This window comes from Pelomonas sp. BJYL3 (genome assembly GCF_027257975.1).
Classification (GTDB): domain Bacteria; phylum Pseudomonadota; class Gammaproteobacteria; order Burkholderiales; family Burkholderiaceae_C; genus Roseateles_B; species Roseateles_B flavus.
Genome location: NZ_JANZKX010000003.1, coordinates 334,175 through 447,570, shown reverse-complemented (window position 1 = coordinate 447,570; position 113,396 = coordinate 334,175). Strand labels below are relative to the sequence as shown.

The following is a 113,396-nucleotide window of genomic DNA, read 5'->3' as shown; positions in this document are numbered from 1 at the left end:
TGATGGTGGGCGTGGGTGTGGGCCTGCTGTCCACGGTGGTCATCGCCACCATCCTGGCCCGCTCTGAGCAGCAGAAGCGCAACACGATGTCGGGTTCCGATGCGCAGGTGGCCGGTGCCCTGGCCCTCTTCGAGCTCGAGAAGGAAGTGAAGGAGGCGGGTTATGGCCTGACCTCGGATACCGCCGGGACGGGCTGCACCCTGACCGCCAAGTACGCCGGGGCCGTGATCGCCGACATCCCGCCTGACCTGGCACCTGTCGTGATCACCAAGACGGCCGACATGCCGGACACGCTGCGCATCACCAAGAGCGTGCCCACTCACTTCTCCATCCCGGCCCAGGTGACCGCCCCGCTGTTCAATCCGACGGGGGGCGGCTCCGTGGCCAACACGGTGACGCTGAAGTCCAATATCGGCATCGAGGCCGGGGACCTGCTGGCCGTGGTCAGCGCACCTGCCGATCCCACGACGGGAGTGGGTTCCTGCATCGTGTTCCAGGCGACGGACATCAAGGCCGACCATGTGGGCGTGGGCCGGACCGTCGATGCCGCCTGGAACAGCATCGCAACGCTGCCGGCGATGTCGCTGTCCCAGTACGTCGTCAACCTGGGAGCGCTGGAGAGTTCCACCTACTCCGTGGCGCCGGTCGCCGCCGGCAGCCCCGTCTACGCTCTGCAGCGTGCTCAGTTCACCTTGAAGGACCGGGCCGTGGTCAACCGCGTGGTGCAGAACGGCGTGGTCGACCTCAAGGCCTTCTATGGCGTGGACTCGGATGCCGATGGCGTCGTGGACCAGTACGTGTCGGACACCCCGACCACTGTCGCAGGCTGGCAGCAGGTGCGCGCGGTGCGCATGGCCCTGCTGACGCGCTCCGAGCAGTTCGAAAAGGACAAGGTCACGACATCCGAGCCCCTGTGGGATGTCGGCAAGCTGGCCTCGGTGCCGGGCACGGTGGATTGCGGGACCAGCAAGTGCATCAAGCTGAATCCCAAGGTTGCGGCCGACTGGGAGCACTACCGCTACAAGGTCTTCGAAGTGGTGATTCCCATCCGGAACCAGCTGTGGCGTTCCGATCTGGGGACCTGACGCAGGGGCCCGTGCCCACTCGCCGAGCGAATCTATGAAACTGGACATGAACATGCCTCATCCACTCAAAGCCCGCGGGGCTCGTCGCCAGCAGCGCGGCGTGTCGATGATCTTTGCCCTGATCTCGCTGGTCGTGCTGACCCTGGGCGGCGTGGCCCTGGTGCGTTCGGTGGACACCGGCACGCTGACGCTTGGCAATCTGGGCTTCCGCAAGGACGCGGTGACGGCCGCCTCAGTGGGCACGGAAGAGGCCATCAGCTGGATGTACGGCGCGGGCCCGGCCAAGCTGGAGAAGGACGCGCCTGAACTCGGCTACTACGCGGTGGCGCTGGACAACCTGGCACCCACCTTGACGGAGCAGGACGCGGCCAAGGCCCTGTCCCTGGTGGACTGGGCGGACAACGGCTGCGGGGGCATGGAGGAATCGGCCACGGCCGTTTGCGTCAAGCCCACCAAGGCCGTCAAGACGGTTGGTGCGACGAAGGTGCAAGTCAAGTGGTTGATCACGCGTCTGTGCGCGGAGCCCGGCCCTGGCGGCAGTGGTCGCCCCTGTGCTCTGCCGATCAAGTTCTCCAAGGCCGTCAGCATGGACAAGGGGATGCTGAGCTACATGGGCGACATCCCGCCCAAGACAACAACCACCTTCTACCGGGTGATCACCCGCGCTGAAGGCTCGCGACAGACGGTCGCCATCACCGAGACGCTGGTCCATTTCTGACCGCCTGGCGGTCCGGATCCCTGAACGGTTAACCCTGGTGTGGAGCATTCCATGAACCAACGCTTCCCTCATTCGCTGACCCGGCTGGCCATGGGGCTCTCCGCCCTGACGGCCACGGCAGCCTTCGCCTCGACGGACATTTCCACGGTGCCGCTGTGGGCCTCGATTGCCGTCAACGTCAAGCCCAACATCCTGTTCGTGCTGGATGACTCGGGCAGTATGGCGGACGACTTCCTGCCCGATGACGCCAACTTCCAGAAGGTGTCCAGCAACTCCGCCTGGGCACAGCCGGGGCGGCTGTCGTCCCAGTGCAATGGTCTGGCCTTCAATCCCGAGCTGGCCTACCCGGCACCGGTGAAGGCGGATGGGAGCGCCTATCCGGATACCCCGACCTCTTCCGAGATCACGGCCCTGCTGTCCTCCAGCAATGCGCTGAACTACTCGGGCCGCGCGCAGTCGGTCACGCAGCTGACGCCGGCCTCGGACGCCTATGTCACAGTGGCGCTGGGAACCTCGGTCCTGGCCGGCGCCTACGTGCTGGGCATGCCGGTCACGGTCTTTGACAACTCCAGCCGTGGAAACTGGGTGGTCGGAACCGTGTCCGCCTGGGACTCCGTGGCGCAGAAGGTGACCCTGAAGGTGGTCCAGTCGCGCAACCTGCCTGGCTCGGGCTACTTCTCGTCGCCCTACATTTCCTACGGTACGCCCGGCAACCAGCTCTACTACACCTACGACAAATCCAAGGGTGGCGAGAGCGCGCTCAACTACCTGTATCCCACGGGCAGCGTCAGCAAGACCTCGACGTTCTACACCCAGTGCGCGATGGCGGTCACCGATCCGAAAGCCATCCCTGCAGGCCTGTTCAACGTGAACATCGTCACGCCCAGCATGAGTGCCGACTTCCTGGCGAAGTACTGGCGCTGGGCCACCTACTACTCGTATCGCATGGCGATGATGCGCTCGGCGGCCAGCCTGGCCTTCCAGCCCATGGACGAGCGTTTCCGCATTGGTTTCACCACCATCCTGGAAAAGAACGTCACCGAAGGATCGCGCATGCTGCATGTGCGCGACTTCGACAAGACGCAGAAAGAGGATTTCTACACCAAGCTCTTCGGCGTGCCGCCCTCGGGCTACACGCCGCTTCGTGGCGCTGTCCAGAAGGCCGGACGCTACTTCGCGAACAAGTACCCGGGTCAGGACTATGACCCGATGCAGTATTCCTGCCAGAAGAACTTCCTGGTGCTTTCGACGGACGGCTACTGGAACAACAATGCCGAGTACGTGGATTGGGATACCACGAAGGCCATGGACTACGGTCCCTACGACATCAATGGCGAGCTGAAGATCGGCAACCAGGACGGCCTGCCCACGCCGCGCCCGATGTTCGATGGCAGCAGCAGCACGGTGGTGAGCGTGGACACCTGGACGGTGACCCACTACTTCAGCCGGGTCCTGGTCTCCAACATCAGCTACAAGGAAACGACCACCAAGGTCAATACCGAGTCGCAGACCCTCTATTCGCTGGCCTCCGACAAGTCCTGCACGGGAGGCACCAAGCGCGTCTGGGGCCAGCCGCAGACGCGCACGGCCACCTACACGCAGGTCATGTCCGAAACGCTGCGGACGGACAACCTCAACATGAGCCAGCCGTGGAGCTACACGAAGACCACCACCACGCTCAAGGACGGTGAAACGGTGACCTCCGCCGTGGATGAACCCGCGCCTACCAAGGGCGCCGAGTCAGTCGTCGCCACGGTCAGCACCAGCTACAACTCCAGCACGGGTGCCTGGACCGGACCGACCTACGGCTCCTGGAAGAACGGCACCGCAGTGAAGGGCGGCTGCGCCACCAGCCCGCCAGCCGATCTGCCGCCGACGGTGGTCAGCACCTCGACTACCCTGGCCAAGTCGGGCAGCCGCACGGCCGGCACCACGGTGTCCAAGACCGACACCGATACGTCGGAAGTCAAGAGCGCAGTGACCAACAAGACCACCACGACCAATGTGACCGGCACCCTGGATTCGCTGGCCGACGTGGCGATGTACTACTACAAGACCGATCTGCGCACCTCGGACCTGGGCAACTGCACCGGCTCCAAGGGCATCGATGTCTGCGAGAACAATGTCAAGGTGACCGAAGGCAGCAAGGACGACGCCAAGCACCAGCACATGACCACCTACACGCTCAGCCTGGGCAACAGTGGCATGCTGGGCTACGAGCCGGACTACGAGACCAGCACCGCGGGCGACTTCTACAAAGTCAAGACCGGCGTGCGGAACTGGCCCAACCCCTTCGCCTCCGGTGCCGCGAAGATGGACGATCTGTGGCACGCCGCCGTCAACGGCCGGGGCCGCTACTTCAATGCCAAGGATCCCTCCGGCCTGGCCCTGAGCCTGGCCACGGCACTGAATTCCATCGCCTCGGTGACGGGTACTGCCGCTGCCGCTGCCACGAGTACCCTGCAGCCGGTGGCAGGTGACAACGGCGCCTATGTGTCGCAGTTCACGTCGCCGGCATGGACGGGTGACCTCCGCAAGTACACCTTCGACAAGAACGGCAAGGTCGAGGCCACTCGCTATGACGAGAAGTCGGGATCTTTCGTCGACAACGCCAAGTGGAGTGCGGCCGATATGCTGACCTCGGCCGCGGATCGCAAAATCAAGTTCTTCCGCAAGGGCGGGGCCAAGACCACCACGGGCAGCCTGGTCAACTTCGACGCGGCCTCGATGACCGCCGATGAGCTGGCCCTGTTCGCCAAGGCCTGCGACAAGTCGTCGACGGACCGTCCTTCGCAGTGCGCCTCCGCGAGCCCGGCTGAAATCACGGCGCTGAACGACCCGGCCACGATGGTGTCCTACCTGCGGGGCGTGGAGCAGACGGGCTACCGGCCGCGCAGCCGGATCCTGGGTGACCTGGTGAACTCCTCGCCGGTGTTCATCGGCCAGTCCAAGTACCAGTACACCGAGAACGGCTACCAGTCCTGGGTGAAGTCCTCGACCATCGCCGGCCGCACGCGCATCCTGGTGGTGGGCGGCAATGATGGCATGCTGCATGCCTTCCGCGAGACGGATGGTGTCGAGCTGTGGGCCTATGTGCCGTCCAGCGTCATGTCCAAGATGTACATCCTGTCGGACAAGTCCTACGAGTCCAAGCACACCTACTTCGTGGACGGCTCGCCCATCGTGTCCGACATCTATGTGGACGGCGCCTGGAAGACCATCCTGATCGGAGGCCTGGGTGCAGGTGGCCGCAGCTACTACGCACTGGATGTGACGGACACCGAGAACCCCAAGCCTCTGTGGGAAATCAGCCCCGACACCATGCCCGCGGGCGAGGGCGATCGCCTGGGCCTGGCCTTCTCCAACCCGGTGGTCACCAAGCGTGCTGACGGCACGTGGATCGTGGCGCTGGCCAGCGGCTACAACAACCCCTCCGGCGGCGCCTACCTCTTCATCCTGGATGCCAAGACGGGCGAGCTGCTGCAGACCATTCCCACGGAAGTGGAAGGGGTCAATGTGGGTGAGGGCCTGGCCAAGGTGAATGCATGGATTGACAGCCCGGAGGAAAACCTGGCGCTGCGCTTCTATGGTGGCGACATGCGCGGCAACCTGTGGCGCTTCGACATCGACGGTCTGCTTGAACCCAAGAAGAAGGCCCTGCGCCTGGCCGTCCTGAAGAACGGGGACGGGCAGCTGCAGCCCATCACGACCCTGCCCAAGCTGGCTGAGTTCGATGCCAATGGCGGCCGCCGTCGCGTGATCTATGTGGGCACCGGGCGCTACCTGGGCAAGACGGACATCCCGACCGAGGCCACACCGGCCCAGCAGCAAAGCATCTACGCCATTGCCGACGATCTGTCCGACAAGGGCCTGGATGATGTCCGCGGTGACAAGCTGCTGGTCGAGCAGAAGATCGACACCAGCACGACGCCCTATACCGTGGGCAGCACCGAGACCGTGGTCGACTGGTCCAAGAACAAGGGCTGGTTCGTGGATCTCAAGAACAAGTCGGAGCGGGTCAATATCGACATGCTGATGGTGGCCAACACCCTGGTCGCAGCCGGCAACATCCCGGGAGCCGCCTCGACCTACTGCGAGGCGCCGGAGGCCAACCAGGCCAGCTTGTACATGTTCAACATCATCACCGGTGGCGGTACGGTGCAGGGCCTGACCGAAATGCAGGCAGGTATCAGCGCCGTCATGGACGAGTTCGGCAAGTACAAGACCGTCAAGACCGGCGTCAAGTCGGGCGTGAACCAGCCGCCCGATGAAATCACCCCGCTGACGGTGAGCTCGGGCGCCCCGCGCCGCAGTACCTGGCGTGAGCTTCATTGAGCGAGGTCGGGTCGGAGGGCGGCCGCCCCAAGCAGCGTGGGCGGCCGCAGCAGTCCTGCATCTGAGCGTGCTGCTGGGCCTTGGCCAGCGCTCGCTCACCCTGGGGGAAGGCGGTTCTGCGCATCAGCGTGAGCCGGCTTCCCTTTCTTTTCGTGTGCTGCAGCCGGCTTCTGCCGGCACGGGGCCCGCGACTGCGCCAGCAAGCCTCGGCATGCCGGTGACGGCGTCTTCCACGCAGGCAGCCCCTCCGGTGGCCACGGTGGGGGCGTCCGCGGCGGTGGCGAGCGAGTCCGCTGAAATTCCTGTGGTGAAACTGGCTGGCTTCAATCTGCAGGACTACCTGCCCCGCAGCGCGGTGGACCAGGGGCCGCGCGTTCAGGGGCAGGTGAACCTCCCCTGGCCCGAGGGCTTCTCCGGCCGCCAGATGCACAAGGGGCGATTCCGGGTCTACATCGATGAGCATGGCCGGGTCCGGCGCGTGGCGGTCGAGGCGCTGGAGATGGCCCCGCCGTTTGTCGAGCTCACCCAGCAGGCCTTTCTGCAGGCGCATTTCGAGCCGGGCAAGCTGGCCGGCATGCCCGTCAGGACCTGGATCCTGATCGAAGTCGTCTACGAGGACTCCGGCGTCGTCTTCACCCAGGTGCTGTCCGAACAGTGAAGTGCGGCAGAGTGGGCAGAAATGCCCGGCCGCCGTGAGCATTTCCGTGTTTCCCCTATGATGTGGCCTCTTTTGTCTGGGCAGGTGCCCAGCCGCCACTGGCCCATGCCTGCCCAAAGACTACAGACCACTGATCAAGAGACGCCCCTGATCGAGCTGCGCGATGTGAGCTGCGGCTATGCCGGGCGCGCCATCCTGCAGGGCGTGAACCTGCAACTCAAGCGCGGCGCCGTGCTGGCCCTGATTGGCACGTCGGGTGGCGGCAAGACCACGCTGCTGCGGGCCCTGAGCCGCCAGATCACGCCCATGGCCGGACAGGCCTTCTTCGACGGGCAGGACATGGCCAGCCTGGACCAGACCGGCCTGTTCGCCGTGCGTCGACGCATGGGCATGCTCTTCCAGTTCGGCGCCCTGTTCACCGACCTCAGCGTGTTCGAGAACGTTGCCTTCCCCCTGCGCGAGCACACCCGCCTGCCTGAATCCATGATCCGTGACCTGGTGCTGATGAAGCTCAATGCGGTCGGCCTGCGCGGTGCCCGCGACCTGATGCCCAGCGAGATCTCCGGTGGCATGGCCCGCCGCGTGGCCCTGGCACGGGCCATCGCCCTGGACCCCGACCTGGTGCTGTATGACGAGCCCTTCGCGGGCCTGGATCCCATTTCGCTGGGGGTCACGGCACGCCTGATTCGCGACCTCAACGACGCCCTGGGCCTGACCAGCGTGATCGTGTCGCACGACCTCCACGAGACGTTTGCCATCGCCGACCATGTGGCCATGGTGGCCAATGGCCGCGTGGTGGCCCAGGGCTCGCCGGAGGAGCTCCGTCACAGCCAGGATCCGCTCGTGCAGCAATTCGTCGGCGCCCAGCCGGACGGCCCGGTGCGCTTCCATCAGCCGGCCGTGCCCGTGCTGCAGGACTTCGGCCTCAGCGGGAGGTCGGCATGAATCGCCTTTCCCTGCACATCGGTTTCACGCTGCGCAGCAAGCTGGCCCAGGTCGGGCAGGCGGCCCGGCTGTTCGTGCAGCTGCTGGCCCGCAGCCCGCGCGCCCTGATGCGCTTCTCGCTGATCCGGGAACAGGTCTACTACCTGGGCAACCGATCCTTGTCCATCATCGGCGTCTCGGGCCTCTTCGTGGGCTTTGTGCTGGCTCTGCAGGGCTACTACACCTTGCAGCGCTACGGCTCTGCCGAGGCGGTGGGCCTGCTGGTGGCGCTCAGCCTGGTGCGCGAGCTGGGCCCGGTGGTGAGCGCCCTGCTGTTCGCCGGACGGGCGGGCACCTCGCTGACGGCGGAGATCGGCCTGATGAAGGCCGGCGAGCAGCTGACGGCCATGGAGATGATGGCGGTCGATCCCGTGACGCGCGTGCTCGCGCCGCGCTTCTGGGCGGGCTTCATCGCCATGCCCCTGCTGGCCGCGGTGTTCTCCGCCGTGGGCGTCATCGGGGGCTGGCTGGTGGGCGTGGTGCTGATCGGCATCGACGCCGGTGCCTTCTGGTCCCAGATGCAGGGCGGTGTCGACGTCTTTGCCGATGTGGGCAATGGCGTCATCAAGAGTCTGGTCTTCGGCCTGACGGTCAGCTTTGTGGCCCTGCTGCAAGGCTATGGCTGCAAGCCGACGCCGGAAGGGGTGTCTTACGCCACGACCCGCACGGTCGTGGTTTCATCGCTGGCTGTGCTTGCACTGGATTTCGTGCTGACGGCCATGATGTTCTCGATTTGATGGGAGAAGAGGATGCAAGCCTCTCGACATGATGTGTGGGTGGGTTCCTTCGTGCTGCTGGGCGCGGCGGCCCTGCTGTTCCTCGCGCTGAAGGCCGGCAATCTGCTGAGCCTCAACTTCGACGACACCTACACGGTGGTGGCCAAGTTCGACAACATCGGCGGCCTGAAGGCCCGTGCCGCAGTGAAGAGCGCTGGCGTGGTCGTGGGCCGCGTGGAGTCCATCAGCTTCGATGACAAGAGTTTCCAGGCTCGCGTGGTCCTCAAGCTCAACCAGGGGGTGGCCTTTCCCAAGGACAGCTCGGCCAAGATCCTGACGGCCGGCCTGCTGGGCGAGCAGTACATCGGCCTGGAGCCAGGCGCCGATGAGAAGAACCTGGTCGCCGGCGATGTGATCAAGCAGACGCAGTCCGCCGTGGTGCTTGAAAACCTGATCGGGCAGTTCCTCTACAACAAGGCCGCGGACAGCGGCAGCGGGGAGAAAAAGTGAGTTGGACCCAACGCGGCGCCGTGCTGGCGCTGAGCCTGAGCCTGGCCGCCTGCGCCTCGCTCAAGGGACCGGGCGCCCCGGGCCAGAAGCTGGACCCCTGGGAGAACTGGAACCGCAAGGTCTTCGCTTTCAACGAGGACCTGGACTCCCACGTGCTCAAGCCCGCGGCCACCGCTTACAGCGAGGTCGTGCCCAGCCCGGCCCGCACGGCGATCGACAACTTCTTCAGCAATGTGGGCGACGCCTGGTCGGCCATCAACCTGACGCTGCAGGGGCGCTTCAAGCTGGCCGCGCAGCAGGCCTTCCGCTTCGCGGTGAACTCGACGCTGGGCATCGGCGGCCTGATCGATCTGGCCGGCGAGGCCGGCGTGGAGCGCAACAGCCAGGACCTGGGGCAGACCTTTGGCCGCTGGGGCTTCGGCACCGGCGCCTACATCGTCTGGCCTCTGTTCGGCCCGTCCTCGGTGCGAGACTCTCTGGCCCTGCCCTGGGACCGCACGGCCAGCCCGGCCCTGTATTTCCAGGACGGCCGCAGCAAGGTCTCGATCTACCTGCTGCAGACGGTCAATGCCCGGTCCAACTTCCTGCGGGCCGGCGAGATGCTCGATGGCATCGCCCTGGACAAGTACACCTTCATCCGCGACGCCTACCTGCAGCGCCGGGGCAGCTTCGAGACGGACGACGAGTTCGAGGTGATCACCCCGCCGCCCGCTGGCGAGGGCAAGCCCTGACCCTCCTGTGAACCGCCGGGCCTCCTGCCGCGTTGAGAGGTCCATGGTGACGGCCGCCGTCACCCGCTACTGAAAGGAAACCGAATGATTCTGTCGACCAAGCGAACCGCCCTGAAGGCCCTGTTGGCCGCCGCCTCCCTGGCACTGCTGCCGATGGCCAGCCATGCCGTGGACGCCAGCACGCCTGACGGCCTGATCCGCCAGCTGTCCATCGAGACCATCGAGGCCGTGAAGTCGGACAAGGCCATCCAGGGTGGCGACGTCAGCAAGATCGTGACCCTGGTGGACACCAAGGTCATGCCGCATGTGAACTTCCAGCGCATGACCTCGTCTGCCGTGGGCCGCTTCTGGCGCCAGGCCAGCCCCGAGCAGCAGAAGCGCCTGCAGGAGGAATTCAAGACCCTGCTGATGCGCACCTATGCCGGCGCCCTGGCCCAGGTCAAGGACCAGACCATCGCCCTGAAGCCGCTGCGCGCCAGTGCCGAGGACACCGAGGTCGTGGTCAAGACCGAGGTCCGCGGCAAGGGTGATCCCATCCAGCTGGACTACCGCCTGGAGAAGGCCGGCGCCATCTGGAAGATCTATGACGTCAATGTGCTGGGCATCTGGCTGGCGGACCAGTACCGCAACAGCTTTGCCCAGGAAATCGGTGCCAATGGCATCGACGGCCTGATCAAGGCCCTGGCCGACAAGAACCAGAAGGCGGCCTCCGGCGCCAAGAGCTGAGCGGGGTGAATGCTGCCATGCTCAAGCTGCCCGCCAGCATCCGGCTGCCCGAGCTGCCCCTGATCTGGGCCGAGCTCGACGCAGCCCTGCGCGCCGAGGCTGCGCAGGTGAACGCCGCGGCGGGCACCATGCTCAGGCTCAATGCGGTCGATCTCAGCGAGTTCGATTCCGGCGTCCTGACGCTGCTGCTGAGCGCGGTGCGCCTGAGCGAGCAGCTGGGTCTGCAGCTGCAGATCCACGAAGTGCCGGCCAAGCTCCAGGAGCTGGCCCGGGTCTACGGCGTGGACGCCGCACTCTGGCCCGAGCTCGCTCCCCAGCTCTGAGCCTGGCTCGCATCATGGAAACGGCGCCCTCGGGCGCCGTTCGTCTTGGTGCGCAGGTGGGTGCGCCCGTCGGGCTCAGGCCGCGTAGCGCTTGCTGCGCAGATTGCGCTTGATCTCCTGCAGCACCGGCCGCAGTTGCTGGCCCAGGCGCAGGGCCACGCCGGTGGTGAGGATGTCCACGGCGGTGAGGTGCAGCAGGCGCGAGACCATGGGGCTGTAGCGGTCGTAGTCCTCCGGATGGTCCACCGCCAGCAGTACCTGCCCCGGGGCCTGGCCCAGCTGGGCGAGCGGCGAGCCGCTGGCGGTGATGATGATGGTGGTCGCGCCCTTCTTGCGGGCGATCTCCGCGGCGTCCAGCAGGTCGCGGCTGCGGCCGGAGTTGGAGATGATCACGGCGCAGTCGCCCGGGGCCAGCATGGTGGCGCTCATCAGCTGCACATGGCCGTCGCTGCAGGCGATGGTGTGCACGCCCAGGCGGAAGAACTTGTGCTGTGCGTCCTGGGCCACGATGCCGGAGTTGCCCACGCCGTAGAACTCGATGCGCCGGCCCTGGCGGGCGGACTCGGTCAGGGCGGTGATGGCGCGCTCGAAGGCATGGCTGGCGGCGTCGTTGCGGTAGTGCAGCAGGGCGGCCACGGCGTTGTCGACCACCTTGACGATGAGATCGCCCGGCTTGTCGTCCTCGTCCACTGCGCGGTGCACGAAGGGCACGCCCTCGTTGACGCTGCCTGCCAGCTTGAGCTTGAAGTCGGCCAGGCCGTCATAGCCCACGCTGCGGCAGAAGCGCACCACCGTGGGCTTGCTGACATGCGAGCGGTCCGCGAGCTCGCTCACGGGCAGGTTGGCAAAGGACCGGGGGTCAGCGATCAGCAGCTTGGCCACCCGCTGCTCGGCCGGGGGCAGGGCGGGCAAGGCCGCCTTGACGCGTTCCAGGATGCTCATGCTCACTGCTCCTCGGCCCAGCTGAAGCCGTCACGGGCCACCAGGGCGCTGGCGGCGGGGGGACCCCAGCTGCCGGCGGTGTAGGTGCGGGGGCCGTTGCTGTCTGCGGCCCAGGCATCCAGGATGGGCTCGACCCAGCGCCAGGCCTGCTCTTGCTCGTCGCTGCGCACGAAGAGGTTGAGCTTGCCGGCGATGGCGTCCAGCAGCAGGCGCTCGTACGCACCCACGCGGGCGCTGCCGAAGGCCTTGTCGAAGTCCAGATCCAGCGAGACTGGCGCCAGCGACTCCCCGTGCGAATTGCCCTTGGCGGCCAGCAGTTGCAGCTCCAGGCCGTCCTCGGGTTGCAGCTTGATCACCAGGCGATTGGGCTGGTTGGCACCCGGGAAGATGGGGTGGGGCACCGGGCGGAAGTTGACGACGATCTGCGCGTCACGCGCCGCGAGGCGCTTGCCGGTGCGCAGGTAGAAGGGCACGCCGGCCCAGCGCCAGTTCTGCACCTCGGTGCGCAGGGCCACGAAGGTCTCGCAGGGGCTGTCCGCGGGGATCTTGGACTCGTCCAGATAGCCCACCACGGACTTGCCGTCCACGCTGCCGGCACGGTACTGGCCGCGCACCACATCGCGGACCACGGATTCCGGCGTGAAGGGCTTGAGCGAGCGCAGCACCTTGAGCTTCTCGTCGCGGATGGCGTCGGCGTCGTTCGTGGAGGGCGGCTCCATGGCGATCATGGTCAGCAGCTGCAGCGCATGGTTCTGGATCATGTCGCGCAGCGCGCCGGTGCCGTCATAGAAGGGGCCGCGCGTGCCTACGCCCAGTGATTCGGCCAGGGTGATCTGGATGTTGGCGATGGCCTGGCGGTTCCACAGCGGCTCGAAGAGCGCGTTGCCGAAGCGCAGGGCCATGAGGTTCTGCACCGAGGGCTTGCCCAGGTAGTGGTCGATGCGGAAGGCCTGCGATTCGGTGAAGACCGAACGCACCACGCGGTTGATGTGCTGGGCGCTGGCCAGGTCATGGCCCAGGGGCTTCTCCAGCACCACGCGCACCTGCGGGCCGTTCAGCCCCGCGGCGCCCAGCTGCTCGCAGATCTGGGTGAAGAGGTGGGGGCTGGTGGCCAGGTAGAAGACCACGGTGTCTGCGTGGCGCTCGCCCAGCCAGTCCTTGAGCCTCGCGTAGTGCTCGGGCTGGGAGAGGTCCATGCGGCGGTAATGCACCAGGGCCGCGAAGCGCTCGAACTCCTCGTCGCTGGGTCGCTTGGCGCCTTCGACTTCCTGGAAGCGCTCCTTGAGCCAGTCGCGGTAGCGCTCGTCGGGCATCTCGTCGCGGGCCACGGCCAGGATGCGGCCGCCCTCGGGCAGCTTGCCGTGGCGGAAGGCCTGGAACAGGGCCGGCATCAGCTTGCGCCAGGTGAGATCGCCAGTGCCACCGAAGAAGACGAGATCGAATGCCATGCCAGGGTTCCGGTTGAGGCTCGAGCAGATGGTGCTGCTTGAACTCTTGATGTAACAAAGTTTCCGGATTTATGATGCACGAGTTTCGTAACCCGGTCAATCCGGACCGCCGCCCGCAGGCCTTGCCCTCTGGGAAAGCCTGGATCCTTGCGCCGCGAGCTTGTAACCCTGTTGGGGCCGCGGCGGGCCGGGGAGCGGTTCTAATAGCGGCCTGCACGAACTTCGGGGTTTCCCTATGCATCAGCTCGAACAACTCAAGGCCTTCACCACCGTCGTCGCCGATACCGGCAACTTCCTGCAACTGGCGCAGTTCACGCCGCGGGACGCCACGACCAATCCCTCGCTGATCCTGAAGGCCGTGCAGTCGCCCGACTACGCACCGCTGCTGAACGAGACCGTGGCCGCCCACAAGGGCAAGCCGCTGGACGAGATCGTGGACCAGGTGCTGGTGCGCTTCGGCCTGGAGATCCTGAAGGTCGTGCCGGGGCGCGTGTCGACCGAGGTCGACGCCCGCCTGAGCTTCGACACCGCCGCCACCATCGCCCGCGCCAAGCGCCTGATCGGCCTGTACGAGGCCGCCGGCATCGGCCGCGAGCGCGTGCTGATCAAGATCGCGTCCACCTGGGAAGGCATCCAGGCGGCGCGCGCGCTGGAGCTCGAAGGCATCCGCTGCAACCTGACGCTGCTGTTCTCCTTCTGCCAGGCCGTGGCCTGCGGTGAAGCCGGCGTGCAGCTGATCTCGCCCTTCGTCGGCCGTATCTATGACTGGTACAAGAAGGCCGCCGGCAGCGCCTGGGACGAGGCCGCGCAGGCCGGCGCCAACGACCCCGGCGTCAAGTCGGTCAGCCAGATCTACACCTACTACAAGAAGCACGGCATCCGCACCGAGGTGATGGGTGCCAGCTTCCGCAACATCGGCCAGATCCAGGCCCTGGCGGGCTGCGACCTGCTGACCATCAGCCCGGACCTGCTGGCCCAGCTGCAGGCCAGCGAAGCGCCGCTGAGCCGCGCGCTGGACGCCGCCGCGGCCGCCCGTGCCGATGTGCCCAAGGTCTCGTACAACGAGGCGGCCTTCCGCTTCGCCCTCAACCAGGATGCCATGGCCACCGAGAAGTTGGCCGAGGGCATCCGCCTGTTTGCCGTCGATGCCGGCAAGCTGGACCAGATCATCGAAAGCCAACTCTGATGCAGCACCCGCGTTGCGACCAAAGCCCGGCCTGGGCCCTCTTGCAAGCACAGTACCAATCCAGCGGCGCCGCCTTCGACCTGCGCCAGGCCTTTGCCGAGGAGGGATCGCGCTTCGAGCGCTGGTCCTTCGAGGCTCCGGAGCTGTTCGTGGACCTGTCCAAGAACCGCATCGATGCGCCCACGCTGGCACTGCTGCTGCAACTGGCCCGGGACTGCGGGCTTGAATCGCAGCGCGAGGCGCTCTTCAAGGGCGAGCCCATCAACCACACCGAGGGACGCGCCGTGCTGCACACGGCCCTGCGCGCGCCGGCGGGCGGTGCGCCCTACAGCGACGAGGTCCAGGGCTCGCTGACGCGCATGCTGGCCTTCGCCGAGAGCGTGCGTGCCGATGCCGGCATCACCGACATCGTGCACATCGGCATCGGCGGCTCGGACCTCGGGCCGGCCATGGTGGTGCAGGCGCTGCAGCCCTACACGGACGCGCATCGCCGCCTGCATTTCGTCTCCAATGTCGACGGGCATGACCTGGCCCCCGTGCTGCAGGGCCTGGACGCGCGCAGAACGCTGTTCGTGATCGCCTCCAAGACCTTCACGACGCAGGAGACCCTGGCCAATGCCGAGGCCGCCAAGGCCTGGTTCCTGGCGCAGGGCGGCACGGACATCGCCCGCCATTTCGTGGCCACCAGCAGCAACACCGCGGCGGCGCAGGCCTTTGGCATTCACACCAGCTTCGGGTTCTGGGACTGGGTGGGCGGGCGCTACTCGCTGTGGTCGGTGATCGGCCTGCCCATCGCCATTGCCATCGGCGCCGCGGCCTTCCGTGAGCTGCTCGCCGGTGCTCATGCCATGGATCGCCATTTCGCCGAGACGCCGCAGGAGCGCAATGTGCCGGTGCTGCTGGGGCTGCTGGACCTCTGGTACCGCAACTTCCACGGCTTCACGAGCCGCAGCGTGGCGCCCTACCACCAGGGCCTGCGCCGCCTCCCGGCCTACCTCCAGCAGCTGGAGATGGAGAGCAATGGCAAGGGCGTGGACCGCGAGGGTCAGGTCTTGCCCTATGGCACCAGCCCGGTCGTGTGGGGCGAGGCCGGCACCAATGGCCAGCACGCCTATTTCCAGATGCTGCACCAGGGCACGGACGTGATCCCGGTGGAGTTCATCGCCGTGAAGACCCCGCAGCATGGCGCCCATGTGCAGGGCGAGCTGGCCGAGCGCCTGCGGGACCAGCACCAGAAGCTGCTGGCCAACTGCCTGGCGCAGTCGCAGGCGCTGATGCAGGGCAAGACGGTGGAGCAGGCGCTGCATGAGAAGGCGCCCACGGCTTCCGCCGCCCTGGGCAGGCTGACCGTGGCTCGCCATCGCAGCTTCCCCGGCAATCGACCCAGCACCACCATCGTGCTGGAGCAGCTCACGCCGCGCAGCCTGGGGGCTCTGATCGCGCTCTACGAGCACCGCGTGTTCGTCAGCGGCGCGCTGTGGGGCATCAACAGTTTCGACCAGTGGGGCGTGGAGCTCGGCAAGGCCTTGTGCAGCAGCCTGCTGCCCCGCCTGGCCAGCGGCGATACGCAGGGCCTGGACGGCTCCACGGCCGGCCTGCTGACGAAGCTGAGAAGCGGAGGCTGATGCCCATGCGCGTGGTCTTCGATTTCGGCGGTGTGCTGTTCCGCTGGCACCCGCCCAGCTTCCTGGCCCGTGTGTGGCCGCAACGCTGTCCTGACGAGGCCGCGGGGGCCGACGCGGCCCGCGAGTTCTTCACCCAGTACAGCGGCGACTGGGGCGCCTTCGACCAGGGGCTCATCGGCCCCGAGGCCGTGATCGAGCGCATCGCGACGCGCACCGGCTGGCCGCAGGCCGAGGTGCGTGCCGTCGTGGATGCCGTACCGGACGAGCTGCAGGCCGTGCCGGGTACCGTGCGCCTCATCGAGGCTGCGCAGGCGGCCGGGCATCGCACGCATTACCTCTCCAACATGCCAGGCATCTACGCCGATCACCTGGAGCGGCACTATCCGCTGGACCGCTGGTTCGAGGGCGGGATCTTCTCCAGCCGCGTCAGGCAGTCCAAGCCGGGTGCCGAGATCTTTGCGTTGATGGAAGCGCAGCTGGGCGTGCCGCCTCAGGACATCGTCTTCCTCGATGACCACCCGGCCAATGTCGAGGCTGCGGCCGCACGCGGTTGGCAGGCCCTGCTGTTCACCACGCCGGAGTCGGCGGAGCAGGCCTTGCGCGAGCGCGGCCTGCTGGGCTGAGCCGGGCCCCCGGCGCCGCCTCAGTGCGGCAGGGGGTCGTTGTCGTCGGTGGGCGGCGCGGCGGCCATGCGGAAGGACTCGCTGGCCCAGGCGCCGAGGTCCATTTCGCGGCAGCGTTCGCCGCAGAAGGGCCGGTAGCGGTTGCTCGGCGCGAAGACGGCATCGCCACCGCAGTGGGGGCAGGGCACCAGGCGTTCGCCCTGGGCATTCTTCTTGGATGTGCTCATGGGACTCAGGCGCAAAGCGTCAGTTCAAAGCTGGCGTCCTGGTTGGACAGCTTGAGCCGGCCCTCTTCGTCCTGGCGCATCAGGCGGATGGCCACCATGAGGCGGTGGCCGCTGATTTCGGGGATCAGCCCCAGGCTGGGGTCGATGCGCATGCGCAGCAGCTGGTAGCTGCGGCCCTGGGGCAGGCTCTGCTGGTACTGGCCGGCCTGGGCCGCAACCTTGTGCGGCGCGCCGGAGTCGCGCAGCAGGCCCAGCAGCACCTGCAGGGCCTCGGCCAGGGGCATCAGGGACTGGGTCCACTGCATCAGGTCATTGCGGCGGCGCACCGGCAGGAACTGCTGCCAGGTGTAGTAGGCCGGCAGGTCGAACTCGCAGGTACCGCCGGGAATGCTGATGCGGCTGCGGATGCTCATCAGCCATTCGTTGCTGGTGAGCGCATGGCCAGCCTTGCCGGACAGGGCGTTGAGCTTGTTGAAGGCCGCATCGATGCGCTGGATGACGTTGTCCAGGGCCGCCTCGGAGATGGCCGGATTGCCGCGGTAGCTGTTGAACTGCGCCTTGTGGCGCTCCAGTTCCTTGAGCAGGTCGGACTTGAGATCGGCCCGCGAGGCCACGTCCATGATCTCGAAGAGGGTGACCAGGGCGAAGTGGTGGTCCAGGGGCGTCTCGCGGGCGATCAGCTGGCCCAGCCGATCGAACAGGTGCTCCAGCCGCAGCATTGTTCGAATGCTTTCGTTGAACGGGTACTCGTACAAGACCAAGGCGGACATCCCAGGGCAATTGGCGTTGTGGGCGCGCAGGCCGGCTCAGTGGCCGACAGGCGGATGGCGGATTGTTTCACAGGCGGCCGTCCTCCCTGAAGCCCGCTGCACCGAAAAGGCGGGCATGGGGACGGGGCGGTGGCGCATCAGGCCTGCCAGTGTGCGGCAAGCTGCCGGACTTCCAGGGCCAGCGCGGCCAGGTCCAGGCCTTCGTTGCAGATCACCGCATCGGCTGCCGCGCGGCGCTGCTCGCGCGTGGCCTGCTGCGCGAGCACGGCCAGCACGGCCTCGCGCGTCCAGCCATTGCGGGCCATCACGCGCAGCACCTGCGTCTCGGGTGTGCAGTCCACCACCAGCACCCGGTCCACGCGCTGGCGCCACCGGCCGGACTCCACCAGCAGGGGCACATCGAAGACGATCCAAGGGCTGCCCGCCGCCGCGAGCTCCTGACGGCGGGTCTCTTCGCCGATCATGGGGTGCAGGACGCCCTCGAGCCGCTTGCGGGCCTCCGGCTCGCGGAAGGCCAGCTCGCGCATGAAGCTGCGGTCCAGGGCGCCGTCGTCGGCCTGAGCCTGGGGTCCGAAGGCTGCCACGAGTGCGGGCATCGCCGCCCCGCCGGGCGCCGTCAGGCGGCGCGAGATGGCGTCGGTGTCGATCAGGGCCGCCCCGAGCTCGGCCAGGCAGCGCGCCACCGTGCTCTTGCCGCTGCCGATGCCGCCCGTCAGTCCGATGCGCATGCGCTGTTCCCGCGGCGTTCGTTCAATACCCGCCGAGCCACCAGGTCATCAGCCGTGCCGGGCCGATCAGCAGCACAGCCAGCCCGCCACCGGCGAGGAAGGGCCCGAAGGGCACATAGCGGCCTTCGCGCAGGCTGCTGTTGAGCTTCATGGCGATGCCCACGATGGCGCCGATCACCGAGGCGCTCAGCACGATGGGCAGCACCATCTGCCAGCCCAGCCAGGCACCCAGCGCGGCCAGCAGCTTGAAGTCGCCGTAGCCCATGCCTTCCTTGCCGGTCAGGAGCTTGAACAGCCAGTACACAGACCAGAGGCTCAGATAGCCCGTCAGTGCCCCGATCAGGGCCTGGTCCAGGGGCAGGGTCCAGCCCAGCAGGGCGGCCCACAGGCCGGCCCATAGCAGGGGCTGGTTGATGCTGTCGGGCAGCAGGGTGGTGTCCCAGTCGATGGCTGCCAGGGCGATCAGCGCTGCCGCGAAGCCGCACCACAGCAGGGCCTGGGCCTGCGGGCCGAAGCGCCAGGCGATGAGGGCGAACAGGGTGCCGGTCAGGGCCTCGAGGAGGGGGTAGCGGAAGGAGATTGGCGTCTTGCAGGACGCGCAGCGGCCCCCCAGGCGCAGCCAGCCCAGCAGGGGCAGGTTCTCATGCCAGGCCAGCTGGTGGCCGCACTTGGGACAGCGCGAGCGGGGGCGGGACAGGCTGAACGGCGCTTGCTTCTCCACGGCCTCGCCCAGCTGGCGGATCTGCTCGGCCAGCGGGCCGGACTCGGCCGCCGGCAGGCCGGCGCTTCGTTCCAGCACCTGGGCGTCACCGAGGTGGGCCGAGGCGTCCAGGGTCCAGTCACGTTCCATGATGCGCGGCAGGCGCAGCACCACCACGTTCAGAAAGCTGCCAATGCACAGGCCCAGCAGACCCAGGGCCCAGGGACTGAGCAGGTACTGCCAGTCCGGCGAGATCACGAGAGGCATGCGTCAGACCACCTGACCCAGCTTGAAGATGGGCAGGTACATGGCGACCACGATGCCGCCGATCATGCTGCCCAGCAGGACGATGATGAATGGCTCCATCAGGCTGGACAGCGCCTTCACGGCTTCATCCACTTCCTCTTCGTAGAACTCAGCGGCCTTGGCCAGCATGTGATCCAGGGAGCCGGACTCCTCGCCGATGCTGGCCATCTGCAGCACCATCACGGGGAACAGGCCGGTGGACTGCATGGACGCGGTGAGCGCCGAACCCGTGGAGACATCGCGCTGGATCTTCTCGGTGGCCTCGGTGAACACGGCATTGCCGGAGGCGCCGCCGACGGAATCCAGGGCTTCCACCAGAGGAACGCCCGCGGCAAACATGGTGGCCAGGGTGCGCGTCCAGCGGGCGAGGGCCGACTTGAAGAGCAGGTCGCCGAACACCGGGATCTTCAGCAGCAGGCGGTCCATGGTCTTCTGCATCTTCTCGGAGCGCTTCCAGCTCTGGAAGAAGAAGTAGAGCCCGCCACCGATGGAGCCGAAGATCAGCCACCAGTAGGACACGAAGAACTCGGACAGCGCGATGACGAACAGCGTCGGTGCCGGCAGGTCGGCGCCGAAGGACGTGAACACGTTCTTGAAGGACGGCACCACGAAGATCATGATCACGGCCAGCACCACGAAGGCCACGACCATCACGGCGATCGGGTAGGTCAGCGCCGACTTGATCTTCTGCTTGATGGCCACGGTCTTTTCCTGGTACATCGCCAGGCGGTCCAGCAGCTGCTCAAGGATACCGCCGGCTTCGCCGGCCTCCACCAGGTTGCAGTACAGGGCGTCGAAGTAGATCGGGTGCTTGCGGAAGGCCGAGGACAGGCTGGTACCGGTCTCGACATCCTGGCGGATGTCATTGAGCAGCTTGGTCAGGCGTGGATTGGTGGCGCCGCGGCCGACGATGTCGAAGGCCTGCAGCAGCGGCACGCCCGCCCGCATCATGGTGGCCAGCTGGCGGGTGAAGACGGCGATGTCCTTCTGCTTGATGGACTTGCCGCCGCTGGCCCGGCGCTTCTTGACCTTGCTGACCAGGATGCCCTGGCGGCGCAGCGAGGCGCTCACCATGGCCTCGCCGCCGGCGCGCATCTCGCCGCGCACGACCTTGCCATTGCGGTCCTTGCCTTCCCACTCGAAGACCTGCTCGTTCACCCCCTTAGTGGTGGTGGGGCTCGCGCTTGTCGCCATATTCACTCCCGGGCGTCAGAGGCCCTGTTGTCGTTGCCGCCGCTGCGGGCAGCGGTACTGCTGTCTGTGTTGGGCTGGGTGGCTATTCGTTGGTGGCCGCCAGGACTTCTTCCAGCGTGGTCACTCCGGCCCGGACCTTGACCAGCCCGGACTGGCGCAGGTCCCGCACGCCTTCCTTGCGGGCCTGGTCGGCGATGTCCATGGCCGTGCCCTGGCTGAGGATGATGCGCTGGATGGCCTCTGTGATGGGCATGACCTGGTACAGGCCCACCCGCCCCTTGTAGCCGTTGTTGCAGGCCGAACAGCCCACGGCGCGATAAGGGCGCCAGGAACCGTCCAGCTCATCTTCCTTGAAGCCAGCGCGCAGCAGGGCTTCACGGGGATAGTCCGCCTGCGCCTTGCAGTTTTCGCACAAACGGCGGGCCAGGCGCTGTGCCGTGATCAGCAGCACGGAGGATGCAATGTTGAAGGGCGCCACGCCCATGTTCATCAGGCGCGTCAGCGTCGTCGGGCCGTCATTGGTGTGCAGGGTGGACATCACCATGTGGCCGGTCTGGGCGGCCTTGATGGCGATATCGGCGGTCTCCAGGTCCCGGATCTCACCCACCATGATCACGTCGGGATCCTGGCGCAGGAAGGACTTCAGGGCCGCGGAGAAGGTGAGGCCAGCCTTGTCGTTGACGTTGACCTGGTTGATGCCGGGCAGGTTGATTTCGGCGGGGTCCTCGACCGTGGAGATGTTGACCCCGGGCTGGTTCAGGATGTTCAGGCAGGTGTACAGCGACACCGTCTTGCCCGAACCCGTGGGGCCGGTGACGAGGATCATGCCGTAGGGCCTGTTGATGCAGGCCATCAGGCGGTCCTTCTCGGCCTTTTCATAACCGAGGGCATCGATGCCCAGCTTGGCGGAAGACGAATCCAGGATACGGATCACGATCTTCTCGCCGAAGAGCGTGGGCAGCGTCGAGACCCGGAAGTCGATGGACTTGGAGCCGAACTTCAGCTTCATCCGGCCGTCCTGCGGCACGCGGCGTTCGGCGATGTCCATGCGCGAGATCACCTTGATGCGCGAGGCCAGCTTGTCCTTGATGGCCACCGGCGGCTGCGTGATCTCGCGCAACTCGCCGTCAACGCGGAAACGGACGCGGTAGTTGTACTCGTAGGGCTCGAAGTGAAGATCGGAGGCGCGCATATTGATCGCGTCCACCAGCATCTTCTGCAGGAAGCGCACGACGGGCGCGTCCTCGACATCGGCGATCTCGGGCGTCTCTTCCTGCGGGGAGGCGTCTTCCTCGGCGATGTCGAAGTCGAAATCGCCGCCAGCGATGGACTCCAGGGCCTCGACCGTATTGGTGGTCGCACCCTGCAGCATCTTCTGCAGCTTGTCATGCTCGACGATCACCCATTCCGGCGAGAGTTGCGTGGCGAACTTGATGCGCTCGACGACTTCCGGTTCGGTCGGGTCGGCGCCGCCGATGAAGAGCCGGTTGCCGCGCCGGCCCAGGGCGATCACCTGGTACTGGCTGGCCAGCTTGTTGTCGATGATGTTGTGCGGGAGCCGCTGCGCATCGAGGGCGCTGAGGTCCACCAGGGGCACGGCCAGCGCGCTGGACAGCGTGTGCGCCAGCTCGCTGGGCGAGATCAGGTTGGCACCAATGAGCGCGTTGACGAAGCTGATCTTCTTCTCGCGCGACTGGCGTACGAGGTCCTCGGCCTGCTTGGCGGGCAGCTTGCCGGCGTGCACGAGCACGCGCGCAACCCCGGACAGCATGGATGATGGATCGACCAGCGGTGATTCGGCTTGCATGACGAGCGGTGAGCTTCCCAACGAATATCAGCGTAGGCCTTTTTGAGCGATTGCGTGCATGGGCACGCAGGCGCAAAGACTGCAACTGGCACTGTAAACCGAGCCCGGACCCTCTGCGGCACTGGAAAGCCCGGGAATTCCTCGCAATCACACCACATTGGCCGGAGATTTGCGACCAGTTGTGTCTCGTGAGTCCAAACGAAAACGGCGCCCGAAGGCGCCGTTTGATGTCGTTGGTTGATTGTGCTGAGCTTGCTGCCCGGGGAGCCTTGCGGTCCGATCCGGGAAAAGCGGGGCTCAAGCCCCATCAAATCAAAAATTCTGGTCGGGGTGAGAGGATTCGAACCTCCGGCCTCTACGTCCCGAACGTAGCGCTCTACCAGGCTAAGCTACACCCCGATGTTCTGTCACGTCTGGCTGATTGAGTCTCGCTTTTCAGTTCGACCTGTTCACCGACAGAAACGCGAATTCTAGCAGAGCTTCCTGCCACTTGTTAAGGGGTAGCAGAGAAAGTTTTTCGCGGGCGTGTTCTGCCTCCTGCCGTGCGGCCTCGCGGGTGGCCTCCAGGGCGCCCGTGCTGCGCACGATCTCGATGATGTCCGGCAGGCGCTCGACCTCACCGTGCTGGATGGCGTGGCGGATCAGCTCCCGCTGTGCGGCGCTGCCGCGCTCCATGGCGACCAGCAGGGGCAGGGTCGGCTTGCCTTCTCGCAGGTCGTCGCCCACGTTCTTGCCGAGGGACTGGGTGTCGCCCTCGTAATCCAGGACGTCGTCGATCAGCTGGAAGGCCGTACCCAGGGCTCGCCCGTAGGCGGCGCAGGCGTCCTCGAGCTCAGGTGTGGCGTCCGCCAGCACGGCGCCGAGGCGGGCGCTGGCCTCGAAGAGCTTGGCAGTCTTGTAGCGGATGACGCGCAGGTAGTCCTCGACAGAGATGTCGGGGTCGTGCATGTTCATCAGCTGCAGGACTTCGCCCTCGGCAATGATGTTGGTGGCTTCGGCCAGCACGTCCAGCACGCGCATCCGGTTGGTCGAGACCATCATCTGGAAGGCGCGCGAATAGAGGAAGTCGCCTACCAGCACGCTGGCTGCGTTGCCGAAAAGTGCGTTGGCGGTCTGCTTGCCACGGCGCAGCGAGGATTCATCGACGACGTCGTCATGCAGCAGGGTGGCGGTATGGATGAACTCCACCACGGCGGCCAGCTCGAAGCGCTCGGGGCCCTGGAAGCCCAGGGCGTTTGCGAACAGCAGCACAAGCTTGGGCCGCATGCGCTTGCCGCCTGCATGGACGATGTAGCCGGCGATCTGGTTGACGAGGGCGACGTCGGAGGTCAGGCGACGGGCGATGACGGCATCCACCTCGCGCATGTCCGCGTCCAGCGCGGCAAGAACCTCTCGAAGGGGGGACGAGGCAGACAGGGCGTGCACTCTGGGCTCACTGTTGGGCGAAGCTGGGATTATAGGAAGCGCGGAGGGGGGTGTCGGGCTTGAGCCGCGGCGGCCCTGCTGCCGTCGGGAGCTTCCCACGGCAAGTTGGGCCCACTTGAGTAGGGGTAAGCGATCATGTTATAGTCGCCGGCTCTGCGCGCATTGCGTGCGGAGGATTAGGCCTGTGGGCCTGGTGCTGCGAGCTGCTCTTGACGAGCGCCTGGTGGCGCCGGCGGCAGGTGGTTTCATTGAAAGGGCTGATATGTACGCGGTCATAAAAACCGGCGGCAAGCAATACAAAGTTGCTGCTGGCGAAAAGATCAAGGTAGAACAGATTGCTGCGGAAGTTGGCCAAGAGATCGTGATCGATCAAGTTCTCGCCGTGGGTAACGGCGCCGAACTGAAGATCGGCACTCCCTTGGTTGCTGGCGCGAGCGTCAAGGCCACTGTCGTGGCCCAGGGCAAGCACGACAAGGTGCGCATCTTCAAGCTGCGTCGTCGCAAGCACTACAAGAAGAGCCAAGGCCATCGCCAGACTTACACCGAGCTGGAAATCAGCGCGGTTAACGGCTGATCCCTCGCTCTCGCAACAGTTCAAGGAGTAATCCATGGCACAGAAAAAGGGCGGCGGCTCAACCCGAAACGGCCGCGATTCCAAACCGAAGATGCTGGGCGTGAAGGTGTACGGCGGCCAGGCCATCTCGGCCGGCTCCATCATCGTGCGTCAGCGCGGTACCAAGTTCCACGCCGGCACCAATGTCGGCATGGGCAAGGACCACACCCTGTTCGCTCTGGTGGACGGCACCGTGTCCTTCACCACCAAGGGCGAAGCCAACCGCTCGACCGTGGTTGTGACGCCGGTCTGAGTCTTCTGACCTGACCGAACAGACGATGCGGTGGCAGCAGCCGGCCACATCGTCCGCACTGAGCGTTCAGACTGAGCCCCGGCATGTCCGGGGCTTTGTTTTTTCGGCTGCAAACCAGGTGAGGCCCCTTCTGCGGGCCTGCCTTACCATGGCTCCTTCCGCGAGCCCGAGAAGCAAGACATGAAGTTCGTAGACGAAGCCACCATCGACGTAGTGGCCGGCAACGGTGGTGCCGGCTGTGCCAGCTTTCGCCGCGAAAAATTCATTCCCTTCGGCGGCCCGGACGGCGGCGATGGCGGTCGTGGCGGCAGCGTGTTTGCTGTCGGCGACCTCAACCTGAACACCCTGATCGACTACCGCTATGCGCGCCGCCATGAGGCCCGCAATGGCGAGGCCGGGCGTGGTTCCGACCAGTACGGTGCGGCGGCCGACGACATCGTGCTGCGCATGCCCGTGGGCACCATCATCACTGACGTCGAGACGGGTGCCGTCATCGCCGAGCTGCTGGAGCCCGGCGAGAAGATCATGATCGCCAAGGGGGGCGACGGCGGCTTCGGCAACCTGCACTTCAAGAGCAGCACCAACCGTGCACCTCGTCAGAAGACGCCCGGTTGGCCCGGCGAGGCCAAGAAGCTGAAGCTCGAACTGCGCGTGCTGGCGGACGTCGGCCTGCTGGGCCAGCCCAATGCGGGCAAGTCCACGCTGATCACGGCGGTCTCCAATGCCCGCCCCAAGATTGCCGACTATCCCTTCACGACCCTGCACCCGAACCTGGGTGTCGTGCGCGTGGCGCCCGAGAAGAGTTTCGTCGTGGCCGACATCCCCGGTCTGATCGAAGGTGCCGCCGAAGGTGCGGGGTTGGGCCATCAGTTCCTGCGGCATCTGCAGCGCACCCGCCTGCTGCTGCATGTGGTGGACCTGGCCCCCTTTGATCCAGAAGTCGATCCCGTGGCCGAGGCCAAGGCCATCGTCGCCGAGCTGAAGAAGTACGACGCCTCGCTGTATGAGAAGCCGCGCTGGCTGGTGCTCAACAAGCTGGACATGGTGCCCGAAGAGGAGCGTGCCAAGCGGGTCAAGGACTTCGTCAAGCGCTACAAGTGGAAGGGCCCAGTCTTCGAGATCTCGGCACTGACCCGCGAAGGCTGCCAGCCGCTGATCCACGCGATCTACGACCACGTGGCCGCCGAGCAGAAGCACCATGTGGAGCCCGATGTGCGCTTCACGTCGGAAGAGGGTGAGGGCGGCGAGGCGAGCACCTCATGAATGCCGTGCTGCGGGACGCGCGACGCATCGTCGTCAAGGTGGGCTCCAGCCTGGTCACCAATGAAGGCCGGGGCGTGGACGCCGAAGCCATCGGCAACTGGTGCCGCCAGCTGGCCGCGCTGACCCAGCAAGGGCGCGAGGTGGTGATGGTGTCCAGCGGCGCCATCGCCGAAGGCATGAAGCGCCTGGGCTGGGCTTCGCGGCCCAAGGAAGTGCATGAGCTGCAGGCCGCCGCCGCCGTGGGCCAGATGGGCCTGGCTCAGATGTACGAGAGCAAGCTGCGCGAGCAGGGCCTGGGCAGCGCGCAGGTCTTGCTGACGCATGCCGACCTGGCCGATCGCGAGCGCTACCTCAACGCGCGCTCCACGCTGCTGACCCTGCTCCAGCACCGCGTGCTGCCGGTCATCAACGAGAACGACACCGTCGTCAACGACGAGATCAAGTTCGGTGACAACGACACCCTGGGTGCCCTGGTCGCCAATCTGGTGGAAGCCGATGCGCTGGTCATCCTGACCGACCAGAAGGGCCTGTACTCGGCGGACCCGCGCAAGGATCCGGACGCCCGCTTCATCGACGAAGCCATCGCCGGCACGCCGGAGCTGGAGGCCATGGCGGGCGGTGCGGGATCCAGCATTGGTCGAGGCGGCATGATCACCAAGATCCTGGCTGCCAAGCGCGCTGCGGGCAGCGGTGCCAGCACCGTCATCGCCTGGGGGCGCGAGCCTGATGTGCTGCTGCGTCTGGCCGCGGGCGAGTCCATCGGCACGGCGCTGCTGGCCAGCACCGCGAAGCAGGCGGCGCGCAAGCAGTGGATGCTGGATCACCTGCAGATGCGCGGTGCCGTCATCGTGGATGCCGGTGCGGCGCTGAAGCTGCGCGAGGAGGGGAAGAGCCTGCTGCCCATCGGGGTCCGTGAGGTGCAGGGTGAGTTCCATCGCGGCGACGTGATCGCGGTGCGTGATCCGGCCGGCGCCGAGCTGGGCCGTGGGCTGTCCAACTACTCCAGCGCTGAGGCCAGGCTGATTGCCCGCAAGCCCTCTTTCGAGATCGGGGCGGTGCTGGGTTATGCGGCCGAGCCGGAGCTGATCCACCGCGACAACCTCGTGCTGCGCTGAAGCGCCGCGCGCAGGCTCCACAAGGCAAAGGCCCGCTTTGGCGGGCCTTTGTCATGGAAGAGGGGGCTCAGTGCTCGGCGGCGTCTTTGCCGGGGTCCTGTGGCGCCTCGGTGGCGCTGTCGTCGTTGGCCGAGGGCCCGCGACCCGGGCCGTGATCATGCCGGTGCTGCTGCGGCCGCATGCCAGCGCGCAGGTAGCGGTTGTGGTGGCTGGTCCGGGGCAGGAAGCGTGCAAGCTCGGTGAGGGCCATCTGGTAGACGCCGCGCTTGAACTCGATCACGGCTTCCAGCGGCACCCAATAGTCGTTCCAGCGCCAGGCGTCGAACTCGGGGTGGTCGGTGGCGCGCAGGTTCATGTCGCTGTCGCGGCCCATCAGCTGCAGCAGGAACCAGATCTGTTTCTGGCCCCGGTAATGGCCACGGGCGTCGCGGCGTATGTAGTGCTCGGGCACCTCATAGCGCAACCAGTCGCGTGTGCGCGCAATGATGCGCACATGCTCTGACCTCAAGCCCACTTCTTCGTGGAGCTCTCTGAACATCGCCTGCTCGGGCGTTTCGCCATGCTTGATGCCCCCTTGCGGGAACTGCCAGGAGTGCGTGCGAATGCGCTTGCCCCAGAACACTTCGTTCCGGTGGTTGAGCAGGATGATGCCGACGTTGGGCCTGAAGCCTTCACGGTCGAGCATAATCAACCTCAAATCTTTAGTTGGATTGATTATTGCATCGGGCCTCGCCCCTTGCATGATCCTCGCTAACCCCAAGCCCAGGCGCGCCAGCCGGGCGCCCGCTGTCAGGTGGGTGCCAGGAAGGCGCGCTGCCGGTTCTTACTCCGCAGTCTCCGCGATGAAAGCCTCTCAGTTCTTCGTCTCCACGCTCAAGGAAGCCCCCGCCGACGCCGAAGTCGTCAGCCACAAGCTCATGATGCGAGCCGGCATGATCAAGCGCCTGGGCGCCGGCATCTACAACTACATGCCCATGGGCCTGCGTGTGATCCGCAAGGTGGAAGGCATCATCCGCGAGGAGATGAACCGCGCCGGTGCCGTGGAGCTGCTGATGCCGGTGGTGCAGCCCGCCGAGCTGTGGCAGGAGACGGGCCGCTTCGACAAGATGGGCCCCGAGCTGCTGCGCGTGAAGGACCGCCATGGCCGCGACTTCATCATCCAGCCCACCAGCGAAGAGGTGGTGACGGACATCGCCCGTCAGGAACTGCGCTCCTACAAGCAGCTGCCCAAGAACCTGTACCACATCCAGACCAAGTTCCGTGACGAGCGCCGCCCCCGCTTCGGCGTGATGCGTGGCCGCGAGTTCACCATGAAGGACGCCTACTCCTTCGACCGCGACGTGGAAGCCGCCGGCCGCAGCTACGAGAACATGTTCCAGGCCTACTGCAAGATCTTCGATCGCCTGGGCCTGGAGTACCGTGCCGTGGCCGCCGATACCGGTGCCATTGGCGGTGACCGTTCGCATGAGTTCCAGGTGATCGCGGAGACCGGCGAGGACGCCATCGTCTACTGCCCCGACAGTGACTACGCCGCCAACATCGAGCTGGCAGAGGCCCTGCCCCTGCTCGCCAGCCGTGCCGCCGCGGCCCAGGCCCTGGCCAAGACGCCCACGCCGGGCAAGAGCACCTGCGAGGACGTGGCCGCGCTGCTGGGCCTGCCCCTGTCGCAGACCGTCAAGTCCCTGGTGCTGGCCACCGACGAACTCAACGAGCACGGCGAAGTGGTCAAGACCCAGGTCTGGCTGCTGCTGGTGCGTGGCGATCATGAGCTCAACGAGGTCAAGGCCGGCAAGGTCGAGGGCTTGAAGGGCGGTTTCCGTTTCGCGACCGTCGGTGAGATCGAAGCGCACTTCGGCTGCAAGCCCGGCTACCTCGGCCCCATCGGCATGAAGCAGCCGGTGAAGGTCATCGCCGACCGCACGGTTGCGCAGATGGCTGATTTCGTCTGCGGCGCCAACGAGGCCGACTTCCACTTCACCGGCGCCAACTGGGGCCGTGACCTGCCCGAGCCCGACGTGGTCGCCGACATCCGCAACGTCGTCGCCGGCGATCCCTCGCCCGACGGCAAGGGTCAGCTGGCCATCCAGCGCGGCATCGAGGTGGGCCATGTGTTCTACCTGGGCACCAAGTATTCGGCGGCCATGAACGCCACCTTCCTCGATGAGACCGGCAAGCCCAAGCCCTTCGAGATGGGCTGCTACGGCATCGGCGTGACCCGCATCCTGGGCGCCGCCATCGAGCAGAACCATGACGATCGCGGCATCATCTGGCCCGATTCCATCGCCCCCTTCACCGTGGCGATCTGCCCCATCGGCATGGACCGCAGCGAGGAAGTCAAGGCTGCCGCGCAGCAGCTGTACGAGCAGCTCCAGGCTCTGGGCGTGGACGTGCTGCTGGACGACCGTGGCGAGCGCCCCGGTGCCATGTTCGCGGACTGGGAGCTGATCGGCGTGCCGCACCGCGTGGTGCTGTCGGACCGCGGCCTCAAGGAAGGCCAGGTCGAGTACCAGGGCCGCCGTGATGCCGAGGCGACCAAGCTGGCCCTGGCCGAGGTGGTGGCGCATCTGCAGGCCCGCCTGAAGGCCTGAGGCGCCGATGCAGCCAGCATCCCGCGCCCGGCGCGGCCTTCTCGCTGCATCGCTGCTGAGCTTCCTGCCCGTGGGCCGGGCCTGGGCGGGTGCCCAGGTCGAGGAGCCCCTGGCGGATTCGGTGCGTTCGGCGTTGTCGGCCTCGATCCGCAACAGCGCGCCGCCGCGGCCCCGCTTCGAGAAGATCGAGGATCGCCTGGCCTATCTGCGCTGGCTGGGCACCATGAGCGACCGACTGCGGCCGCGCAAGACCGAATCGCAGACGCGCATCGAGTTCCTCGAGACCCTCTGGTACGAGGCCACGCGCGCCGGCCTGGATCCCAGCCTCGTCCTGGGCCTGGTCGAGGTGGAGAGCGGCTTCCGCAAGTACGCGATCAGCGTCGTCGGCGCCCGCGGCTACATGCAGGTGATGCCTTTCTGGGCCCGCCTCATCGGGGATGGCCAGGCTTCGCGCCTCTTCCACATGCAGACCAATCTTCGCTTCGGCTGCGTGATCATGCGCCACTACCTCGACCGCGAGGACGGCAATCTCTTCATGGCCCTGGGCCGCTACAACGGCAGTCGCGGGCGGCCGGAGTATCCCAACGCGGTGCTGGGCGCACGGCGCAAATGGCTGATGCCGGGCGAACGCTGAGGCGGGCGGCGACCTCGTCTCAGCGCGCCTCGCGCAAGCCCTGCCAGCGCTGGGGCTGGGCGCCGGCAATGCCGCAGAGGTCCAGCACCCGCTCCACGCCTTCGCTCACCAGCTCGTCCACGCTCTGCGGCTTCAGATAGAAGGCCGGCAGGGGCGGGAAGATGATGCCGCCCATTTCCGTGACGGCCGTCATATTGCGCAGGTGCGCCAGGTTGAAGGGCGTCTCACGCACCATCAGCAGCAGGCGGCGGCGTTCCTTGAGCGTGACGTCGGCCGCCCGGGTGAGGAGGTTGTCGCCAAAGCCATGCGCGATGGCGGCCAGGCTCTTCATGGAGCAAGGCGCCACCACCATGGCTGTGGCCCCGAAGCTGCCGCTGGCCACGCAGGCGCCGATGTCGCCCGGCGCATGAGCCTGGGTGGCCTCCGCCTCCAGGGCATCGCGGTCCAGGCCCAACTCATGGTGCACATTGAGCAGGCCGGCGGGCGTGGCGATCAGGTGGGTGTGCACCCCCAGCTCCCGGCATCGGCGCAACAGCTGCAGGCCATAGGCAGCGCCGCTGGCGCCGCTGATGCCCACGATCAGGCGCTGCGGCGATGCGGGCGTGGCGCTCACTGGCCGCCCAGCGCCTGCTGCAGCTCGCCGCTCTCGTACATCTCCATCATGATGTCCGAGCCGCCGACGAACTCACCGCCGATGTAGAGCTGAGGGATGGTCGGCCAGTTGGCGTACTCCTTGATGCCCTGGCGCACTTCCTCGTCTTCCAGCACATTGAAGGTCTTGAGGTCCGTCACGCCGCAGGCCTTGAGGATCTGCACGGCACGGCCGGAGAAGCCGCACATGGGGAACTGGGCATTGCCCTTCATGAAGAGCACCACCCGGTTGTTCTTGACCAGGTCGTCAATGCGTTGCTGAACGTCGCTCATGGCTTGATTCCTTGATGAAAAGCTGTGGCCGAAACTGCCGAGGGCGCTGCCCTCCGGCCTTGGCGTGATTATCGGGCACAGTGCATGCCCGGCGCCGCGCAAGGGCGTCTTGCGCCCGGCGTCGCCCGGGGAGGGCCACTTTCTGACGCCGCTTGCTGATGCAGCGCAGGACTTCAGTAGCTGTAGCTGAGGCCGAACTGCAGCACGGGCATCAGGCGGTTGTCCCGCAGGGCCTCGTCCACGGAGCCCAGGCTGTTGCCCAGGCGCAGGCTGTTGCGGTTGATGAGGCCGACGTCGGCGCTGAAGCCCCAGCCGCCCCGCGTGGAGATGCCGCTGTAGCCGATGCCGATGTAGGAGAGCGTGCTGCCAGGATCGCCCCGGTCCGCCGTGGAGCCGACGGCGCGCAGGCCGATGGCCAGAGACTGCCCCAGGCTCATGGACTGCGGACTCAGCGTCAGGCCGGAGCCGCTCTGGGTGATGCTCAGGGACCCCATCATCAGGCCCCCCGTGGCTCGCAGGCCGCCGCGCACGCCTTCGCCGAGCCCGGAGCGGGTGAGGTAGTAGTCACCCAGCAGGGCGGCGCTGAGGGAGCGTGAGCTGCGGCCCGTGCTGGTGTCCAGGCCATCCACCTGGCTCAGCTGCACGCGGGCCTGCCAGCGCAGGCCGGGCGCCTCGGTGCCGGTGGGATGGCCCATCAGCGGGGCCTGAGCCTGGGCCGCCATGGCAGGGGCCAGGGCGCTCACCACCAACCAGCCCATGGCCGTGGGCCAGCAGGATCCAGAGGGGGTGGGCAGGCTGCGCATGATGATCTCCTTGCAGCCGAGCGGGGGTGGAGATTGCCGCTCGGAGAACCATGCTACGCCGCGCGGGTAAATTTGTGCAGGATCAATTACCTGGTTTTACAGACATTGACGGGGGCCTGCGCCCCACCTAGGGGGCCGTCATCAGGGCCTGAGCGCCGCGCTGCAGCGGGGCTGGCCCCCCAGGTCGCGCTCGCAACCCTGATAGTGCAAGCCGGCGCCGCGTAGCAGATCCGCCACGGCCTGCTCCTGGTCGTAGCCGTGCTCCAGCAGCAACAGGCCGCCTGGCCGCAGGTGGGCCGGCGCACCCTCGATGATCTGCCGGAGGTCGGCCAGCCCTTGCTCCGGTGCGGCCAGGGCACTCAGGGGTTCGTGGCGCAGCGCCGGCAGGTGCTCGTCCTGGGGGGCGATGTAGGGCGGATTGCTCATCACCAGGTCGAAACACTCCGCGCCCAGCGGCTGCCACCAGGGGCCCTGCAGGAAGCGGACTTCCAGGCCCAGCCGGCTGGCATTGGCCTCGGCGACGCCCAGGGCCTCGGCACTGAAGTCGGTCGCCGTCACGCTGGCCTGGGGATGGCGCTTCTTCACGGCCAGGGCGATGGCGCCGCTGCCGGTGCCGAGGTCCAGCACCCGTGGCGCCGCCAGGCCGCAGGCGGCCAGCCAGCGCAGGGCGGCGTCGACCAGCACCTCGGTGTCGGGCCGCGGCACCAGGGTGGCTGGACTCACCTGCAGGCGCAGGCCGTGGAATTCCTTGTGTCCGGTGAGGTAGGCGAGCGGCACCTCGTCCAGCCGCTGGCGGAGCCAGTTCTCGAAGCGGTCGCTCGTGCCGGCCGGCAGCGGGTCCTCGTCGTGGCTGATCAGCCAGCTGCGGTCCCGGTCGAGCAGGGCGCACAGCAGCAGCTGGGCCTCCAGGCGAGGCAGGCCGGCCTGCAGGGCACGCTGCTGGAGCTCGCGGACGGTACAGCTCATCCGCGGCCTTCGAGGGCGGCCAGCTGCTCGGCGGCCTGGGCCTGCTGCAGTCCGCTGATGACGTCGCCGAGGTCGCCGTCCATGATGGCGCCGAGCTTGTAGAGCGTCAGGTTGATGCGGTGGTCGGTCAAGCGGCCCTGCGGGAAGTTGTAGGTGCGGATGCGGTCGCTGCGGTCACCGCTGCCGATGAGGCTCTTGCGTGTGGCGGCTTCCTTGGCGGCGCGCTCGCTGCGTTCCTTGTCGCGCAGCCGCGCCGCCAGCACGGCCAGGGCCTTGGCCTTGTTGCGGTGCTGGCTGCGGTCGTCCTGGCATTCGGCGACCAGGCCGGTGGGCAGGTGGGTGATGCGGATGGCGGAGTCCGTCTTGTTGACGTGCTGGCCGCCGGCGCCGCTGGCGCGGAAGGTGTCGATGCGCAGCTCGGCGGGGTTGAGCTGGATCTCCTCGGCTTCGTCCGGCTCGGGCATCACGGCCACGGTGCAGGCACTGGTGTGGATGCGGCCCTGCGATTCCGTCGCCGGCACGCGCTGCACGCGGTGGCCGCCGGACTCGAACTTGAGCCGGCCGTAGACCTGCTCGCCCTCGAGGCGCAGCACCAGCTCCTTGTAGCCGCCCAGGTCCGATTCATTGGCGGAGAGCGTCTCCGCGCGCCAGCCCTGCGACTCGGCATAGCGCAGGTACATGCGGGCCAGGTCGGCGGCAAAGAGCGCACTCTCGTCGCCGCCGGCGCCGGCCCGGATTTCCAGGAAGGCAGGGCGGACGTCATCCGGGTCCTTGGGCAGCAGGGCCAGCTGCAGCTCCTCGTGCAGGCGCGCCATGTCGGCTTCCGCGCCGGCAATCTCCTCGCGGGCCATCTCGGCCATCTCTGGATCCGACAGCAGCTCGCGGGCGGCCGCCAGGTCCTGCTCACGCTGCAGGTAGCGCTGGTAGCGGGTGACGAGATCGGAGACCTCGGCCTGCTCGCGCGTCAGGGCGCGGTAGCGCTTCATGTCGGCGGCGATGCTGCCGTCGGCCAGCGTGGTGTCGAGCTCATGCAGTCGATGGCCCAGGCGTTCGAACTGCTGGCGCAGACTGTCTTTCATGGAGGGGCATTCACAAGGAGAGAAAACCAGGCCGCGTGCATCCACGACGGGGCCTGGGCGGGCGAGCAAGGCGAAGCGTAGCGCTAATGCTCGGCCGGGTCCTTGGCGCTCTTGCGCAGGAAGAGGCGCGAGACCGTGTGGGCCAGGGCCACGCGGTGCTCGCCATCGGCGGCGTGCAGCTCGGCGAGGGTGCCGTGCAGCATCTTCTGGGTCAGGCCCTTGGACAGGGCTTCGAGCACGGCCTCGACATCCTCGCCACGCGCGAGCAGCTTGCGGGCGCGTTGCAGCTCGGCGCTGCGCCAGTCGTCCGCCTGCGCATGCAGGGCCTGGATCAGGGGCACGGTGTTGCGCTGGCCCAGCCAGTGCACAAAGCTCTGCACGCCGGTCTCGATGATGGCCTCGGCCTGCTGCACGGCGGCCTGGCGCTTCTCACCGGCGGACTGCACCAGCTGGGCGAGGTCGTCCACGGTGTAGAGGTAGACGTCGTCCAGCTGGGCGACTTCCTGCTCGATGTCCCGCGGCACGGCGAGGTCGACCATGAACATGGGCTTGTGGCGGCGCTTCTTCAGCGCACTCTCCACGGCGCCCAGGCCGATCAGGGGGAGGCTGGAGGCCGTGCAGGAGATCACGGCGTCGAATTCATGCAGGCGCTGGGGCAGGTCGCTGAGGCGCAGGGCCTCGGCTCCCAGGTGGGAGGCGAGCTTCTCGCCGCGCTCCAACGTGCGGTTGGCCACGGCCATGCCCTGGGGATTGCGGGCCGCGAAATGGGTGGCGACCAGCTCGATCATCTCGCCAGCGCCCACGAAGAGCACCCTGATCCGGGCCAGGTCCTCGAAGAGCTGCCCGGCCAGGCGAACGGCCGCGGCGGCCATGCTGATGGAGTGTGCGCCGATCTCGGTGGAGCTGCGCACTTCCTTGGCCACCGAGAAGCTGCGCTGGAAGAGCTGGTGCAGGGTGGTGCCCAGGGTGCCGGCTTCGTCGGCCTCACGCACGGCCTGCTTCATCTGGCCCAGGATCTGGGGCTCGCCCAGCACCATGGAGTCCAGGCCGCTGGCCACGCGGAAGGCATGGCGCGCGGCCGCGCTGCCTTCCTTGACGTAGGCATGGTTGAGCAGGGCATTGGAGGCCACGCCGCCGACCTGGGCCAGCCACTCGACCGTGGGCTGCACCAGCTCACGGCCACCGGCCACATAAAGCTCGGTGCGGTTGCAGGTGGACAGCATGGCGGCTTCGGCGCCGATGCGGGTGCGTTGCTTCAGCTGCTCGCGCAGGCCCAGCAGGGCGGGCGCCAGCTGTTCGGCTGAAAGGGCGAACCGGCCGCGCAGATCCAGGGGCGCGGATTCGTGATTCAAGCCGAGGGCAAAGACCGACATGGCGCGATTATAAAATTCCAGGGCTTGCAGACAGGGCGGCTTGCTGCGTTGTCCGCATAGAAATACTTGATAAGCATCAATCCGTGCCGCTTTTGGCGCTGGCCCCTGCGCACCGGGCCGCCCTGCGGCCTCCTGGCGGGAATCCTGTGAGCCCTCTCGACGCCTTCTGGCACCTCGGCAATTTCCTTCTGCCCGCCTGGTTCGTGGCCGGTGTGGTCGCGGCGCTGATGAAGCTGCTGTGGCGCGCCGAGCTCAAGAGCCGCAGCTGGCGCCAGCTGTGGCTCTGGGGTGGCGCGGGCGGCACGCTGGGCCTGCTGCTGGCGCTGGCGCTGCTGGGGCACGACGGCAAGATGCTGGGCTACGGCCTGATGCTGCTGGCCATCGCGCTGCCGCAGGCCTGGCTGAGCCTGCGGCGCTGATCAGGCGCCCGCCGTCTCGCGGGTGAGCACCTCGCCGCGCAGCGAGTGCGCGAAGGCCTCGGTGATGCGCACGTCGATCAGCTGGTGCATCAGGCGGGCCTGGCCCTTGAAGTTGACGATGCGATTGCACTCCGTGCGGCCCATCAGCTCGCTGGGGTCCCGCTTGGCGTGGCCGCAGACCAGGATGCGCTGGGTCTGGCCGACGAGGGTCTTGCTGATCGAGACGGCGTTCGCCTCGATGGCTGCCTGCAGCTCCTGCAGCCGGCGCACCTTGGTCTCGTGGGACGTGGTGTCTTCCAGGTTGGCCGCCGGCGTGCCGGGGCGCGGGCTGTAGATGAAGCTGAAGGAGGCGTCGAAGCCGACGTCGTCCACCAGCTTCATCAGCTTGGCGTGATCGTCCTCGGTCTCGCCGGGGAAGCCGACGATGAAGTCGCTGGCGATGCGGATGTCCGGACGGATGGCGCGCAGCTTGCGGATGATGCTCTTGAACTCCAGCGCCGTGTAGCCGCGCTTCATGGCCATCAGGATGCGATCGCTGCCGTGCTGCACGGGCAGGTGCAGGTGGTTCACCAGCTGCGGCACGCGGCCATAGGCTTCGATCAGGCGCGGGCTGAACTCGTTCGGATGGCTGGTGGTGAAGCGCAGGCGCTCGATGCCCGGGATCTCCGCGCAGTACTCGAGCAGCAGGGCCAGGTCGGCGATTTCGTCGGTGCCGCCCATCTTGCCGCGATAGGCATTGACGTTCTGGCCCAGCAGGTTGATCTCCTTGACGCCCTGGTCCGCCAGACCGGCGATCTCGGTGAGCACGTCGTCGAAGGGGCGGCTCATCTCGGCGCCGCGGGTGTAGGGCACCACGCAGTAGGAGCAGTACTTGGAGCAGCCTTCCATGATGGACACGAAGGCGCTGCCGCCCTCGACCTTGGCCGGCGGCAGGTTGTCGAACTTCTCGATCTCGGGGAAGCTGATGTCCACCTGGGGCTTGGCCGCCTCGCGGCGCGCGGCCAGCATCTGCGGCAGGCGGTGCAGGGTCTGCGGACCGAAGACCACGTCCACGTACGGCGCACGCTCGATGATGGAGGCGCCCTCCTGGCTCGCCACGCAGCCGCCCACGCCGATCAACACGCCCTTGGCCTTCAGGTGCTTGATGCGGCCGAGGTCGGAGAAGACCTTCTCCTGGGCCTTTTCCCGCACGGAGCAGGTGTTGAACAGCACCAGGTCGGCTTCATCGACGTCGGTGGTGGGCTCGTAGCCCTCGGCGGCGCGCAGCACGTCGGCCATCTTGTCCGAGTCGTACTCGTTCATCTGGCAGCCAAAGGTCTTGATGAAAACTTTCTTGCTCATGGCGGGCTCCGGCGCCCCGTGGCTCGGGGCGCGGCAAATCGGGGAGAGGTGTCTGAGGGGAGGTCGGGGCGGGCCTGCCGCGCTTCGGGCAGGCCTCGGCTCACGCGCAGATCATGCGCGGCTCAGGGCTTGGTCCAGACCTGGGAGGCGAAGTCGAAGCTCCAGCTCGCGGCCTGCTCCGGCGTGCGGGGCCAGGTCTTGTTGGCCAGCTCGGCCTCGTTGAGCAGCCAGATGTCGCGCACCACGCCGGCGAAGTCCTGCGTGTAGTGCACGGTCAGCTTCTGACCCACGAGGGCGGAGGCGAACACCAGGAGGTTGTCCGCGCCGCGGATGCGGCTACCGGGCGCCATGCGGGCGTCCTTGCCGTCCAGCTGAAGGTCGGGCGGCGTGCTGATGAGCATCTCCGCGCGCAGGGCGTCGGCGGGGAACTGGCGGTGGGTCTGGGCCTGGACGCTCGAGGCGCCCAGCGCGGTCAGGCCGGCAAGCCCCATGACGGCCAGGCGCAGGGCCAGGCGGCGGGGCAGGGTGTGTGCACAGCGGGACATGGTATCAATCCAGTGGCTGCGGGGCAGGGCGGGAACCCGACCCGGGTTGAACAAGGGCTGCATCATCGCACGTGGCGCCAGGCGGTTGGCCGGAGCGACCTTCTGCCGCGCCAACCGGTGCCAGGTCTTGCCTCGACATCCGCGAGCGACCTGCGCCGACAGGGGGCCTGCCGCACGGGCTGGTGGAGTGGGCTGGCGGTGTGTGTTGCCGTTGTTCACCCTCTGCGCGGCTCAACGGTGCGAACCATCAATGCCGGCCCCGCTGAACCAAGAACCCGCTGGACCAAGAACCTGCTGACCCAAGAAAAAACCCAGCAAACTTGCGCTTGCTGGGTTTTCTTGTCTGGTGGCGCTTCAGGGATTCGAACCCCGGACCTGCGGATTATGATTCCGTCGCTCTAACCGGCTGAGCTAAAGCGCCTTGCGAAGACCGCTATTCTAGACAGCTTTTGGGCGACAATGCAAGCGTTGCTCGAAAAAAGTTTCTGAGGGGCGCCAGCGGGCCTCCCGCGGACACTTTCTCGCGAGCCGTCGCCGGGCGTCATCGCGGCCCGACCAACCCATCTGCCATGTTCAGTTTTTTCAAGAAGAAATTCGGTGGCGGCGCCGCCAGCCCGGCGCCGGCACCGGCCGCGGCCGCGCCCGTGGCTGTAGAGCCCGCGGTGCCGCCCTCGCCGTTGCCTGCGCCCGCCGTGGCCAGCACAGTCCCCGTCGCGCCTGCTCCCGCCCCTGCGAAGGTGGAGGTGCCGGCCGCGGTGTCGCCCGCCGTGGCGCCTGCCGTGTCGCCCGCAGCCGCGCCCGTCCAGCCTGCGGAGGTCGCGATCGCCATCAGCCCGGCTGCGCCCGCCGCCGAGCCGGCGCCGCGCAAGAGCTGGCTGGACAAGCTGCGCCAGGGTCTGCGCAAGACCGGCAGCAGCATCGCCCAGGTCTTCACCGGCACGCGCATCGATGATGAGCTCTACGAGGAGCTGGAGGCCGCGCTGTTGATGGCCGACACCGGCGTCCGGGCCACGGAGTTCCTGTTGGAGGACCTCAAGCGCCGGGTCAAGGAGTCCAAGGCCACCGATCCCCAGGCCGTGCGCAGCCTGCTGGTCGCGGCCCTGGCCGAGCTGCTGAAGCCGCTGGAGAAGAGCCTGCGGGTGGGCGAGCACACGCCCACGGTGATGATGGTGGTGGGCGTCAACGGCGCCGGCAAGACCACCAGCATCGGCAAGCTCACCCGCCATCTCGCCGAGGCCGAGCAGCGCGTGCTGCTGGCCGCGGCCGACACCTTCCGCGCCGCCGCCCGCGAGCAGCTGGCCGTGTGGGCGGACCGCACGCGGGTCGAGATCGTCAGCCAGGAGGGCGGGGATCCCTCCGCCGTCACCTTCGACGCTGTGGTCGCAGGCCGTGCGCGCGGCTGCGACGTGGTGATCGCCGACACCGCCGGCCGGCTGCCCACGCAGCTGCACCTGATGGAAGAGCTGAAGAAGATCCGCCGCGTGATCGGCAAGGCCCAGGAGGGCGCGCCGCACGAGGTGCTGCTGGTCGTGGACGGCAACACCGGGCAGAACGCGCTGAACCAGGTCAAGGCCTTCGACGACGCCCTCGGGCTGACCGGCCTCGTGGTGACCAAGCTGGATGGCACGGCCAAGGGCGGCGTGCTGGCGGCCATCGCGCGCGAGCGGCCCATCCCCGTCTACTTCATCGGCGTGGGCGAGAAGCTGGAAGACCTGCAGACCTTCAGCGCGCAGGAGTTCGCCCAGGCCTTGCTGGAGTGAGCGCCGGATCTGTCCGCGCATGAAGAAAGGGCCGCTGATCAGCGGCCCTTTTGCTTGGGAGGATGCGCCAGCGGCGGCTCAGAGCCCCAGGCCCTTCATGCCCTTCATGCCGCCCATGCGCTTCATCATCTTGAAGAGGCCGCCGCCCTTCATCTTCTTCATCATGCCCTGCATCTGGTCGTACTGATTCAGGACGCGGTTCACTTCCTGGATCTGCACGCCGGCACCGGTGGCAATGCGGCGCTTGCGGCTGGCCTTGCTCTTGTCGTCCAGCAGCAGGCGCGGGTGGGCGCGTTCCTTGGCGCTCATGGCGTTGAGAATGCCTTCCATGCGGCGCATGTCGCGCTCGGCGCGGTCCATGTCACCCTGGCCGGCCTTGTTGGCGATCTGCGTGGGGAGCTTGTCCATCAGGCTGGAGAGGCCGCCCATCTTCTTCATCTGGGAGATCTGGGCGAGGAAGTCGTTGAGGTCGAAGCCGTCACCGGACTTGAGCTTCTCGGCCAGCTTCTGGGCCGCGGCCATGTCCACGCCCTTGGTGACTTCCTCCACCAGGGCCACGATGTCGCCCATGCCCAGCACGCGGCCGGCATGGCGCTCGGCGTCGAAGACCTCCAGGCCGTCGATCTTCTCGGAGACGCCCGCGAACTTGATCGGCGCCCCGGTGACCTGGCGCACGGAAAGGGCCGCGCCGCCGCGCGAGTCGCCGTCCAGCTTGGTCAGGATCACGCCGGACAGGGGCAGGGCCTCCTTGAAGGCGCGTGCGGTGTTCACCGCGTCCTGGCCCTGCATGGCGTCGACGACGAACAGCGTCTCGATCGGATTCAGCGTCGCGTGCAGCTCGCGGATCTCGGCCATCAGCGCTTCGTCGATGGCCAGGCGGCCGGCCGTGTCGACCAGCAGCACGTCGAAGTAGTGCTTCTTTGCGTAGTCCAGGGCTGCCAGGGCGATGTCGCGCGGCTTCTGGTCCGGGCTGGAAGGGAACCACTCGCCGCCGGCCTGGGCCGTGACGGTCTTGAGCTGCTCGATGGCGGCGGGGCGGTAGACGTCCGCCGAGACCGTCAGCACCTTCTTCTTGCGCTTCTCGATCAGGTGCTTGGTCAGCTTGCCGGTGGTGGTGGTCTTGCCCGCGCCCTGCAGGCCGGCCATCAGGATCACGGCGGGCGGCTGGGCGGCGAGGTTGATGTCGGCCACGCCCTCGCCCATGGTGGCGGCGAGTTCCTTGTGCACCACGGAGACCAGCACCTGGCCTGGGTTCAGCGAGCCCACGACCTCCTGGCCCAGGGCCTTGTCCTTCACGCGTGCGATGAAGTCGCGCACCACCGGCAGGGCCACGTCGGCCTCCAGCAGGGCCATGCGCACTTCGCGCAGCATGTCCTGCACATTGCTTTCGGTGATGCGGGCCTGGCCCCGCATCGTTTTCACGAGCTGGCTCAGGCGGTCGGTGAGGGTGGATGCCATAGGGACGGCCTCACCGCGGAGGTGAGCGCGCAAATTACACTGTGCTGATGATTTTATCGTCCGTGTCTGCAGCGACCGCGAGCGGGGCCCTGGCGGCCGCTTCGGCCGTCGCCCTGCTGAGCTATGCCGTCGTGGCACTTCGCGCGCAGTCCCACGCGAACCGGCTGCATCCCCTGCTGCCTCTGGCCTTCGCCGCCCACCTGGTGGCGCTGCTGATCGACATCGCCGGACTGGGCCTCGATCAGCCGGGCGCGCGCTTCGGCTTTGCCCCGGCGCTCTCGATGACAGCCTGGCTGATCCTGGCCGTCTACCTGGTGGAGAGCCGGCTGCTGCCGCTGCCCCAGCTGCGCCGCGTGCTGTCGCTGCTGGCGGCGGGCGCGGTGGCGCTGGCCTGGGCCTTCCCGGGTGAAAGCCGGCCCGCTGCGGCCTCGCCCTGGGCGCCCCTGCACTGGGTGCTGGGCCTGGCGTCCTATGGTCTGTTCGGGGTGGCGGTGCTGCATGCGGCCCTGCTGAACCGGGCCGAACGGCAGATGCGTCAGATGGGCCAGCACAAGGGGCAAGGCCTGACCCTGGGTCTGCCGCTGCTGCGCCTGGAACGGCTGACTTTCCAGTTCGTCGGCGCGGGCGTGGTGGTGCTGTCCCTGGCCATCGTGCTGGGCTGGCTCTTCACGCCGCAGTGGCGCTGGGACCACAAGACCCTGCTGTCCGTACTGGGCTGGCTGGTCCTGGTGGGCCTGCTGACCGGCCGGCGCGCCTTCGGCTGGCGGGGCCGCCGCGCGACGCGCTGGCTGTACCTTGGCGCGGCCCTGCTGCTGCTGTCGTATGCCGGCACACGCTTCGTGCTGGAAGTGGTGCTGCAGCGCCCCGCGGGAGTCTGAATGAAGTACCTGCTGCTCCTGCTGGTCGTGATGGGCCTGGTCTTCCTCAGCGGTGTCCGCAAGGGCCGTGCGGGTGGCGGCAACGGGCCAGGGTCGGGCCGGGGGCCGGATGGCGGGCCGCGCGACCCGCACCAGGGGGCGGAGGCCGCGATGATGGTGTCCTGCGCCGAGTGCGGCACGCACCTCCCGCAGTCCGAGGCCTTCCCCGGCCGGGGCGGGCACTTCTGCTGCGCCGAGCACCGGCAACGCCACGAGGCACGCCAGGGCCATGGCTGATCGCTCCCTGGCGCCCGACACCATCTCCTGGTTCGGTCCGCACCAGGACAGCGGCTGGGATGCCGCTGACGCCGCGACCTCGGGCCCCGATCCGCATTTCTTCGACCGCCGCGCCGCCGCCGGCAGCACGACCTTCCAGCGCATGCTGCGGGCCTTCCTGGCCGCACGTGCCGCGCTGGGCCTGGCCCTGGTGGCCGCCCTGCTGCTGGGGCAGGTGCTGGGCTCGGTGATGCCGCTGCGGCTGCTGGGCCTGTGCGTGGCCTACGCCCTGGTGGCCGTGCTCACCTGGTGGTTCGTGGGCTTCAGGGCGCAGCCCGTACCGCGGCAGCTCGCCAGCCCGGTCCACCTGCTGTGGTGGAGCAGCGTGGGCCTGGACCTGATCAGCTTCGGCCTGCTCAATGTGCTGGATGCCAGCGCAGGCGTCGGCTTCAGCGCGCTCTTCATCCTGCCGGTGCTGATGGCGGGCGTGCTGTCGCCACGGCGCATGGCCCTGGCCACGGCGGCGGCGGCCTCGCTGCTGCTGCTGGGGCATGCCGGCTGGCGGGTCTGGGCGGGTCAGGAAAGCGGCATCCGCTTCAGCCAGCTGGGCCTGGTCAGCTGCGGTTTCTTCGTGATCGGCGTGCTGGCCTCGGAGCTGGCCGGCCGCCTGGCCCGCGAGGAGCGTGCCGCCCGCGGCAGCCTCGAATTCGCGCGGCAGCAGGCCGAGCTGAACCGGCTGGTGATCGATGAGATGCAGGAGGGCGTGCTGGTCGTGGACCGCCGCGGCCGCGTGCGAGCCGCCAACCCGGCCGCGCAAGCCCTGCTGGCGCATGGCCAGCATGCACCGGCGGCGCCCTTCCAGCTGCGCAGCGTGGCCGCCTGGTCCGGCCTGGTGGCGGCCGTGGAGGAGGCCTTCTCCCGCGGCGGCTGGCCGGAAGGCGGGCAAGACGTGACCCTCACCTTCGAGGGCGGCGGCCCGCGCAGCCTGCGCGTGCGCATGCGCTTCACGCGGCGGCGCGAGTCCAGCGCGGAAGAGGACCTCTGCGTGCTGCTGCTGGAGGACAACCGCAAGGTCATGGCGCGCAACCGCCAGGAGAAGCTGGCCGCGATGGGGCGGGTGTCGGCGGGCATCGCCCACGAGATCCGCAACCCGCTGGCCGCCATCGACCAGGCCAATGCCCTGCTGTCCGAGGACATGCCCGACCCGCGCTCGCAGCAGCTGACGCGCATGGTGGCGTCCAATGTGCAGCGCCTCAAGCGGATCGTGGACGACGTCATGGAGGTCGCGCCCGGCGTGGCGCCCGAGCCGGTGGCCTTCGACGCGGCCAGCCTCGTGCGGGCCTGCTGCGAAGACTGGATCAGCACCAACCAGCTGCCCATGGGCGGCATGAGCCCCATGAAGCTGGACCTGCCCAGCCAGCCGGTGATGGTGCTGTTCGAGCCCGAGCACCTGCGCCGCGTGCTGGTCAATCTGCTGGACAACGCCCTGCGCCATGCGCCCTCGGGGGCAGACACCGTGCGCGTGCGCCTCGACGCCCATCCCGGCCACGAGGAGCGGCCGGTGCTGCTGAGTGTCTTCAGCCTGGGCGAGCCCATTCCCGCGGACATCGAGCGCCACCTCTTCGAGCCCTTCTTCTCGACCCGCAGCCGCGGCTCAGGCCTGGGGCTCTACATCTGCCGTGAACTGTGCGAACGTTACGGCGCCCGCATCGACTACCGCAGCCACCGCGGCGGCGAGCGGGGCGGCAACGAGTTCCGTGTCCAGCTGCGGCGGCCCAGCCTCGCAGAGGGCACGATTCCCGCAGACCTTTTCTCTCCGACTGCATGAGCGCTTCCACACCCTACAGCCTCCTGGTCATCGACGACGAGCCGGACCTGCGCACCCTCTACGAACTCACCCTGGTGCGCGAGGGCTACGAGCTGGAGACGGCCGGCTCGGTGGAGGAGGCGCTGCAACGCCTGCAGCTGAGGCGCTACAGCGCCGTCATCACCGACATGCGCCTGCCCGACGGCAGCGGCCTGGACGTGCTGGCCTGGCTCGAGTCCCAGGGCCGGCGCGAGAAGGCCATCGTGATCACCGCCTTCGGATCCTCGGAGAACGCGGTGGAGGCCCTGAAGGCCGGTGCCTTCGACTACCTCACCAAGCCCGTCGACCTGCGCCAGTTCCGCATGGTCGTGGCCTCGGCGCTGGGCCGCGTGCCGCAGCAGCCGCCCTCCGTCGTGCCCTCGCGACTGCCCTCCGAACGCGGCGGCAGCGAAGCGCCACTGGTCACGCTGCCGCCCTCGCCGGCCAAGCCGCCGGCCGAAGCCGTCACGCCGCGGCGGGTTGCCGAGCGCCTGGCCGGCGATTCCATGGCCATGCAGCAGGTGCGCGACCTCATCGAGAAGGTGGCGCGCAGCATGGCCCCGGTCCTGCTGCAGGGCGAGTCCGGCACCGGCAAGGAGCTGGTCGCGCGGTCCATCCATGAGGCCGGCTCGCGCGCGGGCGAGAAGTTCATCGCCGTGAACTGCGGCGCCATTCCCGAGCAGCTGCTGGAGGCGGAGTTCTTCGGCTACCGCAAGGGCGCCTTCACGGGGGCCAATGAAGACCGCGAGGGCTTCTTCCAGGCCGCGCACGGCGGCACGCTGTTCCTGGACGAGATCGGCGACCTGCCCCTGGCCATGCAGTCCAAGCTGCTGCGGGCCATCCAGGAGCGCTCCGTGCGGCCGGTGGGCGCGGTGAGCGAGCTGCCGGTCAACGTGCGCATCCTGAGCGCCACGCACAAGGACCTGGCCAGCGAGGTGGGCGCCGGGCGCTTCCGCCAGGATCTGTTCTACCGCCTCAACGTGATCCAGATCCGCGTGCCACCGCTGCGCGAGCGCATCGAGGACCTGGGGGCCATCGCCTCGCGCGTGCTGCGCCGCATCGCGCAGGATGCCGGCGTGAGCCCCGCCCCGCAGCTGGATGCCGAGGCCATGCAGCAGCTGCGGCGCTACAGCTTCCCCGGCAATGTGCGCGAGCTGGAGAACATCCTCCATCGCGCGGTGGCGCTGTCCGGCGGCGAGTGGATCCATGCCGACGAGCTGGACCTGCCCGACCAGGAACTCGAGGCCGGCGGACCGGCCGTGGACCTGGAGATCGATCTCGACCCAGCTGCCGTCAGCCCGCCGCTGCCGGGGCAGGCCGAGGCGCCGCTGCCCTCGGACCTGGCCGCCTACCTCGATGCGGTGGAGCGCGACATCCTCGTGCGGGCGCTCGAGCAGCACCGCAACAACCGCACCGCCGCGGGCGCCAGCCTCGGCCTGTCGCTGCGGCAGATGCGCTACCGCATGGCCCGGCTGCAGATCAGCGTGGGTGAGGGCGGTGACGGGGCCTGAGCCGGCACGTTGGGAGGGCGGCTGGCTGTCCGGCGCCCGCGCCGTGCCCTCGCCCAATTTCGGCCCGCGACCCGGGGCCGAGCGACCCAGCCTGCTGGTGCTGCATTCCATCAGCCTGCCGCCGGGTGTCTTCGGCGGCCCGGAGATCGAGGCGCTGTTCACCAACTGCCTGGACTGCAGCGCGCATCCCAGCTTCGAGGCGCTGCGTGGCCTGGAGGTCTCCGCGCATTTCCTGATCCGTCGCGACGGCGAGCTGCTGCAGTTCGTCAGCGCCGACGAGCGGGCCTGGCATGCAGGGAAGTCCAGCTTCCGGGGGCGCGAGCGCTGCAATGACTTCTCCCTTGGTGTCGAGCTGGAAGGCCTGGAAGGCGGCGTCTTCGACGAGCGGCAATACCTGGCCCTGGGCCGGCTGCTGCCGCAGCTGCGCGAGCGCTACCCGCTGGAGGCGGTCGTGGGCCATGAGCACATCGCGCCCGGGCGAAAGGCGGACCCGGGGCCAGGTTTTGACTGGCTGCGCCTGCGCCAGGACCTGGGCTGGGAGACCCAGCTGTTTCCGTTTGTTTAGCCCCTGTCCCTTCCACAAGGGATAGCTGTTCGGCCAGCGCCCCGATTGACGGAGTGCCTGCCCGCGCCAGCCCGGCAAGGCCTGACCCCGAGCCCCGATTCAGCCGCTGCCGGCATCGCGATCCCATGCGGGCCCGGAGCCCGAATCGCCCCGCGAACCCGCGCCATTGCTGGATCCGCGACCGCGATGTCCCTGTTCATGGGCCCTGTGCGCCGATGCGGGTGTTGCAGGAGCCCGCCCATGCCCCTTTTCCGGACGGTCCGCTTAGTCATTTGCGCCGGCCCGGTCAATGGGGGTAGGACGCTATCGGTAGTGCTTGAAGAGGGTGGGTGCCCTAGATATAGTGTTCTTTCATGCTATCCTGCTGACTTGGCAAACCACTGAAATGCCTCGCGTTCATGCCCTGCCAATCTTCGGCGCCGCTTCCCTGGAAGCCGGCTTCGGGGACTTCACACCAGGGCTCGCAGGATGCCGCCGGAGTTCGCTCCGCATGGCATCGGCCGGAACGGAAAGCGCAGTGGAGCCCAGTCGCCAGCGGCGGCAGGGCGGGCATACCGGCTGCATGAGCCGGCCCGTCGTGACGCAGCTGTCGGCATCTGGGCGTGAGCCATCCAAACCAAAAAAAAGAATCTTGGGAACGCTGAGGCGGGCCCGGGCTTTTTGTTCTCTGCAGTAACGATTTCCAGACAAGGACTCTTCATGCAAACCGTTGTCGCCAGCACGCTCGCCGAAGGCGCCGTGGCCCACGCTGCCACCGCTGACACGCCTCGTCAGTCGGCCTATCAGGCTTACCAGATCATCCGCCGCAATGGCGCTGTGGTGTCCTTTGAGCCCAGCAAGATTGCCATCGCGCTGATGAAGGCCTTCCTGGCCGTGCATGGCACCAGCGGTGCGGCATCTGCCAGCGTGCGCGAGACGGTCGACGCCCTGACCGAGGCCGTGGTGCGCGCCCTGCTGCGCTCGCGCCCGAGCGGTGGCACCTTCCATATTGAAGACGTGCAGGACCAGGTCGAGCTGGGCCTGATGCGCGGTGGCCATCATGAAGTGGCCCGCGCCTATGTGCTGTACCGCGAGCGCCGCTCGCAGGAGCGCCTGCGCCAGGGCGAGGTGGCCCAGGCGGCCGCGCCCGAGACGGCCCTGATGGTCACCGACGGCGGCCACCGCGTGCCCCTGGACCTGGGCCAGCTCACCGCCCTGATCCGCTCCAGCTGCGAAGGCCTGGGCGCCGACGTCAAGCCCGAGCCCATCCTCGCCGAGACCAAGCGCAATCTGTACGACGGCGTCCCCATCGACGAGGTCTACAAGGCCTCCATCCTGGCCGCCCGCACGCTGATCGAGAAGGACCCGGGCTACAGCCAGGCCACCGCCCGCCTGCTGATGCACACGATCCGCAAGGAGATCCTCGGCCAGGAAGTGACCCAGGCCGAGATGCACACGCGCTACGCCGACTACTTCCCGCAGTTCATCAAGAAGGGCATCCAGGCCGAGCTGCTGGACGAGAAGCTGGGCCAGTACGACCTGGCCAAGCTGGGCGCGGCGCTGAAGGCCGAGCGCGACTTCCAGTTCGACTACCTGGGCCTGCAGACCCTGTTCGATCGCTACTTCCTGCACACCGAAGGCAAGCGCATCGAGATGCCCCAGGCCTTCTTCATGCGCGTGGCCATGGGCCTGGCGCTGAACGAAATCGACCGCGAGACGCGCGCCATCGAGTTCTATGAAGTGCTGTCCAGCTTCGACTTCATGAGCTCCACGCCCACGCTGTTCAACTCGGGCACCCGCCGCTCGCAGCTCTCCAGCTGCTACCTGACGACGGTGGCCGACGACCTCGACGGCATCTACGAGGCCCTCAAGGAGAACGCGCTGCTGTCGAAGTTCGCCGGCGGCCTGGGCAATGACTGGACCCCCGTGCGCGCCCTGGGCTCGCACATCAAGGGCACCAACGGCAAGAGCCAGGGCGTCGTGCCCTTCCTGAAGGTGGTCAATGACACGGCCGTGGCCGTGAACCAGGGCGGCAAGCGCAAGGGCGCCGTGTGCGCCTACCTGGAGTCCTGGCACCTGGACATCGAGGAGTTCCTCGAGCTGCGCAAGAACACCGGCGACGATCGCCGCCGCACCCACGACATGAACACGGCGAACTGGATTCCCGACCTGTTCATGAAGCGCGTGGTCGAGGGCGGTGACTGGACCCTGTTCAGCCCCTCCACCTGCCCGGACCTGCACGACCTCTTCGGCCAGGCCTTCGAGAAGGCCTACGTCGAGTACGAGGCCAAGGCGGACCGCGGCGAGATCAAGCTCTTCAAGCGCATGCCCGCCAAGGACCTGTGGCGCAAGATGCTCTCGATGCTGTTCGAGACCGGCCACCCCTGGATCACCTTCAAGGACGCCTGCAACGTGCGCTCGCCGCAGCAGCATGTGGGCGTGGTGCACTCGTCCAACCTGTGCACCGAGATCACGCTGAACACCAATGACAGCGAGATCGCCGTGTGCAACCTGGGCTCGGTCAACCTGGTCCAGCACCTGAAGGACGGCCCGGATGGCAAGAAGGTCATCGACCACGACAAGCTGAAGAAGACCGTCCGCACGGCCATGCGCATGCTGGACAACGTCATCGACATCAACTACTACGCCGTCAAGAAGGCGCGCGACTCCAACCTGCGTCACCGCCCGGTGGGCCTGGGCCTGATGGGCTTCCAGGATGCGCTGTATGCGCTGCGCACGCCCTACGCCTCGGCCGAGGCGGTGGAGTTCGCCGACCGCTCGATGGAAGCCATCTGCTACTACGCCTACTGGGCCTCGACCGAGCTGGCCGAGGAGCGCGGCCGCTACAGCAGCTACCGTGGCTCGCTGTGGGACCGCGGCATCCTGCCGATCGACTCCCTGGACCTGCTGCTGCAGGAGCGCGGCGGCTATGTCGAGGTGGACCGCTCCGCGTCCATGGACTGGGACAGCCTGCGCCAGCGCATCGCCACCTACGGCATGCGCAACAGCAACTGCGTGGCCATCGCCCCGACCGCGACCATCTCCAACATCATCGGCGTGGACGCCTCGATCGAGCCCTGCTTCGGCAACCTCTCGGTGAAGTCCAACCTGTCCGGCGAGTTCACGGTGATCAACGAGTCCCTGGTGCGCGACCTCAAGCAGCTGGGCCTGTGGGACGACGTGATGGTCATGGACCTGAAGCACTTCGACGGTTCGCTGCGCCGCATCGACCGCGTGCCCGAAGAGCTCAAGGCCCTGTACGCCACCGCCTTCGAGGTGGAGCCGCAGTGGCTGGTTGAGGCTGCCTCGCGCCGCCAGAAGTGGATCGACCAGGCGCAGAGCCTGAACATCTACATGGCCGGCGCCTCCGGCAAGAAGCTGGACGAGACCTACAAGCTGGCTTGGCAGCGTGGCCTCAAGACCACCTACTACCTCCGCACGATCGGCGCCACGCACGCTGAGAAGAGCACGGTCAGCAAGGCCGGCCAGCTCAACGCGGTGCCAGGTGGGATGTCGGGCCTGAACGCCGCGCCCGTGGCGGCAGCCCCGGCGGTGCAGGCCGCGCCGGCAGTCGAGGTGGACAACACCCCGGCCACCGACATCAAGTTCTGCTCCATCGACAACCCCGACTGCGAGGCCTGCCAGTAAGGCTTGCAGCAAAGTCCGCGCCGGTCAGCCCGGCGCGGACGCATTCAGAAGCGAGCGTTCATCGCTGCCCGCGTTCGGCGGGCATCCGTGAATGCTTCAGCACCGGACCGCGGTGTCATCGCACGCCGCCCGAGGCCGAAATCGCCACGCACATTTGCGGCGTTAGCGATGCGGTCCAGCAACAGCGCATTTGTGTCGCTGTCAAGAAGTCCTTGGTGTTTTAGACACAACACTCCGATAATCCGCAAGATAGGAAGTCCACCATGTTGGTTTGGGAAGAAGACCGTAAGCCTGCGCCTAGCGCCTCGAATCATGGCCTGAGCGCCACCCACTCCAGCGGCCTGCAGCAGGCCGTGGCGGCAGCGACGCCGCCGGCTTCTGCCTCCACCGCCACCGCCAGCGAGCGCCGCGTCAACATCGCCGACAAGCGCATCATCAACGGCCAGACGGACGTCAACCAGCTCGTGCCCTTCAAGTACAAGTGGGCCTGGGACAAGTACCTGGCCACCTGCGCCAACCACTGGATGCCGCAGGAGGTGAACATGTCCCGCGACATCGCCCTGTGGAAGGACCCCAACGGTCTGAGCGAGGACGAGCGCCGCATCATCAAGCGCAACCTGGGCTTCTTCGTGACGGCCGATTCCCTGGCCGCCAACAACATCGTCCTGGGCACCTACCGCCACATCACCGCCCCCGAGTGCCGCCAGTTCCTGCTGCGCCAGGCCTTCGAGGAAGCGATCCACACGCACGCCTACCAGTACATCGTCGAGTCCCTGGGCCTCGATGAAAGCGAGATCTTCAACGCCTATCACGAGGTGGCTTCCATCCGTGACAAGGACGAGTTCCTGATCCCCTTCATCGACGCGATCATGGACCCGAACTTCCACACGGGCACGCTGGCTGCCGATCAGACGCTGCTCAAGTCGCTGATCGTCTTTGCCTGCCTGATGGAAGGCCTGTTCTTCTACGTGGGCTTCACGCAGATCCTGGCCATGGGCCGCCAGAACAAGATGACCGGTGCCGCCGAGCAGTACCAGTACATCCTGCGCGACGAGTCCATGCACTGCAACTTCGGCATCGACCTGATCAACCAGATCAAGCTCGAGAACCCGCAGCTGTGGACGCCCGCCTTCAAGGCCGAGATCAAGGCCCTGTTCCTGAAGGCCGTGGAGCTCGAGTACCGCTATGCCGAGGACACCATGCCACGTGGCGTGCTGGGCCTCAATGCCGCGATGTTCAAGGGCTATCTGCGCTACATCGCCAACCGCCGTGCCACCCAGATCGGTCTGGAGGAGCTCTTCCCCAACGAAGAGAACCCCTTCCCCTGGATGAGCGAAATGATCGACCTGAAGAAGGAGCGCAACTTCTTCGAAACCCGCGTCATCGAGTACCAGTCCGGTGGCGCCCTGTCCTGGGATTGAGCGGGCTGCCTGGTCAGCGGCCTGTGTCCCTTTGAGTGCTCGTCAATGAGATCAAGACAAGCGATGCAAATGAACCGTCAGACGCGGAAATGCGCGGCGGTGCATCGCGACCCCATTCACCGTACCGTGGCGCTGCTCCAAAGCGACTCTCGGGCGGTGGATAGCTGCGCTGAGGTGGACCGGTCCGCCGCAGGCAGTGCTTTGTTCACTTGATCAAGGAGAAAACCATGGCAACTGCAAAGACCCCGGGCAACAAGGCCCCTACCGCCAAGAAGGCAGCTCCGGCCAAGAAGGCCGCTCCCGCCAAGAAGGCTGCTGCGCCGGCTAAGAAGGCCGCTCCGGCCAAGAAGGCTGCTGCTCCGGCAAAGAAGGCCGCTCCGGCCAAGAAGGCTGCTGCTCCGGCGAAGAAGGCCGCTCCGGCCAAGAAGGCTGCTGCTCCGGCGAAGAAGGCCGCTCCGGCCAAGAAGGCTGCTGCTCCGGCGAAGAAGGCCGCTCCGGCCAAGAAGGCCGCTGCTCCGGCGAAGAAGGCCGCTCCGGCCAAGAAGGCTGCTGCTCCGGCAAAGAAGGCCGCTCCGGCAAAGAAGGCCGCTCCGGCCAAGAAGGCTGCTGCTCCGGCAAAGAAGGCCGCTCCGGCCAAGAAGGCTGCTGCTCCGGCCAAGAAGGCTGCTGCTCCGGCCAAGAAGGCCTCCGGCACCAAGAAGCCGCCGATCAAGGCTGCTCCCAAGGCCGCTGCCAAGCCGGCTGCCAAGGCCGCCAAGCCTGCCGCCAAGCCCGCTGCCAAGGCTGCGAAGCCGGCTGCGAAGCCGGCTGCCAAGCCTGCCGCCAAGAAGGCCGCCGCTGCTCCCGCAGCTGCCAAGCCTGCCGCTGCACCGGCTGCCAAGACGGCGCTGAGCCCGCAAGCCGCGTGGCCCTTCCCGACTGGCAACAAGCCCTGAGCTTGAGCCCAGGGGATCACCTTCGGGTGCTCCCCGTCAAAGAAGAAAACCCGGCCTCGGCCGGGTTTTTTCATGGGTAGAAGATCTCGACCGTGTAGCCGTTGACCCGCTGTCGCCCGGTGCTGAACACCAGCTGCAGGGCCTGCTCGCTGTTGGCGCCCGTGCTGGCGCGGCCGTTGACGAAGTCCTCGGGCTTGAGCGCCTTCTTCATCAGCACCTTGCCGTTGCCGTCGTTGAGGCTCAACTCCACCCAGGGCGTGGCCAGCTCCCAGGGGCTCTTGTTGCGCAGACTGAGGCTGAACTTGTAGTGGTTGCCGCTGGCGGCTTCCGACAGGCCTGTGCTCTCGACGCTGAAGGCATCGAGCCGGCGCCAGGGCTGCAGCTCGCAGCCCATCTTCTCGCAGGCGCCGCCGAGCCATTGCCGGGCCAGCGGGGACTGCGTGGACAGGGCGTCGCGGTAATGCCAGCCCAGCTGCGCGGCCGCTGTCAGCAGCAGCAGCGCGCTGCCCAGCCCCAGGGCCAGGCGCACGCCGGGGCGCTGCCAGCGCGCCTCGCCCTCCGCGCGGCGCAGGAAGCCTGGCTTGCGGGCCGGGGCGTCAGGCAGGGTGCTTGCGGCGCTGGCAGGTGCAGGCGCCGATTCCTGTGCCGCCTTCGCCTGGGCCTGTGCCGTCTGAAGGCGCGGTGAGAGCACCACGTCGGGCCCCAGGTCCGGGCTTGCGGCAGCCGCGGGCTGCGGCGCAGCGGGCGAGCGGGCCGCGAGGGGCGCTGGGGTTTCCTCGAGCGGCTCCGGCGGCTCGAACTTCAGCCCCTTGGGTTCGGGCAGGTCCTCTCGAGCATCCAGCGGCGCAGCCGGCGTGGACGGCTCCTCCCAGAAGGGCTCGCGGCGGTCTCCCGGGCGCTCGCCGCCGGCAGACCAGGCGGGCGCCTGCAGCGGCTGACGGGCCTCTTCATGCGCGACGGTGTTGACGCCTGCCGATGGCAGCGCCGCCGGGGCCATCGCCGCAGCCTCGCGGGCCATGGGGCGGGCGGGTGGCGGCGCGGGTGTGGGTGTGGGTGTGGGTGGACGGGCGAGCGGCGGCGCCGCATGCGCCGCAGGCTGTGCCGGTGGGGCCACCCGCGGCGCAGGGGCCGGGGGCTGTGCGGGGGCGACGGCCTCTTCGGAGGCGGCGTCGCTCATCGACTCCGGGCCGGCAGGCGGCCACGGGGGCGGTGCTTCACGATCCAGGTCGAAGAGCTGTTCACGGGCGTCGAAGACCTCGGCGCAGCGGCCGCAGCGCACCCAGCCCTCGGACACGCGCAACTGGTCCTGCACCACGCGGAAGATGGTGCCGCAGGCGGTGCAGCGGGTAGCAAGACTCATGGGGCAGGATCATGCCACGAAGGCCTGGCCGCACAGCGCGCGCTCACCCCTAGAAACATCACTCTCGGGCGCGCTTGCGGGGCTTGCGCGGTGGTGGGGGTCAGGCCTTGCCTGGCCTTTCGCGAAGGACTCAGGCCGGACGCCGCGCCGTCATCAGGATCCAGCCTTCCTCGCTGTCGCTGACCTCGAGGGCCAGCCAGGGCGCGTAGGCGTCCTTCAGCTCCTGGGCCTGGCGCTCGAGGATGCCGGCCAGCACCAGATGCCCACCGGCTCGCACATGGGCGCACAGCAGCGGTGCCAGCAGCTTCAAGGGCGTGGCCAGGATGTTGGCCAGCACCACCGGATAGTCACCCTGGGCGGCGTCCGGCAGCGCGGCGCGCAGCGAGACCTGGTTGGCCTCCGCATTGGCCTGGGAGGAGATGATGGCGGCGGGGTCGATGTCCACCGCATCAATGTTCTTTGCGCCGTGCAGCGCGGCGCCGATGGCCAGGATGCCCGAGCCGCAGCCGTAGTCCAGCACGCGGTCCCAGCCGGCGGCCTCGGCGCCGTGGCGGGCGATCCAGCGCAGGCACATGCGCGTCGTGGGGTGGGTGCCGGTGCCGAAGGCCAGACCGGGGTCCAGGCGCATGATGCGCGTGGCCTGGGCCGGCGCCTCATGCCAGGACGGCACGATCCAGAACTCGGGCGTGATCTCGACGGGCGCGAACTGCGACTGCGTCAGGCGCACCCAGTCCTGCTCCTCCACGGCCTGGATGGTCTGCACGTGCACGTCCTGCGCCCAGTCCTGGGCCAGCAGCAGGGTGGCGGCCTCGGTGGCCTCGGCCTCGCTGGCGAACAGGGCCTTCACGACGGAACGCTCCCAGCCCGCCTTGGGCGCGGGCATACCGGGCTCGCCGAACAGGGCTTTCTCGGAAGCGGTGTCAGCGTCGGCATCCTCCACCGAGACGGCGAGCGACTCCACTTCCATCAGCGCGTCGCTGACGGTCTCGACGTCGTCCTCGCGGCAGATGAGCACGAGCTCGTGCAGGTCGGGGGTGCTGGGGGTGTTGCTCATGGGGAAACCTTCAAGTGCACATCAAAAGCACAAGCCCCGGGCGGCATGGGCCGCGCCAGGGCTGTGGCGGGTGCGTATGCGTCAGACGCGAATGATAGGGCGTCGCTCGCGTGCGGCGCTGGTTCGGCGCCTGTTCAGCGCTTGTGTTGGTTCATCCAGCCTTCGAGGTAATGGATGGACGTGCCGCCTTCGATGAACTTCGCATCGGCCATCAGTTCGCGGTGCAGCGGGATGTTGGTCTGGATGCCTTCCACCACCGTCTCCGACAGGGCGATGCGCATGCGGGCCAGGGCCTGCTCGCGGGTGTCGCCGTGCACGATGATCTTGCCGATCATGGAGTCGTAGTTGGGCGGCACGAAGTAGTTCGTGTAGGCATGCGAGTCCACGCGGACGCCGGGGCCGCCAGGCGGGTGCCACATGGTGATGCGGCCAGGCGAGGGCACGAACTTCACCGGGTCCTCGGCATTGATGCGGCACTCGATGGCATGGCCGCGCATCTCGATATTGCGCTGGGTGAAGGGCAGCTTCTCGCCAGCGGCGATGCGGATCTGCATCGCGACGATGTCCACGCCCGTCACCATTTCCGTCACCGGATGCTCCACCTGCACGCGGGTGTTCATCTCGATGAAGTAGAACTCGCCGTTCTCGTAGAGGAACTCGAAGGTGCCCGCACCGCGGTAGCCCATCTTCTTGCAGGCGGTGGAGCAGCGGTCGCCGATCTTCTCGATGGTGCGGCGGGGAATGCCGGGGGCCGGCGCTTCCTCGATGATCTTCTGGTGGCGGCGCTGCATGGAGCAGTCGCGCTCGCCCAGCCAGACGGCGTTCCTGTGGCCGTCGGCCAGCACCTGGATCTCCACATGGCGGGGGTTCTCGAGGAACTTCTCCATGTAGACCTCGGGATTGCCGAAGGCAGCCGCGGCCTCGGACTTGGTCATCTGCACGGCGTTCACGAGCGCAGCCTCGGTGTGCACCACCCGCATGCCGCGGCCACCGCCACCGCCTGCGGCCTTGATGATCACCGGGTAGCCCACCGCGCGGGCGATCTTGACGATTTCCTTGGGGTCGTCCGGCAGGGCGCCTTCGGAGCCGGGCACGCAGGGCACGCCGGCCGCGCGCATGGCCTGCTTGGCGGACACCTTGTCACCCATCATGCGGATGTTGTCTGGCGTCGGGCCGATGAAGGTGAAGCCGCTGCGCTCCACGCGCTCGGCGAAGTCCGCGTTCTCGGACAGGAAGCCGTAGCCCGGATGGATGGCCTCGGCATCGGTCACCTCGGCGGTGGCGATGATGGCCGGCATGCTCAGGTAGCTCTGGGCAGAGGGGGCGGGGCCGATGCACACGGCCTCGTCGGCCAGCTTGACGTACTTGGCGTCGCGATCGGCCTCGGAGTAGACGACGACCGACTTCACACCCAGTTCGCGGCAGGCGCGCTGGATTCGAAGGGCGATCTCGCCTCGATTGGCAATCAGGATTTTCTTAAACATGGCAGTTGCTCAGCACTCTGGGTGCAATGCGGCCAAGGGCCCATCCAGCAGCGGTCGCGGATCCGGCTGTGCCGGGCCGTCGATCGCGCCCCCTTGAGGGGGCCGGTGCAGCCGGTAGGGGGTGGGGCGTGTTCACTCGATGATGAACAGCGGCTGGCCGAATTCCACCGGCTGGCCGTTCTCCACCAGGATCTTGGTCACCGTGCCGGACTTGTCGGCATCGATCTCGTTCATGATCTTCATGGCTTCGATGATGCAGATGGCCTGGCCTTCCTTGACCTGCTGGCCCACTTCCACGAAGGCCTTGGCATTGGGGCCGGACGCGCGGTAGAAGGTGCCCACCATGGGCGACTTCACCACATGGCCGGTCTCGACCGGCGCGGCGGCCGGCGCGGCGGCCGCGGCGGCCGGGGCTGCAGCGGCAGGGGCGGCGGCCACCGGGGCGGCCATCACCGGCATGGCCTGGGCCATGGGCACGGCCACCGTGCCGTCGGACTTGACGATGCGCACCTTGCCATCGGCTTCGGTGATTTCAAGTTCAGAAATGTTCGACTCGGACACGAGGTCGATCAGGGTCTTGAGCTTGCGCAGATCCATGAGGCTTCTCCAACGGAAAGATTTGTGGTGCTTGCCAATGCCACGGTCAGGACCTTGACCGTGCCCTCGCTTCAGCCGCCTTCAGCCGGCACTGGCCCGGACATGATCCAGTGCGTGCATCAGGGCGTAGCGGTAGCCCTGGGGACCCAGGCCGCAGATGACGCCCAGCGCGAGCTCCGACACATAGCTGTGGTGGCGGAAGGCTTCGCGCTTGTGGATATTGGAGAGATGGACCTCGACAAAAGGCAGGGCCACCGCCGCCAGGGCGTCCCGGATGGCCACGCTGGTGTGCGTATAGGCTGCCGGGTTGATGATGATGAAGCGCGTGCCGTCACGACCCGCCGCCTGGATGCGGTCGACCAGGGCACCTTCGTGGTTGCTCTGGAAGCTTTCAAGCGTGGCCCCTGCATTGGCAGCGAATTGCTGCAGATCTGCATCGATCTGCGCCAAAGTCGTTGCGCCATACACCCCGGGCTCCCTGCTGCCAAGGAGGTTGAGGTTGGGACCATGAATCACGAGAATCTGCATCAGCGACGTGCCGCGGCGGTTTAGAGCGTAGACACTAGAAGCGTGAAAGGCTGAACTTTAGCTTTTTTAGACCCAGATCCCGGCATCTAGCCAAAAATAAATGGCTTGACCTTCCGCAGTTCTTGAGCTTGCCCAAGAAAGCACGGGATTCGGGGCTTGACGGTCACCGGGGCTGGCGCGGACGGCATTCTGGCGCGCGATGCGCCCCTGTCAGGCCCCGGTTTTCCCTGCCTCGGGGGCCGGCCGGCCGCTGGCGAGGGCCTGGGCCACCGCCTCCAGCTCCCCCGCCTGCAGGGCGCCCAGCCGACGCCAGAACAGCTGACCGCGGGCATCGAAGACCACGCTGAACGGCAGTCCGCCCTGGTTGTTGCCCAGTTGGCGACCCAGCTCCAGGCCCTGCACGCCGCCCAGGGCCAGGGGCAGGGTCAGCGGCAGGCGGCCCAGGAATTCCTGCACCGCCTCCTTGCGGTCGATGGCCAGGCCCAGGCCCTGCCAGTCAGGCCGGGCCTTGAGGAACTGCTCGATCTCCGGCAGCTCGCGCACGCAGGGCGCGCACCAGGTGGCCCAGAAATTCAGCAGCAGGGGCTTGCCGCGCAGGCCGCGGGCGGCCAGCTCGCCACCGTCCAGGGTCTCGAAGCGGGCCAGCCAGAAGGCGTCGGCCGGCGAGCCCGGGCGCGGGGGCGCTTCGGCGGGCGCGGGGGCGTGGCCGCGCTGGGCCATCCAGGCGCCCAGGCCGGCGGCGGCCAGGCCCACGGTCCCGAAGAGGGCGTGGCGGCGATTCATGCCGCGTCCCCAGCGGCCGGGAGCAGGGGTGCAGGCGGCGCCTCCTCCTGCAGCAGCCGGCGCAGGGCCGTGAGGTCCCCGCGCTCGGTGCGCCCGCGGCTGTCGGGCTTCAGCGCGCCGCGCAGATCGTCCTTGTCCAGGATGCTCAGGGCGATGGTCACCCATTCATTGAGCGGCTTGCAGCGCTCGGCCACTGTCAGCAGGTCCACCGGGCCGCGGGGGCCCTGGGTCTCGCCGACCTCGTAGTCCACGCCGGCGTTGATCAGGGCGATCTCGGCGGACTTGCTGTCGTCGCAGAAGAGCTGCAGATGGATGTTGGACAGGCGCGTGGCCGTGCCGCGCCAGACGGCGCCGCACAGATGCGGGCGGAACTCGGCCAGGCGGTCCATCCACAGGGCGGCCAGCTCGCGCAGCGCGCGCAGCTCGGCTGGCTGGGTGTCGGCACAGAAGAGGGCGAGATAGTCGCGGACCTCGTCCTCCAGCTCCTCGTTGCTGGGCAGCGGGGCATTGCGGGGCAGGCCCATCTGCTTGTGGGCGCGGCGCTTGGCCGGGCCGTATTCCAGGCCTTCCTCCACCACCATGCGGGCGGCAACGGCGGCGATCTCGGCGGTGAGCGGGCTGGCAGAGGCCATGGTGGGTGGGCGTGAGGGTCAGGGGTTCAGGGCAGGACAACGCCGCCCATGCGGGCCTCGATGGTGCTGGCGCGCCCCACCACGTAGGCGGAGCCGGGTCGCTTCTCGAAGCGCTTGGGCGCCGGCAGCATCACCGCCAGGCGGGCGGCCTGCCAGGGCGCGAGCTGGGCGGCATCGACACGGAAATAATGCCGCGCCGCGGCCTGGGCGCCAAAGACCCCTTCGCCCCATTCGACATTGTTGAGATAGATCTCGAGGATGCGCTGCTTGGACAGCAGGGCCTCCAGCATGAAGGTCAGGATGAACTCCTGTCCCTTGCGCAGCAGCTGGCGCTCGCCGCTGAGGAAGAGATTCTTGGCCAGCTGCTGGGTGATGGTCGAGCCGCCGACGACCTTGGCCTGGGGCTTGGCCGGCGCCGGCTTGTCGCTGTCCCGGGCCGGGGCCTTGGCGACGGCTTTGGCGCGCTTGTCGGCCCGGGCCTGCTCGCGCTGGTTCTTGTCCCAGGCCTTCTCCAGCGCGTCCCAGTCGACGCCGCCATGTTCGGAGAAGCCGGCATCCTCGCTGGCGATCACCGCACGCTTGAGCGCCGGAGCGAGGCGGGCATCGGGCACCCAGTCCTGGCTCCAGGCGACCTCATGCTTCTCGGTGGCCAGGCGCCAGATCTCGGAGCGCTGGAAGCTGGTGGACTGCGGGTCCAGCCCGTTCATCAGCGCGATGCGGACCAGGAAATAGAGCTGCAGGGCCAGCAGGCCCAGGGCCAGCAGGGCCAGCAGACGCAGGGGCAGGCGGCGCAGCATGGCTCAGCCCCTGGTCGCGAGCTGGGCGCGCAGGCCGGCCAGCACCGGGGCGGTATCGGGGCGTACGCCGCGCCAGAGCTGGAAGGCCTCGGCGGCCTGCTCGACCAGCATGCCCAGGCCGTCGCGAGGGCGGGCGCCCTGGGCGGCCACCCAGTCCAGGAAGCCCTGGGCCTGCGGGCCGTACATCATGTCCACGCCCAGGCCGCCTTCGCGCAAGACCTGACCCCGCACCGGCACGCCGGCGCCGGCCAGGCTGGCGCTGGTGCCGTTGACCAGCACGTCGAAGCGGTCTTCGGGCAGATCCTGCAGGGTGCTGGCCTGCAGGCGCACGCCATGCTCCTGGGCCCAGCGGGCGTGGCTGACCACCAGGGCTAGGGCCTTGTCGGCGCTGCGGTTGGCCAGCGTCAGCTCGGCAGGCCGGGCGGCGATCAGGCTGCCCAGCACGCCGGCCGAGGCCCCGCCCGCGCCCAGCAGCAGCACGCGCAGGCCGGCCAGGGGCTGGCCCGCATTGGCCTGGATGTCGCGGACCAGGCCCAGGCCGTCGGTGTTGTCGCCCCACCAGCCCTGCTCGTCGAAGCGCAGGGTGTTGACCGCACCGGCCAGCTCGGCCCGCGGGCTGCGGCGGCGGGCCGAGGCAAAGGCCTCGAACTTGAAGGGCACGGTGACGTTGCAGCCCTTGGCGCCCGCTGCCGCAAAGGCCTGGACCGTGGGCAGGAAGGCGTCCAGCGGGCACAGCAGACGCTCGTAGACCAGGTGCTGGCCCGTCTGCGCCGCGAACTGGGCGTGGATGCTCGGGGACTGGCTGTGCGCCACCGGATTGCCGGCGACGGCGTAGCGGTCGGGGCCGGTGGCGTTCATAGCTGCTCCGTCACGGTGGCTTCCAGTCCATCCTCGCGGGTGAACTTGAAGCGGGTGGTGATGACCAGCACCTCGGCGCTGCGTCGCATCTCGATGTTGAAGTCGCCGAAGGGCTGGCAGGCGCGCACGATGGCCACGGCGCGCTTGTCCAGCTGGTTGTTGCCGGAGCTCTGGACGATCTCGGTGTCCACCAGGCGGCCCTTGAAATCCACGTGGATGTTCATGATCAGCTCGCCATAGAGCTTGCGGCCGCGGTAGGTGGGGAAGTCGCGGGTGCCGCGTTCCTCGATGCGCCGGCGCAGGGTGTCGTAGTACTGGGCATAGACCACCTCGCGCGTGGCCGGGCTCACGTAGCGCTTGCGGGGACGGGCGTTTTCGTCGTTGACGCGCTTCTCGATCTCGGCCATCAGCTGCACCAGCTGGCGGCGCTTCTCGGCCTGCTCGCGGGCCTCGGGGGAGCTGCGCTCGCGGCGCGGGTCTGGCGGCGGCAAGAGGGCCAGTTCGCGCCGGACCTGGGCCAGCAGCTGCTGCTGGACTTCCTGCAGCTTGGCGATCTGGGCGCGCTGGGTCTCGGTGTTGTCGCCCAGCTCCATGCGCGGCGAGGGCGCCAGCGGCGAAGTGGCCCGCTTCTGCCGGGCCGACTCCCCGCCGCCGGCCAGATTGGCCTGAGCCAGGGCCTTGGCCTCGGCCGGGGCGTCCTTGCTGCGCGCATTGACCAGCACCACCTCCAGGGGCGTGTCCTGGAACAGACGCTGGAATCGCTCGGGATCGGCAATGCGCAGGGCCAGCAGCATCAGGTGCAGGCCCAGGGAGACGATCAGGGCGAGGTGAAGCGGCTGGATCTTGCGAGGCAGCATGGCGTGGGCTTGCGTGCGCTCAGGCGGCCGGGGCGACAGGCGCCTCGGAGCCGCCCTCGGCGTCGTTCAGGTCGATGGCGAGCGTGAGCGGGCCGCTGCCGGCGTCTTCGTCCTCGTCCACGGTCTCCGCGTCATCCGGGGCCTGTGCTTCGTCCAGGCGCTCGACCAGGGAGGCGTGCACGTCCAGCGTCATCTCGTCGATGCCGGTGATGCGCACCCGCACATGGCTGCCGCGCGCCAGGCCTTCGCAGCCCAGGGCGCGGAAGACCAGGGGGAGGGTGTCAGCCCGCACCAGGCCGTCCTTCATCACCGAGGCGGTGAGCTCATGGATGGCGTTCTGCTGCAGGTAGCGCAGGGTCCAGTAGCGCTCGATGCCCGACTGGAAGCCGTTGTAGGCCGAGTAGGCGGCATCGAAGCCCGAGATGATGGAGAAGAGCTGTGCGTCCTTGGGCTTGAAGGGTGCCACCAGGGCCGCGGTACGGCCGTGGCGGGCGCAGGCGATGATCTGCCACTGGTTGACCAGGTCGGTGTAGCGGCGCAGCGGCGAGGTGGCCCAGGTGTACTGCGCCACGCCCATGCCGGCATGCGGCAGGGCCTTGGTGCCCATGCGCACCTTGACGCCCGGCGCCAGGCTGGCCTGGCTGCGGTAGATGCCCGGCAGGCCCAGCTCGTTGAGCCAGCCGCCCCAGCTGCTGTTGGCCAGGATCATGGCCTCGGCCACGATCAGGTCCAGCGGCGCGCCGCGCTGGCGGGTGCCGATGCTGACGGCCTCGTGGCCCTCGGGCTCGCGCTCGCCGTTGCTGTCCAGGCGGAAGGTGTAGTCGGGGCGGTTGAAGGTCTCGGGCTTGCCGCGCACGATCTCTCGCTGTGCCTTCAGATGCTTCGCCAGGCGGAAGCAGAAGCGCAGCTCGGCGCTGAAGGCGTAGTCGGCCGGCGCCTCGCCGGTCAGCGAGGCCTCGGTGACGGTGCTGTCCAGCTTGTCGTGGCGCAGGTTGGCGGCGATGGGCACGCGCTCGAGCTTGGTCTCGCGGCTGCGGATCTCCAGCGTGGCCTCGTCCATCGTGACGTACAGCGAGACCGCCGGGCAGTCGCGCCCCTCGGCCAGCGTGTAGTGCTGCACCACCTCGTCCGGCAGCATGGTCAGCTTCCAGCCGGGCATGTAGACGGTGGAGAAGCGCTCGCGGGCGACCTTGTCCACCGGCGAGTCCGGCTGGATGGCCAGGCCCGGCGCGGCGATGTGGATGCCGAAGACGATGGTGCCGCTGCCCAGGCCCTGCACGGAGAGGGCGTCGTCGATCTCGGTGGTGGCCGAGTCGTCGATGGAGAAGGCCTGCACGGGCGCCAGGGGCAGCTCGTCGGTGATGGCCGGCGCGGTGAGCGCCGGGAAACCGGTGCCCTTGGGGAAGTTCTCGAACAGGAAGCGCTTCCAGTGGAACTGGTAGGGGCTGCTGATCGCGCCGGCGCCCTTGAGCAGGTCCAGCGGCGCCTGCTGCGAACGCTTGGCGGCCTCGACCACGGCCTTGTACTCGGGGCCGTTCTTGTCAGGCTTGAAGAGGATCTTGTAGATCTGCTCGCGGATGCCGGCCGGGCACTGGCCCGCGATCAGCTCCTGGGCCCAGGCCTCGATCTGCAGGGCCTGCTGGCGCTTGCGCTCGATGCCCAGCAGGGCGGCCTTGACCTGTTCCTCGGGGGCCTTCTTGAACAGGCCCTTGCCCATGCGGCGGAAGTAGTGCGGCGCCTCGTAGAGCCTGAAGAGGGCGGCGGCCTGCTGGATCACGCCGGCCTTGGCGTCGAAATAGTCCCGCGCCAGGTCCGCGAAGCCGAACTCGCCCTCGGGGGCGAACTCCCAGGCGAGGTCCAGGTCGATCTCCAGGCCCAGGGCCTGGCCCTCGGCCATGAGCTCGGCGGGGGCCGGCTTGTCGAACTTGAGCAGCACATTGGCTGCCTTCACTTTGACGCGCTTGCCCGAGTCCAGCTCGATCTGCATCGAGCTTTCCGCTTCGGACATCACACGGCCGGCGAGGAATTTTCCGGCGTCATCGAACAGGGCAAACATAGGGTGCGCATTGTCGCCCAAGTGCAGTGGTGCCGGTCGCAAGCCGAACGCGGGCCTCGCGCGACGGGCGCCGCGAAGAGGTCAGCGGGCCGCCGGGGCATTGGTCGGTGGCGGCCCGCTGGAACGAGGAGCGATCCACAGGGGTGGGCGCCAGACTCGATGCCCAGGGCCCGCGGCTTGCCTGCCGGGCCCCCAAGGCACCCTGGTCCGGGTCCTGACGGTGTGAGCGTCTGTGGGCGCGAGCCTAGCCCATCGTCATGACGTCAGGGGGCCTTGCGGGGGCGGCTCCACAGGGCGGCGGACCCCGGCGCGGGGGCAGGGCTTACGCTTCATTACGAGTTCATTGCCCGCTGTGCGAACAAGCGGGCGCCTGCCGCGCCTGCCGCCCGGTGGCTGATCGAGAAACTCCCAATCCGGGCCGCGCTCCGCGGCCGTGAGAATCGTGACAAGGTCCGCGACGGGAAGGTCTGTGTCTTACAGAAGCTCACGAAAGTCCAACAAAACGTCAGCCGGCTCCAGCAGAGGCGCCGGCAAGATGCGGCGCATGTTGTGGGCGGCTGCTTTGCCAATGAGCTTGTGGTCGGCGCTGCCGGTGATCGCAGCGCCGGCACCGGCGCCTGCGTCGGCGGCGGTGGCGGAGGCCCCTGGCGAGCTGACGGTGCTGCACTGGTGGACCTCCGCCAGCGAACGGGCCGCCGCCAACCATGTGGCGGCCCGCCTGGCCGAGCAGGGCCTGCGCTGGGTGGACAGCGCGGTGGCCGGCGGCGGCGGCGGTCCGGCCGTCAAGGTGCTGAATGAGCGCATCCTGCGGCGCATGGCGCCCAAGGTGGCGCAGCTCAACGGCCAGTCCATGAACGAATGGGCCGACATGGGCCTGCTGCTGGAGCTGGACGCCGTCGCCCAGCGCAAGGGCTGGGCCCGCACGCTCTTTCCTCAGGTGCTGAGCCAGCTGAGCGTGCGCGAGCACATCGTGGCCGCGCCGCTGGGCATCCATCGCATCAACAACCTCTACCTGAACCTGGCGGTCTTCCGCCAGCACGGCATCGAGCCGCCCACCGACTGGGCGGGCCTCGCCCGGGCCGCCGAGCGCCTGCGCTCGGCCGGCGTCACGCCCGTGGCCTTCAGCGACGAACCCTGGCAGGTGGCCACGGTGTTCGAGGCCCTCCTGCTGGGCGAGGCCGGCCCGCAGCTGTACCGGCGCATGATGGTGCAGCAGGAGTGGCAGGCCTTCGAGGACCCGGCGCTGGAGCGCGCCTTCCGGCGCCTGCGCGAATGGCGCAGCCTCGCCCAGCCGGCCGGCGCAACCGGCGGGGGCGAACGCCCCTGGACCGAGCTGGTGGCCGACTTCGCCTCGGGGCGCGCCGCGATGCTGATCACGGGCGACTGGGCCCGCGGCGAGCTGGGCGCCCTGGGCCTGGAGGGGGGCCGCGACTTCGACTGCCGCGCCGTGCCAGGCACGGCGGCGGTCCACCTCTTCAGCATCGACACCCTGGCCATGCTGGCCGGCGACCGCAGCGCCCAGCCCGAGCAGGAGAAGATGGCCGAGCTGCTGGCCAGCGCCACGCTGCAGCTGGGCTACAACCGCATCAAAGGCTCGGTGCCCGTGCGCAAGGATGTGCCCGTGGACGAGCTGGACCCCTGCGCCCAGCAGTCCTACCGCCTCTTCGCCGCGCCCGCCACGCCGCGCGTGCCCAGCCTGGTGCACCGCATGGCCTTTGGCGAGGTGGGCAAGAACGCCCTGATCGAAACCGTCCACCGCTTTGCGCTGGACCCCGCCCAGACGCCGGCGGCCGCGCAGCGCAGGCTGCTGGGCCTGCTGCGCGCCCTGCCTTCCAAGCCCTCCCGATCCGCCGCGCCATGAACCGCACCATCCTGATCGTCGATGACGACCAGAAGATCCGCAGCCTGCTCAAGACCTACCTCGAGAAGAACCAGTACGAGGTGCTGCTCGCCCACGACGGCGCCAGCTTCATGGCCGAGTTCGAACGCCATCGCGAGCAGATCAGCCTGTGCATCCTGGACGTCATGCTGCCGGACACCGAGGGCTTTGCCCTGTGCCAGGCGGTGCGCCGCCGCTCCGACGTGCCGGTGATCATGCTCACCGCCAGCGCCGAAGAGACGGACCGCATCGTGGGCCTGGAGCTGGGTGCCGACGATTACCTGGGCAAGCCTTTCAACCCGCGCGAGCTGCTGGCCCGCATCAAGGCCATCCACCGCCGCTCCGGCCAGGAGCGCAGCCAGCCGGCGCGCTTCTTCCGCTTCAACGGCTTCACGCTGGACGTGCTGGAGCGCAGCCTGGTGGACCCCGACGGGCAGGCCTCGCCCCTGTCCGGCATGGACTTCCAGCTGCTGAAGCTGCTGGTGGAGCACCCCGGCCAGGTGCTGGACCGCAGCCGCCTGGCCGAGGTGACCCGCGGCCGCGACCTCGGGCCGCTGGACCGGTCCCTGGACGTGCAGATCAGCCGCCTGCGCCAGCGCCTGCGCGACGACGGCAAGCAGCCGGCGCTGATCAAGACTGTGCGGGGCTCGGGCTATGTCTTCGCCAGCACCGTCCAGGTCAACGATGCGGCCTGAGGCCGGCCTGCGCTGGACGCCGCCGGCCGGCCTCCAGCGCGTCCTGGCCTTCCTGCTGGACAGCCTGCAGGGCCGCTTCGTGCTGGCCATGCTGGGCGGGCTGGCCCTGGTCCAGCTCCTGGTCAACCTGCTGTGGTACCACCAGCTGGAGCAGCGCACGCGCCGGCAGGTCGAGCTGGCGGCCCACCACCTGGCCAGCGGCGCCCTGGGCGCGGTGCGCGGCCTGCGCGAGCTGCCCGCGGCCTACCGCCCGCTGCTGATCGAGCAGCTGCGCACCATGGGCGGCACGCGCTTCCTGGTCTTCATCAACGCGGCGGCGGTGGAGGTCCAGCCTCTGCCCGGGCCGCCGGTGGTCCGCGAGCTGGAGGCCTCGCTGCAGCGGGAGTTGCAGGCCCGCCTGGGGCAGCAGGCGCCGCTGCGGGTGACGCTGGCCTCGCCCCTGGGCCTGCGGGTGGGGCCGCAGGGCGGGCTGCTGTCGGACCTGCCGGAGAGCTGGGTCGATCCCTCCTTGCTGGCAGCCGACCGGCCCGCGCCCTTCGTCGTGATCCAGCTGGAGACGGAGCCGGGGCAATGGCTGTACCTCAGCAGCACCCTGCCGGATCCCTTCCTGCTGGAGCAGCTGGAGTTCTTCACCTGGCAGCGCCTGGCCCCGCAAGGCCTGACCCTCGCCCTGGCCCTGCTGCTGAGCCTGGTGGCCTCGCGGACGCTCACGCGGCCCCTGCGCGGCCTGAGCCGGGCGGCGGCGCGCGTGGGGCATCGCTCCGTGCCGCAGCCCTTGCGGGTCAGCGGCACGGCCGAGGTGCGCCAGGCCACGCAGGCCTTCAACGAGATGCAGGAGCGCATCCGCCGCTACCTGAGCGACCGCGAGCGGCTCTTCGCCTCCATCTCGCACGACCTGCGCACGCCCATCACGCGCCTGCGCCTGCGCAGCGAGCTGCTGGACGACGAGGCCGTGCAGGACGAGTTCCACGAGGATCTCGATGAGCTGGACCTGATGGTCAAGACGGCCCTTCAGATCGTCAAGGACACCGACATCCACGAGAACCGCGCGCCCGTGCGCATCGATCTCGTGCTGCAGAAGATGGTGCGTGACGCCCGCATGGCCGGCCAGCGCATCGAGCTGGAGGAGCGCCCCCTCACCGTCTTCGGCAAGCCCCTGGCCCTCAAGAGAGCCCTGGGCAATCTGCTGGACAACGCGGTGTTCTACGGCGGCGGCGGCGAGGGTCGGCCGGTGCAGCTGCGCATGGAGGACGGCCCTGAGGGTCAGGTCTTGCTGACGGTGCGCGACCACGGCCCCGGCGTGCCCGAGCAGGCGCTGCACCAGCTGGGTCAGCCCTACACCCGCCTGGCGCACGGCCGGCAGGCGCGGGCGGAGGGGCTGGGGCTGGGCTTGTCCATCGTGCGGGACATCGTGGCCGACCATGGCGGCCATCTGCAGTTCCGCAACCATCCCGAGGGGGGGCTGGAGGTGCGGCTGAGCCTGCCGGGGCCGGCCGCTGTGGCGGATGCCGCTGACGCTGCCGACGGGGCGGCGGGCTGAGCGGCTGAGCGACTGAGAAGCCGCGGCCGGGCTCAGTCCGCCTGGCGGCCCAGCATGCGCAGCAGGGTCCGGTCGCGGTCGATGAAGTGGTGCTTCAGCGCCGCGCCGACGTGCAGCGCCACGAGCGCCAGCAGCAGGTAGCCCAGCCAGTGGTGGGCCTGCTGGCCCAGCTCGGCCAGTGTGGCGTTGTAGGGCAGGACCTCGCCGGGCCGGGCGGGATCGTCCTGGTGCGGCACCAGGCTCAGGCCGAAGAGGCCGAAGCCATGGCCGCTGGCGCCGGAGAACAGCATGCCGCTCAGGGGCATCAGCAATGTCAGGGCCAGCAGGGCGCCGTGGGCCCAGCGGGCGGCGCGGTGCAGGGCGGGCGAGGTGGGCTGCACGGGCTCGGGCAGTCCCAGGCGCAGGCGCTGGACCAGTCGCAGGGCGATGAAGAGCAGGGCGATCACGCCCAGCGACTTGTGCCAGGGATAGAGCGCCCAGCTCTCGCTGCGGCTCATGTAGAGACCCACGCCGGCCAGGCCCAGCATGAAGAGGGCGACGAGCCAGTGCAGCAGGCGGCTGGAGGGTGGCAGTGTGTCTTGATCGGCCATGGCGAGGGTTCAGGGGTCGTGGCCCGCGAGTCTAGCCACGCAGGCGCGGCCGCAGGCGGGCAGGTGTGCGCGCAGCGCATCGGGCCTGCCCGCCCGGCGTCAGTCCCGGCCCGGCCAGCGCCGCAGCCGGTGGCCCACGAGGGCATAGAAGAGGATCAGCGCATAGCAGGGCAGCATCATCCAGTAGGCGCCCTGGCCGCCCAGCTGGTCGCTGAGCCGGCCGTACAGCATGGGCAGCAGGGCGCCGCCGGCGATGCCCATGATCAGCAGGGCCGATCCGGCCGCGGTGTAGCGGCCCAGTCCTTCCAGCGCGAGCGGCCAGATGGCGGGCCAGACCAGGGCATTGGCCAGGCCCAGCAGGGCGAGGCACAGCACGGCGTCGGGCACGGGGGGCACGCCCAGCCAGCCCAGCAGCAGGCTGCTCCAGCCCGTTGCGCTGCTGGAGCTGCCGGCCACGCCCACGACGCACAGCAGGCCCAGCACCGCCGAGATCGCCAGGGCACGGGCCTGGCTCAGCACGCGCGGGATCAGCAGCACGCCCAGCAGGTAGCCCAGCACCATGAAGCCCATGGTGTAGGAGGTCAGCACGGCATAGTGCGGCACGCCCAGCTGCTGGCCGAAGAGGCCGATGGTGTCGCCCGCGATCACCTCCACGCCCACATAGCCGAAGAGGCTCAGGGCGCCCAGCACGGCCTGCGGGAAGCGCAGCACGCCCAGGGCGCGGGGCTCGCGGCGGCCGGGGGCGGCCTCCGGCTCCAGCGCGGGCTCCGGCAGCGGCGCCAGCTGCACGAGACCCATGAAGAGCAGCAGCGCCACGGCCATCACCGCATAGGGGTAGATGAGGCGCGAGGCCAGCTCCACCCGCAGCAGCGCCTGCGCCGCGGGGTCCAGCCGCGCCATCTCGGTATGCGCATAGGGGCCGATGCCGCCCAGGACCAGGGCCGAGAAGACCAGGGGCACGACGATGCCCGCGCCCTTGTTGAACAGGCCCATGATGCTGATGCGCATGGCGGCGCTCTCGCGCGGGCCGATGCAGACGATGTAGGGGTTGATGGCCGTCTGCATGAGCGTCATGCCGGTGGCCAGGGTGAAGAGCGCCAGCAGGAAGAGGCCGTAGTGCGCGCTCTGCGCCGCGGGGATGAAGAGCCCCGCACCCGCGGCCATCACGCCCAGGCTGAGGGTCATGCCTCGCTTGTAGCCGGTGCGCTGCAGCAGCAGCGCCGCCGGCAGCGCCATCACGGTGTAGGCGATGTAGAAGGCGAAGGTCACCCACAGGGCCTGGAAGTTGCTCAGGCGGCAGACCAGCTTCAGGAAGGGGATCAGCGAGCCGTTGAGCCAGGTGACGAAGCCCAGGATGAAGAACATCAGGGCGATGAAGCCCATGGCCAGCAGGACCGAGGGGCCCTGTGCGAGGGTCATGGGGCGCGGGGCGGTGGAGGTCTTGGCGTGCATGGTGGGGGTGCGTCCGGTGAGGCGGGCAGCGCGCAGCCGACCCTGCGCCGCCGGTGCGGGCGGCGCAGGGCCTGGCGCGGAGGGTCAGGTCTTGCCGGCGCTCAGAACTTGGCGCGCAGGCCGATGCTGTAGCGGGCGCCGTTCTCGTAGACACCGATGGGCAGGCCGTCGGCGGTATTGCTGCGGATGACCTCGTTGTTGAGGTTCACCGCGCTGGCATAGACGGTCAGCCTGGGGCTGAGGTCGTAGCTGGCGGAGGCGTCCCACTGGCCGTAGGCGCTGTTGACGACCTGCCCGCCCATCTGCACATCGCCATAGGACTTGGAGCGGTAGTTGTAGGACAGGCGCAGCGTCAGCCCGTTGCGCTCGTAGTAGCCGCTGAGGTTGAGCTGGTCGCGCGAGTTGCCCAGCACCTTCAGGCGCGGCTGGCCCGCCACGGCGCCGGCCACGGCGTCGGTGAAGGTGTAGTTGACGACCGTGCCGAAGCCGCTGTGGCCGAAGGGCTGCTGCCACTGGAGCTCGAAGCCCTTGATGTCGGCGCCGTTGTCGGCGTTGTAGGGTCGCTCGACATTGAGCGTCTCGCCGCCCACCGGCTCCTGCTTCGAGGCCTTGTAGGTGAAGGTGTCGAGCTTCTTCACGAACAGCGTGGCGGCCAGCAGCGAGGCGTCGGCGTAGTACCACTCGGCGCCGATCTCGGCCTGGTTCGCATGGACAGGCTTGAGCAGCGGGTTGCCGGCATAGGCGCGGGTCAGCACCGTGCCGTCGCGGCGCAGGCCGGGGCTCAGCAGGTCGAAGGTCTGGCGCGCCATGGCCTTGCCGACGGCGCCACGGATCACGACCTCCTTGCTCCAGTCGTAGATCACATTGAGGCTGGGCAGGGCGTCGGTGTAGCGGTGGGTCTGGCTGAGGGGCGTGAAGGTCTTGTCGGCATTGGCCTGGTAGCCCTCGGAGGTCTGCTGGGTGCGTACCAGACGCAGCCCCACGTCGCCATGCCAGCGGCCGCTGGCGAAGTCGGCCTTGGCATAGCCGGCCGTGATGCGTTCCTTGATGGTGTAGTGCTCGTTGAGCAGCTCGCGGTAGACCATGGCCTTGTCGTACATGGGGATGGCCTTGCTGGCGACCAGGCCGTCGTCGAACCAGGCGTACTGGGTCAGCGCGTCCGCGGTGGCCGCGGCCTGGCTCAGCAGGGGCGAGGGGCCTGTCGAGAGGTCGGCCAGGGAGAAGGACTGCCAGCCCTCGGCGCCCGGCCTGGCCTCGCCCTGGGTGCGCTTGTTGCGCAGGGTGTTGTCGCGCAGCTTCACGCCCAGCTTGAGCGTGTTGAAGAAGTGCTCGCCCAGGTCCCAGCTGAGGTCGGCCTGACCGTAGTGCTCGCGGCTTTCCATGCGGCGGATGCGGTCGTCGCCCGCCTTCAGCGTCAGCGCCTTGGGGTCCAGGGGGTTGATGTCCAGGTACTTCACGCCGTAGTGGTCGGGGCCCAGGCTGATCTGCGCGCGGGTGTCGCCTTCCATCCAGAAGTGGCGGTCATGGGCGCTGCCGCCCTCGCTGGAGGTGGTGCCGGCCTGGCCGTGCAGCTTCCAGCCGCTGCCCTGGTAGCTGGCGTCCAGGTCGGCCAGCCGGGACCTCACATAGGACTCTCGGTAGATGGGCTCGAAGGACACGCCCGTCTTCGGGCCCACGATGCCGCCCACCAGCGCCTTGCCGCCGTCGCCCACGGTGATGAAGCGCGGATCGGTGACCGAGACCACGCCCTTGTCCGCCAGGCCGCCCACCTGCCAGAGGTAGTTCTGGTTGTTGTTGTTCATCTTCATGTCCGAATCCATGAGATTCAGGACGATGTCGGTCTGCGCACTGGGCTGCAGCTGCACGGCCAGGTTGGCGGTGCTGCGCTCGCGCTCCTGGCGGAAGATGGCCGAGCCACCCCCCCAGGAGGCGTAGGCCCGGGTGACGGCGCCGTGCTGGTCCTGGATGTCGTAGGGGCCGTCCGGGAACATCTCCAGGCCGTCGCGGCGCATGGTGCGCTGCTGCCGGCTCAGGGCCAGCAGCACGCCCACGGTCTTGTCGGCGGACTTCCAGTTCAGCAGGCCGTTGAGCTGCGGGTCGGTCTTGCCGGGCAGCTTGCTGTAGAGGGCCTCGGCCGAGGCCTGGAGGGTCAGCGCGTCCTTGAAGTCCAGGGGGCGGCGCGTCTTCACGATGACCAGGCCGCCGATGCTGCCTTCGTCGAGGTCGGCCGAGGGGCTCTTGTAGACCTCCAGGCTGCCGACGATCTCGGAGGGCAGCACGTCGTAGTTGAAGCTGCGCGTCTGCGCCTCGTTGAGCCACCATTCGGACGAGGCCACGGCCTGCCCGTTGAGCTGAGTCATGTTGAGGTTCTTGTCCGTGCCGCGCACGAAGATGGCCTTGCCTTCGCCCCAGATGCGGTCCACCGAGATGCCGGGCACGCGCTGCAGGGAGTCGGCGACGTTCTTGTCGGGGAACTTGCCCACGTCCTCGGCGCTGATGGTGTCAACGATGTTCTGGGCCTCGCGCTTCTCGGCGAGATTGCGCTTGAGCGTGGCGCGCACGCCGCGCACCTCGACCTGCTCAAGCGTGTTGGCGCTGGGGGCGGGCGCCTCGTCGGCAGCCAGCGCGGGTGCGGTGGCCAGGGAGGCCAGGGCCAGGCTCACCAGGCGGGGCAGCAGGCGGCGGGAAAGGTGGGGCTGGCGGAAAAGGTGGGGATGGCGGGAAAGCGGCACGGGGGTCTCCTGTTCTTGTCGGGGTACGCCTCTGGATGCCGGCCGGGCCACCGAGGTGCCAGCGCAATGTAGGGCGCACGCCGGGCCGTCACGGCAGGGCGTTGCGCTTTGTTGGACTACATTGCATCGGTCTTACATTCGCCCGATGCAGTGACAGCTTGGGCTCCGGGATGACCCGAAGGCTGCCCACCCGATCAGCCCCCGATCAGCTGCCGCAGCGCCGCGTCGGCGGCCTCGAGTTCGTGCTCGCTGAATACCTGCACGCCGTGCTGGCGCAGCAGGGCGGCGGTCAGCCCTTCGCCGGCGCGCTTGAGGCCGTCGAAGTGGCCGGAGGCGATGCGCTGGCTGCCGCAGGACGGGCTGCCTTCCTTGAGCACGGCGAGGCGCAGGCCGTGGCGCTGCACCAGGGCGAGGGCCGCGGCGGCGCCGGCCTTGAAGGCCTCCGTCGGGTCGCCGCCCTCGGCATCACGGATGCGGGCCTGGCCCAGCCAGACCTGCCAGCCCCGGGCCCCGGCCTCGATCTCCGCTGGCGGCCGCGGCACGGGCAGGCCGCCGGCCAGCTCGGGGCACAGCGGCACGACCAGACCTTCGGCCTGCCAACGCTCCAGCAGGGCCGAGCGCAGGTCCTGCGCCCGGCCGTCGTAGCGCACCGGCGCGCCCAGCAGGCAGGCGCTGACGAGCATGCGGGCCTGTGCCTCAGCCACGGGCGCTCACACCGTCAGTCCGCCGGAAACTTCCAGCACCGCGCCGTTGACGTAGCTGGCCTCGTCGCTGGCCAGGAAGGCGTAGACATTGGCCACCTCGGCGGGGCTGCCCAGGCGGCGCAGGGGCACCTCCTCCTGCATCTGGCCCAGCAGCTTGTCGGGGATGGTGGAGAGGATGGGTGTCTCGATGAAGCCCGGCGCGACCGCGTTGACGCGCACGCCCTTGGGCCCGAGCTCGCGGCTCCAGGTCTTGGTGAAGCCGATCACGCCGAACTTGGCGGCGGCGTAGTTGGTCTGGCCGAAGTTGCCGTAGATGCCCACCACCGAGGAGGCATTCAGGATGACGCCGCTGCCCTGCGCCACCATGCTGTCGACCACGGCCTGCGCGCAGTGGAAGACGCCGCGCAGGTTGACGTCGATGACGGCGTCGAACTGCTGCAGGCTCATCTTCTGCAGGCGGGCGTCCTGGGTGATGCCGGCGTTGTTGACCAGCACGTCGATGCGGCCATGGCGGGCCTTGACCTCGGCCACCATGGCGTCGACCTGCCCGCGGTCCGTGACGGACAGCGCAAAGCCCAGGGCCTGGGCGCCCGCGGCCTGGCACTGGGCCACGGCGGCGTCGACGGCATCCTGGCGCAGGTCGCAGACGATGACGACGGCGCCCTCCTGCGCGAACTTCAGCGCCGTCGCCAGGCCGATGCCCTGGGCGGCGCCCGTGATGATGGAGACCTTGCCTTCCAGGCGGCGTGCGGGATTCATAGCTGCAGAAACTCCGTCAGTTCAGAGAGGTAGTCGTCGAAATCGGAGAGGCCGTGGTCGCTGCCTTCCAGCAGATGGATGCGGCTGCCCTCGTAGCGGGCGTGCATCTCGCGCCAGTCCAGCACCTCGTCGCCCTTGGCGATGACGGCCAGCAGCCGCTCAGGGCGGGCGATGGCGCCGGGGGGCAGGTCTTGCGCGATGGTGCGCAGCTCGTCCACGAACTCGGGCCGGAAGAAGAAGCGCTCCTGCGGGTCCTGCCAGCAGCTGTGCTCGCCGATGTGGCGTGAAAGGTCCCGCGCCGGATCGACGGCCGGGTTGAGCAGCACCGCGCGGCAGCCGGTGTGCTGCTGCACCCAGGTGGCGTAGAAGCCGCCCAGCGAGCTGCCCATCACGGCCATGGTGCCGCGCGGCCAGTCGCGGATCTGCTCGCGGATCAGGGCCAGGGCCTCGCGGGGCGAGGGCGGCAGCTGCGGCGCCAGCCAGGTGAGGTCCGGGCGATGCTCGCCCACCCAGCGCGCCATGCGCTGCGCCTTGGCCGAGCGTGGCGAGGAGCGAAAGCCGTGCAGATAGAGCAGATGGGTGCTGCGGGGCGGGGGAGCGTTCATGGCGAGGCAGTCTAGCGCCCGGGCGCGGCGGCGGCTGTCGGCTGCGCGTCACCGCGGGCGACTGCGAGCTGTGCGATGAAGCACGGTTTGGCTGGTGCGAGTGGGGTGGGTCTGCATTGACGCCGCAGGGCCGCTCTCGACAATGTGCGGCTTGTCGTCGGCCATGCAAGCGAAGCCCAGGCGCCTCGCCGCGGGCCGGCCCACCCCATGAAAGCGGAACCCATGACCCAGAACTACTCCCGCGTGCCGGCTCCCCGGCTGAGCCTGCTGGCCCTGGCCGCACTGGCCTTCGCCGGCCAGTCGGCGCTTGCACAAGGCAATGGCGGCACGGCGCCTGCCGCGCCGGCCAGCGCCGCCTCCGCACCGGCCACCGCGCCCAAGCCGCCGGCCGACCCGACCGCGCCCAAGCCCTTCGCCGACGTCATCAAGGACGCCAAGAGCCAGGACGGCCTCTTCCCCATCTGGCGCAAGGACGAGAAGGTCTGGATCGAGATCCCCAAGGCCCAGCTGAACAAGCCCTTCCTCTTCTCCGTCAACGTGGCCAATGCCGTGGGCGAGCGCGGCCTGTACGCCAGCCAGATGGGCCGTGCGCACCTGGCCGAGTGGCGCCGCGTGGGCAATCAGCTGCAGCTGGTGGCCCTGAACACCAAGTTCCGCGCCGAGGGCGGCAACCGCCTGGCTTCGGAGCAGGCCTTCTCGCCCAGCCTGCTGGCGGCCTCGCCGGTGGCCAGCGCCGAGCACGCGGAGCGCAAGTCCTTCCTCGTGGATGCCAGCCTGCTGCTGAGCGACATCCCTGGCCTGTCCACCCGCCTGGAGTTCGCCTACCGCCTGCCCTACGCTCCGGACCGCGGCAACAGCTTTTTCGAGGCCACCCGTGCCGAGGCCGGTCTCAGCACGCTGACCGCCCGCATGCACTTCGCGACCCCGCGCATCCCCGCGCCGCCGCTGACGCCGACCCCCGTGCCCATGCCCAGCGCACCGCAGGCCACTCCGGATCCGCGCAGCCTGTTCATGAGCTTCGTCTACAGCTTCAAGGCCCTGCCCGAGCAGCCCATGAAGGCCCGCCTGGCCGACCCGCGCCTGGGCCACTTCGCCGAGTCCTACACCGACCTCAGCGAGGACTACAAGCCCAACACCCGCGTGCACCACATCAAGCGCTGGCGCCTGGAGAAGGCGGACGCGAGTGCCGCCCTGTCCGAGCCGGTGCAGCCCATCACCTACTGGCTGGACAAGAACATCCCGCCCAAGTACCGCAAGGCGGTGGAGGAGGGCATCCTCGAGTGGAACAAGGCCTTCGAGAAGATCGGCTTCAAGAACGCCATCGTCGCCAAGCAGCAGCCGGATGATGCCGACTGGGACAATATGGACGCCGGTCACGCCTCCATCCGCTGGTTCGTGGGCGCCGACGTGGGCTTCGCCATCGGCCCCAGCCACGCAGACCCGCGCACCGGCGAGATCCTGGACGCCGACATCGGCATGAGCGATGTCTTCGCCCGCGGCTCCCGCCGCTTCCTGGTCGAGGATGTCACCCGCCCGCTGGCCCACGCGGCCCCTGGTGAAGACGCCGAGGCCTGCCGCTACGCGCAGGAGGCCGCCACCGAGATGGACTTCGCGATGGACCTGCTTGAGGCCCGTGGCGAGATCCAGCCGGACAGCCCCGAAGCCGAGGCCTTCGTCCATGCCGTGATCCGCGACACCATCATGCACGAGGTGGGTCACACGCTGGGCCTGAAGCACAACTTCAAGGCCTCCACCACCGTGACCCAGGCCCAGCTGCTTGACAAGGCCTGGACCGATGCCCACGGCATCTCCGGCTCGGTGATGGACTACAACGCCTACAACCTCTCGCTCAAGGGCGAGCCCAGCGGCGCGCTGACCAACACCACCCTGGGTGCCTACGACTACTGGGCCATCGAGTACGCCTACAAGCCCGTGGCCGCCGAGGCCGAGGCGCAGGAGCTGGGCAGGATCGCCGCCCGCAGCAGCGATCCCCTGCTGGCCTATGCGGACGATGCCGACGCCGACCTCTTCGGTGGCATCGACCCGCTGGCCAACCGCTTCGATCTGGGCGCCGACCCGCTGGCCTACTACAAGCGCCGTCTGAAGCTCTCGCAGGAGCTGTGGGCCCGCGTGCAGGAGCGTCAGCCCAAGGTGGGCGAGGACCCGCTGCGCCAGCGCCGCGTGCTGCTGGCCGGCTTCAACCAGCTGGCCCGCGCCTCCGAGCTGGTGGGCAAGTACGTGGGTGGCATGTACATGCAGCGCGAGCTGCCGGGCGCCTCCATGCAGCCGGCCTTCAAGCCGGTCGAGCCCGCCCGCCAGCGCGAGGCCCTGGACTTCCTGGCCAAGGGCCTGTTCAGCGCCGACAGCTTCCGCTTCAAGCCCGAGTTCCTCAGCACGCTGACGGTGGACTACAACGAATGGGAGCGTGCCGGCCCGGTGGACATCCCCGGCGCCGTGGCCCGCATCCAGAACGTGGCCCTGGATCGTCTCTACAGCGCCGGCACCGCCCAGCGCCTGATGGACCTGCCGGGCTTCGTGCCGGCCAAGGACCGCAAGGGCCTGATCTCCCTGAACGAGGTCTATGCCAGCACCCAGGCGGCCGTGTGGAGCGAGCTCAGGACGGGGGGCGAGATCGACCGCCTGCGCCGCAATCTGCAGCGTGAACACCTGCGCCGCCTGCAGGCCGTGCTGGTCAAGGGAGGCGCCCCGGGCGTGATGGCCGATGCCTACGCGCTGCTGCGCCTGCATGCGAACCAGCTGCAGTCCGACTTGCGTGCGGCGGTGGCGCGTGGCGGGCAGTCGGTCGAGACGCGCGCTCACCTGGCTGAATCGCTCGACATGCTGTCCAACCTTCTCAAGGCTGGCATGCAGCGGAGTTGACCCCCCCCCTACCGGCTGCGCCGGCCCCCCGAGGGGGCACGCCTGACGGCCCGGCGAAGCCGGATCCGCAGGCGTCGCGCCGATCGAAGCCCGCCGGCTTGCACCTGCGGGCTTCTTTGCTTCTGATCGTCGCCTGGTGATGGGCCGGTTCTGCTTGATCGGAAGGAAGCGCGGGCAGGGCCTCTACCCCTGGCACGGAGGTAGACGGCCCCCTCGCGAACGCTCGGTCGGTGCACGGAAGGCCTCCTGGCTTGAACCTCCCCGTCGGTGCCTCGCCAAGCACGGCCGCCCCTCACGAGCACTGCCTTTGCCCCCCACGCAGCCTCCCCGCCCGCCCCGCTCCTAGAATCAGGCACCTTTTGCGATGACGCCCCCATGAACCGGGCGGCGTGCCGAACGATTCATGAGCGCTGCAGCTTCCCAACTTCCCGTGGTCATCGTGGGGGCCGGCCTGGCCGGTCTGACCGTGGCCCTGCACCTGGCGGACCAGGTCCCCGTGATCGTGCTGGCCAAGCGCGAGCTGGGCGAGGCCGCCACGGCCTGGGCCCAGGGCGGCATCGTGGGCGTGCTGGGCAGCGATGACAGCATCGACAGCCATGTGCGCGATACCCAGGACGCCGGCGCCGGCCTGGTCGACGAGACCACGGCCCGCTTCATCGCGGAGCGCAGCGCCGAGGCCGTGGCATGGCTGGTGCGCCAGGGCGTGCCCTTCACGCCCGAGGCCGGCGGCCCCCTGGGCCTGCACCTGACGCGCGAAGGCGGCCACGCCGTGCGCCGCATCGCCCATGCCGCCGATGCCACCGGCAAGGCCATCCACGAGCAGCTGCTGGCGGCCGCCCAGGCCCATCCCAACATCCAGCTGCGCGAGCGCTGGATGGCCCTGGACCTCATCACCTCCCGCCATGTGCAGCGCGAGGAGGAGCCCCGCTGCTACGGGCTCTATGCGCTGGACATCGACAGCCGCCGCGTCGAGACCCTGCCCGCCCGTGCCGTGGTGATGGCCACCGGCGGCGCCGGCAAGGTCTACCGCTACACCACCAACCCCGACACCTCCACCGGCGACGGCATCGCCATGGCCTGGCGCGCAGGCTGCCGGGTTGCGAACATGGAGTTCATCCAGTTCCACCCGACCTGCCTCTACCACCCCGAAGAGCGCAGCTTCCTCATCACCGAGGCCCTGCGCGGCGAGGGTGGCTACCTGACCCTGCCCGACGGCACCCGCTTCATGGCCTCGCACGACGACCGCATGGAGCTGGCCCCGCGCGACATCGTCGCCCGCGCCATCGACTTCGAGATGAAGAAGCACGGCCTGGACCACGTCTGGCTGGATGCCCGCCACCTGGGCGAGGACTTCCTCAAGAGCCATTTCCCCACCATCCACGCGCGCTGCCTCAAGCTGGGCATCGACATCGCGCGCCAGCCCATCCCCGTGGTGCCCGCCGTGCATTTCACCTGCGGCGGCGTGGTGTCCGACCTGCAGGGCCGCTCCGACCTCCCCGGCCTCTACGCCGTGGGCGAGACCGCCTACTCCGGCCTGCATGGCGCCAACCGCCTGGCCAGCAATTCGCTGCTGGAATGCGTGGTGCTGGGCCGCACCTGCGCCGAGGACATCCAGTCCCTGCCGACGCTGCCGCCCGCGCCTCTGCCGGCCTGGGATGAAAGCCAGGTGGAGGATGCCGACGAGCAGGTCGTCATCGCCCACAACTGGGACGAGCTCCGCCTGCTGATGTGGAACTACGTGGGCATCGTGCGCACGACCAAGCGCCTGGAGCGCGCCCTGCACCGCATCGCCCTGCTGCGCAGCGAGATCGACGACTATTACGCCAACTTCCGCGTCACGCGCGACCTGCTGGAGCTGCGCAATCTGGTCGACTGTGCGGAGCTGATCGTGCGCTCGGCCCTGCTGCGCCACGAGAGCCGCGGCCTGCACTTCAGCCGCGACTACCCTCGCACCCTGCCGGTGAGCTTTCCCACGGTGCTCATTGCCGAACGCGGCCGGCGCTGAGCGCCCCGGGGATCAGCGCGGCCCGGCCGTACCTCAGCCGCCCTGCTTGGTGCGCAGGGCCAGTCGCGCCTGCACGAAGTTGAAGGCATAGGACACGGCCTCGGCGATGGCCGCGTCGGTCTCCAGGCGTTCGGACTCCGTCAGGTAGAAGCTGAAATCCACGGCATGGCGGATGTAGCGCGGGGGCAGGCGGTTCAGGGCCACGCAGGCCACGTCGCAGAGCAGGTCGTCGTCCCGGTTGAGCGTCGGGTACTTGGGCGCGCTGGCGATGACGGCGGCGAACACTTCGCGCTCATGGTGGTTGTACAGCGAGGTGAAGTCGACGGAGGACATGAAGAGGCCCTTCTATGGTGTGGACGCTGCGGCCCGGCATGGGCCCTGGCAGCGGGACAGCATAGGCGCTTTATAGCCTCCGCAGCCGCCAAAAAGAAAGCCCCCGCGGACGCAAATCGCGTCCCGGCGGGGGCAGGTGCCAGATCTTGCCTGGGCGCCGGATCTGGGGCTCAGGCGGCGCCGATGCCCGGCACCAGGCCCGAGGCCTGGCGCGCCTTCAGCTGCGCGGTGAAATCCAGCATGCGGGTGATGCAGGTCTGGGCCTTCTGGCGGATGACTTCGTCCACGCCGATCTCGCCCGTGCCCCGCTCCAGGCAGTCGATCACGCCCTGCAGGCCGTTCATGGCCATCCAGGGGCAGTGGGCGCAGCTCTTGCACGTGGCGCTGTTGCCGGCAGTGGGGGCCTCGATGAGGGTCTTGCCCGGGGCCAGCTGGCGCATGCGGTGCAGGATGCCGTTGTCGGTGGCGACGATGTATTCCTTCGCCGTGCCCTCGACCACCGCCTTGATCAGGGCCGAGGTGGAGCCCACCACATGCGCCTTCTCGACCACGCTCTTGGGCGACTCCGGGTGGACCAGGATCATGGCGCCGGGGTGTTGCTCGCGCAGCAGGTCCAGCTCCAGGCCCTTGAACTCGTCGTGCACGATGCAGGCGCCGTTCCACATGAGCATGTCGGCCCCGGTCTGCTCCTGGATGTAGCGGCCCAGGTGGCGGTCCGGCGCCCAGAGGATCTTCTCGCCGCGGGCCTTGAGCTCGCTGACGATCTCCAGCGCGCAGGAGCTGGTGACCATCCAGTCGGCGCGGGCCTTCACCGCGGCGCTGGTGTTGGCGTAGACCACGACGGTGCGGTCCGGATGGGCGTCGCAGAAGGCGCTGAATTCGTCGGCGGGGCAGCCCAGGTCCAGCGAGCAGGTGGCGTCCAGGTCGGGCATCAGCACGCGCTTCTCGGGGCTGAGGATCTTGGCGCTCTCGCCCATGAAACGCACGCCGGCCACGATGAGGGTCTGCGCCGCATGGTCACGGCCGAAGCGGGCCATCTCCAGTGAATCCGCCACGCAACCGCCGGTCTCCAGGGCCAGGTCCTGCAGGTCGCCGTCGACGTAGTAGTGGGCCACCAGCACCGCGCCTTTGGCCTTGAGCAGGGCAGCCGCGCGGGCCTTGAGTTCGGCGCGCTGGGCGGGGTTCAGCGGCGCGGGCACCTTGGCCCACGCATGGGCCGTGCAGCTCTCGCCGGCGGCGTCCTGACGCGTGTAGTCAAACAGCTGTTGTTCCATGCCGGGATTCTAGGTGGCGCCCCGCCCCCCTGCCGCGGCATGGCCTCTCCAGCCGAATGCTGGGGGCCCTCCGATGACTCCACCGGAGTGCCCAAGAGTGCCCGGCGCAGCCGGCACTCGCCCCACGCGAACACCGCTGATCCGGCTTGGCCGGGCAGTCGGGGTTGCCCTCTTGAGGGGGCGAGCGAAGCGCGTAGGGGGTGGTCAAGCCTCCGCAAAGAAACGGCTCGGCGGCATGCCCACGGCGCGGGTGACCATGGCCGAGAAGGCGCTGGCGCTGGCGTAGCCCAGTTCCGCGGCGATCAGGTTCATGGGCTTCTTCTGCGCGGCCAGCTGCAGGGCGTGGGCCAGCTGCAGCTGCTGGCGCCACTGGCTGAAGCTGGTGCCCAGCTCCTCGCGGAACAGGCGCGAGAGCGTGCGGGCGCTGGCGCCGCATTCGGTGGCCCAGCCGTCGATGTCGGCATGGCGGGCGGGCTCGGCCATCATGGTCTCGCAGAGATGGCGCAGGCGCTTGTCGTGAGGCAGGCTCAGGCCGAGGTGCAGGCTGCGGGCGCGGCGAAGCTCGTCGATCAGCAGCTGGCACAGGGCCTGCTCGCGAGCCTGGTCCAGGGGATGCGGGGCGCTGAGGCTGGACAGGCTGTCGGGCTCGGTGGCGAGGGCCTGCAGCAGCTCGCGCATCAGGGGCGTCACCTCCAGCACCCGGCACTGCGCCCAGGCCTGCGGGCCGCCGGCCAGGCCCAGCTGGGCCACGGCGGATTCATGCACGTACAGCGCCCGCATGTCCGCCCGCTCCACCGCGCTCACGGCATGCACGGTGTGCGGCGGGATCCACACGGCCCGCGAGGGCGGCACCAGGTAGCTGTGGCTGCGCTGCGGTCCTTCGGCCTGCACCCGCACCGCGCCCACCATGGAGAAGGCCAGCTGCGCCCACTCATGCTGGTGGGGCTGGATGTCCATCTGGTGCTCCATCCAGCGCGCCTTGGCCCGCAACGGGCGCTCCTGGCTGGGCTTGAAGCGCATGGGATCCAGCGGCGGCACGCTGCGGCGCTTGCTGGGGGACTTGACCGGTGTCATGCGAGTGGCGTGGCTGAAATTCGAAAGAATCTGTCAGCCTATCGTAACTGCGCCGCCCTGGCCCTGCCTACATTGAGGACATGAACTCCGCAGTCCTCACCCCGTCCTCGCCCGACAGCGCCCGCCGCGACCTCGGCACCATCAGCCTGATCGGCCTGGCCCACGGCACCAGCCACTTCTTCCACATGCTGCTGCCGCCGCTGTTCCCGGTCTTCATCCGGGAGTTCGGGCTGAGCTATTCGGAGCTGGGACTGCTGGTCACCACCTTCTTCGTGATTTCCGGCATCGGCCAGGCCCTGGCCGGCTTCCTGGTGGACCGCACCGGGGCCCGGCCCGTGCTGTTCGCGGCGCTGAGCTGCTTCGTGCTGGCCTCCTTCGCCGCGGGCACGGCCCATGGTTTCGGCGGCCTGATGCTGGCGGCGGCGCTGGCCGGCCTGGGGAACTCGCCCTTCCATCCGGTGGACTTCACCATCCTCAACAAGCGGGTCTCGCCGGCGCGCCTGGGGCATGCCTTCTCGGTGCATGGCATCTCGGGGAACCTGGGCTGGGCCAGTGCGCCGGTCTTCCTGATCGGCCTGTCGGAGCTGAGCGGACAGTGGCGTGTGGCCTACCTGGGCACGGCCCTGCTGGCCCTCACCGTGATGGCCCTGCTGCTGTGGCAGCGCGAGGCCATCGACGACCGCCAGGGCAGCTGGGCCCACGAGAAGCCCGGCCACGCCGCCGCGGCCGTCAAGGCGGAGCATCCGCTGGCCTTTCTGCGCCTGCCCTCGGTGTGGCTGTGCTTCTCGTTCTTCTTCTTCACCACCGCGGCGCTGACGGCCATCCAGAGCTTTGCCAGCCCTGCGCTGGCGGCCATGTACGACATCCCCGTGCGCTCGACCGCCTTCGTCGTGACGGGCTATATGCTGGCCGGCGCCGCGGGCATGGTGCTGGGCGGCTTCGTGGTGGCGCGCGGCGCGCAGCTGGAGCGCACCATCGGCCTGGCCATGGCCGGCGCTGCCGCCGCCCTGTGCCTCACCGCCACGGGCTGGCTGCCCATGGAGGCGGCGCTCGTGGTGGCCTCGCTGGCCGGCTTCGGCACCGGCCTGGCCGGGCCCTCGCGGGACATGCTGATCAAGCGCGCCGCCCCGCCCGGTGCCACCGGTCGCGTCTATGGCACGGTGTACTCGGGCCTGGACATCGGCTTCGCGCTGGCCGCGCCCGTCTTCGGCGCGCTGATGGACCGCGGCCAGACCCATGGCATCTTCTACGGTGCGGCCCTCGCCCTGCTGATGGGCATCTGCGCCGCCTCGCTGGTGGGGCTGGCACGCCGCAAGGCCGCGGCCTGACCCGGCCTGGGGAGGTGTCAGCGCTAGGGAAAGCCCCGAAGAGGGCCTTGCAACAGCGCAAGACCCGGCCCCCGGGCGGACGCTACAGTCGCCGCATGACGACGCAAGCATCCACCCAAGCTGTATCGCGCCTCGCCGGCCACGCGCTGGTCGAGGCCCTGGTCGAACAAGGCGTGACCGACGCCTTCGGCGTGCCCGGCGAGAGCTACCTGGCCGTGCTGGACGGCTTCCACGAGCACCGCGACCGCATCCGCTTCATCGCCTGCCGCCAGGAGGGCGGCGCGGCCTTCATGGCCGAGGCACAGGGCAAGCTCAGTGGGCAGCCGGGCATCTGCTTCGTGACCCGCGGCCCGGGCGCCACCAACGCCAGCATCGGCCTGCACACGGCCTTCCAGGACTCGACGCCGATGATCCTCTTCATCGGCCAGGTCGCCAGCGACCAGCGCGACCGCGAGGCCTTCCAGGAGGTGGACTACCGCCAGATGTTCGGCCCCGGCACGCTGGGCATGGCCAAGTGGGTGGGCGAGGTGCACGACGCCGAGCGTCTGCCCGAATATGTGGCCCGCGCCTTCCACACCGCGCTGCAGGGCCGCCCCGGGCCCGTGGTGCTGGTGCTGCCCGAAGACATGCTGACGCAGACGATCAGCGCCCCGGTCCTGCCCCGCGTGCGCGTGGCCGAGGCCGCGCCCAGCCCCGCGGCCCTGGCCGAGCTGCGCGAGCGCCTGGCGGCCGCGAAGCGCCCCTTCGTGATCGCCGGTGGTGGGGGCTGGACGCCTGAGAGCGCGGCCGCCCTGCAGCGCTTCGCCGAGGGCTGGCAGCTGCCCGTGGGCTGCGCCTTCCGCTTCCAGGACCTCTTCGACAACGCCCATCCGCTCTATGCGGGTGACGTGGGCATCGGCATCAATCCCAAGCTCGCGCAGCGCGTGAAGGACGCCGATCTCATCCTCGCCATCGGCCCGCGCCTGGGCGAGATGACCACCGGCGGCTACACCCTGCTGCAGGCGCCGCTGCCGGACCAGGACCTCATCCACATCCACGCCGGTGCCGAAGAGCTGGGCCGGGTCTATGCCGCCGAGCTGATGATCAACGCCAGCATGCGCTGCGCCGCGCAGGCCCTGGCCGCGCTGGAGCCGCCGGCCGCCTGTGCCTGGGCCGAATGGACACGGGCCGCGCATGCCGACTACGAGGCGAACCTGGTCGCCCAGCCGGTCGCGCCGCTGGACATGGCCGAGGTCGTCAAGCGCCTTTCCAGCCTGCTGCCCGAGGGCACCGTCTTCACCAATGGCGCCGGCAACTACAGCGGCTGGCTGCATCGCTTCCACCGCTACAGCGGCCTGCACCGGCACGGCCGCACCCAGCTCGCACCGACCAGCGGCGCCATGGGCTACGGCCTGCCGGCGGCGGTCGCGGCCTCGCTGCTGCAGTCGCGCTGGGTGGTCAATATCGCGGGGGACGGCGACTTCCTCATGAACGGCCAGGAGCTGGCCACGGCGACCGGCTACGGCGCCCGCAAGCTGCTGTGCGTGGTGGTGGACAACGCCACCTACGGCACGATCCGCATGCATCAGGAGCGCGAGTACCCCGGGCGCGTCTCGGGCAGCGATCTCTACAACCCGGACTTCGCAGCGCTGGCCCGGGCCTATGGCTGGGCCTCGCACCGCATCGAGAAGACCGAGGACTTCGAGCCCGCCCTGCGCGCCGCCCTCGCCGAGGAGCGCCCGACGCTGTTCCACCTGCGCCTGTCCAGCGACGTCTCCACCAGCCGCAGCACGCTCAGTGCCATCCGCGAGGCAGCTCGCCAGCGCCTGGGCCAGGCCTGAGCCCTGCAGCCTCTGGGACAATGCCCGCATGAACGACATCGAATTCCAACTGCGCGGCGAGTACATCGAGCTGGACAAGCTGCTCAAGGCCACCGGTCTGGCCCAGAGCGGCGGGCAGGCCCGCCTGATGATCACCGAGGGCCAGGTCACGGTCGACGGGCAGCCCGAGAGCCGCAAGACCGCCAAGATGCGGGCCGGTCAGCGCGTCAGCGTGCAGGGCCAGCACATCCGCGTCGTCGCCTGAGCCCAGGCCGGGGAGCTTCCATGGATTTCAGCACCTGCGACATCTGTGACCGCTTCAAGAGCGATGCCAGCGGCGCACTGCGCGTGTTCCCCGGCGGCCGCTATGCCAGCTACGGCGGGCGCGAGCGCTTCGCGGGGCCCATCCGCACGGTGCGCTGCCTGGACGACAACAGCGCGGTCAAGGCGGCGGTGGAGTCGCCCGGCGAGGGCCGCGTGCTGGTCGTCGACGGCGGCGCCTCCATGCATCGCGCCCTGCTGGGCGGCAATCTCGCCGCCGCGGCCGCCCGCAACGGCTGGGCCGGCCTGCTGATCCATGGCTGTGTGCGGGATCGCGCCGAGCTGCGTGCGGCCGATGTAGGCATCCTCGCCCTGGGCCACGTGCCCCTGCCGACGGACCGCCAGGGCCAGGGCTCGGTGGACGTGCCTCTGCAGCTGCACGGTCTGCTGCTGCGGCCGGGCGAGTGGCTGTACGCGGACGAGGACGGCTGCCTGGTGCTGCCTGAGCCCCTGAGCGCCTGAGCTGAGCCTGGTCCGCCTGCTCAGGCGGGCGCACGCTCCCGGCTGCGCAGCCACTGTGCCATGGCTTGGGCATCCATGGGCCGGCCGAACAGCCAGCCCTGGCCGATGCGGCAGCCCAGGCGCAGCAGAGTCTCCCGCTGGGCCTCGGTCTCCACGCCTTCCGCCACCACGCTGAGATCCAGGGCCTGGCCGATGCTGATCACGGCGCTGGCCAGGGCGCGGTCGTCGGGGTCGCTGTCGAGATCGCGCACAAAGCTCTTGTCGAGCTTGATCTCCGAGACCGGCAGGCGCTTGAGGTAGCTGAGGCTGGAGTAGCCGGTGCCGAAGTCGTCCACGGAGAGCCGCACGCCCATGGCATCCAGCGCCAGCAGCTGCTCATGCGGCCGGCCGCGCTCATCCAGCATCAGGCGTTCGGTGATCTCCAGGGTCAGCTGGGACGCCTGCAGGCCGTGGCGCTGCAGCTGCTGCTGCACATGGGCGGCCACGTCGTCCTGCACGAAGCGCAGGGCGGAGACGTTGACGGAGAGCTGCAGCCCCGGCAGGCCTGCCTCGGCCCAGTCCCGCAGCTGACGGCAGGCGGCCTCCAGCACCCAGGCGTCGAGGGCGTTGATCAGGCCGCATTCCTCGGCCACGGGGATGAAACGGTCCGGCGGCACCCAGCCTCGCACCGGATGCGGCCAGCGCAGCAGGACTTCCATGCCCAGCACGCGAGCATCGGCCAGCGCGAGCTTGGGCTGGAAATGCAGCTGCAGCTGGCCTGCGCTGAGGGCCTGGCGCAGCTCGGACTCCAGGTTCAGGCGTTCGTCCAGGGACTGGTTCATGGACGCGAGGAAGTAGCGGCTGCAGTTGCGGCCCGCCTGCTTGGCCTCGTACATGGCGATGTCCGCGTGCTTCAGCAGGGGCTCGAAGCTCTGCCCATCGTCGGGGCAGGTGCTGATGCCGATGCTGGCGCTGAGGTTGATCCGCATGCCGCTGTCCAGCTGCAAGGGGGCGGCCAGCGCGGCATGCAGCTTCTGGGCCACGTGCAGCGCGTCCAGCGCGTTGCAGCCGGGCAGCATCAGCACGAACTCGTCGCCGCCCAGGCGCGCCAGGGTGTCAGAGTCGCGCAGCGCGGCGCTCAGGCGGCGGGCCACCTCGCGCAGAACCTCGTCGCCCGCGGCATGGCCCAGCGAATCATTGACCGTCTTGAAGCGGTCCAGGTCCAGCAGCAGCAGGGACGAGGGCCCGTCCAGGCGCTGTGACATCTGCAGGGCCTGCTGGGCGCGGTCGGTGAACAGCGTGCGGTTGGGCAGGCCGGTGATGCTGTCGTAGTAGGCCAGGCGCTCGATCTCCCGCTGGCTGTCCTCGTGCTGAAAGGCCAGCTGGCACAGCTGGGCGCAGGCCTCCACCATGCGCCGGTGGAAGGGCGCCACGCTGCGGACCTGGCGGTAGTACAGCGCGAAGGTGGCGCGCACTGGGCCGTCCGCCAGGCTGATGGGCGTGGACCAGCAGGCGGCCAGGCCAAAGGACTGGGCGAGGGGGCGGTAGCGCTCCCACAGCGGGTCGCTGGCGATGTCCCGCACCTCCACGGGTTCGCGCCGCCACGCCGCCGTGCCGCAGCTGCCGGCTTGCGGGCCGATGGGCTCGCCGTCGATGGCACTGCTGAAGCTCGCCGGCAGGCTGGGCGCGGCCAGGGGATGGACCCGGCCCTCGCGGTCGATTTCCAGCACCGTGCAGATCACGCCGGCGTCCATGGCTTCGACACGGCGGCACAGCAGGTCCATCACGACCTGCAGCGGGCGGCCGGAGGCCACCGCCTCCAGCACCTCGCGCTGAAGGATGTCGATGGCATGGCGCTCGCGGCGCTCGTCCAGCGGGCTCAGCACCAGGGCCAGCAGGCCGTCGCTCCCGGCGGCCAGGGGGCGCAGCTGAGCCTCGACCTGCAGGGTGGCGCCATCGGGCCCGCGCAGCGCCAGCTGGCGGGGCTCGGCCGGTGAGGCCTGCCAGGCCTGCCACCGTTCCTTGTCCAGGGCATGCACGCAGTCGAACAGCGTGGCCGCGGCGCCGACCCAGCGTCGGAAGCAGGCGCTGCCGCGCTCCAGTCGGCCGCGTGCATCGACCCAGGCCAGGCCGATGCCGGCGGCTTCAAGCGTCTGTTCCAGCAGGGCGCCGGGCGGCGGCGCGGGCTGGTCGGTGGCTGTCATGGCGTGTCTCCCTGGCCAATCCGCCCATTGTGCGGGTCTTGATCCAGATCGCCTCGTGAGGTGAATCAAGAGAACGGCGCCGCCTGGCCCCTCGACGAGGGACAGCGGCTGGGATCAGGGGGCAGGGCGGGAACGCGCAGGGCCGGGCGTGGCCTTGGCGAGGGTGGCGGGGGGAGCGCGGAGCGCTGCCTTGGGCGGCAACGCGCGGCGCGCCCTCAGGCCGCGGCCTGCGTCACCAGCAGGCCACCGCTGGTGAAGAACTGGCCAGCGCCCAGGTGGTGCAGGGCGCGGCGCTGCACCTCGAGCTGGTCCACCCAGCGGCCGTTGACGAAGGCCCAGTCCTCGGCCCAGGCGGACACCACCTCGGCCAGGAAGAGGTCATAGCGGTGCTCGACATAGGGCTCGGGATAGACCACGCATTCCAGCCAGGCCAGGCAGCCGTCAATCAAGGGGGCGTCCACCTTCTGCCCGGGCTGGGCCTGGATGCTGAAGCGCTTGAACTTGTCGACTTCCCGGCCGCTGACATGGCCGACGTCGGCCGTCAGCTGGGCCTGGGCGGCGCAGGGCACGGCCAGGACGAACTCACCGGAGGCATCGACCAGCTCGCGGGTGTAGGTGGCCTTGTCGATGACCACGGCCACCTTGGGCGGGCTGAAGTCCAGGGGCATGTTCCAGGCCGCCGCCATGACATCACGGCGGCCCTCATGCTGGCTGCTGACCAGCACCGTGGGACCGTGGTTGAGCAATCGACTGACTTGGCGGAGATCGACAGGAACGCGCATGGAAGAAGGGGAACAGGCGGTACAGCTCAGGGCCTGCGTCAGGCCAAGCAGCGATTGTGCGCAGCCCCACTTCTGGCGTCAGGATCGAATGGCAAGAGGATGTAGCAAGGTGTTGCAAAAAGGATCGGGATTTGCCCGGGGTCAAGCCCCTGTTTGGGGGTTGGTGGCAGAAGTGTGTCGTTCGGGTGTCAATTTGGGCGCAGATCGCGCAAGCGGTGGCGCGCCACTCAGGGAACGCGGCGCGCGCCCTCGCTGCCCAGCGCCGCGGCCCAGAGCCCGTTGCGCACCCGCTCCTTGAGCTGCCGGCGCTGTTCGGCCTGGGTCTCGCAGCTCTGGCCGTCCCGGTTGCCGGGGTACTCCAGGTCCATCAGCCGCTGGCCATCTGCGGCGCTGAGGCCCTTGACGAAGGCCAGGCGCTCGGCCCAGGGCGACTGCGCTCCCGCGCCCGCCAGGGCGGCCATGGCGGTGGCGAACTTGTAATCGAACAGGCCGGCCGAGGGGCTGCGCCAGAGGAGATCGGCGGCATGGACGCAGGTGGCCCTGCGCTCCGGCGGGGTCTCGCTGGCCTCGAGGCAGCTGCGGCCCAGCGTCAGCGCGCCGGCAACGCTGGGCCACGAGTGGTTCAGGCGGCTGATCAGGGTCAGGCCCTGCTGGAGGCCCAGGCCCGGAGGCTCCTGGTCCAGCAGGGGCAGCAGCAGGGCCTGGAAGTCCTCCAGGTAGCTGTTGGCGAAGCGGGTGTGGGCGATCGCGTCCCAGTCGAGCTCGGTGGCGTACTCGCCGCTGGCGCGGGTGGGCAGCCAGGCCAGCAGGTTGGCGGGGTCCAGGGTACGCCAGTCTGTCATGGGGAGGGCGCTGCACAGGGCATTGAGCACGCAGTCAGACCGAGCGAGCTGCCAGGTCATGAAGATCAGCGGGTCTCGGCTGCTCTGGGCGAGGCTCAGCAGGTGCTGGAAGACGGCCGGCGCCTTGTCCAGATCGCTCATCGTGATCTGCAGGTAATCGGCAGCGGCCTGGCTGCGCAGGTCGCCCCGCTGGCGCAGCTGCGGGATCCATTGCCGCTTCAGCCGGGAGTCGACGGCCATCATGGCCTGCGTGCCGACCTCTCTGAGCATGGCATCCCAGCGCGCGTGGTGGGCCTCGCCGTCCAGCTTCTCCCCATCCAAGCGGAGGGGATAGGCTCGCTCCAGCGCCTGCCGGGCCTGCTGGTGAGCCTTCAGGCCGTGGGTGCACCATTGTTTCTCGATCTGGGCCAGCTGCTCGGGGCTCAGGGGGGCGGGGTCGCGTGGTGCGGTGCCGGGATCGGTGGGGCGGGAGGCCGGGCGCGGGGCTGCCGAGGCTGGCAGGTCGGGCGGCTCTGCGGGCCCGGCGGGCGCTCGGCGGGTGGCTCCGGCGGCACTCGGTGCCGGCTCGGCCGAGAAGCGGGGAGGGGCCTGGGTGTCTTCGTCCTCGCGTGGCCAGAGCCAGCCCAGGGCGACTGCCAGGCACAGGGCCACGCCCAGGGTGCCCCTGCGTTGCAGCCATGGCCACCGCGGCCTCGTCGAGTCCTTCATGTGCGCATGCTAGCGCCTCAAGGGAGTGGGAGACCATCGCCCGCAGGTGGGTCGATGCGGCGCGGCCGGGGCTCGCCCCACGCGGGCGGCGCGGCGCGCTCAGCCCAGCACGTGCAGCAGCTGCTCCAGACCGCCTTCGTTGATGGCCACCATGGCCTGCTCGCGCACCCGCGGCTTGGCGTGGTAGGCCACCGAGAGGCCGGCCGCGCCCATCATGGGCAGGTCGTTGGCGCCGTCGCCCACGGCCATGCACTGGTGGGGCTGGGCGCCGATCTCGGCGGCGCATTGCAGCAGCATGCGCTTCTTCTCCTCGCCGTCGCAGATCTCGCCCCAGGCCTGCATCACCAGGCCGCCGGTCAGCAGGCCGTCAACGATCTCCAGCTCGTTGCTGCGCACGAAGTCCATGCCCAGCTCGGCCGCGACATGGCGGGTGAAGTAGGTGAAGCCGCCCGAGACCAGCAGCAGCTTGAGCCCCGCCGCCTTCAGGGCCGCGCACAGCTCGCGGGCGCCGGGATTGAACTGCAGCCGCGTGGCCAGCACCTGCTCCAGCGCGCTGACCGGCACGCCCTTGAGCAGGGCCAGGCGGCGGCGCAGGCTGTCCTTGAAGTCGGTGATCTCGCCGCGCATGGCCGCCTCGGTGATGGCCGCCACCTCGGCCTTCTTGCCCGCGGCCGCCGCGATCTCGTCGATGCACTCGATGTTGATCAGGGTCGAATCCATGTCGAAGGCCGCCAGGCGGAAATCAGCCAGGCGCAGCGGCGGCGTGAAGCCTTGGATGATCAGGGAGGACGGGGTCGGGGCGGTCACGATGAATTCCGTGGGCAAGGTCTGTAGCGGCCCGCACCTTAGCACGCGCCCGGGGCGATAGGCGTTCCGTCGGGTTTCATCCGCGTGCAGCCTGACGCAGCCCCGGCCAGCGCGCGAGGAAGGCTTTCTCCTGCAGCCGCTGTTCGAAGCACTGCGCATCGACGCCCGGGCTCTTGCGCAGCACCCCGGCCATCAGGTCCTCCACCCCATGGGGCGCGACGAAATGCAGGCGGTCCCGGGCGTCCAGCCAGGCGCCCACGGCGGTGGCCGTCTCGGGCCAGGAGGCCAGCGCCGCCGCGAGATCGGCGTGGGGCTGCTGGCCCGGCCGGGCTCCGGGCCAGCGATGCACGAAGGCCTGGTTGACGACTTCCCAAGGCAGGGGCGAGGCCGCGCGCAGCTGCCGGGCCAGGCAGGCGTCGTCGTCCGGCGCGGTGCGCTGCGGGCTGTGGTGGGCCAGGTCGATGTCCGCCAGCTGGTCGACATGCAGGCGCCGCCCGTGCAGGCGCTCCCACACCACGTTGCGCACGGCGCCCGCCCCGATGCACCAGGAGCCCAGCCCCAGCAGGCGCGCATGGCGCAGCGCCTGCATCAGCCAGTCCGTGTCCTGCAGCCAGGTCCGCAGGGTGTCCTCGGCCGGCATGCCCCGGCTCAGTCCTGCTTCAGCGGCGCGCCCAGCAGGCGCAGCACCTCGCGGATGGCCTGGGCGCGGTCCTTGGGGTCGCTGAGGGCCTTGTCGATGCGCAGCTTGTCATTGCCCACCAGCTTGATGTTGCGGTTCTTCTGCACCAGCTCGATCACGCGCATGGCGTCGATGGGCGGGTTGGGGCGGAAGTTGATGTTCATCACCGTGGGCGCGGCATCGATCTTCATCACGCCATAGGGCTTGGCCAGCACGCGCAGGCGGTGGGTGTCGAAGAGGGTCTGGCCCTGGGCGGGGAGCTTGCCGAAGCGGTCGGTGATCTCCTCCAGCATGGCGTCGATCTGCTCGGCCTTGTCCGCCGTGGCGAGGCGCTTGTAGAGCGAGAGGCGCACGTGGACGTCGCCGCAGTAGGCGTCGGGCAGCAGGGCGGGGGCGTGCAGGTTGATCTCGGTGTTGGCGCCGAACACGCCGCCCAGGGGCGAGAGCAGGTCGGGCTCCTTGCCGGCCTTCAGCGAGCGCACGGCCTCGGAGAGCATGTCGTTGTAGAGCTGGAAGCCCACCTCCATCATGTTGCCGCTCTGGTTCTCGCCCAGCACCTCGCCGCAGCCGCGGATCTCGAGGTCGTGCATGGCGAGGTAGAAGCCCGAGCCCAGCTCTTCCATCTGCTGGATGGCCTCCAGGCGCTGCGCCGCCTGCTTGGTGAGGCCTTCGACATCCGGCACCATCAGGTAGGCATAGGCCTGGTGGTGGGAGCGACCCACGCGGCCGCGCAGCTGGTGCAGCTGGGCGAGGCCGAATTTGTCGGCCCGGCTGATGACGATGGTGTTGGCGCTGGGCACGTCGATGCCAGTCTCGATGATGGTCGAGCACAGCAGCACGTTGTGCCGCCCGCCGACGAACTCGCGCATCACCCGCTCCAGCTCGCGCTCGGGCATCTGGCCATGGGCCACGACGATGCGGGCCTCTGGCACCAGCTCCTCGAGCTTCTGCTTGCGGTTCTCGATGGTCTCGACCTCGTTGTGCAGGAAGTAGACCTGGCCGCCGCGCTTCAATTCGCGCAGCACGGCCTCGCGGATGGTGCCGCTGGTTTCGGTGCGCACAAAGGTCTTGATGGCCAGGCGGCGCTGCGGCGCGGTGGCGATCACGCTGAGGTCGCGCAGGCCTTCCAGCGCCATGCCCAGCGTGCGCGGGATGGGCGTGGCAGTGAGGGTCAGCACGTCCACCTCGGCGCGCATGGCCTTCATCGCCTCCTTGTGGCGCACGCCGAAGCGGTGTTCCTCGTCGATCACCAGCAGGCCCAGCCGCTTGAACTTGACGTCCGGCGAGAGCAGCTTGTGGGTGCCGATGACGATGTCGATGCTGCCGTCCGCCAGGCCTTCCATCGCGGCCTTGATCTCCTTGGGCGAGCGGAAGCGGCTCATCTCGGCCACCTTCACCGGCCAGCGGCCGAAGCGGTCCGCGATGTTCTGGTAGTGCTGCTCGGCCAGCAGCGTGGTGGGCGCCAGCAGGGCCACCTGCTTGCCACCCATCACGGCGACGAAGGCGGCGCGCAGGGCCACCTCGGTCTTGCCGAAGCCCACGTCGCCGCAGACCAGGCGGTCCATGGGCTTGGGCGAGATCATGTCCTGGATCACCGCATGGATGGCGGCGCGCTGGTCCGGCGTCTCCTCGAATCCGAAGGAGGCGGCGAAGGCCTCGTAGTCATGCGGCGAGTAGCGGAAGGCGTGGCCCTCTCGCGCCGCGCGGCGCGCGTAGAGGTTCAGCAGCTCGGCCGCGGTGTCGCGCACCTGCTCGGCGGCCTTGCGCTTGGCCTTCTCCCATTGCGCCGAGCCCAGCTTGTGCAGCGGCGCTTCCTCGGCCGACACGCCCGTGTAGCGGCTGATCAGGTGCAGCTGCGCCACGGGCACGTAGAGCGTGGCCTTGTCGGCATATTCGAGGTGCAGGAATTCCGAGGGGCCGTCGCCCAGGTCGATGTTGATCAGCCCCTGGTAGCGGCCGATGCCGTGGTTCATGTGCACCACGGGGTCGCCGACCTTCAGCTCGGAGAGGTCCTTGATCAGGGCGTTGACGTCGCTGACCAGCTCCTGCTTGCGCCGCCGCCGCGTGGTGGGCGTGGTGGCGAAGAGCTCGGTCTCGGTCAGGAACTGGATGGCGATGCCCTGGGGCGCCGCCTCCGGCTCGTGCCAGAAGAAGCCCGCAGCCAGCGGTGCGGCGGTGATGGCGAACTTCTCGTCGGAGGCCTGGAACTCGGCCAGGCTCGCCACGGAGGGAGGATCGATCTTGTTGTCCCGCAGCAGCTCCAGCAGGCTCTCGCGCCGGCCCTCGCTCTCGGCCACGATCAGCACGCGGTGCGGCGTGGTCTTCAGGTGCGAGGCCAGGCGGGCCAGGGGCTCCTGGGCGCCGCGCTCGACGCTGATGTCGGGCAGGGGGCGGGCATAGTCCACGGCCTCGGCGCCGCGCACGCTGAACACGGCCCGCGTGCGCGTGGCGCCGAAGAAGTCCTCGACGCGCAGGAAGATCTCCTCGGGCGGCAGCAGCGGCCGCTCGGGGTCGTGCTGCAGGAAGCGGTGGCGCTCGCGGGTGTCGGTCCAGAAGCGGTTGAGGGCCTCGTCGACCTCGCCGTGCAGCACCAGGGCGCCGTCCTCGGGCACGAAGTCGAAGAAGCTGGCCGTCTGCTCGAAGAAGAGCGGCAGGTAGTACTCGATGCCGGCGGTGGCCAGGCCCGTGGCCATGTCCTTGTAGAGCCGGGACCTGCTGGGGTCGCCGTCCATCTTTTCGCGCCAGCGGGCGCGGAAGGCCTGGCGGGCGGCCTCGTCCATGGGGAACTCGCGGCCGGGCAGCAGGCGCACCTCGGGCACGGGGTAGAGGCTGCGCTGGCTGTCGGGGTCGAAGGTGCGGATGGAGTCGACCTCGTCGCCGAAGAGATCCACCCGGTAGGGCACGGGCGAGCCCATGGGGAAGAGGTCGATCAGGCCGCCGCGCACCGCGAACTCGCCCGGCGAGACCACCTGCGAGACATGCGCATAGCCGCCCAGCACCAGCTGCGCCTTCAGCGCGGCCTCGTCCAGGCGCTGCTTCTGCTTGAACTGGAAGGTGGTGGCCGCCAGGAAGGAGGGCGGGGCGAGGCGCGTCAGCGCGGTGCTGGCGGGCAGCAGGACCACGTCAACGTCGCGCTCCTCGCGCGGCCGGCCCTTGGCCTGCAGCAGGCGCCACAGCGTGGCCAGGCGCTCGGAGATCAGGTCCTGGTGCGGGCTGAAGGTGTCGTAGGGCAGGGTCTCCCAGTCCGGGAAGACGGCCACGCGCAGCTCCGGCGCGAAGAACTTGAGCTCGTCCTCCAGGCGCTGGGTGTCACCGGGCTCCGCCGTGACGATGGTGCACAGCCGGCCGGACTCCAGCTGCTGGCGGCAGAAGCGGGCCAGCAGCAGGGCGTCGGCCGAGCCCGGCGGGCGGGGCAGCGAGAACTTCTTTCCGGGAGCGATCAGGGGCAGTTGCATGGGGCGCTACAAACAGGAACAGCCCCTCTCGGGGGCTGGGCGGATTGTAGGGAGCGGGGCCGCCAAAACTGTCAGCAGGGGCGATGCGCGTGGTTCAGGTCACGGCTGGCGGACGGGGGCATGCAGGCGGGCCGCCACAGGCGCTGGCGGGATTCGGCCGCAGTCGGGCTAAAATAACGAGTTGACCCGCGAAAAGCTGCCGTCATCAATTTACAACCCTTCTGGAGCCACCATGGGCAACAAGATCGTCACCGAGGCCGACAAGCGCGCCGCCCCCCGTCCCGTCCCCGCCAACGGCGTGAGCTTCACGCACGGTCGCGGCAACTGCACCAGCCTGGAGCGCGGCACCCACACCCGCAGCAAGAAGAACCCCGGCAAGCGCACCCACAAGGGCGGCTGATCGACCGGCGGTCTCAAGACTGCATGACGGCGCCTGCAAAGGCGCCGTTTCCGTTTCTGAGCCTGGCTTGCCTTCGCGGCCGGACTCGTTTCTCATCCCCACTGGGTTATCGCCACGCCCCTGAGGACCTCCATGATCCGCATCACCGAACTCCGCCTGCCGCTGAACCATGCCGAGGACGAGCTCCGCCCGGCCATCGTCCAGCGCCTGGGCCTGAAGTCCAGCCAGCTCAAGGCCTTCCACCTCTTCAAGCGCAGCCATGACGCGCGCAAGAAGACGGCCATGATGCTGATCTACACCGTGGACTGCGAGGTCGAGGACGAAGCCGCCGTGCTGGCCCGCTTCGAGGGCGACACCCATGTCAAGCCCACGCCCGACACGAGCTACCACTTCATCGGCCACGCGCCGCTGGACTTCTACAACCAGGGCGACAAGCTGCGCCCCGTGGTGATCGGCTTCGGCCCCTGCGGCATCCTGGCCGCGCTGATCCTGGCGCAGATGGGCCTGCGCCCCATCGTGCTGGAGCGCGGCAAGCAGGTGCGCGAACGCACCAAGGACACCTGGGACCTCTGGCGCAAGCAGAACCTGCATCCCGAGTCGAACGTGCAGTTCGGCGAGGGCGGCGCCGGCACCTTCTCGGACGGCAAGCTCTACAGCCAGATCTCCGACCCCCGCTTCCTCACCCGCAAGGTGCTGACCGAGTTCGTGAAGGCTGGCGCGCCCGAGGAGATCCTCTACGTCTCCAAGCCCCACATCGGCACCTTCCGCCTGGTGAGCATGGTGATCAAGATCCGGGCCGAGATCGAGGCCCTGGGGGGCGAGATCCGCTTCCAGCAGAAGGTCAGCGACCTGCTCATCGAGCCCGGCCAGGACGGCCAGCGCCACGTGCGCGGCGTGGTGCTGGAGAGCGGCGAGCAGATCCGTGCCGACCAGGTCGTGCTGGCGCTGGGCCACAGCGCGCGCGACACCTTCCAGATGCTGCACGAGCGCGGCGTCTACATGGAGGCCAAGCCCTTCTCCATCGGCTACCGCATCGAGCACCCGCAAAGCCTGATCGACAAGGCCCGCTTCGGCCCCAACGCCGGCAATGCCCTGCTGGGCGCGGCGGACTACAAGCTGGTGCACCACGCCAAGAACGGCCGCTCGGTCTACAGCTTCTGCATGTGCCCCGGCGGCACCGTGGTGGCCGCCACCTCCGAGCCCAACCGTGTGGTCACCAACGGCATGAGCCAGTACTCGCGCAATGAGCGCAATGCCAATGCCGGCATCGTCGTGGGCATCAGCCCGCAGGACTACCGCCAGGACGGCCTGAGCGAGGGCCCGGTCAATCCGCTGGATGGCATGGCCTTCCAGCGCATCTGGGAATCGCGGGCCTACGAGCTGGGCGGCGGTGGCTACATCGCCCCGGGCAGCCTGGTGGGCGACTTCATCAAGCGCCAGGTGAGCTCCGAGTTCGGCAGCGTGATGCCGTCCTACAAGCCAGGCGTGCACCTGACCAATCTGCAGGAGAAGGGCCGCGGCAGCCTGCCCGACTACTGCCTGGACGCCATCCGCGAGGCCCTGCCCGCCTTCGGCCGCCAGATCCGCGGCTTCGACATGCACGATGCGGTGCTGACGGGCGTCGAGACCCGCACCTCCAGCCCCCTGCGCGTCACGCGGGGCCGGGACTACCAGAGCCTCAATGTGCGCGGCCTCTATCCGGCCGGCGAAGGGGCGGGCTACGCCGGCGGCATCATGTCGGCCGGGGTGGATGGCATCGAGGTGGCGGAGGCGCTGGCGAAGGAGCTGATGGGCGTCTGATCCCCGGGGTCAGGTCTTGCCGGGCGCAGCGCGCACCGTCGCCGGGCAGGCCTTTCGGCTTCGGGCGCGGGCTGGAGACAATCGCCGCATGATCCGATCCCTCCTGCTCACCGCGGCGGCCGCCCTGGCCGCCTTCGCCTCGTCCGCGCTGGCGCAAGCGCCTCAGCGCATCGCCCTCACCATGGACGACGGCCCCCACCTCAGCGCCACGCCGCGGCTCAGTCCGCAGGCCCGCAATGAGGCCATACTCGCGGCACTGCGCAAGCACCGCGTGCAGGCCGCGCTCTTCGTGACCTGCGGCAACGGCGCAGACCGGCCCGAGGGCCTGGCCCTGGTCCAGGCCTGGTCGCAGGCCGGCCAGCTGCTGGGCAACCACACCATGACGCACCTGGATCTCAACAGCCCGCAGGTGAGCCTCGAGCAGTACCAGGACGAGATCCAGCGCTGCCAGCAGATCCTCACCGGCCAGGCCGGACTGCAGCGCTGGTTCCGCTTCACCTTCCTGCGCGAAGGCAAGCCCGAGGCCAAGCGAGACGGCATGCGCGCCTGGCTGAAGGCCCAGGGCTTTCGCAATGCCTATGTGAGCCTGGACACCAGCGACTGGCGCCTCAACGAATTCCTGGAAACGCGGCTGAAGGCGGATCCCCAGGCCGATGTGAGCGACATCCGCCAGGCCTACCTGGACCACCTCTGGCAGCGGGCGCAGGCCTACCAGGCGCTGTCGCGGCGTCTGCAGGGGCGGGACATCGCCCAGGTCCTGCTGACCCACCACAACCTGCTCAATGCCCTGTTCCTGGACGACGTCGTCGCGATGTTCAAGGCCCGCGGCTGGCAGTTCATCTCGCCGGCCGAGGCCTTCGAGGACCCGGTCTACCAGCTGCAGCCGCTCAGCAATGTGGCCGGCCAGAGCCTGCTGCTGTCCATGGCCCGTTCGCTGGGCCTGGGCCGCTTCGAGGGCTGGGAGCGGCTGGTGGATGACGGGGACTACGAGATCGAGCGGCTCGGCAAGCCGGACGCCACGGCCCGCTGATCACGCCTGCTGCAGCGCAGCGGGCCAGGGGCAGGTCTTGCCTGCCTCAGCGCCCGCGTCGGTGTCTCAGCGCGCCAGCGCCGCCAGCAGCTTCTCGTGAATGCCGCCGAAGCCGCCGTTGCTCATGCACAGGACATGGTCCCCCGGGCGGGCGGCCTTCACGATGGCCGCCACCAGCGCGTCGACGCCCTCGTGCACCTGGGCCTGAGCGCCCATGGGCAGCAGGGCCTCGGCCGCGTCCCAGCCCAGGCCGGCCTGGTTGCAGAAGGCCAGGTCCACTTCCTCCAGCGCCCAGGGCAGCTGGGCCTTCATCGTGCCCAGCTTCATGGTGTTGGAGCGCGGCTCGAAGACGGCGAGGATGCGCTCTGCCGGCGCAATGCGGCGGCGCAGGCCATTGACGGTGGTGCGGATGGCCGTGGGGTGGTGGGCGAAGTCGTCGTAGACCTTGACGCCACCGGCCTCGCCGCGCAGCTCCAGCCGGCGGCGCACGTTCTTGAAGACGGCCAGCGCGGCGGCGGACTGTTCGGGTGTCACGCCCAGGTGCTCGGCCGCGGCCATGGCGGCCAGGGCGTTGAGCTGGTTGTGCTCGCCGGCCAGGTCCCATTCCACACGGGCGACCTTGAGCGCGCCACGCAGCACGTCGAAGGCCGAGGGCTCGCCGCGGGCACGCAGGGTGCCGGGCTCTTCCTTGCGGGCGCCGAAGCGCTGCACCTCGCTCCAGCAGCCGCGCTGGAGCACGCGCTGCAGGGCTTCCTCGCGGGCATTGACGACCAGACGGCCGCTGGGCGGCACGGTGCGCACGAGGTGGTGGAACTGGGTCTCGATGGCGGCCAGGTCCGGGAAGATGTCCGCGTGGTCGAACTCGAGGTTGTTCAGCACGGCGGTGCGCGGGCGGTAGTGGACGAACTTGCTGCGCTTGTCGAAGAAGGCGGTGTCGTATTCGTCCGCTTCAATGACAAACGGAGACCGCGGCGTCACGGTGCCAAGTCTTGCGGAGACCCCGAAGTTCTGCGGCACGCCGCCCACCAGGAAGCCGGGGTTCAGCCCGGCATGCTCCAGGATCCAGGCCAGCATGGAGGTGGTGGTGGTCTTGCCGTGCGTGCCGGCCACGGCCAGCACGTGGCGGCCCTGCAGCACGTGCTCGGCCAGCCACTGCGGGCCGCTGGTGTAGGGCAGGCCGGCGTCCAGGATGGCTTCCATCAGCGGGAAGCGGCCCTCGCTGGAGCGGGTGACCACGTTGCCGATCACGAAGAGGTCGGGCTTCAGCGCCAGCTGCTCGGCGCCGAAGCCCTCGATCAGCTCGATGCCCAGGGCCTCCAGCTGCGTGGACATGGGCGGGTAGACATTGGCATCGCAGCCCGTGACGCGGTGGCCGGCCTCGCGGGCCAGGGCCGCCAGGCCGCCCATGAAGGTGCCGCAGATGCCGAGGATGTGGATGTGCATGGTGTGCTGCAGATGATCAGTCGCCGAACCAGGCCGGCACATGGGCCAGGGCCTGGTCGAGGCTGGAGAGGATGAGGCATCGCGGGGCGATGTCCGGATCGGGTTCCTTGAGGTCGGGCACCAGGACCACGCCCATGCCGGCCGCCAGCGCGCCCTGGGCGCCGTAGCTGGAGTCCTCGAAGACCAGGCAGTCGCTCGTCGCATGAGCCAGGCTGCGCGCGGCCAGCTCGAAGAGGTCCGGATGCGGCTTGCCGCGCGCGACCTGGTCGCCGCCGTGGATGGGGTCGAAGTGCGCCACGATGCCGGCCGCCCTCAGGCGGTCCAGCACCTTGGCGTGGCGGGTGGAGGAGGCGACGGCACAGGGGATGCCGCGCTCGCGCAGGGCCTGCAGCAAGGGCAGGACGCCGGGCTTGAGCGCGAAGCCGCGGCCGGCGAAGCGCCGTGCGACCTCGGCGTCGACGGCTTCGTACATGCGCTCGGCCGCCTCGGTTGAGCCGAACCAGCCGGTCAGCAAGGCCAGGCAGTCGGCGCGATTGCGGCCCACGGTCAGGCGGTAGTCGGCTGGCGTCAACGCGACGCCGGCCTCGGCCGACAGCTGCAGCCAGGCGTCCTGGATGGGGCGCTCGGAGTCGAGCAGCAGCCCGTCCATGTCGAAGACCGCCGCGCGGTAGCGGCGGGAGGCAGTGCTCATGGCTTCAGCCGGATGTCAGCGCAGGGCCTGGCGCGCCGCTTCCAGGGTGGCGGCGATGTCGGCCTCGGTATGCTCGGCCGAGACGAAGCCGGCTTCGTACAGGGCCGGGGCCAGGTAGACGCCGCGGTCCAGCATGCCGTGGAAGAAGGCGTTGAAGCGGGCGCCGTCGGTGGTCATGACGGTCTTGTAGTTCTGCGGCAGCTCGGGCAGCAGGAAGAAGCCGAACATGCCGCCCTGGCAGTCCGCGCTGAAGGGCACGCCGTTCTCGGCAGCCACGGCCTTGAGCCCGTCGACCAGCTGGCGGGTGCGTTCGCCCAGGCGGTCGAAGAAGCCGGGCTTCTGGATCTCGCGCAGCGTGGCCAGGCCGCAGGCGGTGGCCACCGGGTTGCCCGACAGCGTGCCGGCCTGGTAGACGCCGCCCAGCGGAGCGAGGTGCTTCATGATGTCGCGGCTGGCGCCGAAGGCCGCCAGGGGCATGCCGCCACCGATGACCTTGCCGAAGGTGCTGATGTCCGGCTTGAAGCCCGGCAGCAGGCTGGCGTAATGGCCCTGGGCGCTGTGCAGGCCCACGCGGAAGCCGGTCATGACTTCGTCGAAGACCAGCAGGGCGCCGTGCTGGGTGCACAGCTCGCGCAGGCGCTTGACGAAGGGCAGGGCGGCGCGCACGAAGTTCATGTTGCCCGCGATGGGCTCGATGATCACGCAGGCCAGCTCGTGGCCATAGAGCGAGAAGGCCTCTTCCAGCTGGGCGAGGTTGTTGTACTCCAGCACGACGGTGTGCTGGGCGACCTCGGCCGGCACGCCGGCGCTGGTGGGATTGCCGAAGGTGGCCAGGCCCGAGCCGGCCTTGACCAGCAGGCTGTCGGTGTGGCCGTGGTAGCAGCCTTCGAACTTGATGAACTTGCTGCGGCCGGTGGCGCCGCGCGCCAGGCGGATGGCGCTCATGGTGGCCTCGGTGCCCGAACTCACCAGGCGGACCTGCTCCATGGAGGGCACCAGCTTGAGGATTTCCTCGGCCAGCTCGATCTCGCGCTCGGTGGGCGCGCCGAAGGAGAAGCCATCCAGTGCCGCCTTCTGCACCGCCTCCAGCACGGCCGGATGGCCGTGACCCAGAATCATCGGGCCCCAGGAGCCGATGTAATCAATGTAACGATTTGCATCGGCATCGAAGATGTAGGCGCCGCTGCCGCGGGTGATGAAGCGGGGCGTGCCTCCGACGGCGCGGAAGGCACGGACGGGCGAGTTCACGCCCCCCGGGATCACGCGCTGGGCGCGCTCGAACAGGGTCTGGTTCTGGCTCATGGAATCGGGTCGAAGAGGGGTCAGTGGATGCGGCGCGGGCCCTTGGCGGGTTCGTCCATCATCAGGTCGTGGCCGTGCTCGTGCTCGGCGGGGGCACCGGCTTCACCTTCCTCGCCGGGCGGCAGGGCCCAGAAGAAGCGGTCCGGGACCACATTGCCCATGCCGGGGCGGAAGCCGGCGTCCAGGCTCTGGTCCAGGAAGGCCAGGGCCTCGCCGACGGCGGCATGGATCTCGGCGCCCACGGAGAGCAGGGCAGCCAGCGAGGCCGACAGCGTCTCGCCGGCACCGATGAAGCTCACCTCGAAGCGCTCGAACTTCTCGCCGGTGATGGGGCCCTGCGGGCTGGCCAGCACGTTGTCGACGAACTGGTTGGGCAGGGCGATGCCGGTCACCAGCACATGCTGGGCGCCATGTTCGGCGGCGGCCACGGCCAGCTCGCGCGGCGAGGCCGGGCGGCTTGCGTCCCAGTCGGGCAGCAGGAAATCGGTGAGGGTCTTGTGGTTGCCCACCAGGATCTGGGTCTGGGGCAGGATCAGCTCGCGGAAGCTGTCCCAGTAGCTCTGCTGCTGTTCCTCGTCCAGCCAGCTGATGGCGGGCATGTAGGACACCAGCGGCACGTCGGGGTAGTCGGACAGCACCTCGGCGACGGCGCTGACGCCCTCGGCGCTGCCCAGGAAGCCGACCTTCCAGGCGGCGACGGGGACGTCCTCCAGCACCGAGCGGGCCTGCTCGACGAGCAGGTCGCTGTCCAGGGTCTGGTGCTCGAAGATCTCGGCGGTGTCCCGCAGCACGATGGCGGTGACGACGGGCAGGGCATGGGCGCCCATGGCGGCGATGGTGGCGATGTCGCCGGCGATGCCGGTGGCACCGGTGGGTTCGCTGGCGTTGAAGCTCATCACGCAGGCCGGGGCCTGGGCTTCTTCTTCAGCCGCGCTGGCGTCCGGGGGGAGGGGGGTGTCAGGGCTGTTCATGGTGGAGCGTGGGCCAGGCTGAGCCTGTGGTGAACCGTGCTGTGGACCGCGATCTGGACCGTACTCCGGCACGGTCCGGCGGGCGGCATGGGCAGCAGTGTGGGTAATAGTGCTCGGAATTCTCTGGGCTCGCCCATCTAAGTGGGGATAAGCCCCGAGTTTCCTGTTGCATCTGTGCCTATATGCTCCGCGAGAACGTCTGAGGGGCGTGGCTACAATCTTTCGTCGCATTGTAGTGAGCAAAGAACTGTATCGTGAGCGAAGCAAGTACCTGGATGTGCCTGATCTGCGGCTGGATGTACGACGAAGCCGCTGGTGACCCCGAGCATGGCATTGCCCCTGGCACTGCCTGGGCCGACGTGGACATGAACTGGACCTGTCCCGAGTGCGGTGCTCGCAAGGAAGATTTCGAAATGGTCCGCATCTGACGGGCTGACAAGACACACAAGACCAAGGCACGCTGCAAGCGTGTTCCCCACCGCTGAAGGAGTAGCTGGGTTGGACGGGAAAGCGCAAGAAGGCAAGATGGCCGCGACCAAGGTGCTCGTCATTGATGACAGCAACACCATCCGTCGCAGTGCCGAGATCTTTCTCAAGCAGGGCGGTCACGAGGTCGTGCTGGCAGAGGACGGCTTCGACGCCCTGTCCAAGCTCAGCGACTATCAGCCCGACCTGGTGTTCTGCGATATCTTGATGCCGCGGCTTGACGGCTATCAGACCTGCGCCATCATCAAGCGCAATCCGCAGTTCGCCCATGTGCCGGTGATCATGCTGTCCTCCAAGGACGGCCTGTTCGACAAGGCGCGCGGTCGCATGGTGGGCTCGCAGGACTACCTGACCAAACCCTTCACCAAGGACCAACTGCTGCAGGCGGTGCAACAGCATCGTTCGCAGCCCTGAGCTGGCGGGCCGACCCCACACGCTGCTGCGACACCCCCCTGATCCAGCAAGGAGCTTCCATGACTATCCAAAAAATTCTGCTGGTCGACGATTCCAAGACCGAACTCCACCACCTGAGCGAGCTGCTGACCAAGCGCGGCTACGCCGTGCGCACCGCCGAGAACGGCGAGGAAGCGATGAAGCGCCTGGGCGAGGAAGTGCCGGACCTCATCCTGATGGACGTCGTCATGCCCGGCCAGAACGGCTTCCAGCTGACCCGCGCCATCACCCGCGACCCCCGCTTCGCCCACGTGCCGGTGATCATGTGCACCAGCAAGAACCAGGAAACCGACAAGGTCTGGGGCATGCGCCAGGGCGCATCCGACTATGTGGTCAAGCCCGTCAAGTCCGATGAGCTGATCGCCAAGATCAAGGCGCTGGAAGGCGCCAAGGGCTGATACACCATGGCCAACAAGCAAGCCCTGCGTGAACTGCAGCAGCGCCTGGCGCAGCGGATGCAGGCGGCGCGGGAACAGACCCGCAGCGCCAGCTGGCTCGCCGTCGAGGTGGCCGGGCATGCCATGCTGTTCTCGCTGAAGCAGGCGGCCGAGATCTTCTCGCCCGTGCCGCTCAAGACCGTGCCCTATGCCCAGCCCTGGATGCTGGGCGTGGCCAATCTGCGCGGCGGCTTGCACACCGTGGTGGACCTGGCCGCCTTCCTCGGGGCCCGCGAGCCCGGGACCCGCCTGGACGCCAGCCAGTCCCGCTTCGTGGCGATCAATTCCGATCTGAACATCAACTGTGCCCTGCTGGTGGACCGCCTGCTGGGCCTGCGTTCGGATGAGCAGCTGAGTCCCGATCCCGATGCGGTCGAGACGGGCGCGCGGCCCCGCTTCGCCGGTGCGCGCCTGAAGGATGAGCAAGGCCGCAGCTGGCAGGTGCTCGATCTCGAAGCCTTGGCCAAGCACGAACAATTCCTGCGCATCGTCGCCTAAACCTGCAGCGCCGGCCGAACGCGAGACGGCCGCGCGTCTTTCACGCTATCCAACAGACGTCAGAGGGTCAGATGAGCTTCCTGGACAAGATCAAGAGCATGGGCAAGCAAGAGGGTGAGCACGCACCCGAAGGGCTCCACGACGCCAACCACGAGGCACAGCCTTCCTCTCAGGAGGGTGCCGAGACCGTCCAGGTCGATGCGCATCCGGCCGATGTGTCCATCATTTCCGAGGCCATGCCGACGGCCGAGCAGGCCGCGCCGGCCCATGAGTACGCCGAGGGCGCGAGCAGCACCACCTTCGGCCAGACCACCACCTTCGGCAACACGCAGGCTGCCGACCCCGCCGCCGCACTGACGGCCGTGGCCGCCGCCGCCGCTGCGGACCGCGTCAGGCGCCAGCGCACCCTGACCGCCCTGGTGGCGGTGGGCCTGGTCGGCACCGCGGCCACCGTGGGCCTCAACATCTGGAACAGCAGCCGGACCGCCGCCCAGGTGCGGGCCTCCGGTCAGGCCATGATGCAGTCGCAGCGTCTCGCGAAGGCCGTGTCGACCGCCACCATGGGCAACACCCAGGCCTTCGCCGAACTGCGCGAGAGCTCCTCGGTGCTGAGCGGCATTGCCAACAATCTGCGCACCGGCGAGGGTGAACTGGCCAAGGCCTCGGGCGATGCCCTGCAGACCCTGGAGAACCTGGCCCCCAAGATCGCCGCGGCCGAGAAGAACGCCAAGCTGGTGCTGGGCCAGGAAAAGATCCTGACGCAGGTCGGCGCCGCACTGCGCACGATTAACCGCCAGTCCTCCGACCTGCTGGAAAGCGCCGAGGCTGTGTCCTCCCTGGCCCTGCAGCAGAACAGCTCGGCGGTGGAAATCGCCGCCGTGGGCCAGATGGTCATGCTGACCCAGCGCATCGGCAAGAGCGCCAATGAATTCCTGACGCAGGAAGGCGTGAACGCCGAGGCCGTGTTCCTGCTGGGCAAGGACCTGAATACCTTCCGCGAGATCAACGAGGCCCTGCTCAAGGGCAACTCGGAGCTGGGCCTCAAGGCCGTGGGCAACGCGCAGATGCGCGAGCGCCTCGCCGCGCTGCTCAAGCAGTTCGAGGAGACCCGTGGACAGGCCTCCGCCATTCTGAGCAACATGCCGGGCCTGGCCTCGGCCCGTGAGGCCCAGGCCGCCATCCTGGCTGACAGCGAACCGCTGCGAAAGGGCCTCGACCAAGCCGGTCAGCAGCTGGAAGCCTCGGGCGGCACGAACCCGCTGCTGCTGCTGCTGATGGTCGGCTCCCTGGTGGCTCTGGTGGCCGGCGCCGTGGGCTTCCTGCGCCTGTACGTGGCTGAACAGGCCCACCGTACCGAGATGGCCGAAGAGCAGCGCAAGCTGGCCGAGCAGCAGGAGCAGGAGGCCAAGCGCGTCAATGACGCCAACCAGGCCGCCATTCTGCGACTGATGAACGAACTGCAGTCGGTCGCTGAAGGTGACTTGACCCAACAGGCCACGGTGACGGAAGACATCACGGGCGCCATCGCCGACTCGGTGAACTACACCGTGGAAGAGCTGCGCAACCTGGTGACCCAGGTGCAGTCCACGGCCGCGCGGGTGACGGAAACCACCGGCCAGGTCGACCAGACCTCCACCGAGCTGCTGGCCGCCTCGACCGAACAGCTGCACGAGATCCGCGCCACCGGCGAGGCCGTGCTGCAGATGGCCGAGCGCATCAACCAGGTGTCCGCCCAGGCCCAGACCACCGCCGAGGTGGCCCGCCAGTCGCGTGAAGCGGCCGAGCAGGGCAAGCAGGCCATGGAGAACAACATCGGCGGTATGAACCAGATCCGCGAGCACATCCAGGAAACCTCCAAGCGCATCAAGCGACTGGGCGAGTCCTCGCAGGAGATTGGCGAAATTACCGAACTGATCTCGGACATTACCGAGCAGACCAACGTGCTGGCACTGAACGCCGCCATCCAGGCCGCGTCGGCCGGTGAAGCGGGCCGTGGCTTCTCGGTGGTGGCGGAAGAAGTGCAGCGCCTGGCAGAACGCTCCGGCGATGCAACCCGCCGGATTGCCGCCCTGGTGAAGACCATTCAGACCGACACCCAGGATGCCGTGGCCGCCATGGAGCGCTCCACGCTGGGGGTGGTGCAGGGTACCAAGCTGTCCGATGCCGCCGGCCACGCGCTGGAGGAGATCAACGAGGTGTCCCGCCGCCTGGACGAACTGATCGGCCGCATTTCCGAATCCGCCGTGAACGAAGCCCGCTCTGCCAACGACGTGGCTTCCAACATCCAGCACATCTTTGCCGTGACCGAGCAGACGGGTGAGGGCACGCGCTCCACCGCCCAGATGGTGCACGAGCTGTCGCGTTCCGCCGAGGCCCTGAAGCAGTCGGTGTCGCGATTCAAGGTCGAGTGATCGCCCTGCAGCCCTCAGCAAAACAACAGATCTAGAAGGCAAGACCCGGCATGGATTTCCCGCGCGATTCGGAGTTCCCCGCGGACCTCAGCCCCCTGGCCTGGGTGCAGGAGGAATTGCGCCGCTCCCTGGAGTCCGTGCACAAGACCCTGCGTCGTGTGCTGCGTGACAACGAAAGCCGCAGCACCCTGATGCTGGGTGGCGAGCCCCAGGGCCCGCACCAGCTGATCGAGGCCACGGCCGCCCAGCTGCATCAGCTGGTGGGTGTGGTGTCCGTGGTCGGTCTGCCGGCCGGTGCCAAGCTGCTGGGTGCCAGCGAGCGTGCGCTGCGTCATCTGGCCACCAGCCCCCAGAACCTGGACAGCCATGCCGTGGAGGCCTTCGAGCGCGCGCACTTTGCGCTGCTCTCGCTGATCACCCGCATGCTGGCCGGCAATGCCGTGTCCACCCTGGCGCTGTTCCCGGCCTACCGCGAGCTTTCCGAGCTGGCGCAGGCCGAGCGTGTGCACCCGGCCGACCTGTGGCACCACGAATGGACCTGGCGCGAGGTCTCGACCTTCCCGCCGGTCTCCGGACTGCGCCCGGATGCCGTCCGCAACGTCTTCGAATCCGCCCTGCTCAAGCAGATGCGCGCGCCGGCGCCCAGCCATGCGCGCCTGCTCAGCGAGCTCTGCGCCGGCCTGGGCGCTTCCGCCCCCGACCTCCAGTCCCGCACCTTGTGGCGCCTGGCCTCGGCCCAGTTCGAGGCCCAGGCTCAGGGCCTGCTGCAGACCGACAACTACGCCAAGCGCCTGGGCTCGCGCCTGCTGTCCCAGCTGCGCGCCGGCAGCGGCGGCGAGGTGAGCGTGTCCGACCGTCTGGGTCAGGACCTGCTCTTCTTCTGCGCACAGGCGCGCAACCCCGCACAGTCCAGCCAGGCGCCGCGCCTGCACGCGGTGCGTGCGGCCTATCACCTGGAGTCCGCAGCCTCGGGCGACTACGAGGACCAGAGCCTCGGCCGCATCGACCCGAACTGGGTGGCGCAGGCCAAGCGCCGCGTGCATGCCGCCAAGGAGGGCTGGTCCGCGGCCGCCGAGGGCGAATCGCACCGCCTGGGCAGCCTCAGCGAGCAGTTCACGGCACTGTCCGAATCCCTGGCCCAGCTCTTCCCCGAAGGCGCCGTGCTGGGCGAGGTGCTGCAGCGTGCCGTCGTGGCCACCCTGCGCTCGAACCAGCCGCCGGCACCCCATCTGGCCATGGAAGTGGCCACCGCCATCCTCTACATCGAAGCCGCGCTGGAAGACGCCGCCTTCGATCAGCCCGAGCAGGCCGAGCGCGTGCGCGTGCTGGCCCGCCGCATTTCCGCGGTGGCCCGTGGCGAGGCGCCCGAAGAGCTCGAGGCCTGGATGGAGGACCTCTACCGCCGGGTCTCCGATCGGCAGACCCTGGGCAGCGTGGTCCATGAGCTGCGCGCCAGCCTGACCGAGATCGAGCGCCAGATCGACGAATACTTCCGCGACCCCGCCAAGCGCGAGGTGCTGATCCCCGTGCCCAACCAGCTGCAGAGCATGCGTGGCGTGCTGAGCGTGCTGGGCATGGACCAGGCCGCGCTGGCCTGCGTGCGCATGCGTGACGAGATCGACTCCCTCGCCAACACCGAGGTCGATCCCACCCTGCCGGGCCCGCAGGAAATCTTCGATCGCCTGGCCAACAATCTGGGTGCCCTGGGCTTCCTCATCGACATGCTCAGCGTCCAGCCGCAGCTGGCCAAGCGCATGTTCCATTTCGACGAGGCCACGGGCAGCCTGAACTCCGAGGTCCGTCGCCAGAAGGCGGCGCCGGTCTCGGTGCCGAATTCCGCCGACCTGCTGAGCCAGGTCCAGGCTGCCGCCGCGGCCGTCGCGGCTGGTGAGATCCCGGCCGAGGACCTGGCCCGCAGCCTGGAACGCATCGCCCTGCAGGCCCGCGCCGCCGACGAGGTCTCCGTGGCCGAAGCCGCGCAGTCCGCCAAGCAGATGCTGGACGCCGCCCGCCCCGAGGCCTCCGGTGGTGCCGAGGCGCCGGTCGAGGCCGGGGAGGCCCGTGCCCAGGCGGCGCAGTCCCTCAACGAGCTGGTGGCTGCCCGCACGCCTGTCGTGCCCGAGCTGCCGCCGGTGAGCGCCCCCATTCCCGAAGACCCGGCCGCCCTGGACCAGGAAATGCTGGAGATCTTCCTGGCCGAGGCCGAGGAAGTCTGCCAGACCGCCCGCGAGGCCCTGCAGGCCCTGGGCGAGCAGAGCCAGAACCTCGAGCACATGACCACGGTGCGCCGTGCCTTCCATACGCTCAAGGGCAGCTCGCGCATGGTCGGGCTGAACGAGTTCGGCGAAGCCGGCTGGGCCTGCGAGCAGCTCTACAACGCCCGCCTGTCCGAGCAGGCCGGTGCCGACCGTGCGCTGCTGGAGTTCACCCACCAGGCCCTGGACTACTTCGACGCCTGGGTGTCCGACATCGCCGACCAGCGCTTCGGCCGCCACAGCGCTGCGCCGCTGCGCCTGAGTGCCGATTCCCTGCGCCTGCGCGGCGAGTTCCTGCCGATCAGCAGCGCCAGTGCCGAGGCTCCCGAGCCCGAGCTGGTGGTGCCCGCCGAGCTGCCGCCGGCCTTCGAGGTGACCGAGGTCAACCCCGAGCTGGTGCCGGAGCCCGAGCTGCTGCCGGAGCTGTCGCTGGATGCCGTCGAGCCGGCTGCCGAAGCCCCGCTGGAGATGGCCGCGCCGCTGGAAGCCGCGCCCGCGCTGTCCCTGGACCTGCCCGCGGCCGAGCCGCTGGAGCTGCCCGAGGCGATGGAAGTGCCGATGGAGCTGCCCGAGCTGGGCGAGGCCCTGTCGCTGGATGCGCTGCCCGAGCTGGGCGAGGTCATCGAGATGCCGGTGCTCAGCGAGGAGGCCCTGCCCGGTGCCGTGCCCGAGCTGTCGCTGGATGCGGCCCTGCCGGACACCTCCGGTCCCGCCGAACCCGAGCCCCTGGCCACCGAGCCCATGCCGCTCGAGGCGGCCCTGCCCACGCCCCCCGAGGCCCTGGAGCCTCTGGCCCTGAACCTGGATCTGCCTTCCGCCGAGTTCAGCACGGAAGCCGCGCCCGAAGACGAGGTCGACAGCACCCTGCGCCTGGGTACCGAGGACCTGCCTTCGGCCACTGGCCTGGACGAGCCCCTGCTGCACCTGGATCTGGAAGTGCCGCTGGACACCCTGGAGCCGGCCGCTGCGGTCGAGCCCTCGCTGGACCTGGCGCTGATGGAAGACCTGGGCGAAGTGGCCCTGCCCGAGCCCGAGCCCGAGCTGCAGACCCTCAGCCCCGACGAAACGCCCACGCTGGCCCTGCCGGTGGTCGAGCCTCAGGCCTTCAGCGACGAAGCCCTGCCGGCCTTCGAGCTGCCCCTGGCCGAAGCCACCGAGCTGGCTGCCGAGCCTCTGCAGGCGGCCGAGGACGCCGCCCTGCCCACGCCCGACATCGAAGTGCTGGAAATGCCCGCTCTGCTCGATGCGGGCGAGGCGGTGGCGCTGGCCGCTCCGGAAGTGCCGGAGGCCTCGCCGCTTGAGGTGCCCGTCGAACTGCCTGACGAGCTGCCGGTCGAGTTGCCGCCTGAGCTGCCACCTGAGCTGCCGGTCGAGTTGCCGCCCGAGCTGCCGGTCGAGCTGCCTGTGGAAATTCCCGAGGAGCTGCCGGCCACGCCCCAGCTCACCCTGGTCAGCGACCAGGGCCAGTCCCTGGCCGCCGAGGACCTTGCGGCCGAGGAGGCCGGTGACGCGCAGAGCGACGACGAAAGCGTCAAGGTCATTGGTCCGCTGCGCATCAGCATCAGCCTGTTCAACATCTTCCTGAACGAGGCGGACGAGCTCTCGCGCCGCCTGGGCACCGAGTTGTCGGAGTGGTCGCTGCAGCTGAGCGACACCGTGCCGGCCGCCTGCGAAGCCCTGGCCCACAAGCTGGCCGGCAATGCGGCCACGGTCGGCTACGAGGAACTCTCGGACCTGGCCCGTGCCCTGGAACATGCGCTGGAGCGCGCCGCCCTGGCTGGCCGCTACACCGAGACGGACGCCGAGACCTTTGTGCGCGCCGCCGAGGACATCCGCCGCCTGCTGCACCAGTTCGCCGCCGGTTTCCTGAAGCCGGTGGAGCCGGGCCTGATCGAGGCCCTGCAGGCCTACGAGCCCCTGGACCGCCGCGATCCGCTGGCCGACGCCACGGACAGCGACTATGACCAGCTCGCCGCCATGGTCTCGACCGAAGAGCTGCAGGCCGATGCGGCCGAGCTGTCGGCCGAGGCGCTGCCGGCCCTGGACGAACTGCCCGCCGAGCTGCCCGCGGCCCCGGCTCCCGCACCTGCCGCCGCACCTGCCGCCGAGGAATTCCCGGTGGGCGAGGTCGATCACATCGACGACGAGCTCTTCCCCATCTTCGAGGAAGAGGCCGACGATCTGCTGCGCAGCCTGCATGCCGCCATGCGCGAATGGCAGGCCGCCCCGGGCGACCCCAGCCGTGCCGCGGCCTGCATGCGTCATCTGCACACCTTCAAGGGTGGTGCACGCCTGGCGGGTGCCATGCAACTGGGCGAGCTGGCCCACCAGCTGGAATCGTCCATCGAACGCGTTCTCGCCGATGCCGGCCTCGATGCCGGCAGCGTGATGGCCCTGCAGGACGATGCCGACGGCCTGGAAGCCGCCTTCGAGCGCCTGCGTGAACGCCTCAAGGGCGGTGGCGCGGCCCCGATGCCGGCTCCCGCTCCCGTGATGGCCGCTGCCCCGGCCGTGCCCGCGGCGCCTGTTCCCCCGGTGCCCGTGCCCGAGGTGCAGAGCCCCAGCGAGTCCGTCGAAGTGGTCGAAGCGGTCGAGGTTCCGCTTGCCGAGACTGTCCTCGGCAGCCCGGCCCCCGCCGAAAGCCCAGACCAGGCCCCGGCCGATGCCCTGGCCGTCGACGCCCTGGCGCCGGAACTGGCCGAGCCTGCCCTGCCGAGCGAGCCGGTTCCCGCCGCCGACACCCTGCTGCCCGAGGCCGCCGCCGAAGCGCTGCCCGCGGTCGAGCCCCTGTCCGAGGAGCTGCTCTCCGCCTTTGGCGAGCTGCCGCCGGTGGTGGCAGCGCCGGCCCCCGCGCCGGTGGTCAGCAAGCCCATCGAGTGGGCGCAGTTCGCCGCCGGCAAGGAACTGGAATCCGACAGCGCCATGCTGTCCCAGGCCCAGTCCGTGGTGCGCGTGCGCGGCCCGGTGCTGGAGCGCATGGCCACGCAGGCCGGTGAAGTCTCGATCCGCCGCGCCCGCCTGGAAGGCGAACTCGGTGCGATGAAGACCGCCCTGGTCGACCTGGAGGACAACCTGGAGCGTCTGCGCGCCCAGCTCCGCGAGCTGGAAGTGCAGGCCGAAGCCCAGATGGGCTCCAGCCGCGAGGTGGCCAAGCAGCTGGGCCGTGACTTCGACCCGCTGGAATTCGACCGCTACACCCGCTTCCAGGAACTGACCCGCATGATGGCCGAGTCGGTGAACGACGTGGCCACGGTGCAGCGAAGCCTGCTGCGCAATGTGCAGCTGGGTGAAGATGAACTGGCCGGCCAGTCGCGACTGACCCGCGAGCTGCAGGACGACCTGCTGCGCACCCGGATGGTGGAGTTCGAGTCCCTCGCGGAGCGTATGCACCGCGTGGTGCGCCAGGCCTCCCGCGAGGTGGGCAAGCAGGTGCAGCTGGAGATCTCCGGCGGCCATGTGGAACTGGACCGTTCCGTGCTGGAGCGCCTGATCGGCGCCTTCGAGCATCTGCTGCGCAACAGCGTGATCCACGGCATCGAGTCGCCCGAGAAGCGCGAGGCCGCCGGCAAGCCCGCCGTTGGCCACATCCATGTGATGCTGGCCCAGGAAGGCAACGAGGTCGTGCTGCGCTTCACCGACGACGGCGCCGGCCTCAACCTGCCCCGCATCCGCGAGCGCGGCGTGAGCCAGGGCCTGATCAAGCCGGACGCCCAGCTCACCGACGAGCAGCTGATGGGCCTGATCTTCGCCCCCGGCTTCTCCACCGCCCACGAGGTCACCGAGCTGGCCGGCCGTGGCGTGGGCATGGACGTGGTCCGATCCGAGGTCAACACCCTGGGCGGCTATGTCGAGACCCAGAGCCGCGAAGGCATGGGCACCAGCTTTGCGCTGCGCGTGCCTCTGACCACCGCGCTGACCCAGGTCGTGCAGCTGCGTTGCGGCGAGCTGATCGTGGCCGTGCCGGCCAACCTGATCGACTCCGTGCTGCGCCTGCCGCCGCCCCAGGTCGAGAAGGGCTACGAAGACGGCGAGCTGCGCCTGGGCGAGATGACCGTGCCCATGTACTGGCTGGGCGGCCTGCTGCAGGCCGGCGAGCGCGGGCACATCCATGGCCGCACCGCCTCGGTGGTGCTGGTGCGCAGCGCCCACCAGCGCGTCGCGCTGCACGTGGACGAAGTGATCGGCAACCAGGAAGTCGTGGTCAAGAACCTCGGCCCGCAGCTGATCCACGTGCCGGGTCTGGCCGGCATCAGCCTGCTGGCCTCGGGCGACGTGGCCCTGATCTACAACCCGGTGGCCCTGGCCAACGTCTACGGCGAGCATGCGCAGGCCCTGGTCCGCGCGGATGCTGCCGCCCTGGCGGCCCAGGCCTCGGTGGTGGTCGAG

General features: G+C 68.8%; 96 protein-coding genes and 2 tRNA genes (2 of these 98 running past the window's edge). 47 read left to right on the top strand and 51 right to left on the bottom strand.

Features of this window, described 5'->3' with window-relative positions:
• The 10 genes from O9Y01_RS11730 to O9Y01_RS11685 form a co-directional block, all read left to right on the top strand.
• A protein-coding gene (locus tag O9Y01_RS11730) for a PilW family protein (RefSeq protein WP_269631765.1) crosses the window boundary here: on the top strand, positions 1-1,085 show its 3' portion. 67 nt of this gene lie to the left of the window's left edge; the window shows 1,085 of its 1,152 coding nt (coding positions 68-1,152); its start codon lies beyond the left edge, outside the window; its stop codon occupies positions 1,083-1,085.
• A gap of 52 nt (positions 1,086-1,137) precedes the next feature.
• A complete protein-coding gene (locus O9Y01_RS11725; protein WP_269631764.1) occupies positions 1,138-1,803 on the top strand; it encodes a pilus assembly PilX family protein in 666 nt (221 codons plus the stop codon).
• A gap of 51 nt (positions 1,804-1,854) precedes the next feature.
• A complete protein-coding gene (locus tag O9Y01_RS11720; protein WP_269631763.1) occupies positions 1,855-6,138 on the top strand; it encodes a PilC/PilY family type IV pilus protein in 4,284 nt (1,427 codons plus the stop codon).
• A complete protein-coding gene (locus O9Y01_RS11715; RefSeq protein WP_269631762.1) occupies positions 6,125-6,796 on the top strand; it encodes an energy transducer TonB in 672 nt (223 codons plus the stop codon). Before O9Y01_RS11720 ends, O9Y01_RS11715 begins: the two co-directional genes overlap by 14 nt.
• A 105-nt stretch (positions 6,797-6,901) precedes the next feature.
• On the top strand, positions 6,902-7,741 hold the full coding sequence (locus tag O9Y01_RS11710) for an ABC transporter ATP-binding protein (protein WP_269631761.1): 840 nt from the start codon (positions 6,902-6,904) through the stop codon (positions 7,739-7,741).
• Positions 7,738-8,517 (top strand): lipid asymmetry maintenance ABC transporter permease subunit MlaE, encoded by a 780-nt coding sequence (mlaE, locus tag O9Y01_RS11705; protein ID WP_269631760.1) that lies wholly within the window; start codon positions 7,738-7,740, stop codon positions 8,515-8,517. Before O9Y01_RS11710 ends, mlaE begins: the two co-directional genes overlap by 4 nt.
• Before the next feature lie 12 nt (positions 8,518-8,529).
• On the top strand, positions 8,530-9,006 hold the full coding sequence (gene mlaD, locus O9Y01_RS11700) for an outer membrane lipid asymmetry maintenance protein MlaD (protein ID WP_183103636.1): 477 nt from the start codon (positions 8,530-8,532) through the stop codon (positions 9,004-9,006).
• A complete protein-coding gene (locus tag O9Y01_RS11695) occupies positions 9,003-9,737 on the top strand; it encodes an MlaA family lipoprotein (protein ID WP_269631759.1) in 735 nt (244 codons plus the stop codon). Before mlaD ends, O9Y01_RS11695 begins: the two co-directional genes overlap by 4 nt.
• An 84-nt stretch (positions 9,738-9,821) precedes the next feature.
• A complete protein-coding gene (locus O9Y01_RS11690) occupies positions 9,822-10,463 on the top strand; it encodes an MlaC/ttg2D family ABC transporter substrate-binding protein (RefSeq protein ID WP_269631758.1) in 642 nt (213 codons plus the stop codon).
• A gap of 17 nt (positions 10,464-10,480) precedes the next feature.
• Positions 10,481-10,786: an STAS domain-containing protein gene (locus tag O9Y01_RS11685; protein ID WP_269631757.1), complete on the top strand. Its 306-nt coding sequence runs from the start codon at positions 10,481-10,483 to the stop codon at positions 10,784-10,786.
• Between the two features lie 75 nt (positions 10,787-10,861).
• Here O9Y01_RS11685 and O9Y01_RS11680 read toward each other — a convergent pair whose 3' ends face one another.
• Positions 10,862-11,722, bottom strand: coding sequence for a MurR/RpiR family transcriptional regulator (locus O9Y01_RS11680; RefSeq protein ID WP_269632127.1), 861 nt, complete (start codon positions 11,720-11,722; stop codon positions 10,862-10,864).
• Between the two features lie 8 nt (positions 11,723-11,730).
• On the bottom strand, positions 11,731-13,176 hold the full coding sequence (gene zwf, locus O9Y01_RS11675; protein ID WP_269631756.1) for a glucose-6-phosphate dehydrogenase: 1,446 nt from the start codon (positions 13,174-13,176) through the stop codon (positions 11,731-11,733).
• A gap of 235 nt (positions 13,177-13,411) precedes the next feature.
• Here zwf and tal point away from each other — a divergent pair, with 235 nt between their 5' ends.
• Genes tal through O9Y01_RS11660 form a run of 3 tightly spaced genes read left to right on the top strand, consistent with a single transcriptional unit; the run spans position 13,412 to position 16,610 of the window.
• Positions 13,412-14,362 (top strand): transaldolase, encoded by a 951-nt coding sequence (tal, locus tag O9Y01_RS11670; protein WP_269631755.1) that lies wholly within the window; start codon positions 13,412-13,414, stop codon positions 14,360-14,362.
• The gene (gene pgi / locus O9Y01_RS11665) at positions 14,362-15,987 is read left to right on the top strand and encodes a glucose-6-phosphate isomerase (RefSeq protein WP_269631754.1); all 1,626 of its coding nucleotides are present in this window, start codon (positions 14,362-14,364) and stop codon (positions 15,985-15,987) included. Before tal ends, pgi begins: the two co-directional genes overlap by 1 nt.
• Positions 15,987-16,610 carry an HAD family hydrolase gene (locus O9Y01_RS11660; protein ID WP_269631753.1) on the top strand — a complete coding sequence of 208 codons (624 nt, stop codon included), beginning with the start codon at positions 15,987-15,989 and terminating at the stop codon, positions 16,608-16,610. Before pgi ends, O9Y01_RS11660 begins: the two co-directional genes overlap by 1 nt.
• 20 nt (positions 16,611-16,630) lie before the next feature.
• On the opposite strand, the gene O9Y01_RS11655 is transcribed toward O9Y01_RS11660, so the two are convergent.
• From O9Y01_RS11655 to O9Y01_RS11620, 8 genes are all read right to left on the bottom strand, one after another.
• The gene (locus O9Y01_RS11655) at positions 16,631-16,837 is read right to left on the bottom strand and encodes a DNA gyrase inhibitor YacG (RefSeq protein WP_269631752.1); all 207 of its coding nucleotides are present in this window, start codon (positions 16,835-16,837) and stop codon (positions 16,631-16,633) included.
• 5 nt (positions 16,838-16,842) lie between these two features.
• Positions 16,843-17,598 carry a cell division protein ZapD gene (gene zapD, locus O9Y01_RS11650; protein WP_269632126.1) on the bottom strand — a complete coding sequence of 252 codons (756 nt, stop codon included), beginning with the start codon at positions 17,596-17,598 and terminating at the stop codon, positions 16,843-16,845.
• Positions 17,599-17,744: 146 nt separating this feature from the next.
• A complete protein-coding gene (coaE, locus tag O9Y01_RS11645) occupies positions 17,745-18,335 on the bottom strand; it encodes a dephospho-CoA kinase (protein ID WP_269631751.1) in 591 nt (196 codons plus the stop codon).
• A gap of 22 nt (positions 18,336-18,357) precedes the next feature.
• The gene (locus O9Y01_RS11640; RefSeq protein ID WP_269631750.1) at positions 18,358-19,302 is read right to left on the bottom strand and encodes a prepilin peptidase; all 945 of its coding nucleotides are present in this window, start codon (positions 19,300-19,302) and stop codon (positions 18,358-18,360) included.
• A 3-nt stretch (positions 19,303-19,305) separates the two neighbouring features.
• Complete coding sequence (locus O9Y01_RS11635) at positions 19,306-20,535, bottom strand: type II secretion system F family protein (protein ID WP_269631749.1); 1,230 nt, start codon at positions 20,533-20,535, stop codon at positions 19,306-19,308.
• 82 nt (positions 20,536-20,617) lie between these two features.
• Positions 20,618-22,342 carry a type IV-A pilus assembly ATPase PilB gene (pilB, locus tag O9Y01_RS11630; protein ID WP_269631748.1) on the bottom strand — a complete coding sequence of 575 codons (1,725 nt, stop codon included), beginning with the start codon at positions 22,340-22,342 and terminating at the stop codon, positions 20,618-20,620.
• 322 nt (positions 22,343-22,664) lie between these two features.
• Positions 22,665-22,741: transfer RNA gene (locus O9Y01_RS11625), tRNA-Pro, on the bottom strand.
• Between the two features lie 36 nt (positions 22,742-22,777).
• Positions 22,778-23,707, bottom strand: coding sequence for a polyprenyl synthetase family protein (locus tag O9Y01_RS11620; RefSeq protein ID WP_269632125.1), 930 nt, complete (start codon positions 23,705-23,707; stop codon positions 22,778-22,780).
• A gap of 322 nt (positions 23,708-24,029) precedes the next feature.
• Here O9Y01_RS11620 and rplU point away from each other — a divergent pair, with 322 nt between their 5' ends.
• From rplU to proB, 4 genes are all read left to right on the top strand, one after another.
• The gene (rplU, locus tag O9Y01_RS11615) at positions 24,030-24,341 is read left to right on the top strand and encodes a 50S ribosomal protein L21 (RefSeq protein ID WP_183103740.1); all 312 of its coding nucleotides are present in this window, start codon (positions 24,030-24,032) and stop codon (positions 24,339-24,341) included.
• Between the two features lie 34 nt (positions 24,342-24,375).
• Positions 24,376-24,633: a 50S ribosomal protein L27 gene (gene rpmA, locus O9Y01_RS11610; protein WP_269631747.1), complete on the top strand. Its 258-nt coding sequence runs from the start codon at positions 24,376-24,378 to the stop codon at positions 24,631-24,633.
• A 180-nt stretch (positions 24,634-24,813) separates the two neighbouring features.
• The gene (gene cgtA, locus O9Y01_RS11605; protein ID WP_269631746.1) at positions 24,814-25,896 is read left to right on the top strand and encodes an Obg family GTPase CgtA; all 1,083 of its coding nucleotides are present in this window, start codon (positions 24,814-24,816) and stop codon (positions 25,894-25,896) included.
• Entirely contained in the window at positions 25,893-27,011 is a 1,119-nt protein-coding gene (gene proB, locus O9Y01_RS11600) for a glutamate 5-kinase (RefSeq protein ID WP_269631745.1), read from the top strand. The genes cgtA and proB overlap by 4 nt, the downstream gene beginning before the upstream one ends.
• Positions 27,012-27,078: 67 nt before the next feature.
• Here the strand turns inward: proB and O9Y01_RS11595 are convergent, their stop codons facing one another.
• Complete coding sequence (locus O9Y01_RS11595) at positions 27,079-27,696, bottom strand: RNA pyrophosphohydrolase (RefSeq protein ID WP_269631744.1); 618 nt, start codon at positions 27,694-27,696, stop codon at positions 27,079-27,081.
• 157 nt (positions 27,697-27,853) lie between these two features.
• Between O9Y01_RS11595 and O9Y01_RS11590 the strand changes: the two genes are divergently transcribed.
• Positions 27,854-29,599: a proline--tRNA ligase gene (locus tag O9Y01_RS11590; protein WP_269631743.1), complete on the top strand. Its 1,746-nt coding sequence runs from the start codon at positions 27,854-27,856 to the stop codon at positions 29,597-29,599.
• Positions 29,600-29,606: 7 nt separating this feature from the next.
• Positions 29,607-30,233, top strand: a complete 627-nt coding sequence (locus O9Y01_RS11585) for a lytic transglycosylase domain-containing protein (RefSeq protein WP_269631742.1) — start codon at positions 29,607-29,609, stop codon at positions 30,231-30,233.
• Positions 30,234-30,252: 19 nt separating this feature from the next.
• Here O9Y01_RS11585 and O9Y01_RS11580 read toward each other — a convergent pair whose 3' ends face one another.
• The 6 genes from O9Y01_RS11580 to hemA form a co-directional block, all read right to left on the bottom strand.
• Complete coding sequence (locus O9Y01_RS11580; protein WP_269631741.1) at positions 30,253-30,846, bottom strand: UbiX family flavin prenyltransferase; 594 nt, start codon at positions 30,844-30,846, stop codon at positions 30,253-30,255.
• Positions 30,843-31,157: a Grx4 family monothiol glutaredoxin gene (gene grxD, locus O9Y01_RS11575; protein ID WP_269631740.1), complete on the bottom strand. Its 315-nt coding sequence runs from the start codon at positions 31,155-31,157 to the stop codon at positions 30,843-30,845. The genes O9Y01_RS11580 and grxD overlap by 4 nt, the downstream gene beginning before the upstream one ends.
• 173 nt (positions 31,158-31,330) lie before the next feature.
• Positions 31,331-31,960, bottom strand: a complete 630-nt coding sequence (locus O9Y01_RS11570; protein WP_269631739.1) for a hypothetical protein — start codon at positions 31,958-31,960, stop codon at positions 31,331-31,333.
• A gap of 141 nt (positions 31,961-32,101) precedes the next feature.
• Complete coding sequence (gene prmC, locus O9Y01_RS11565; RefSeq protein WP_269631738.1) at positions 32,102-32,926, bottom strand: peptide chain release factor N(5)-glutamine methyltransferase; 825 nt, start codon at positions 32,924-32,926, stop codon at positions 32,102-32,104.
• Positions 32,923-34,005: a peptide chain release factor 1 gene (gene prfA, locus O9Y01_RS11560; protein WP_269631737.1), complete on the bottom strand. Its 1,083-nt coding sequence runs from the start codon at positions 34,003-34,005 to the stop codon at positions 32,923-32,925. Before prfA ends, prmC begins: the two co-directional genes overlap by 4 nt.
• Positions 34,006-34,088: 83 nt before the next feature.
• The gene (gene hemA, locus O9Y01_RS11555; RefSeq protein ID WP_269631736.1) at positions 34,089-35,378 is read right to left on the bottom strand and encodes a glutamyl-tRNA reductase; all 1,290 of its coding nucleotides are present in this window, start codon (positions 35,376-35,378) and stop codon (positions 34,089-34,091) included.
• Positions 35,379-35,524: 146 nt separating this feature from the next.
• Here hemA and O9Y01_RS11550 point away from each other — a divergent pair, with 146 nt between their 5' ends.
• Entirely contained in the window at positions 35,525-35,797 is a 273-nt protein-coding gene (locus O9Y01_RS11550) for a hypothetical protein (protein ID WP_269631735.1), read from the top strand.
• Here the strand turns inward: O9Y01_RS11550 and miaB are convergent, their stop codons facing one another.
• From miaB to O9Y01_RS11535, 3 genes are all read right to left on the bottom strand, one after another.
• Entirely contained in the window at positions 35,798-37,138 is a 1,341-nt protein-coding gene (gene miaB / locus O9Y01_RS11545; RefSeq protein ID WP_269631734.1) for a tRNA (N6-isopentenyl adenosine(37)-C2)-methylthiotransferase MiaB, read from the bottom strand.
• A gap of 122 nt (positions 37,139-37,260) precedes the next feature.
• On the bottom strand, positions 37,261-37,683 hold the full coding sequence (locus tag O9Y01_RS11540) for a hypothetical protein (protein ID WP_269631733.1): 423 nt from the start codon (positions 37,681-37,683) through the stop codon (positions 37,261-37,263).
• 344 nt (positions 37,684-38,027) lie between these two features.
• A tRNA-Met gene (locus O9Y01_RS11535) sits at positions 38,028-38,104 on the bottom strand.
• Between the two features lie 148 nt (positions 38,105-38,252).
• Here O9Y01_RS11535 and ftsY point away from each other — a divergent pair.
• Positions 38,253-39,443, top strand: a complete 1,191-nt coding sequence (gene ftsY, locus O9Y01_RS11530) for a signal recognition particle-docking protein FtsY (protein ID WP_269631732.1) — start codon at positions 38,253-38,255, stop codon at positions 39,441-39,443.
• A gap of 78 nt (positions 39,444-39,521) precedes the next feature.
• Here ftsY and ffh read toward each other — a convergent pair whose 3' ends face one another.
• Complete coding sequence (gene ffh, locus O9Y01_RS11525; RefSeq protein WP_269631731.1) at positions 39,522-40,901, bottom strand: signal recognition particle protein; 1,380 nt, start codon at positions 40,899-40,901, stop codon at positions 39,522-39,524.
• 47 nt (positions 40,902-40,948) lie between these two features.
• Here ffh and O9Y01_RS11520 point away from each other — a divergent pair, with 47 nt between their 5' ends.
• From O9Y01_RS11520 to O9Y01_RS11485, 8 genes are all read left to right on the top strand, one after another.
• On the top strand, positions 40,949-41,779 hold the full coding sequence (locus O9Y01_RS11520) for a cytochrome C assembly family protein (protein WP_269631730.1): 831 nt from the start codon (positions 40,949-40,951) through the stop codon (positions 41,777-41,779).
• Positions 41,780-42,055 carry a PP0621 family protein gene (locus tag O9Y01_RS11515; protein WP_269631729.1) on the top strand — a complete coding sequence of 92 codons (276 nt, stop codon included), beginning with the start codon at positions 41,780-41,782 and terminating at the stop codon, positions 42,053-42,055.
• A complete protein-coding gene (locus O9Y01_RS11510; protein ID WP_269631728.1) occupies positions 42,048-43,862 on the top strand; it encodes a sensor histidine kinase in 1,815 nt (604 codons plus the stop codon). The genes O9Y01_RS11515 and O9Y01_RS11510 overlap by 8 nt, the downstream gene beginning before the upstream one ends.
• A complete protein-coding gene (locus O9Y01_RS11505) occupies positions 43,859-45,391 on the top strand; it encodes a sigma-54-dependent transcriptional regulator (RefSeq protein WP_269631727.1) in 1,533 nt (510 codons plus the stop codon). The genes O9Y01_RS11510 and O9Y01_RS11505 overlap by 4 nt, the downstream gene beginning before the upstream one ends.
• Entirely contained in the window at positions 45,378-45,956 is a 579-nt protein-coding gene (gene ampD, locus O9Y01_RS11500; RefSeq protein WP_269631726.1) for a 1,6-anhydro-N-acetylmuramyl-L-alanine amidase AmpD, read from the top strand. The genes O9Y01_RS11505 and ampD overlap by 14 nt, the downstream gene beginning before the upstream one ends.
• Before the next feature lie 699 nt (positions 45,957-46,655).
• A complete protein-coding gene (locus O9Y01_RS11495; RefSeq protein ID WP_269631725.1) occupies positions 46,656-49,583 on the top strand; it encodes a ribonucleoside-diphosphate reductase subunit alpha in 2,928 nt (975 codons plus the stop codon).
• Positions 49,584-49,846: 263 nt separating this feature from the next.
• Complete coding sequence (locus O9Y01_RS11490; RefSeq protein ID WP_269631724.1) at positions 49,847-51,004, top strand: ribonucleotide-diphosphate reductase subunit beta; 1,158 nt, start codon at positions 49,847-49,849, stop codon at positions 51,002-51,004.
• Positions 51,005-51,231: 227 nt separating this feature from the next.
• Entirely contained in the window at positions 51,232-51,939 is a 708-nt protein-coding gene (locus O9Y01_RS11485) for a histone H1 (RefSeq protein ID WP_269631723.1), read from the top strand.
• Between the two features lie 70 nt (positions 51,940-52,009).
• On the opposite strand, the gene O9Y01_RS11480 is transcribed toward O9Y01_RS11485, so the two are convergent.
• The 11 genes from O9Y01_RS11480 to O9Y01_RS11430 all read right to left on the bottom strand — a co-directional run bounded on the left by O9Y01_RS11480 (position 52,010) and on the right by O9Y01_RS11430 (position 62,945).
• Entirely contained in the window at positions 52,010-53,299 is a 1,290-nt protein-coding gene (locus O9Y01_RS11480) for a zinc-ribbon and DUF3426 domain-containing protein (RefSeq protein ID WP_269631722.1), read from the bottom strand.
• 130 nt (positions 53,300-53,429) lie between these two features.
• The gene (gene prmA, locus O9Y01_RS11475) at positions 53,430-54,326 is read right to left on the bottom strand and encodes a 50S ribosomal protein L11 methyltransferase (protein WP_269632124.1); all 897 of its coding nucleotides are present in this window, start codon (positions 54,324-54,326) and stop codon (positions 53,430-53,432) included.
• Between the two features lie 161 nt (positions 54,327-54,487).
• Complete coding sequence (gene accC / locus O9Y01_RS11470) at positions 54,488-55,837, bottom strand: acetyl-CoA carboxylase biotin carboxylase subunit (protein ID WP_269631721.1); 1,350 nt, start codon at positions 55,835-55,837, stop codon at positions 54,488-54,490.
• Between the two features lie 132 nt (positions 55,838-55,969).
• Positions 55,970-56,434, bottom strand: coding sequence for an acetyl-CoA carboxylase biotin carboxyl carrier protein (gene accB / locus O9Y01_RS11465; protein ID WP_269631720.1), 465 nt, complete (start codon positions 56,432-56,434; stop codon positions 55,970-55,972).
• Positions 56,435-56,515: 81 nt separating this feature from the next.
• Positions 56,516-56,965 carry a type II 3-dehydroquinate dehydratase gene (gene aroQ / locus O9Y01_RS11460; protein ID WP_269632123.1) on the bottom strand — a complete coding sequence of 150 codons (450 nt, stop codon included), beginning with the start codon at positions 56,963-56,965 and terminating at the stop codon, positions 56,516-56,518.
• A 207-nt stretch (positions 56,966-57,172) separates the two neighbouring features.
• Positions 57,173-57,745: a TlpA family protein disulfide reductase gene (locus O9Y01_RS11455; protein WP_269631719.1), complete on the bottom strand. Its 573-nt coding sequence runs from the start codon at positions 57,743-57,745 to the stop codon at positions 57,173-57,175.
• On the bottom strand, positions 57,742-58,377 hold the full coding sequence (locus O9Y01_RS11450) for a hypothetical protein (RefSeq protein WP_269631718.1): 636 nt from the start codon (positions 58,375-58,377) through the stop codon (positions 57,742-57,744). The genes O9Y01_RS11455 and O9Y01_RS11450 overlap by 4 nt, the downstream gene beginning before the upstream one ends.
• 26 nt (positions 58,378-58,403) lie before the next feature.
• Positions 58,404-59,174, bottom strand: a complete 771-nt coding sequence (locus O9Y01_RS11445; protein ID WP_269631717.1) for a transglycosylase domain-containing protein — start codon at positions 59,172-59,174, stop codon at positions 58,404-58,406.
• Positions 59,175-59,177: 3 nt separating this feature from the next.
• On the bottom strand, positions 59,178-60,032 hold the full coding sequence (gene aroE / locus O9Y01_RS11440) for a shikimate dehydrogenase (RefSeq protein ID WP_269631716.1): 855 nt from the start codon (positions 60,030-60,032) through the stop codon (positions 59,178-59,180).
• The gene (locus O9Y01_RS11435; protein WP_269631715.1) at positions 60,029-60,889 is read right to left on the bottom strand and encodes an energy transducer TonB; all 861 of its coding nucleotides are present in this window, start codon (positions 60,887-60,889) and stop codon (positions 60,029-60,031) included. The genes aroE and O9Y01_RS11435 overlap by 4 nt, the downstream gene beginning before the upstream one ends.
• A 19-nt stretch (positions 60,890-60,908) precedes the next feature.
• Positions 60,909-62,945 (bottom strand): ribonuclease catalytic domain-containing protein, encoded by a 2,037-nt coding sequence (locus tag O9Y01_RS11430; protein ID WP_269631714.1) that lies wholly within the window; start codon positions 62,943-62,945, stop codon positions 60,909-60,911.
• A gap of 568 nt (positions 62,946-63,513) precedes the next feature.
• Here O9Y01_RS11430 and O9Y01_RS11425 point away from each other — a divergent pair.
• Genes O9Y01_RS11425 through O9Y01_RS11415 form a run of 3 tightly spaced genes read left to right on the top strand, consistent with a single transcriptional unit; the run spans position 63,514 to position 67,059 of the window.
• Positions 63,514-64,806 (top strand): ABC transporter substrate-binding protein, encoded by a 1,293-nt coding sequence (locus tag O9Y01_RS11425; RefSeq protein WP_269631713.1) that lies wholly within the window; start codon positions 63,514-63,516, stop codon positions 64,804-64,806.
• Positions 64,803-65,519 (top strand): response regulator, encoded by a 717-nt coding sequence (locus O9Y01_RS11420; protein WP_269631712.1) that lies wholly within the window; start codon positions 64,803-64,805, stop codon positions 65,517-65,519. The genes O9Y01_RS11425 and O9Y01_RS11420 overlap by 4 nt, the downstream gene beginning before the upstream one ends.
• Complete coding sequence (locus O9Y01_RS11415; protein ID WP_269631711.1) at positions 65,509-67,059, top strand: ATP-binding protein; 1,551 nt, start codon at positions 65,509-65,511, stop codon at positions 67,057-67,059. The genes O9Y01_RS11420 and O9Y01_RS11415 overlap by 11 nt, the downstream gene beginning before the upstream one ends.
• 32 nt (positions 67,060-67,091) lie before the next feature.
• On the opposite strand, the gene O9Y01_RS11410 is transcribed toward O9Y01_RS11415, so the two are convergent.
• From O9Y01_RS11410 to O9Y01_RS11385, 6 genes are all read right to left on the bottom strand, one after another.
• Positions 67,092-67,649, bottom strand: coding sequence for a cytochrome b (locus O9Y01_RS11410; protein ID WP_269631710.1), 558 nt, complete (start codon positions 67,647-67,649; stop codon positions 67,092-67,094).
• 99 nt (positions 67,650-67,748) lie between these two features.
• Positions 67,749-69,101, bottom strand: coding sequence for a glucose/galactose MFS transporter (gene gluP / locus O9Y01_RS11405; RefSeq protein ID WP_269631709.1), 1,353 nt, complete (start codon positions 69,099-69,101; stop codon positions 67,749-67,751).
• Positions 69,102-69,202: 101 nt separating this feature from the next.
• Positions 69,203-71,833 (bottom strand): TonB-dependent receptor, encoded by a 2,631-nt coding sequence (locus O9Y01_RS11400; protein ID WP_269631708.1) that lies wholly within the window; start codon positions 71,831-71,833, stop codon positions 69,203-69,205.
• Positions 71,834-72,027: 194 nt separating this feature from the next.
• Entirely contained in the window at positions 72,028-72,516 is a 489-nt protein-coding gene (locus tag O9Y01_RS11395) for a DUF523 domain-containing protein (RefSeq protein WP_269632122.1), read from the bottom strand.
• A 27-nt stretch (positions 72,517-72,543) separates the two neighbouring features.
• Positions 72,544-73,296, bottom strand: coding sequence for a 3-oxoacyl-ACP reductase FabG (gene fabG, locus O9Y01_RS11390; protein WP_269631707.1), 753 nt, complete (start codon positions 73,294-73,296; stop codon positions 72,544-72,546).
• Positions 73,293-73,901: a YqiA/YcfP family alpha/beta fold hydrolase gene (locus tag O9Y01_RS11385; RefSeq protein WP_269631706.1), complete on the bottom strand. Its 609-nt coding sequence runs from the start codon at positions 73,899-73,901 to the stop codon at positions 73,293-73,295. Before O9Y01_RS11385 ends, fabG begins: the two co-directional genes overlap by 4 nt.
• A gap of 222 nt (positions 73,902-74,123) precedes the next feature.
• Between O9Y01_RS11385 and O9Y01_RS11380 the strand changes: the two genes are divergently transcribed.
• Both O9Y01_RS11380 and nadB read left to right on the top strand, forming a co-directional pair.
• A complete protein-coding gene (locus tag O9Y01_RS11380) occupies positions 74,124-76,781 on the top strand; it encodes a zinc-dependent metalloprotease (protein WP_269631705.1) in 2,658 nt (885 codons plus the stop codon).
• A gap of 403 nt (positions 76,782-77,184) precedes the next feature.
• Positions 77,185-78,786 (top strand): L-aspartate oxidase, encoded by a 1,602-nt coding sequence (gene nadB / locus O9Y01_RS11375; protein ID WP_269631704.1) that lies wholly within the window; start codon positions 77,185-77,187, stop codon positions 78,784-78,786.
• 33 nt (positions 78,787-78,819) lie between these two features.
• Here the strand turns inward: nadB and O9Y01_RS11370 are convergent, their stop codons facing one another.
• The 3 genes from O9Y01_RS11370 to O9Y01_RS11360 form a co-directional block, all read right to left on the bottom strand.
• Entirely contained in the window at positions 78,820-79,119 is a 300-nt protein-coding gene (locus tag O9Y01_RS11370; protein ID WP_269631703.1) for a late competence development ComFB family protein, read from the bottom strand.
• Positions 79,120-79,289: 170 nt separating this feature from the next.
• Positions 79,290-80,393 (bottom strand): quinolinate synthase NadA, encoded by a 1,104-nt coding sequence (gene nadA, locus O9Y01_RS11365; protein ID WP_269631702.1) that lies wholly within the window; start codon positions 80,391-80,393, stop codon positions 79,290-79,292.
• Between the two features lie 204 nt (positions 80,394-80,597).
• The gene (locus O9Y01_RS11360; protein ID WP_269631701.1) at positions 80,598-81,467 is read right to left on the bottom strand and encodes an AraC family transcriptional regulator; all 870 of its coding nucleotides are present in this window, start codon (positions 81,465-81,467) and stop codon (positions 80,598-80,600) included.
• Positions 81,468-81,547: 80 nt separating this feature from the next.
• Between O9Y01_RS11360 and O9Y01_RS11355 the strand changes: the two genes are divergently transcribed.
• The 4 genes from O9Y01_RS11355 (at position 81,548) to rraA (ending at position 85,377) form a co-directional block, all read left to right on the top strand.
• Positions 81,548-82,795: an MFS transporter gene (locus tag O9Y01_RS11355; protein WP_269631700.1), complete on the top strand. Its 1,248-nt coding sequence runs from the start codon at positions 81,548-81,550 to the stop codon at positions 82,793-82,795.
• 95 nt (positions 82,796-82,890) lie between these two features.
• Positions 82,891-84,615: a thiamine pyrophosphate-binding protein gene (locus tag O9Y01_RS11350; RefSeq protein WP_269631699.1), complete on the top strand. Its 1,725-nt coding sequence runs from the start codon at positions 82,891-82,893 to the stop codon at positions 84,613-84,615.
• A gap of 28 nt (positions 84,616-84,643) precedes the next feature.
• Positions 84,644-84,859, top strand: coding sequence for an RNA-binding S4 domain-containing protein (locus O9Y01_RS11345; protein WP_269631698.1), 216 nt, complete (start codon positions 84,644-84,646; stop codon positions 84,857-84,859).
• A 20-nt stretch (positions 84,860-84,879) separates the two neighbouring features.
• On the top strand, positions 84,880-85,377 hold the full coding sequence (gene rraA, locus O9Y01_RS11340) for a ribonuclease E activity regulator RraA (protein ID WP_269631697.1): 498 nt from the start codon (positions 84,880-84,882) through the stop codon (positions 85,375-85,377).
• Between the two features lie 20 nt (positions 85,378-85,397).
• Here the strand turns inward: rraA and O9Y01_RS11335 are convergent, their stop codons facing one another.
• From O9Y01_RS11335 to mfd, 6 genes are all read right to left on the bottom strand, one after another.
• Complete coding sequence (locus tag O9Y01_RS11335) at positions 85,398-87,560, bottom strand: putative bifunctional diguanylate cyclase/phosphodiesterase (RefSeq protein WP_269631696.1); 2,163 nt, start codon at positions 87,558-87,560, stop codon at positions 85,398-85,400.
• A gap of 215 nt (positions 87,561-87,775) precedes the next feature.
• The gene (locus tag O9Y01_RS11330) at positions 87,776-88,306 is read right to left on the bottom strand and encodes a flavin reductase family protein (protein WP_269631695.1); all 531 of its coding nucleotides are present in this window, start codon (positions 88,304-88,306) and stop codon (positions 87,776-87,778) included.
• Between the two features lie 263 nt (positions 88,307-88,569).
• A complete protein-coding gene (locus tag O9Y01_RS11325; RefSeq protein ID WP_269631694.1) occupies positions 88,570-89,892 on the bottom strand; it encodes a hypothetical protein in 1,323 nt (440 codons plus the stop codon).
• A gap of 99 nt (positions 89,893-89,991) precedes the next feature.
• Positions 89,992-90,699 carry a phosphoserine phosphatase SerB gene (serB, locus tag O9Y01_RS11320; protein ID WP_269631693.1) on the bottom strand — a complete coding sequence of 236 codons (708 nt, stop codon included), beginning with the start codon at positions 90,697-90,699 and terminating at the stop codon, positions 89,992-89,994.
• Between the two features lie 76 nt (positions 90,700-90,775).
• Positions 90,776-91,339, bottom strand: coding sequence for a nucleotidyltransferase family protein (locus O9Y01_RS11315; RefSeq protein WP_269631692.1), 564 nt, complete (start codon positions 91,337-91,339; stop codon positions 90,776-90,778).
• Between the two features lie 8 nt (positions 91,340-91,347).
• Positions 91,348-94,833 carry a transcription-repair coupling factor gene (gene mfd, locus O9Y01_RS11310; protein WP_269631691.1) on the bottom strand — a complete coding sequence of 1,162 codons (3,486 nt, stop codon included), beginning with the start codon at positions 94,831-94,833 and terminating at the stop codon, positions 91,348-91,350.
• Positions 94,834-95,065: 232 nt separating this feature from the next.
• On the opposite strand from mfd, the gene O9Y01_RS11305 reads away from it, so the two are divergent.
• From O9Y01_RS11305 to O9Y01_RS11295, 3 genes are all read left to right on the top strand, one after another.
• Entirely contained in the window at positions 95,066-95,233 is a 168-nt protein-coding gene (locus O9Y01_RS11305) for a hypothetical protein (protein WP_269631690.1), read from the top strand.
• A 132-nt stretch (positions 95,234-95,365) separates the two neighbouring features.
• Positions 95,366-97,033 (top strand): NAD(P)/FAD-dependent oxidoreductase, encoded by a 1,668-nt coding sequence (locus O9Y01_RS11300; protein WP_269631689.1) that lies wholly within the window; start codon positions 95,366-95,368, stop codon positions 97,031-97,033.
• Between the two features lie 88 nt (positions 97,034-97,121).
• A complete protein-coding gene (locus O9Y01_RS11295; protein WP_269631688.1) occupies positions 97,122-98,063 on the top strand; it encodes a polysaccharide deacetylase family protein in 942 nt (313 codons plus the stop codon).
• Between the two features lie 66 nt (positions 98,064-98,129).
• On the opposite strand, the gene mpl is transcribed toward O9Y01_RS11295, so the two are convergent.
• Genes mpl through thiD form a run of 4 tightly spaced genes read right to left on the bottom strand, consistent with a single transcriptional unit; the run spans position 98,130 to position 102,470 of the window.
• Positions 98,130-99,506, bottom strand: coding sequence for a UDP-N-acetylmuramate:L-alanyl-gamma-D-glutamyl-meso-diaminopimelate ligase (gene mpl, locus O9Y01_RS11290; protein WP_269631687.1), 1,377 nt, complete (start codon positions 99,504-99,506; stop codon positions 98,130-98,132).
• A 16-nt stretch (positions 99,507-99,522) separates the two neighbouring features.
• A complete protein-coding gene (locus tag O9Y01_RS11285; protein WP_269631686.1) occupies positions 99,523-100,197 on the bottom strand; it encodes an HAD family hydrolase in 675 nt (224 codons plus the stop codon).
• A gap of 15 nt (positions 100,198-100,212) precedes the next feature.
• Positions 100,213-101,499: a glutamate-1-semialdehyde 2,1-aminomutase gene (gene hemL / locus O9Y01_RS11280; RefSeq protein WP_269631685.1), complete on the bottom strand. Its 1,287-nt coding sequence runs from the start codon at positions 101,497-101,499 to the stop codon at positions 100,213-100,215.
• Between the two features lie 20 nt (positions 101,500-101,519).
• Positions 101,520-102,470 (bottom strand): bifunctional hydroxymethylpyrimidine kinase/phosphomethylpyrimidine kinase, encoded by a 951-nt coding sequence (thiD, locus tag O9Y01_RS11275; RefSeq protein WP_269631684.1) that lies wholly within the window; start codon positions 102,468-102,470, stop codon positions 101,520-101,522.
• A gap of 275 nt (positions 102,471-102,745) precedes the next feature.
• Here thiD and O9Y01_RS11270 point away from each other — a divergent pair, with 275 nt between their 5' ends.
• The 6 genes from O9Y01_RS11270 to O9Y01_RS11245 form a co-directional block, all read left to right on the top strand.
• Positions 102,746-102,898: a rubredoxin gene (locus O9Y01_RS11270; RefSeq protein WP_183105391.1), complete on the top strand. Its 153-nt coding sequence runs from the start codon at positions 102,746-102,748 to the stop codon at positions 102,896-102,898.
• 97 nt (positions 102,899-102,995) lie between these two features.
• Positions 102,996-103,370, top strand: coding sequence for a response regulator (locus O9Y01_RS11265; protein ID WP_183105328.1), 375 nt, complete (start codon positions 102,996-102,998; stop codon positions 103,368-103,370).
• 59 nt (positions 103,371-103,429) lie between these two features.
• The gene (locus O9Y01_RS11260; protein WP_269631683.1) at positions 103,430-103,807 is read left to right on the top strand and encodes a response regulator; all 378 of its coding nucleotides are present in this window, start codon (positions 103,430-103,432) and stop codon (positions 103,805-103,807) included.
• A 6-nt stretch (positions 103,808-103,813) separates the two neighbouring features.
• The gene (locus O9Y01_RS11255; protein ID WP_269631682.1) at positions 103,814-104,344 is read left to right on the top strand and encodes a chemotaxis protein CheW; all 531 of its coding nucleotides are present in this window, start codon (positions 103,814-103,816) and stop codon (positions 104,342-104,344) included.
• A 71-nt stretch (positions 104,345-104,415) separates the two neighbouring features.
• On the top strand, positions 104,416-106,755 hold the full coding sequence (locus O9Y01_RS11250) for a methyl-accepting chemotaxis protein (protein ID WP_269631681.1): 2,340 nt from the start codon (positions 104,416-104,418) through the stop codon (positions 106,753-106,755).
• Between the two features lie 50 nt (positions 106,756-106,805).
• A protein-coding gene (locus O9Y01_RS11245) for an Hpt domain-containing protein (protein ID WP_269631680.1) crosses the window boundary here: on the top strand, positions 106,806-113,396 show its 5' portion. Its footprint extends 393 nt past the window's final position; only the first 6,591 of its 6,984 coding nucleotides appear in the window; its start codon is at positions 106,806-106,808; the stop codon falls past the right edge of the window.

Excerpts from the sequence above, each read along its gene's own strand:
- O9Y01_RS11725 (WP_269631764.1), top strand. The coding sequence starts at position 1,138 with ATGCCTCATCCACTCAAAGCCCGCGGGGCTCGTCGCCAGCAGCGCGGC.
- O9Y01_RS11720 (WP_269631763.1), top strand. The coding sequence starts at position 1,855 with ATGAACCAACGCTTCCCTCATTCGCTGACCCGGCTGGCCATGGGGCTC.
- O9Y01_RS11710 (WP_269631761.1), top strand. The coding sequence starts at position 6,902 with ATGCCTGCCCAAAGACTACAGACCACTGATCAAGAGACGCCCCTGATC.
- mlaE (WP_269631760.1), top strand. The coding sequence starts at position 7,738 with ATGAATCGCCTTTCCCTGCACATCGGTTTCACGCTGCGCAGCAAGCTG.
- mlaD (WP_183103636.1), top strand. The coding sequence starts at position 8,530 with ATGCAAGCCTCTCGACATGATGTGTGGGTGGGTTCCTTCGTGCTGCTG.
- O9Y01_RS11690 (WP_269631758.1), top strand. The coding sequence starts at position 9,822 with ATGATTCTGTCGACCAAGCGAACCGCCCTGAAGGCCCTGTTGGCCGCC.
- O9Y01_RS11685 (WP_269631757.1), top strand. The coding sequence starts at position 10,481 with ATGCTCAAGCTGCCCGCCAGCATCCGGCTGCCCGAGCTGCCCCTGATC.
- zwf (WP_269631756.1), bottom strand. The coding sequence starts at position 13,176 with ATGGCATTCGATCTCGTCTTCTTCGGTGGCACTGGCGATCTCACCTGG.
- tal (WP_269631755.1), top strand. The coding sequence starts at position 13,412 with ATGCATCAGCTCGAACAACTCAAGGCCTTCACCACCGTCGTCGCCGAT.
- pgi (WP_269631754.1), top strand. The coding sequence starts at position 14,362 with ATGCAGCACCCGCGTTGCGACCAAAGCCCGGCCTGGGCCCTCTTGCAA.
- O9Y01_RS11660 (WP_269631753.1), top strand. The coding sequence starts at position 15,987 with ATGCCCATGCGCGTGGTCTTCGATTTCGGCGGTGTGCTGTTCCGCTGG.
- O9Y01_RS11655 (WP_269631752.1), bottom strand. The coding sequence starts at position 16,837 with ATGAGCACATCCAAGAAGAATGCCCAGGGCGAACGCCTGGTGCCCTGC.
- coaE (WP_269631751.1), bottom strand. The coding sequence starts at position 18,335 with ATGCGCATCGGACTGACGGGCGGCATCGGCAGCGGCAAGAGCACGGTG.
- O9Y01_RS11640 (WP_269631750.1), bottom strand. The coding sequence starts at position 19,302 with ATGCCTCTCGTGATCTCGCCGGACTGGCAGTACCTGCTCAGTCCCTGG.
- O9Y01_RS11635 (WP_269631749.1), bottom strand. The coding sequence starts at position 20,535 with ATGGCGACAAGCGCGAGCCCCACCACCACTAAGGGGGTGAACGAGCAG.
- pilB (WP_269631748.1), bottom strand. The coding sequence starts at position 22,342 with ATGCAAGCCGAATCACCGCTGGTCGATCCATCATCCATGCTGTCCGGG.
- O9Y01_RS11620 (WP_269632125.1), bottom strand. The coding sequence starts at position 23,707 with ATGCGCGAGGTGGATGCCGTCATCGCCCGTCGCCTGACCTCCGACGTC.
- rplU (WP_183103740.1), top strand. The coding sequence starts at position 24,030 with ATGTACGCGGTCATAAAAACCGGCGGCAAGCAATACAAAGTTGCTGCT.
- rpmA (WP_269631747.1), top strand. The coding sequence starts at position 24,376 with ATGGCACAGAAAAAGGGCGGCGGCTCAACCCGAAACGGCCGCGATTCC.
- cgtA (WP_269631746.1), top strand. The coding sequence starts at position 24,814 with ATGAAGTTCGTAGACGAAGCCACCATCGACGTAGTGGCCGGCAACGGT.
- proB (WP_269631745.1), top strand. The coding sequence starts at position 25,893 with ATGAATGCCGTGCTGCGGGACGCGCGACGCATCGTCGTCAAGGTGGGC.
- O9Y01_RS11595 (WP_269631744.1), bottom strand. The coding sequence starts at position 27,696 with ATGCTCGACCGTGAAGGCTTCAGGCCCAACGTCGGCATCATCCTGCTC.
- O9Y01_RS11590 (WP_269631743.1), top strand. The coding sequence starts at position 27,854 with ATGAAAGCCTCTCAGTTCTTCGTCTCCACGCTCAAGGAAGCCCCCGCC.
- O9Y01_RS11585 (WP_269631742.1), top strand. The coding sequence starts at position 29,607 with ATGCAGCCAGCATCCCGCGCCCGGCGCGGCCTTCTCGCTGCATCGCTG.
- grxD (WP_269631740.1), bottom strand. The coding sequence starts at position 31,157 with ATGAGCGACGTTCAGCAACGCATTGACGACCTGGTCAAGAACAACCGG.
- O9Y01_RS11570 (WP_269631739.1), bottom strand. The coding sequence starts at position 31,960 with ATGCGCAGCCTGCCCACCCCCTCTGGATCCTGCTGGCCCACGGCCATG.
- prmC (WP_269631738.1), bottom strand. The coding sequence starts at position 32,926 with ATGAGCTGTACCGTCCGCGAGCTCCAGCAGCGTGCCCTGCAGGCCGGC.
- prfA (WP_269631737.1), bottom strand. The coding sequence starts at position 34,005 with ATGAAAGACAGTCTGCGCCAGCAGTTCGAACGCCTGGGCCATCGACTG.
- hemA (WP_269631736.1), bottom strand. The coding sequence starts at position 35,378 with ATGTCGGTCTTTGCCCTCGGCTTGAATCACGAATCCGCGCCCCTGGAT.
- miaB (WP_269631734.1), bottom strand. The coding sequence starts at position 37,138 with ATGAGCAAGAAAGTTTTCATCAAGACCTTTGGCTGCCAGATGAACGAG.
- O9Y01_RS11540 (WP_269631733.1), bottom strand. The coding sequence starts at position 37,683 with ATGTCCCGCTGTGCACACACCCTGCCCCGCCGCCTGGCCCTGCGCCTG.
- ftsY (WP_269631732.1), top strand. The coding sequence starts at position 38,253 with ATGTTCAGTTTTTTCAAGAAGAAATTCGGTGGCGGCGCCGCCAGCCCG.
- ffh (WP_269631731.1), bottom strand. The coding sequence starts at position 40,901 with ATGGCATCCACCCTCACCGACCGCCTGAGCCAGCTCGTGAAAACGATG.
- O9Y01_RS11520 (WP_269631730.1), top strand. The coding sequence starts at position 40,949 with ATGATTTTATCGTCCGTGTCTGCAGCGACCGCGAGCGGGGCCCTGGCG.
- O9Y01_RS11515 (WP_269631729.1), top strand. The coding sequence starts at position 41,780 with ATGAAGTACCTGCTGCTCCTGCTGGTCGTGATGGGCCTGGTCTTCCTC.
- O9Y01_RS11510 (WP_269631728.1), top strand. The coding sequence starts at position 42,048 with ATGGCTGATCGCTCCCTGGCGCCCGACACCATCTCCTGGTTCGGTCCG.
- O9Y01_RS11505 (WP_269631727.1), top strand. The coding sequence starts at position 43,859 with ATGAGCGCTTCCACACCCTACAGCCTCCTGGTCATCGACGACGAGCCG.
- O9Y01_RS11495 (WP_269631725.1), top strand. The coding sequence starts at position 46,656 with ATGCAAACCGTTGTCGCCAGCACGCTCGCCGAAGGCGCCGTGGCCCAC.
- O9Y01_RS11490 (WP_269631724.1), top strand. The coding sequence starts at position 49,847 with ATGTTGGTTTGGGAAGAAGACCGTAAGCCTGCGCCTAGCGCCTCGAAT.
- O9Y01_RS11485 (WP_269631723.1), top strand. The coding sequence starts at position 51,232 with ATGGCAACTGCAAAGACCCCGGGCAACAAGGCCCCTACCGCCAAGAAG.
- O9Y01_RS11480 (WP_269631722.1), bottom strand. The coding sequence starts at position 53,299 with ATGAGTCTTGCTACCCGCTGCACCGCCTGCGGCACCATCTTCCGCGTG.
- accC (WP_269631721.1), bottom strand. The coding sequence starts at position 55,837 with ATGTTTAAGAAAATCCTGATTGCCAATCGAGGCGAGATCGCCCTTCGA.
- accB (WP_269631720.1), bottom strand. The coding sequence starts at position 56,434 with ATGGATCTGCGCAAGCTCAAGACCCTGATCGACCTCGTGTCCGAGTCG.
- O9Y01_RS11455 (WP_269631719.1), bottom strand. The coding sequence starts at position 57,745 with ATGAATCGCCGCCACGCCCTCTTCGGGACCGTGGGCCTGGCCGCCGCC.
- O9Y01_RS11450 (WP_269631718.1), bottom strand. The coding sequence starts at position 58,377 with ATGGCCTCTGCCAGCCCGCTCACCGCCGAGATCGCCGCCGTTGCCGCC.
- O9Y01_RS11445 (WP_269631717.1), bottom strand. The coding sequence starts at position 59,174 with ATGCTGCGCCGCCTGCCCCTGCGTCTGCTGGCCCTGCTGGCCCTGGGC.
- aroE (WP_269631716.1), bottom strand. The coding sequence starts at position 60,032 with ATGAACGCCACCGGCCCCGACCGCTACGCCGTCGCCGGCAATCCGGTG.
- O9Y01_RS11435 (WP_269631715.1), bottom strand. The coding sequence starts at position 60,889 with ATGCTGCCTCGCAAGATCCAGCCGCTTCACCTCGCCCTGATCGTCTCC.
- O9Y01_RS11430 (WP_269631714.1), bottom strand. The coding sequence starts at position 62,945 with ATGTTTGCCCTGTTCGATGACGCCGGAAAATTCCTCGCCGGCCGTGTG.
- O9Y01_RS11425 (WP_269631713.1), top strand. The coding sequence starts at position 63,514 with ATGAGCTTGTGGTCGGCGCTGCCGGTGATCGCAGCGCCGGCACCGGCG.
- O9Y01_RS11420 (WP_269631712.1), top strand. The coding sequence starts at position 64,803 with ATGAACCGCACCATCCTGATCGTCGATGACGACCAGAAGATCCGCAGC.
- O9Y01_RS11415 (WP_269631711.1), top strand. The coding sequence starts at position 65,509 with ATGCGGCCTGAGGCCGGCCTGCGCTGGACGCCGCCGGCCGGCCTCCAG.
- O9Y01_RS11410 (WP_269631710.1), bottom strand. The coding sequence starts at position 67,649 with ATGGCCGATCAAGACACACTGCCACCCTCCAGCCGCCTGCTGCACTGG.
- gluP (WP_269631709.1), bottom strand. The coding sequence starts at position 69,101 with ATGCACGCCAAGACCTCCACCGCCCCGCGCCCCATGACCCTCGCACAG.
- O9Y01_RS11395 (WP_269632122.1), bottom strand. The coding sequence starts at position 72,516 with ATGCTCGTCAGCGCCTGCCTGCTGGGCGCGCCGGTGCGCTACGACGGC.
- fabG (WP_269631707.1), bottom strand. The coding sequence starts at position 73,296 with ATGAATCCCGCACGCCGCCTGGAAGGCAAGGTCTCCATCATCACGGGC.
- O9Y01_RS11385 (WP_269631706.1), bottom strand. The coding sequence starts at position 73,901 with ATGAACGCTCCCCCGCCCCGCAGCACCCATCTGCTCTATCTGCACGGC.
- O9Y01_RS11380 (WP_269631705.1), top strand. The coding sequence starts at position 74,124 with ATGACCCAGAACTACTCCCGCGTGCCGGCTCCCCGGCTGAGCCTGCTG.
- nadB (WP_269631704.1), top strand. The coding sequence starts at position 77,185 with ATGAGCGCTGCAGCTTCCCAACTTCCCGTGGTCATCGTGGGGGCCGGC.
- O9Y01_RS11370 (WP_269631703.1), bottom strand. The coding sequence starts at position 79,119 with ATGTCCTCCGTCGACTTCACCTCGCTGTACAACCACCATGAGCGCGAA.
- nadA (WP_269631702.1), bottom strand. The coding sequence starts at position 80,393 with ATGGAACAACAGCTGTTTGACTACACGCGTCAGGACGCCGCCGGCGAG.
- O9Y01_RS11360 (WP_269631701.1), bottom strand. The coding sequence starts at position 81,467 with ATGACACCGGTCAAGTCCCCCAGCAAGCGCCGCAGCGTGCCGCCGCTG.
- O9Y01_RS11355 (WP_269631700.1), top strand. The coding sequence starts at position 81,548 with ATGAACTCCGCAGTCCTCACCCCGTCCTCGCCCGACAGCGCCCGCCGC.
- O9Y01_RS11350 (WP_269631699.1), top strand. The coding sequence starts at position 82,891 with ATGACGACGCAAGCATCCACCCAAGCTGTATCGCGCCTCGCCGGCCAC.
- O9Y01_RS11345 (WP_269631698.1), top strand. The coding sequence starts at position 84,644 with ATGAACGACATCGAATTCCAACTGCGCGGCGAGTACATCGAGCTGGAC.
- rraA (WP_269631697.1), top strand. The coding sequence starts at position 84,880 with ATGGATTTCAGCACCTGCGACATCTGTGACCGCTTCAAGAGCGATGCC.
- O9Y01_RS11335 (WP_269631696.1), bottom strand. The coding sequence starts at position 87,560 with ATGACAGCCACCGACCAGCCCGCGCCGCCGCCCGGCGCCCTGCTGGAA.
- O9Y01_RS11325 (WP_269631694.1), bottom strand. The coding sequence starts at position 89,892 with ATGAAGGACTCGACGAGGCCGCGGTGGCCATGGCTGCAACGCAGGGGC.
- O9Y01_RS11315 (WP_269631692.1), bottom strand. The coding sequence starts at position 91,339 with ATGCCGGCCGAGGACACCCTGCGGACCTGGCTGCAGGACACGGACTGG.
- mfd (WP_269631691.1), bottom strand. The coding sequence starts at position 94,833 with ATGCAACTGCCCCTGATCGCTCCCGGAAAGAAGTTCTCGCTGCCCCGC.
- O9Y01_RS11305 (WP_269631690.1), top strand. The coding sequence starts at position 95,066 with ATGGGCAACAAGATCGTCACCGAGGCCGACAAGCGCGCCGCCCCCCGT.
- O9Y01_RS11300 (WP_269631689.1), top strand. The coding sequence starts at position 95,366 with ATGATCCGCATCACCGAACTCCGCCTGCCGCTGAACCATGCCGAGGAC.
- O9Y01_RS11295 (WP_269631688.1), top strand. The coding sequence starts at position 97,122 with ATGATCCGATCCCTCCTGCTCACCGCGGCGGCCGCCCTGGCCGCCTTC.
- mpl (WP_269631687.1), bottom strand. The coding sequence starts at position 99,506 with ATGCACATCCACATCCTCGGCATCTGCGGCACCTTCATGGGCGGCCTG.
- O9Y01_RS11285 (WP_269631686.1), bottom strand. The coding sequence starts at position 100,197 with ATGAGCACTGCCTCCCGCCGCTACCGCGCGGCGGTCTTCGACATGGAC.
- hemL (WP_269631685.1), bottom strand. The coding sequence starts at position 101,499 with ATGAGCCAGAACCAGACCCTGTTCGAGCGCGCCCAGCGCGTGATCCCG.
- thiD (WP_269631684.1), bottom strand. The coding sequence starts at position 102,470 with ATGAACAGCCCTGACACCCCCCTCCCCCCGGACGCCAGCGCGGCTGAA.
- O9Y01_RS11270 (WP_183105391.1), top strand. The coding sequence starts at position 102,746 with ATGTGCCTGATCTGCGGCTGGATGTACGACGAAGCCGCTGGTGACCCC.
- O9Y01_RS11265 (WP_183105328.1), top strand. The coding sequence starts at position 102,996 with ATGGCCGCGACCAAGGTGCTCGTCATTGATGACAGCAACACCATCCGT.
- O9Y01_RS11260 (WP_269631683.1), top strand. The coding sequence starts at position 103,430 with ATGACTATCCAAAAAATTCTGCTGGTCGACGATTCCAAGACCGAACTC.
- O9Y01_RS11255 (WP_269631682.1), top strand. The coding sequence starts at position 103,814 with ATGGCCAACAAGCAAGCCCTGCGTGAACTGCAGCAGCGCCTGGCGCAG.
- O9Y01_RS11250 (WP_269631681.1), top strand. The coding sequence starts at position 104,416 with ATGAGCTTCCTGGACAAGATCAAGAGCATGGGCAAGCAAGAGGGTGAG.